This is a genomic window from Ovoidimarina sediminis (assembly GCF_032586175.1).
In the GTDB taxonomy this organism is placed as follows: domain Bacteria; phylum Pseudomonadota; class Alphaproteobacteria; order Rhodobacterales; family Rhodobacteraceae; genus Ovoidimarina; species Ovoidimarina sediminis.
In genome coordinates, this window is the sequence record NZ_JAWHTE010000005.1 from 1 (window position 1) to 115,343 (window position 115,343).

The window sequence follows — 115,343 nt, forward strand, 5'->3', positions numbered from 1 at the left end:
TCGGTGCCCAAAGGTCTTCCTCTCCGCAATCGCCCTCGCAGCAACCGTCATCTATTGGCTATGAGTCCTGACCCTAGTGCCAATTGCGGTCGCGAGTAGGGAACCTATCGTAGCCGCTAGCATTTGACGCAGGCAGACAAGGCATCCACACGGAGGCAAAAGGTTTCGCGAACGAGCGATACTTACCAAGCGTAAAAGAACTCTTCCCCAAATCCAGATTCAGAAACACCAAGCCTGCCGGGCTGAGCCAAACATACTTCTCAAATCGTATTAGCGCTGCCCCAAGGGTGGGTGAGAGACACAAAAAGGCATTTTTGCCAAGGAAATCTTATGACAAGAATGGAAGTCTGAGATTGGATTGAAAGCCTGAGACTGGATTTTGCCAGCGATCCCATGATGCCAACTCCAGTGTCAACCATCCTCACATTTGGCAAGAGTGCGATCACCTAGGTCGGAAGCGCCGGCTATAATGAAGGGAAGGAGCAGTTCCGGATTCCTAATGGAGCCTCTCAGGAGATCGCGGCGAGAGCTTAAAGTATTCCTATGAAGCGTTCGATCTCATGATCGGCAGATTATGGGTGGCCTCCACTGGCCGCGATCCCACATCTCGCCCTTGAGGTGCAATCCATAGCCATATATTGTGCTCTGCACGGCTAAAGTCCGGCAAAGGACTTGGGCATGCCGGCAGGTGAGAGCCGCGGCGGTCGGAACAAGAAAAGGAGATTGCTTATGGCAAATGAAATCTCGCTCCCCGATCCAAAGCGCTTCAACCTTGCTTCCTTCGCGGAGCTCCTCGCTGCGCGTGATCCCATTCCCGGGGAAGATCCGGGGTCGTTTGATGGTTTCCACGAGGGCTTGATGCGATCGCTTTCTCCGGCCACGCCATATGAATGCGTCATTGCAGAGAACCTCGTTGTCATCGAGTGGGAACTTTTCCAGCAGCGCCGCATGCGCGACAATTGCCTCCGCAAGGTTGTCCGGGGCGCCATCAAGCACGCTGTCAGGGCGCAACACCTGAACGCACACGATGCCGCGCTCGATGCGGAATGGGAGCGCTACGTTGCGGGTGGCGGGGATGAGGACGCTTGGGAGGAACCTTTCGAGTTCGACGAGGCCGCCGCGGAGGAAGCCGGTGACGAACTCGCGACGCGGGCCGTGTCGCGCGATCGGTCGATCCAGGAAGCGGCGTATGCAGAGATCACTGAACTTGGCCTGGAGCCAATTGAACTTTTGGGGGAGGCATACCGCAAGTACAACGGTTCGCACCGGACACACGACGAGAAGATTCAGGAGCTCGAGCGGCGGCGGCGCGAGGTCAAGAGGGACTACGACGCTTTGCAGAAGGCGCGTCCTATCGAAGGCGAGGTCATCGAGGGATGACAACGAACGACATCGCCAGGCGAAATCGCCGGAATGCACAGGGCAGCACCGGACCAAAGAGCGCCAAGGGCAAGGCCATCGTCGCGGGTAATGCTCTGCGCCACAGCGCGACGGCGCGCCCTGACCCCAAGAGCGTTGCCACCTGGCTTTCGATCATCCTCGACAAATCTATCTTGTCGCCGGAAGATCTGGTGCCGACGGACGACCATGGAGTTCGCGCGCTCTTGCTTGCAGAGGCAGAGGTGCGTCTGGTCGCGGCAGATCGTGCGCTGAGTGCTTTCGAGCGGGGAGAAGCCGAACCGGACCAGGCGACCCGGGAGTTAGGCGACATGGCGGACCTTATTGCCGACGACCTCAGCCAGGGCTTGGCATCGAGTAGACAGGTCCGCTCGGGCATCGCGCTTTTAAGGCGTATTGCCCGCTTCGAGTCCGAGGACACCCGTCCAGGTGGTCGGCGGCATCGCCTCCTGAAGCGCTACCTCCGTGAAGCTCGTGCTCAGCGAGGGCGCGCGCTACAAGCGTTTCTCGACATCATCGCGAATGACAAGAGGGGGAGATATCGCTGCCTGAAGCATAGGATTACCGAAACAAAGCCAGATGCAACTAAGAGCTGAAATTTCAAGGTGGATTTCCTATAAAATACTGATTTTTATGCTAAAAATATCGTCTAGTTTCCTCAAAAATTGATGAAAATTGATGACGGTGCGCGATAGCGTGTGCAGGTAGCGTTTACGTCTGTCCGGCATGCCTCCTTTTTCCGTCATGCTCGATCAACCTGCGTTTACGCGCATTTCCCCGCAAATCAATTCATGAAGCCAGAATGGTCTACCTCTGGCGACATGCATGCTTCGTCGGGTGCGTCCTCGGGCAGGCCGTCGACCTGCCCGAGCGTCCTGTTAGAGAAGAAACTCCTCGACCACGTCCTCTTCCTCTTCCGGAACTGGCGCATCGTTGCGCACCTGGTCGTTTCGCAGGAAATTGATAAGCCGTAATTCGCCGGGTGCGTCTTCGGAAATCGAAGCTGCCGAGCTTGTCTGCCGTGACGCCGTTGTATCGTTTCCGGTCGCCACGTCCTCGATGCTCTTCACTTCCGATTGCCTCATTGCAAACCGCAACCTGAAGCCTGACAGTACGCCTCCCGCATCGCTGTCCACCGTGGTGCCGTCGGCGGGCGTCTCCGTCGCATCTGGAGACGGTGCGGTGTCCTGCGGTTTGGCGAAGAGCCGGTTCCGGAGACCGATCCACATCGAGGGGGCCGGTTGCTGCTCCCCTTGCGACGGCTGACCGTCGGGATCGCCGTTTTCCACCAGATTCTCCGTCGGCTCCGGCTCCGGCTCCGGCTCAGGCTCGGGCTCCGGCGGCGCGGGCGGCGCCATGCCGCCCGCTTCCCCGGTCGGCACTTCCGTTTCGGGGGGGCTGGCTTCGGGCACCTCCGGCGCGGCTCCTCCGAAAAGCGGATCGAGCCCGGACGGTGCGCTGCCTGAACCGTCGAGGAACACGACCTCGCTGTCATGGAGCACCCGGTCGTACATCGCGATATTCTCGATCGTGCCGTTGAAGTGCCATTGCAGGTTGTCGTCCTCGCCCTGGCGCGTGCGGGTCGAGGCCCCGATGACAAGATCTTCGGCATTGCCCGACATGCCCGCCGGAAAGCCGTTGCCCGTGTCGACGAGATCGCCGTTCACGTAAAGCTGCGTGCCGGTTTCATCGAAGGTGAAGGCGACGTTGTAGGTTTCGCCCGCCTCCACCTTTCCGGGCAAGTAGAGGTATTCCTCGCTTTCGGTGCCCTGGAAGCGGACCTTCAGGTGACCGTGGCCGGTGACGTAGATCGTCAGGTGGCCGCCATCCTCTTAGCCTGAGTGATCTTTCGAGATAAGGGCCTGGTTCTGGTCGTTCCCGGGAAGATCGGCCGTGAAGGCGAAGGCTACGGTGCCCGATGTCAGCGCCTGCGCATCGGTATGTGCGATCTCGGTCGTGACCGCGCCGGTATATTCGCCGCCTTCGTGGAACAGGACGACATTGGGCGCCTCGGTGCCTTCCGGGAGGGAGGAGGCGAATTCCACCGTGCCGTTCTGCAGCCAGCTGTTGTGCGAATAGGCGCGGGGATCGGCCTCGATCGGGTTGCCGTCGACGTCGCGGCTGTCGTAGCCGAAGAGCCCGTCATGCTGCCAGGCGGTTTCCCCGGTCGGCGCGAGCGCTTCCTGCAATTCGTCGATGGTGTCGACGATGCCGTAGGCGGCGCCGGCATTGGTCTCGATGTCCTCGAGTTCCACGCGGTCGCCGTGCACGACAATATAACCGAGGTAATCCTCGTCATGCGCGCCACCGTTCTTGCCCTGCTGGGAATAGGCGGTGATGACCGAGACGGTTTCGTCATCCACACCATCGCCATCGGTGTCGACGGTCATGTAATCAACCTTGACCTGCGTAGTGTGGCCGATGACGGCGATCCTGTCTTCCTCGGCGTCGTAGTCGGCGATCACGTCTATGCCGAAGCCGTCGACCCAGTGATCGTGCAGCCGGTCGTTTTCGCCGGCCACGCCCATCCAGTCGATGGTGCGGTCGTCGTTGACGTGGTCGAGAATGATCTCTTCCTTGGCGTTGATGTAGGTTTCGAACAGGAAGAGATCCTTGCCCGCGCCTCCCACCAGTACGTCGTCGCCGACAATGGGCTGGTCGATCCAGTCGACGAGTTTGAGATAGTCGGGATCGACCGAGGGATCGGGGAAGGCGCGGGAGGGATCGCCGATCACGAGCTGGCCGATCCGCATCTCGCCAACATCGGAGCCGCTTCTGAGGATATCGTCGCCGTCGCCGCCGATCAGAAGATCGCTGCCGCGCCCGCCGTCCAGTAAGTCGTTGCCCGCGCCGCCGTCGAGCATGTCGTTGCCATAGCCGCCAAGGAGCGTATCCGCGCCCGCTTCGCCATAGACGGTGTCGTCGCCAGCGCCCGCCTCGACGGTATCGGCGCCGCCGCCTGCATAGAAGGTGTCGTCGGCGACAAGCATGGCCTCGGGGCCGGAGGGGTTGGTGAGGGCGTCTCCGGGACCGAACTCGATCAGGTCGTTGATTTCGGCCGCGGTTAGCACGTCCTCGGACGAAAAGCCGCCCCAGAGACCGAAATCGCCGATTGCGCCTTCAAACGGGTTGCGCAGATGGTCGTGATCGGTGGCGAATTGCTGCGCCGTGTCGTTCACATGCGTCTTGTACTGGTCGGCCCCGAAGACCCAAGGTTCCTCGTTCTGGAGGATGTAAGCCTCTGTATAGACATTGGGCGAAGACACGTCGCCAGAAACCGGATCCCAGGCCGAAGCGGGCAGGGCGTCGCCGTCGACATAGACGGCTACACCGTCTGCGGTGAAGGAAACGGCAAGATGCGTCCACTCGCCCAGGAATGGTTCGATCCCCCGTCACCGGGGGCCATCCTGAGGAAAAGCCCGCCCTCGTCGGTGTGACCGAGCCGGAAATGCCCGCCATCGCCCGACCCGCTCGCGTCCTTGCTGACCATCATCGAAAAATCGGTCAGGTCGTCGGGGCGCACCCACATGGTTATGGTGCCCTGGGTGATCTCGTGGCTGGTGTCGTGAGCAAGGTAGGCGTAATCCGTCTCGCCGTTGAAATAGAGCGCACCGTTCTCGAGCTCGCCGTGCCCCTCTGTCGCGCCGTCTGTCCTGAGATGCGCCTGGTTTTCGTAAAGCGTGTAGGCCTTGATCGCCGGGCCCTCGCTGCGGGCATCGGAATAGGCGCCCTCGCTGCCGTCGGCGAAACTCCAGTAGCCGATGGCGCCCGGCAGGCCGGTTTCCTCGGGCTGGGCCGTTTGGGTCAGCGTGTCAGCCGCGTTTGTGCCGGTGATCGTGTCGCCGGCGACCTCGACCGTTCCGAGCTGTTCGAAGGTGCCGCGGGTCAGTTCCGGCGTCTCGGCTTCGGGGGTTGGGGCCGACAGCATGTCTTCGGTGAAATTCACGTTCTCGAAATAGGCTGCCGGATTCCCGGTGACCGGACCCAGGTCGTCCGGTGAACGGGTGTCGTAGCCGTGATAGGTGACCCCGTCGATCATGGTGGTTTTCGTGTCGCCCAGCGGGTAGCGCGCTTCGGCGAGCTCTGATCCATCCTCGACGATCCCGTAGGTGACGTTGGCATCAGTGACGATGTCTTCCTTATAGACGAGATCGCCGTGGACGATGATCTGCCCCATCAGATCCATCGCATGGGCTCCGCCGCCGCCGTGCTGGTTCGAGATCACCGTGACGATGGTTTCCAGCGCGTCGTCGCCGATCACGTCGGCATGTTCAACATAGACATTTGCGGTGTGGCCGATGACGGCGATGAGATCTTCGGCTGCGTTGTAATCTGCGATGATATCGATGCCGAAGCCATCGACCCAGTGATCGTGAAGCTCGTCGTTCTCGCCCGCGACACCGGCCCAGTTGATCGTGCCATCGGGGCGGATGTGCTCTTCGATGATGCCGAGTTTCGCGTTGATCTGGGGAGAGATAAGGAAAGTGTCCGCACCCTCGCCGCCGATCAGGACGTCGTCACCGATGAGCGGCTGGACCTCGTAGCCCTTCAGAATCTGGAGCTCGTTGTTGACCTCGCCGTCGGGATCCTCCCGCGTCGGCATGCCGACCGCGAGCTGGCCGATCCGCGTGATCCCGGTGTCCGAGCGGGAGATCAGGAGGTCGTCGCCCGCGCCACCGATCAGCACGTCCGATCCGCGCCCGCCGTCGAGCACGTCGTTGCCCTCACCGCCGTCAATGATGTCGTTACCATAGCCGCCGAGCAGAAGGTCGTCGCCGCCGAGGCCGGAAATCACGTCGTCTGCGCCCTTGCCTTCGATGATATCGCGCGAACCGGTGCCTGTGCCGTCGATCGGCGTATCGAGGCTTTCCGCACCGAGAAAGGAACTTGGGTGATAATCCGCTGCCGGGACGAGTGCGACATCCGCAGGGGGCGACTGGAAATCCGTCTCGCTCTGATAGAAGGCACTTTGATCGACCGACAGCCCGTCGATTTCCATCGACAGCGCCATGCGTCCGCCCGCATCGAAATAGAGAAGTTCGATTTCGTATAGGCCGCCCTCGAATTCGCCTGCCTGCGTGGTTTCCGCCGTGGCGCGGGTGCCTTCATAGGCGCTGAAAGGTTCGCCGCCGATGGAGAGGGCGAAGCCGTCGTCGGAGACCACCGAGATCTCGTGCGTGCCGGGCGGGATATAGATGAAGCCGGTGAAGGAGAGGCCCGAGGGGCCCATTTCGTAGAGGCTGCCGTCGCCCGAGAGGCTGACGGCATCGTCGGCAAGGAACTCGGACACCGTGGTATCGCTCGATCCTGCAGCATAGAACAGCTCGCTTGCCGTGAAGGTCAGTTGCGGGGGAGACTGCATCATCTCGCGCAGCATGCCGATGTTCCAGATCGCGTCACCGGTCACATAGACTGCGCCTGTGAGGCCGGTGCCTTCGCTGGGCACGAAGCCCTCAGGGTCATGGGCGAGGGTGGGGGAAGATACAGTGATGGGGGCCGTCGCCACGGGGGCGTCGTTTTCGGTCGTCATGGCAAGGGTCTCCCGATGACGACCCTGTGGGGGCGGGCCGCCAAATCCTTTAAGTGCTCCGTTGTCGATCCCGCTCGCCGCGGCGGCATCCCTCCGCCGATCCCGATGGCTGCCGGATCAGCGGCCGACGGTAGGGGGAAATGTGGCAAAAAAACGTCTGCGGGCGTGTGGCGGGACGCAGCCGGCGGACTGGGTTAAGTTAATGAATTTGAATGCGATTTCAGAATTAGTGCGAAACAAAGCTCGGTGCGCAGGCCATTCCGGGGTGTCATTGTTTCTCGTTGTTCGAAGATGATCGGCGGAAAACAGTTCGTTTCAACGGAGAATATCCAACCGCCTGATCCATCGAAGCCTTGTGGTTCGATCAGAAAGGCACCTGAAGGGCTAGCCCCCAAGCTCCACGAATCGCGAAGGGCCGATCGTGAGTATGCGCTCGGGCGAGAAGGCGCGGAACCCCTCGAGCTCGTCGAGGGTTCGGGCCTCCGTCTCGATCAGCACGCGGTGCCCCGCGGCAAGAGCGGCGTTCACGAAACCCGTGTCGATCACGCCGGTCAGACGGTTGCCGACGGCCATCAGCATATCGGGGCGCGCCAGAAGCGAGGCCATGGTTTCGGGTCGGCCATAAATGACGGTGGGGCCGGGTTCGCGGGCAAGCGCGGTCGAGATCTGGTCGGCCCGGTCGCGCCTCGCCTGGGACATGCCGAGATCGCCCACCGGCCCCAGCCCAGCGGCCATGCCGATGCCAGCGGCGGCGAGCAGCGTTGCGGATCGTTGCAGGCGCGGCCTCAATGCCGGGGAGAGAACCGTCAAAAGAGCGAGGCCAGTCAGGACGGCGAAGACCGTTTTCGACACCGGCTGGTGCATCGCGACGAGGCCACTGGTCGAAGCCGAGGAAACCGCCATAACCGCGGCGAAGCCGAAGAGAAGGGCGAGAAGCACGCTGCGTGCCGCAATCCCGCTTTCGCGCATAAGCCGCTGCATCAGGAGCGCGCCCAGGATCGACAAAAGCGGCAGCACGGGCAGGAAGTAGCGCATGTTGAGGCCGAGGCCCCCGTGCCAGGCTCGCATGATAAAGGGCGCCATCCAGATCGCGGTGAAGATCGTCGAGAAGATGGCCCAGCGGCGGGCTGCCTTCGCTTCCGGGCGGAAGGCGAGAAGCAGAAGAAGCGCGCCGAACCATGGCAGGCTTTGGCCCAACGCCTTCTTCGGCAGACCCCAGAAGAGGCGCGTCGCCTCGCCCGCCGGTTCGACACCGGGCCGGCCTTCGTTGATCGCCGTCATGTCGAAGACAAGAACGTGGATGCCGTGAAGCGCGGTCAGAAGCAGGTGCCGGGTGGCGGGCAGGGCGGCGGCCAAGGCAAGGGCCGCGAGGCCCGCGCCGATGACAATGCGCCGCGACGGACGCCAGGCGGTGAGCCGGAGCGCGACGAGGCCCGCGAGCCCCAGTAGAACGACGCCGCCCAACGGCAGGTAATTTGCAAGATCGATCCCGCTGCCGTCGAACCGGCCGTAGGAGAGGGGGTTGTAAGTGCCGAATTTCACCTGGTTTGCCAGCGAGAGAAGCGCAACGGGCGGCAAGAGCCCGGCGGCGCCGCCCGCGATCATCGCGACGGGCGCGCGGGCGTAGAGGATGACGAACGCCCCGATTGCGGGAAGGGCGAGGATCACGTCGGCCCGGAACGTCATGCCAATGCCAATGATAAGCCCCGCAAGCACGGCACGTCCGGCGGCGGTGCGGGGCCCCTCTTCATGGGCGAGGAAGGTGAGGGCAAGCGCTGCGGTGGTGACGAGAACCGCGATCGCATGGGGCCAGATGCCGTAGGCATATTCCAGGAAATAGGTGCCGAAGGCCAGAAGACCCGCCGCGCCGAGCGCCAGTGTTGCATCCCCGGTCAGCCGCCGCGCTAGAGCGAAGACAAGCCAGAGGGTGGCCGCCGCCGCGACCGCATTCGGGAGGATCATGCCGCGGATCCCGAACGCGCCATAAAGCGGCGCGCCAAGGACCGCTGTTCCCGGGGGATATTGCGGAGCGACGCCGTTGGGCCCGTTGACCGTGAGCCAGAGAAGCAGGTCGTCCGATCGGAACGTAGTCCAGCCGTTCTCGACCGCGAAACTGCCAGCCTCGGACAGGGCATGAGCGCCCAGCACGTAGATCATCTCGTCGATGATGAAGCCGCCCACGGCGGCGATGGCCGTTCCGGCGATTACAAGAAACCCGAGCCCGAGGACGATACCCTGAAGCGCCCGGCCAGAAAGGAGGGGGAGTGCCGCCTGAACCGTACGCGGGCCCTTTGCATCTGATGTCGCCATGGTGATTTTCGCGCTGCCGTCCGTCCCGATGTAACACCCATGCCTTTCGAAAATGGCAACAATTGGGCCTGAGCGCGGGTTTTGATTACGTTTTCCGTGCGGTCCCGGGGGATATTCCTTGCGCGTATGGAAGGTGCAGGGCGACAGTTTGCCGGGTGATCCGACATATTGATGCCCAACTCATGGTGCATGAACGATCCCGACCAGGACGGAGTGGGCGGTTCATCATGCGTGTCGAACGCGATTTTTCTAAGAAGACCTCGAGCAAGGTGAGCCGCAAGCTCATCATCCAGATCCCGTGCCATAACGAAGAGGCGCAGCTGGCCGAAACGCTCGGGGATCTGCCGCGCGAAGTGCCGGGGTTCGACAGCGTCGAATGGCTCATCATCGATGACGGTTCCACCGACCGGACGGTGGAGGTGGCACGCGAGTGCGGTGTCGATCACGTCATCCAGCTTGGCCACAACCGTGGGCTTGCCACGGCGTTCATGCGTGGGCTTGAAGCGGCGGTGAAGCTGGGCGCCGATGTCATCGTGAACACCGATGGCGACAACCAGTATTCGGCGAAAAACATTCCTGACCTGACCGTGCCGATCCTCGAGGGCGAGGCGCAGATCGTCGTGGGTGCGCGCCCGATTTCGACGATCGCGCATTTCTCGCCCCTGAAGCGGTCGCTGCAGAAGCTGGGCAGCCTGATGGTCCGGATCGCAAGCGGCACCGATATCGTCGATGCGCCCTCGGGCTTTCGTGCGATCCACCGGGACGCGGCGATGCGGCTTTATGTCTTCGGGGCCTATACCTACACGCTGGAGACGATCATCCAGGCCGGACGGCAGGGTATTCCGATCGTCAGCGTGCCGGTCGAGGTGAACGCGCCGACGCGGGAATCGCGGCTGATCAAGTCGATCCCGCAGTACATCCGCCGGTCCGTCGTGACGATGTTCCGCATCCTCGTGCTGTACAAGCCGCTGAAGGTTTTCACGCTGATGGCGCTGATCACGGCGCTGCCGGGGATCGCGGCCTATATCCGCTTCCTGATTTTCTATTTCTCGGGTCAAGGCGGCGGGAACGTGCAGTCGCTCGTGATAGGGGCGGCGCTTATTGCCGTGGGCGCGATCTTCTTCATGGGCGGGCTGCTGGCCGATCTGATTTCGGCGAACCGTACCCTTCTGGCCGAGATCCGCTCGCGCCAGATCCAGGCCGAGATCGAGCGGGCGGGCTGAGCCTGCCCGATCGGCGCTAACGCGCCAGCACCACGTCTTCGCGGATGTTCAGCCCCTCTTCGGCGGCGCGCACGGCGTAATGCGCGACATTGGCGCGGGAGATCATGCCGTTTCGCCATGTCGCCGGATCGCTCAACACCCTGTAGGTGCCCGTGGCCTTGTTGTTCGTCAGGATCACCGGGCGCGCGATTGTCCAGTCGAGGTGGCTCGCCATAATCATTTCTTCCTGCCGGTCCTTGTCCGCATAGGGTTTGCCGAGGATCGCCTTGTGGCCTGTGCGTTCTATGAAGCTCATTGCCTGGCGGCTGCGGCCCGCACCGAAGCCCGTGATCGCGATCAGACGGCGGGGGCCCGTGTTTTCCATCGCTTCTATCAGGATGCGAGTGCTGTCGGAGAAGAGCGTGACCTCCTGCCAGAGCATGGCGACGCTTTCCTTGATTCCGAGCGCGTAGATTACTGCGTCGCAGCCCTCCAGCGCGCGGGCCACGTCATCGGGATTTAGCGCGTCGCCCGAAAAAGGCTCGAGCTTCTGGACCGGGGCGAGGCTTTCCGCGCTGCGGGCGAAGGCGCGGACGTCATGCCCCCGCTCCAGCGCCGTTTCTCTTACCCGGGCGCCGATGCCAGAGGTCGCGCCCATCACCAGGAGTTTCATTGCATCCATTTCCTTCAGACCGGTGCTCTTCAACTTAGGCACCGATTGCGCATTTCCCAGATGGGGGCGCTTGACGCTTCGGCGCTGCGCTTTCTACCTTCGGCGGGTCCAGCGGAAGGGGTGGCAGATGATCTCGAGCGAGATGAATGACCGGTTGACCCGCGTAGAGGCCGGCACGGGCGCCGGGGCCGTTCTTCGGCAATACTGGCAACCGGCGGCACTGGCCGTGGAACTCGACGGCGCGCGGCCCGTCGTTCCCGTGCGGCTGATGGGCGAGGATCTTGTGCTCTTCCGGGACAATGGCGGCGCGCTGGGCCTTATCGGCCGCTATTGCCCGCATCGTGGGGTCGACCTGTGCTTTGGCCGGCGCGAGAATAACGGGCTGCGTTGCCCGTTCCACGGCTGGCATTTCGACCGAGGCGGCCAGTGCGTCGAGCAGCCGGGAGAGCCCGAAGACAGCCGGATGCACGAGCGGATCCGCACAACCTCCTATCCGGTGGTGGAACGGAACGGCATCGTCTGGGCCTTCATGGGCGCGGGCGAACCACCAGCGTTCCCCTCCTTCGATTGCTTCGAGGCGCCGGAGACCCATGTCTTCGCCTTCAAGGGACTTTGGGAATGCAACTGGCTTCAGGCGCTGGAGATCGGGATCGATCCGGCCCATGCCTCTTTCCTGCACCGGTTCCTGCAGGACGAGGACCCGGCGGAGGGATATGGCAAGCAGTTCCGCGACAAGGCGGGGTCGACGGAGATTCCGATGACCCGGCTGTTGCGGGAGTATCCCAGGCCCGACATCCGGGTGGAGCCCACGGCCTCGGGCCTCAGGCTTCTGGCGCTGCGCCACCTCGATGATGGGCGCACCCATGTGCGCGTCACGAACCAGGTTTTTCCGAACGCGATCTGCATTCCGATGTCGCGCGAAATGACGATCACCCAATGGCATGTGCCGGTCGATGACGAGACATGTTACTGGTATGCGATGTTCACGAGCTTCGGTGCGCCGGTGGACAAAGAGGTTATGCGCGCGCAGCGGATGAAGGAACACCGCCTGCCGGATTATGCACCCTTGAAGAACCGGGCGAACAACTACGGCTATGACCCGGACGAACAGGCGACAGCGACCTATACCGGCATGGGGATGGACATCAACGTGCACGATCAGTGGGCGGTGGAAAGCATGGGGACGATCCAGGACCGGACGCGGGAACATCTGGGGAAGACAGATGTTGCGATCATCGCCTATCGCCGGATGCTGCGTGATGCGATCGCGGCGGTGGAGGAGGAGGCGTTCGCGCAGTTGCCACTGTCTGATCCGGCTGTCGCGGATGGGCCGGTGGCGATTGACGCGATCGGACCGGCAGAGGCATGGGAGGAGATCTGGGCGGCCGCCGACCAGGAGCGGCGTGGGCCGTGCCCCTGGATCAGGACGGCGGCGGAGTGAGCGGGGCCTCGGTGATCGACGGCGGTCTGGCCGACCGCAATGGGCTCTATTCGGAAGAGGACAAACGGGCGATTGCCGGACTTCTCGACCGGATCGGGGCAGACGGGATCGAAGTGATCCGCCTGTCTTTCGCCGATCAGCACGGGGTGTTGCGCGGCAAGTCGATTACCGCCCGGGCGCTCGTCTCGGCCTTCCGGTCAGGGATGACGATGACCTCGACCCTTCTCCTGAAGGACACCTCGCACCGTACTGTGTTTCCGGTCTGGGATGGCGGGCCGGGGATCGGGGACGGCAAGCTCGACGGCGCGGGGGATTTGCTTATCTTCCCCGATCCCGGCACGTTTCGCGTGCTGCCCTGGGCGGAAAGCACGGGCTGGCTTCTGTGCGACGTACGGTATGCGGACGGAAGCCCCTGCCCATTCTGCACGCGAACGCAGCTTGCAGCGGCGGTCGGAGCGCTGGCGGCCGACGGGAAAGCGGCGGTGTTCGGGCTGGAGGTGGAGTTTCACATCCACCGGATGATCGACCCGCGGCTCGGCCACGAGGATGCGGGCATGCCGGGCGCCCCGCCCCTGACGGAGATGACGGGCCATGGCTACCAGTACCTGACGGAAGCGCGGATCGAGCCGCTGGATCAGGCGCTGAATGCGATCCGCACGGCCTCTGAGGCCCTGGGGATCAAAGTGCGTTCCATGGAGGTGGAGTTCGGGCCGAGCCAGGTTGAGATGACCTTCGACCCCGGGGACCCGGTGAGCCAGGCCGATGCGATGGTGCTGTTCCGGGCGGCGGCGAAGGAAACCTGCCGCCGCCTCGGCCTGCACGCCACCTTCATGTGCCGTCCGGCCTTTCCGGCGGCGGTGCCATCGGGGTGGCATATCCATCAATCGCTGTTCGATGCGGCGAGCGGCGTGAATCTGTTCCTTAACGAGGGCGAGGCGCTGGCGCCCGCCGCGGCGGGATGGATCGCGGGGCTTCTGGACCATGCGCCGGCTGCCTGTCTTCTGACCAATCCGACGGTGAACGCCTACAAGCGGTTTCAGCCTGGAATGCTGGCCCCTGACCGCATCCAGTGGGCGCGGGACAACAAGGGTGCGATGGTGCGAAGCCTCATTCGCCCCGGCGATCCGGCCTCGCGGATCGAGAACCGGGTGGCCGAGCCTGCGGCAAACCCCTATCTCGCCTTCGCCGCGCAGATCCGTGCCGGGCAGGACGGGCTTTCCCGGGCGCTGACGCCGCCGCCGCCCGCGCGGGATCCTTATCAGTGCGATGCGCCCCGGCTTCCCGCAGATCTCGGGGCGGCGATCGACGCGTTCGAGGCAAGCGCGCTCTGGGCCGATACCCTTGGAGCCGATGTCGTTGAATGGCTTGCCACCCTGAAGCGGGCGGAATGGCGGCGCTACCTGTCCCATGTCTCGGATTGGGAGCAGGCGGAGTATTACCGCGCGTTCTGAGCGAGTGTGACGCCGCTACACCGGATCAGCGCCGAAACCCGGGGCAGGGCGTCCGATTGGCCCGCTATTCTTGCGGTTGATGTCGGGCCGGGCCAGACTGTGCACCAAGGAAAAGCCTGAAGAGGCGGGCAGACAAGCACATGGGCAGCGCTCCGGCATCGGCAAGGCTGGCGCTCCGGGCCGTCCGGCGGCCTGGGGGGCGCACGCCGTGACGAGCCGTCTGACATGGATCATCGGGGTATCGGTGACTGCGCTGATGCTGATGCTCTATGCTCTGGCGCCGCGGTCGCTCGAGCAGATTTCCGGCGCGGTCCTCGACACCTACCAGCGGGCGGCCCCGCGGATCCCGAACCCCGATACTCCGGTGCACGTGATCGACATTGACGAGGCATCGCTTGACGAGCTCGGCCAATGGCCCTGGCCGCGGACTTATCTGGCGGAGCTGACCCACAGGCTGTTCGACATGGGGGCGGCGGCGATCGGGTATGATATCCTGTTCGCAGAGCCGGACCGCACCTCGCCCGAGGCGGTTCTGACGAACCTTTCGCGGTTCGAGGTGCTGCCAGAGTTGTTGCGAGATTCGCTGATCGAGTTTCCCGATCACGATGTGGTTTTCGCCGAGGCGCTCAATCGCGGCCCCACAGTGCTTGCGCTGGCCGGCGCGCCTCGGGGGGCTGCGCCGCCGCCCAAGGCCGGGATTGCCTATACCGGGCGCCTGCCGGCCGATGCACTGACCGCCTATGCCGGCGTGCTTGCACCGCTCGATGGTCTGGGCGAAGCGGCGGCGGGGCTGGGAGCCATCAGCCTGGAATCCGGGGCGGACGGTATCACCCGATCGGTGCCGATGGTCGCGCTTTACGATGGTACAGTGCTTCCGGCCTTTACTGCGGAGCTTCTGCGCGTGGCACAGGGCGCGGGAGGCCATGTTCTTGCAACGTCGGAGCGGTCTGGCGAGATCTCAGGCGGTACGGCACGGCCCGTTGCGATGCGCACCGGCGCGCTGGCTTATCCGCTGGATGGAAACGGGCATTTTCGTATCCATTTCTCGGAACCGGACGACGCCCGGATCACTTCGGCGCACCGGCTTCTCACGCAGCCTTTCGATCCAGAGCAATTCCGGCCGCTGGTGGAAGGCAAGATCGTTTTGATCGGGTCAAGCGCGCAGGCGCTGTTCGATATCCGGTCGACCCCGCTGGCTGCCGAGGTGCCCGGGGTTCTTTTGCATGCCGAGATCCTCGAACAGATCATAGACGGCGATTTCCTGGCGCGCCCGGACTGGAGCCGGGGGCTTGAGATCGTTCTGATCCTGTTTGTGGGCCTGTCCGTCACCGCCCTTGCGGCGCGGGACAGGCCGGTGCTCGGGCTCGGTGCGGCCTTTACGTCGGTCACGCTCTTGCTGGTCGGCGGGTGGCTTGCGTTTCTGAGGCTGGGGCTGCTGATCGACCCAGTGCTTCCGGCTCTGACCGCGCTTGCCGTCTATCTGCCGGCTACGACGGTAAGTGTCTTTGGCAAGGAACGCGCCCGGGCCACGATCCGCGACCGGTTCGGTTATTTCCTGCCCAAGCAGGTGATCGACGAGATTGCGAGCGATCCCGACAGCGCGCTGTCGCCGACGGGTGTGGAGCGCGACATTACGGTGATGTTCGTGGATATGCGCAGGTTTACGTCGCTTACCGAACGTATGAAGCCCGAGGACGTGGTGCGGCTTCTGAACATCTACCTCAGCGCTGTATCGGAGGCTCTGGTCGATCAGGGCGCAACGATCGACAAGTTCATCGGAGATGCCACGATGGCGTTCTGGAATGCGCCTATTGCTGTCGAGAACCATGCCGCGCGGGCGATCGACGGGATCTTTGCGGTCGAGGCTGCGGCGCGGCGGGCGAACGATACCCTCGTGGCCGCCGGGCTACCGGCAGTGGAAACGCGGATCGGCGTAAACACTGGCCCGGCCTTCGTGGGGCTTATGGGGTCGCGCGAGCGCTACAATTATTCCTGCGTCGGCGACACGGTGACGCTTGCGGCACGTCTTGAGGGATTGACCCGGCTCTACGGCACACGGAATCTCGTAGGCGAGGTGACGGTGGCATCGCTGCCGCCGGGTTACCGGGCGATCGCGGTCGACAAGGTCGTGGTCAAGGGACGGACCGGGGCCGTTACCGCCTTCACGCTTCTCAGGGACAGCCAGGACGCGAGGCGCCTGTCGCGCGCCATCGACGCCGTACGTCGGCCTTATGTGGTTGGCGATCTCGAGGCCGCGTCACAGGCACTTGAGGCGCTGGAGGTGTTCGAGACCGACCTTGTGGATGTGAAAACGCTCGCGGAACTTTACCGCGAGCGCATTCGGACTCTGCAATCACTGGGCGTCCCGGAGGACTGGAACGGAATCTACGAGGCGCTGGAAAAGCGCTAGGCCCTTACCGGTTGCCCTTCGGCTTGCAATCGTCCCGCTGGCCGCCGGAGCCGGAGCCCACGCCGCAGTTGCCCTTGCCGACACCGCCGACATCACTGTTGTTCATGACCGAGCGGTCGCTGCCGATCTTGTCGTCGAAGAGGCCTGCCTGAACCACGGCGCCGGATGTGGACACCGGCGCGTCACCGGGTGCAACGCCGTCTGACACCATCGCCGACTGTCCGCCGCCCTGGCCGCCGCCGAGCGTACCAGTCCGCGCGAGTTGCGCGGGCGGTGTGCCGTCAATCCGTTCGATGAGGCTCACCAGGGAATTCGGATCGATCCGGCCGGCGAAGCCGTTCTCGTCGAGAACCGCACCGGTCCGGGTGGTGCAGGTGCGGCCGCCGCTGTCGCTCGTCATGCACATCCGGTCACCAGCCAGGAAGACGGCGCGCGTCTTGCCGTTCTCGTGCATCACAATCGCACTCGAACCACGGATGCCGATGGTGGCCGCCGGGGTTCTGATCAGGCCTTCGCGGTTCTTGGTCGTCTGCCCGCCGATGAAGCGCAGGGCGCCTTCCGTCAGCCGCATGCCGATCGAGCCATCCTTCTTCGCGGGATCATAGACGAAGGTGTCGAGCACGATCCGGCTCGACGGTGCAAGGGACAGGGTGGTTTCGTCGAGGAACAGAAGTTGCCCGCGGCCGGTTGCCGAAGACACGATCTCTTCGTTCTGGACAACATCCGTCCCGATCGTCAGTCGACGCTGAGAGGCGCCAGGTGGTGTGCCGCGCAGGTTCGGGTCGAGAGAGGCCACTACGCCGATATCCACGGCCGGGGCGCTGGTTGCACCAAAGGCGGCGATCGCTGCCGCCGCGATAGTCATCACACTAGTCTTCATCCTCAGAACTCCCACCCGGCGCTGAAAGCCACGATCGTATCTTCGTCGTCGAAGGTCGGATCGGTACTGGACCGGGTAAATCGCTGTACACCTGCATCGACATAGAGATTGGATGAGAAATATGTCCGGAAGTTGGCACCGAAGGAGATTACGTCGTCTTTGACGCCATCTGCTGAGGAATCCTTAGCAAAACGGGCGAATCCGGTGATTGCGGTATCGTAACCCTCGCCGAAGAGGGGGACCTCCGTTTCGTGAACGAAGCCCAATCCGCCCTCGACGCGGCTACTGTTGACGCTGCCGGGCTTTGAGTCCTCGTGCTGGAGGCGCAGCGTGAATCGCAGCCCCGTGGACTGAGTCGCTTGCCAGGACGCGCCTGCGTCTATGGCCAAATATCCGCTGTCGATGCCGCCATCGGGGCGGTCGATGAACCCGCCCTCGGCGTCGAGGAAGATCGACCAGTCTTCGTTGACCGGTTTGGTGTAGACAACACCGGCACCGAAGCTGAGAGCGCTGTCGGCGCCGCCGCTGTCCTCAACGATGTCGAAGGTAAGAAACGGCTGGACCCGTGTGCCGAGCGCCGTGCCGTCGATCCCGATACTGGGGCCGGTGCGCACCAGGAAGCGGACGCTGTCGTCGCTCGGCGCTTCGGGAAATTTCAGGCCGAAGATGCGTGCCGATGTAAGCCAGGCGGACGAACGCGCCCCGCCCAGATCCTTGCGCATGTTGAAGGCGAGCGTTCCCGTTGCGCCGAAATCCCCGCTGTCGGCGCGGTAGACAAGCCCGGCCTCCGCCGAACCGGAAATCGAGAAAGAGGCCATCCTGTCGGTGAGGGCGCTTTCGTAGCGCGCGGCACGAGTTTCCTCGGCGGCGCTCAGCTGACCCCGGCCCTTGTAGATGTCGAGGTGATACTGCGCCACGTCATCCACGCCGAGGGCGAAATAGGCCACCGCGAGTTCGAACCTGGCTTCCTGAGAGGTCGGCTCGATGTCGATCAGACGTTCCAGCGTGGCCAGGGCGGCTTCGTAGTCACGCTCTTCGATTGCGAGGCGCGCATATCGCAGCATCAGGTCGGGGTCGTCGGGATCGTTCAGGAGGGCGGCGAATACGACATCCTTCTCGCTCGACTGTACGGAGGCAGGAGCGATTGACACGGCAAGTGCAAGCAGGAGTGCGCCAACGGCGCGTGTACTGCGTACCCGATACACGTTGCCTTCCCTTTCGCTGCCTCGGCGGCCTGTTGTCTTTACACGTGTGGTTTAAATCGTTTGGCCGTGACCGGTAGATCTGTCAAGAAATTAAGGGGTTCGACGTAGCGTTCTCACGGAGGTGTCACCGACAAGGCGCGTCCGCATGGGGCGCCTCACGCACCCCGCATGCCACCAAAAGACGGTTTCATCGCGGACGTGAGTGACCTATGAACTGTCCGACGTGTATTTTTGCAGGTTTGCCCCGTGAAAGTGACCCCGACCGATCTTGCCGGCCTCTTAATTCTGGAACCGAGACGGTTCGCGGATACGCGGGGCTTTTTCTCGGAAGTCTGGAATGAACAGACGATGGCGGAGGCCGGGCTTTCGGAGAGCTTCGTTCAAGACAACCAGTCGCTTTCTGCCAAGGCGGGTACTGTGCGAGGCCTGCACTACCAGGCTCCGCCCCACGGACAGGGAAAGCTCGTGAGGTGCGGGCGGGGTGTCATCTGGGACGTTGCGGTGGATGCCAGGCGGGGATCCCCCACCTACGGGCAGTGGACGGGCGTCGAACTCAGCGCCGAGAACGGCCTGCAACTGTTCATCCCGGTCGGTTTTTTGCACGGTTTCTCAACCATGACGGACGATGCGGAGATCCTTTATAAGTGCACGACCCAATATGCGCCCGAAGCGGATGGGGCCGTAAGGTTCGACAGCGCCGCGCTCGGGATCGACTGGAAGCTTGGCGGGCGCGAGCCGCTGTTGTCTGACAAGGATCTCAACGCACCGGATTTCGATGCTTGGGACAGCCCGTTTCACTGGGGGCAGGCATGAAGATACTGGTTACCGGCGGTGCCGGTTTCATCGGCTCGGCGGTAGTGCGGGCCGCGATCGGGCAGGGACATTCGGTGGTGAATGTCGATGCGCTGACCTATGCCGCCTGCCTCGATAATGTCGCGAGCGTGGGGGGATCGGAGGCCTATGCCTTCGAACATGCCGATATCCGCGACCGGGCCGCGATGGACCGGATCCTTGCAGAACATGCGCCGGATGCCGTGATGCATCTTGCGGCGGAAAGCCATGTGGATCGGTCGATCGATGGTCCTGCGGCCTTCATCGACACCAACGTGATGGGCACGTTCACGCTGCTCGAGGCGGCACGGGAGCACTGGCAGCGCCAGGGCGCACCCGCGGCGTTCCGGTTTCACCACATTTCGACCGATGAGGTTTATGGAAGCCTCGGCGCCGATGGCCAGTTCCGGGAAGAGACGCCCTACGATCCGCGCAGCCCCTATTCGGCGTCGAAAGCGGCGTCGGACCATCTGGTGCGCGCCTGGGGAGAGACCTACGGGCTTCCTGTGCTCGTCACGAACTGTTCCAATAACTACGGCCCATTCCACTTCCCTGAAAAGTTGATCCCCGTCGTGATCCTGAACGCTGTGGCGGGCAAGCCGATCCCGGTTTACGGTGCCGGCGAAAACGTGCGTGACTGGCTTTACGTCGAGGATCACGCGGATGCGCTCTTGACGGTTTTGTCCAAGGGCAGGGTCGGGCGCAGCTACAATATTGGGGGCGAGAACGAGGCTCGGAACATCGATCTCGTGCGCATGATCTGCACGCTGATGGATGAGTTCCGGCCCAATGGCGCACCTCACGACCGGCTGATCACCTACGTGGAAGACCGGCCCGGCCATGACCTGCGATATGCGATCGATCCAAGCCGGATGCGCAACGAGCTTGGCTGGCGCCCGAGCGTGACGCTGGAAGAGGGGCTGCGCCGGACGGTGCAGTGGTTTCTTCAGAACGAGGACTGGTGGCGCGCGCTGCAATCGCGGGACGGTGTGGGCCAGCGGCTTGGTACGGGCTGACGCAGGGCATGTCAGTTTTCGATCGTCGCGAAGCGCTTTTGGTTTTCGGGGGCACCGGGCAGGTCGGGCGTGCGCTGATCAGAGCCGATGCGTCGGTTGTCGCCCCTGCGCGTGGCGTGGCCGATCTTACTGAGGCGTCCTCCGTGTCGGCGGTGGTGGAGCGTCTGAGGCCCCGCGCGATCATCAATGCCGCAGCATGGACGGCCGTGGATGCCGCGGAGGACGAAGAAGACGCGGCTTTTGCCGTCAATGCGTTGGGCGCGGGCCATATCGCGAAGGCAGCGGCGGCGCACGGCGTACCGCTCGTCCTTATCTCCACCGATTACGTTTTCGACGGGCAGGGCATGGCGCCCTGGCGCCCGGAGGATACGGTAAGCCCCCTTGGCGCCTATGGCCGGACGAAATGCGCCGCGGAAGAACGGGTCAGGGATGCCGGCGGTGCCCATGCCATTCTCCGCACCTCGTGGGTGTTTTCGCCCGATGGAGTTAACTTCGTGAAATCCATGCTGCGGCTTTCAGAGACGCGAGAGAGCCTGACAATCGTGTCCGACCAGGTCGGCGGGCCGACCGCGGCGGCGGATATTGCCGGGGCCTGCCTTGCGATCGCAGATCAGCTTGCCGCCGATCCCGGAAAGACGGGCACCTATCATTATTCGGGCGCGCCGGATGTCAGCTGGGCAGATTTCGCGCGCGTGATCTTCGCGATGGCCGGGCGTTCGACAGAGGTTACGGATATTCCGAGCACGGACTATCCCACACCCGCCGAGCGCCCGAAAAACTCGCGGCTCGATTGCAGCACCACGGAAGATGTTTTCGGTCTGGCGCGGCCGGACTGGCGCGGGGCCTTGGGATCGGTGCTAGAAGAGCTTGGAATTGAACGCCAAGATCGCGAGGAGGCGGGCACATGACGCGCAAGGGGATCATCCTGGCCGGAGGCTCGGGTACGCGGCTTTATCCGATCACGATGGGGGTCTCGAAGCAGCTTCTGCCGGTCTACGACAAGCCGATGATCTATTACCCGCTTTCCGTCCTGATGCTGGCGGGGATCCGGGAGATCGCGATGATCACGACGCCGGAAGATCAGGCGCAGTTCCAGCGCCTGCTTGGGGATGGTGCGCAGTGGGGCCTGAGCCTCACCTATATCGAGCAGCCGTCGCCCGACGGGCTGGCCCAGGCGTACCTTCTGGCCGAGGATTTTCTCGATGGTGCACCCTCCGCGATGATCCTGGGCGACAACATTTTTTTTGGGCACGGGCTTCCCGAGATCCTGGCCCGGGCCAATGCGCAACCCTCGGGCGGCACCGTTTTCGGCTATCACGTGTCGGACCCTGAGCGGTACGGCGTGGTGGATTTTGACGGCGACAAGGCCAAGGCGCTAATCGAGAAGCCCGAGAACCCGCCTTCGAATTTTGCCGTGACCGGGCTTTATTTCCTCGACGGGACGGCACCGGAGCGCGCCCGCAAGGTGAGGCCGTCGGCACGGGGCGAACTGGAGATCGTGACGCTTCTGGAGATGTACCTTCACGAAGATGCGCTGACGGTGGAGAAGATGGGGCGGGGTTATGCGTGGCTCGACACCGGAACCCATGCCTCGCTGCTTGATGCAGGGAACTTCGTGCGCACGCTGCAAGAGCGGCAGGGAATGCAGACCGGCAGCCCCGAGGAGATCGCCTACACCTCTGGTTGGATCGATCGTGACCGGCTGAGAGCTCTGGCGGAGCCCTGCAGCAAGAACCAGTACGGTCGCTATCTTCAGCGGCTTACGTAATCGAAGGGCGGCCCGTCGCGACATAACCCTCGAAGCCCGCGGCACGGGTTTCCTCGGCGGAATAGATGTTTCGGAGATCGGCCATCCGGGCCTCGCGCATCTCGCGCGCCAGGCGCTGAAGATCAAGCGCACGAAACTCGTTCCATTCGGTCAGAAGGACGATTGCGTCGGCATCCGCCGCTGCCTTGTAGGGATCGTCGCTCCACGTGACGCCCGGCAGAAGGGATGCGCCTTCGCGTTCGCCCTGCGGATCGACGACCCAGACATTCGCGCCGGCGCCTACAAGCGCTGGCACGATCGTAAGGCTCGGAGCGTCGCGCATGTCGTCGGTATTGGGTTTGAACGTGGCGCCGAGCACGGCGATCTTCTTGCCGTTCACCGACCCGTCGCAAAGGTCGACGATCTTGTCGATCATCCTGCGTTTGACGATGTCGTTTACCATGATCACGGTTTCAGTGATCCGCATCGGCACCGCGTGATCCTGTCCGATCCGGGCCAGCGCCGAGGTATCCTTCGGGAAGCAGGAACCGCCATAGCCAGGGCCGGCATGGAGGAACTTGTTGCCAATTCGTCCGTCGAGCCCGATGCCGCGCGACACTTCCTTCACATCCGCGCCTGTGCGTTCGCAGAGCATTGCGATTTCGTTGATGAAGGTGATCTTGGTCGCGAGAAAGGCGTTCGCGGCATACTTGATCAGCTCGGCAGAGGCCGGATCGGTGAAGATCACCGGGAATTCGCGCAGATAGAGGGGGCGGTAGATTTCTGCCATCACATCGCGCGCCTTGTCGGAGGTCACGCCGATTACCACGCGGTCGGGCTTCATGAAATCGTCGATCGCCGCGCCTTCGCGCAGGAATTCGGGGTTCGAGGCGACGTCGAAGCTGGCGTGCGGCGCGGCTTCCGAGATGATCCGGGTGACTTCCGCATTTGTGCCCACGGGGACAGTCGATTTCACGACGATGACAGCGTAGTCCGTCAGCGCCTCGGCGATCTCGCGCGCTGCGCCATGGACATAAACGAGATCGGCATGACCTTCGCCGCGCCGTGCCGGTGTGCCGACGGCGATGAAGATCGCATCCGCCCCGGCGACCGCGGCCGGCAGGTCGGTCGTGAAGGAAAGGCGACCGGCGGCCACGTTTCGGGCGACGAGATCCTCGAGCCCCGGCTCGTAGATCGGCATCTCACCTTCCAGGATCTTGGCGATGCGTTCGGCGTTCTTATCGACGCAGATGACCTCGTGCCCGAAATCCGAAAGGCAGGTTCCCGAAACAAGGCCGACATAGCCAACCCCAATCATAGCAATCTTCATCATGTCCCCCGTTGGACGGATTCAGCGCTCCGGTCATACGCGACTCGGTAACCACGCGACACCGGCGGGCGGAAGATGGAGGCGATCCACGAAATTGTGAAGCCGGCTGGGCACATAAGATGGGTTTGCTCACCCAATGCGGCGCCATTTGCCGTCGATTCCTGTCGATATCCGGCGATTTTACAGATATGGTCATCGACGATTTCTAGGCTGTCGATCAAGTTCGCGAGTTTTGTCTGTGACCGAGTCTTCCACAAGTCATTCGTTTCTGCCTATCGAGGTGCGCCCCGTTGGCATTGCGCTGTTCTTCGCGCTCTGCGCCGTATCGATTCCGGTCTTCTGGTTTGGCTTTGAAAGCCTGATTGCCGCCTGGTCGACGGCCGAGTATAGCCATGGCCCGCTTATTCCCTTGATTTCGCTTTATCTTTTTTTGAGGGAACTTCGTCTGGATCCTCCCCAAGCCGGTCCCGTGAGGCACCGTTGGCCGGGCGTACTGGTGATTGCCTTCGCCATAGGGCTTGCAGTGATCGGAAACCTCGCGAAGGTGGCCGATATCGTCGCCTATGCCTTCATCATCTGGACGGGTGGCGTGGTTCTGACTGTGTTCGGATGGGCCAAGGGCATCCGACATCAGCTGCCGGTATTTCACCTCGTGTTCATGCTTCCGCTGCCGCAGATTCTGTATTGGAAGATGTCAGTGTTTCTGCAGGGTGTCTCATCCGAGCTTGGTGTCTGGTTTGTTTCCCTCGCGGGAGTGCCGGTCTTCCTCGACGGCAACATCATCGATCTGGGTGTGTACAAGCTTCAGGTGGCCGAGGCCTGTTCCGGCCTGAGATACCTTTTCCCGATCCTCAGCTTTTCCTACCTCTTCGCGATCCTCTACCGGGGGCCGCTCTGGCACAAGGCGGTGCTTCTGCTGGCGGCCGCGCCGTTGACGGTTTTCATGAACTCGTTCCGGATCGGGGTGATCGGCATCCTGGTCAACAGCTACGGCATCCAGCATGCGGAAGGTTTCCTGCATTTCTTCGAGGGATGGATCATCTTTATCGCCTGTATCGGGATCCTGTTCCTGATGGCGATCGTGCTGCAGCAGCTGAACCGGGAAACCCTGCCGCTGTCGGAGGCGATCGATCTGGATACCAGTGGGCTGGGAGCCATTGCCGCGCGGATTGCCGAGATCCGGCCTTCGGTGGCGATGGCCGTGGCGACGGTCTTCGTTGCGGCGACATCCGCGGCCTTCGTGACGGTCGCGCGCCCGGAGGCCGTGACCATGGAGCGCGAACCCTTCGCGCTGTTTCCGAACCGGCTGGGGGAATGGTATGGGGTTCGCGCCCGGCTTGAACCGGCGGTCGAAGAAGTGCTTGGAGCCGACGATTATCTGAACGCGACCTTTCAACAGCCTCGCACCCCGACGGTGAACCTCTTCGTTGCGTTCTATGAGAACCAGACGGAAGGCGATGGGATTCACTCTCCGGAAGTTTGTCTGCCGGTCGGGGGATGGGAGATCTTCTCGATCGATCCCTATACCGTCGATATGCCCGAATCCGTCTATGGCACGTTCGAACTGAACCGTGCGGTCATCCAGAAGGGTACGTCGAAGCAGCTTGTGTATTATTGGTTCGAACAGCGCGGGAAGCGCATGACGAACGATGTCCTGGCCAAGACCGCTGTGATCTGGGACGGTCTGACGATGGGACGCACCGACGGGGCGCTTGTGCGCTTCGTTACCCCGATCGGGGTGGGCGAAAGCGAGCAAGATGCAGACGCGCGCCTGCAGGAGTTCATGCGCCAGAGCCTGACGAAGCTTCCGCGCTTCGTTCCGCTTTAGCCACCGGTATCCCGTTTCGGGAGCCACCACACCGAGTAGCTTTTCGCGAGGATCAGACGTTCGACGTAGATCTCTTCGCCGGGAAACAGCCTGCGAACCTCGGATTTCGACAGAAGATTGGTGTCATCCACCGCCTGACGCCGCTGATCGTAGGGCATCGAACGATGCCGGGCCGACAGTGACAGCCAGAACATCGCGGTCTGGATCGGGGCCGCGAACCAATGCATGAACGGCGCCCGGAAATGCGGCTCGACGGGAAATTCCCAGGCCGGGGTCTGAACCCATCCGGCCCGCCCGACCCGTCGGCATTCCCGCGCCATGGCCTGCATGTCGCCCCAGTGCCCGACATGCTCGATCACCGAGTTCGAATGCAGGAAATCGATCGAACCGTTCGCATAGTCGCTGAGGTCGCGTGCATCGCCGACGACGCTTTCGAACCGGGCGTCGAGCATCTCGGTCGCCTCGAGCTCTCCGGCGACGTAGTTCAGAACGATCACCTTCGCCACGTGTTCGAGGCTCGTGTTGCGCCAGTAATCGGGGCGGCCACCCACGTCGAGCACCAGGAGATCCCGGCCCAGGCGCGCCCGAGCCTCCGCCAGCTTTTCGCCCAGAACCTTGCCGCGTGCCGTCCTGAACCGGTTGACGGTTGCATTCATGGGCTCGATCTTCATCGGTCAGTCCTCGGTTTTACTTGCGGGCCGCACTGAGGCGGCGGGTGACCATTCTGCTCGCCTGCGCCAGACGGCGCCCCAGACATCCGCGGTTCGTTTCCATCGCTCTGACCGCGTCAGCGCCGCAAGGCTCCGCGCCGCCAAAGTTCGCGTCAGGGGCCAGAGGCGCAGGGCGATCGCCTCCGGGGACCGCCACGGCGCGGCGGTGTGGCGCTCGATCAGCCGGTTCTTGGCGGTCAGAAGGCGCACGACCTTGTCTTCGCGCACGGGCTCGCTCGCCCCGCCCAGATGCACGATCGTGGCCTCCGGCGTAAAGCGCGGGGACGCCCCAAGGGCCCGTGCCCTCAGGCACAGATCGGCCTCTTCGCCGTACATGAAGAAGGAAAGGTCGAAGCCCCCCAGCCGGTCCCAGAGCTCGCGCCGGATCAGAAGAAAGCACCCGGTGACGATGTCGACCTCGCGCTCGCTGTCCCGCATCCAGCCGCCATAGCCCTCGGGATTGAAAAGGGCCGAGCCCGACAGAACCGTGGCAAGCCCCGCCGTCCGGCAGAAGGTGGACCAGGGCGTTGCCCGGCCCCAGACCGACGTGGGGTTCAGCGCCCCATCGGGAAACACGGTGCGCCCGCCCCAGATCCCGGCTGCCGGAGTGTGTTCGGCAAAGGCAAGAAGCTTGTCGATCGCATTCTCCAGCACGACCGTGTCGGGGTTCAGCAGCAGAAGAAACGGCGCGTTCGCATGTGGTTCGGCGACCCGGTGCGCCCCGGCAAAACCATGGTTCGTGTCTTCGGCAATGAGCGTGATGTCGGGAAAGGCCTCGGCAATCGCCTCGGCGGAGCCGTCGCTTGACGCGTTATCGACGACGATCAGTTCGTAGGGCACCGTGGTTTCTTGCTCGACGGACCGCAGGCAGTCAAGCGTCAGATCCCGCGTGTTGAAACTTATTACGATGATCGAAACCGCCGGCACCGGGCGATCTGGAGCCGACTTCGGTCGGGTAGGGGAGGCGGCCGGAGATTTCATGGTCATGTCGTCCCCCAGAAATCGATTGGTGGCAAGCTGCCGCTCCTGTATAGACCTCGGAACGAAGCAAAAAAACGTCACAGCACACTCGGCGCTCCTGCGATCCAAGCTGTCTGACAGACCGAACCTGAAGTCAGGATTGTTTCCACTGTGTCACGTGGTCTCCGTTGTTCCATCGTTGTTCCACATCTGAACGATCTGCCGCGCCTGACCCGTTGCCTCGATGCGCTTTTGCCGCAATTGGAGCCGGGGGACGAGGTGATCGTCGTCGATAACGGATCGGATTTCGACGTGGCCGCGGCCTTGCCGGATGCCGCGTCCCTGCGTGTGCTCACCCAGTCCGAGCCGGGGGCGGGCCCGGCCCGCAATATGGGGGTGGCGGCGGCGTCGGGCGAGGTGCTTCTGTTCATCGACTGCGATTGCGTTCCGGGGGCGGATTGGGTCGCGCAAGGCCGGCGGATCGCACGCGAGGGCGTCGTGACGGGCGGCCGCGTCGACATCTTCTACGAAACCCCGCCACCCCGCAGCGGGGCCGAGGCTTTCGAGGCCGTGTTCGCCTTCCGGATGGATGCCTATCTTCAGCGTGACGGATTTCTCGGTGCGGGAAACCTTTGCATGATGCGTGCCGATTTCGACGGGACGGGCGGGTTTCGCCCGGCGGTGGCAGAGGATGTCGACTGGAGCCGCCGCGCCGCTGCCGGCGGCCTGACGCTGGCCTTCGACGACGGGTTCGTGGTGTCCCACCCCTCGCGCCGGGACTGGGCGGCCCTGCGCGCGAAGTGGTGGCGGCTGACGCGCGAGGCCTGGCTCCTGGGGTGCGAGAGCGGCGGGTTTCGCGCGACCTGGGCTCTCAAGGCGCTGGCGATGCCGGTCAGCATCCTCGCTCATGCGCCCCGGATCGTCACTGCCGGGGCACTCAGCTGGCGCGAGCGTGCGCTCGCCCTTGTCACACTGGCGCGGCTGCGCCTGCAGCGCATGGTCTGGATGCTGGGATATCTGGTGTCGCCGCCGGCGCGCGACTGAGGCTATCAGGCGCGCCCGGCGCTATCCCGCGCCCGCCATGCGGGCGAATTCCTCGTCCGCGGCGATGATTTCGGCGAAGGTTCCCTGCGCGGCAACAAGGCCGTCGCGCAGAAGAAGGATCTGATCGCAATCTTTCACCGTGCTGAGCCGGTGCGCGATGATGATCAGCGTTACTTCGCCGGCGAGCCGCCGGATCGCCTCCATCACGGCAAGCTCCGTCAGGTTGTCGAGGGCCGACGTCGCCTCGTCGAGTACGAGCGTCGTCGGCTTCCGGTAGAGCGCGCGGGCGATGCCGATCCTCTGGCGTTGCCCGCCCGACAGACGCACGCCGCGTTCTCCCACGCGGGTCCGGTACCCGTCCGGCAGCGTTTCAAGCACGAAGTCGTGCAGGTTGGCGATCCGCGCGGCCGCCATGACCGCCTCGAGGTCGATCTCGTCCTCTGGCACACCGAAGGCGATGTTCTCGGCAAGGGTTGCGTCTGACAGGTAGATTTGTTGCGGCACATAGCCGATCGACTTCTGCCAGCGGCGCAGGTTTTCGCCCTCGATCGCCGTGCCGTCGACGGTGAACGCGCCGCCGCCGACCGGCAACAGGCCGAGGATGATGTCGACAAGCGTCGTCTTGCCCGCCCCGGTACCGCCGACAAGGCCCAGCGAGGTTCTGGCCGGCAGGCAGAGATCGATCCCGTGCAGAACCGGACGTTCGCCGCCTTCGTAGTTGAACGCGATCTGTTTCATCTCGAGCGCACGGGTCAGGTCGAGCCGTCCGCGGGTTTCGTCGATATCGTGATGTTCGAGGGACACGAGATCGGTATGAATCTTTTCCAGCGCGGCGCGGGTCTGACGCAGAAGCGAGGATCGGAAGTAGACCTGTTGCAGGGCGGGGAACAGGCGCAGGCCGGCCGCCGCGAGCAGGCCGAGCGTCGGCACGACCTGTGCGAGATCGCCCTCGCTTCGGATCAGCATGAAGAGGATGAGAACTATCATGCCACAAAACGCGAGAGCCTCGAGCGCAAAGCGCGGCGTGTGCATCACGATCTGCCCGGTGGTCTGTGCCTCGGCCATCCGGCGCGCGGGATCCTTGAACCGGTTCAGGTAGGTTTGCTCGAGCCCCAGAATCTTCACGTCCTTGATGCCGCCCGTCGCCTCCTGCACCAGACGGAAGCGCTGGTTGTTGGCCCCAAGCCGGCGTGCGCCGACCCGAAGTAGAAGCCGCTGCACGACGAGGTAGACAAGGAGGAACCCGCCGCCGATCAGTGCGACCGATCCAATCGCCACCGCCGGCTCGATCAGGCAGAGCGCAATGCCGATTAGCGCCACCGAGAACAGCTCGGGGATCAGCCGCATCGCGGGCAGAAGAGCGTCGCGAGCCAGGATATCGACCTCTGCCAGAACATCGGTGCCGATGTCGGCGGAGTTCTTCGTCAGATACCAGCGGTAGGGTTGCGAGAGGTACACCGAGAGAAGCCGCGCGCTCAGCGTATAGGAGCGCATCAGCGCAAACCGGGTCGTGATCCATATCGTCAGGATCTTGCTAGCAAGCCCCGCCGTGGTCAGCAGCAGAACCGCGCATCCGATGGCGATCAGAAAGGCATTGGTGCTTTGCAGGCCGCTCAGGTCATAGAGGCGCGCCAGGGTCGGCGTCGTCTCGATGATGCCGGGATCGGAAAGGATCTGCAGGAACGGCAGGATTGCGACGACCGAGGCGGCCTCGAAGGCCGAAATCACGAAGGTCACGGCGACGACGAGCCAGAAACGGCGACGCTCTGCACCTTCCATTGTTTCCAGAATCATCCGGTATGTGCGAATCATCTTGGCCGCCCGCCTGCAGACACTGCATTCCTCTGTGTCATGTCCGGCCCGCGCAGGGTACTTTGGCGGACAGGTCCAGAACCACAGTGGCAAAGCTATTGACACTCGCACAGAACATACCAGACGGCCGAAGGAAACCGGGCCCCGAACGGACGTTGCGCGTGGCCGTTCCGTTCTCCGGAGAGAGCGCGGCGCCGATATGGATGGCGTATCTGTTCATACTGTGCCTGCTCGTTCCTCTGGAGCTGAACCTCGGCCCGCTCGTACTATACCCGCATCGGCTGGTCTTGCTCATCCTAACGCCTGTCGCGCTCTACCACGTTTTCGTGCGCCGTGTTGCCGGTGGAACGATTCTGCCGGACTGGCTTCTGCTGTTTTCGGCGTTGTGGTCGGTTTTGAGTTTCTTCGTCAATGCCCCCGATCTCTCGGCCATCGAAACAGGGGGCTCCTATTTTCTGGAATTCACCGGCGCCTACTTTTTGGCCCGAACTTCCGTCCGGTCTGCCGGTGACATGGCCCGTATCGCGCGGCTGCTGCTTCTGACCCTTGTGGTGCTGGTGCCCGCGGCGGCGATCGAAAGTGTCACGGGGCGGGCGTTCCTGCTGCAGATGATCCCGGTCGACACCTACGCAGTCGTCTATACGCAGGAGCGCATGGGGCTGCGCCGGGCCCAGGTCGTCTTCGCGCATCCGATCCATTTCGGTGTCTATGCCTCGATCTCGCTGGCGCTGTTCTATTTCATGTTCGGAACCGCGCGGCGGATTGCCGGTTCGTTGCTTTCGGCGGTGGGCACGTTCCTGTCCCTGTCGACGGGGGCGCTTGCGGCATTCATGGTGCAGGTGGCCCTGATTGCCTGGAACACCGTCTTCGCCAGGCTCGCATCGCGCTGGTACGTTCTTATCGGCCTGTCGGTTGCCGGCTACGTCGTGCTCGATCTTCTGTCGAACCGCACGCCCTTCCACCTGATCGTCGACTACATGACGTTCAACAGCGGATCGAGCTACAACCGTATCCTGATCTGGCGGTACGGGACCGAAAGCGTCGCCGCCCACCCGCTCTTTGGCATTGGTCTGGGCGAGTGGGCGCGACCGTCCTGGATGGGCTCCAGTGTTGACAATTTCTGGCTTCTGCTGGCCATGCGGAACGGTGTTCCGGCCTTCGTGGCTACCTTCCTCACCCTGTCACTTCTTGCTTTCAAATCCTGCAGAACGCGGCTCTCCAAACCCGAGAACATCCGCGCCCGCTATGCCTATGTCTTCGTCGTGACGGCGATCGTACTGGCGGGCGGGACGGTGCATTTCTGGAGCGCGATGATGTCCTTCGTGATGTTCATGGTCGGCGCAGGTGCCTGGCTGGTCCGCTTCACGGAGGATGCGACTGAAGAGAACGAGGCCGAGGTGTCCGCCCCGGTGTCGCGGTACACGCGCCAATCGACGCGCCGCATCCGTGGCAGCTAGGCCTGCTGCGTCAGTGGTTCAGCGCCTCCACGAGATCGGCCGCGAGTTGCGGAACGAAGTCGAAGCCGCCGCCCGTCAGAAAGGCCGGGTCCGCCGGTTTGCGGTGAACGGCCGCCCCGGGATCGGCTTCGAAGCTGACGATTTCCGCCTCTAGCGTCTCGGCGATGCCCGGCCCGGACACGGACGGCAGCCGCACGATGTTGGGGTGCCGCTCGACCACCCGCTTTCCGGTGAAATCGTTGGTCAGAACCCGGGCGCCGAAATGGGCCATTTCCAGCGGCGGATAGCTGGGATGCGGTGACACCATCAGAGACACGCCCAACGCCGTTTCGCGAAGCAGCCGGGCATAGGCCTCGAGCGACAGCTTGCCCACCGATGTCAGGCTGTGACCATTTCCAAGCGCGATATCGGGATGCGGAAGACCGGCCGAGACGAATCGCCAGTCGCGGTGGTTCGCGCCATGGCGCTCCGCCCAGGCCTGAAGGCCACGCTCCACGAGGAAAAACGCGTTTCGTGGAATCGTCGGGCGGCCGTACACGAGGACCGTTCGGGTCTTTTCCGCCGGTGCGATGCCGTCGGCGAAAGGGCGAAGTGCCGCGTTCATGTGCGGTTCGAAGCAATAGGTGCGCTGTGCGTGGTGGCCCAGCATCTCCCAGTAGTCCTGAAGTTCCCGGGTGTTGATGACGGCCCACAGGTCGTCGCCACTGATCGCTTCATGGGCCACCATGTGGGCGGCGGAATAGCCGAAGAAACCGGGCTCGTATTCCTGAAGAAGGTGGACCTTGGGCCTTGGCGCCTGCCCGAAATGCACTGCCTGGGCCTGCCGCAAAGCCTGAAGATTGGCCGACAGCCACCAGTTGTAGGCTATGAAGATCTCGCGTCTCCGTGTCGCGATGCGTCCGCCATTCGCCTCGACTGAGGCGAAGCTCACTTGCGCTTCAAGCGGTGTGCCCGACAGCATCGACATGGCGGCCTCGTAGGGCGCATCGGTGACGATCCTGAGATCGACGCCCGCCGCCGCGAGGGGGGCCGCAAGCTCTTCGAAGATCGCCACCGCAGTTGCTTTCCCGCCGAAAGCGAATTCCCGCGAAACTGTGTTCAGAACAAGCGACACGCGGGGTTTCGGGTTGTCCTCCGCCTCGAAGCCGTAATCCCTGAGATTGCGGACGCCATCGACGGGCGGGTTCAGACGATCGCGCAGGTTTCTGAGCGAATCCAGAAGCGGTTCGGGAAGATGCCGCCTTATGCGGGAACGTGAGATCATACGGGCTACCGGTTCAGTGACCGGCTTGGCTTAGCATGGTCAGGCGGACGCGCACAGCATCCGGCGCACCCTGCCGGGGAAAAACCCGGGCCTGGAGCGCCGAACCGACGACCTGCGCATCACACTGTTGGGGTGGTGTAGGCGAAACCGGCCAGGATCCACGGCTTGAACGCCGTCGGCGCGGTGACCGCGAAGCTTTCGGGCGCGCCTCCCGCAGCGGCCGTTGCGAAGAACGCTTCGGCGCGGATGCTGTCGAGATATTGCGACGCCTCCTTGCCCTGCCAGCCGCTGACCGCCGAAATTTCGCTCGTGTGCCCCGAACCGAAGGCAAAGCCCAGGATGGCCTCGCCGCCGGTTGTCGCCAGGGCAGCATCAAGTGTGTCGTTGCCGCTGCCGTTCAGCGCGCCGGAATCCGCGTCGAACACCCCGCCGGTGATCCTGTAACCGGTCAGAAGTGCTGGCAGGAAATTGGTGCCGCTTCTCGAGACCGTAACACTTGTCGCCCCTCCCACCGGAACTTCGACCTCGAACACCGCCACGCTCAGAAGCGTTCCGTTCCGCACGGTGGCAAGACGCGCGGTGCTGGTGCCGCCGGGGACGGTCACGTCCAGCACGGTGTCGACCCCCTTCAGGTTCACGGCGAGAAGATGGGTGCCGGCCTGAAGGCTGACGGGAATATCGATGCTTGCGGAACTGCTCGCAACGCTTTGCGCCGCAATGTGGGCCAGCGCGATACCTCCGCCCGCAACCGCCGGAACCACCGCTATATCCGATGGAGCCGACAGGTTGGCGGCCGCATCCTCGTGCACAAGGTGGAAGAAATACTGATCGTCGTTCGCGAGCCCGGTGGCCATGATGGCCGGCTGTACGCCCGCCGCGGACACGGCTTCGATTCCCGTATGAGCCAGGCTGTCCGACATGGCGCCGATCCCGCCCTTGATCTCCGCGCCCGTGCGGCTTGGCGTCTGGTCGATGCTCCAATACGCCGTGCCGCCTACGGTGTCGGTCGACCAGGACAGAAGGGCGGCCGCGTTCTGAGGTGTCGTCGCCAGACCCGACAGGGTCGGTGCCGTGATGTCCCTGGCAAGGACGGTGACGGTTGGTCCGACGGCAATCGCCTCCGCGCCGTCCGATTGCAGAACGAGCATTTCGTACCGGCACGTGCCTGCCTTGCCGGGCGAGAAGATGCGATCGCGCCCGGCCACCGCCTCTGCCTGCCCGGTTGGTGTTTCGTACCACCGGTACAGCACGTTCACGACGGTTTCCCCCGGCGTGGGCGTGATCTCGATATCGGGGACGAACAGTGTGCTTCCTGCGGTGACTTCCATCAGTTCTCACTCCCGACAAAGCTGTTGTTCCAGTCGACCGGGACGAACCTCAGGTCGCGGTTGAAATCGGCGTCGCGATGCAGCGGACGGATTTCCTCGACGATCTTCTGGCGCATGTCGTGCCCGGCCTTGGTCTGAAGGATGCCGCCGGCTTTGGCAGAGAAATCCCCGTTCGCCGGATCGGTGTACAGCATCGTCAGGCTGGTCTGCACCACCTCGGACGGATCCTTGAACCATCCGTTTCCGGATGCCTGCCAGAACGCCGTCCTCGAGTAGACGTTGTTCAGGCGCGCGATCTCAAGCGACGAACTGCCCGTATAATCGTTGTTCACGCCACCGCCGAAGATAATGCAGTTGTAGAAGCCCCATGGCAGATCGGGCCGTGCAGCCTTGCCCAGGTCGAAGTTCGCGGCCTGCGCGGGGTTGGCGGCAACCTCCTGGCTCGATGGCGGACAATGGACGTTCCAGACATAGTTGTTGCCCGAGCTCGGCCCCGGCGTTCCGCCATTTTGATCCTGGATGGAGCGGCTGTCCTGGGGAAGCTCGGATCCCGGAATTTCGCTGAAGCCCAGATAGATCTCCGAGGCGGCCTGCCAGGTGAGATACCCCATGCACTCGATCGACTGGACCCGCTGCACCAGCACCTTGTCGGACTGCTGGTAGAAATTCATCAGGTTGGCATGGCCGCCCCGCCCGGTGCGGTAGAAGACGACATCTTCGACGCGTGGCGAGGATTGCTGAAGGCACCGGACCGAGGCGTTGGAGATCTCGGCGGCATAGACCCGGCTGACCCTGAGGTTTTGTGACTGCACCGATCCCGAGCCGCCGTTGATATCCAGCCCGAAACTGTCGGGGCAGGACACAAGCGACACGTTCTCGATCGTCAGCCCATCGATGTTCTGGAGTTTCGCCACCGCCCCCGTCGTGGGGTTCGAGCATTTTCCGAGACGGCACTGACGCACGGTGAAACCGTGAGGCTTCTTATCGAGCGAGTTGAACGCGGTGACCATGGCGTGGCCTTCCTCAAGCGCGCCGCCCCCGGCCTGATAGATCTCGAGCCCTTCGAGCGTCACGTGCCCCGCCATCGTCGGCGGCAGATCGAAGACCCACTTTCGGGCGGAGTACTCGATCCCCCCGGCCACGTTCGCCGGATCGAAGGGATAGACGTAGATGTCGATCGTCGCGCCCTGGTCCACGAAAGCCCAGGACCCCCGGATCAGCGCCGGTGCGAGGTTCGCGAGGCTGTAGAATCGGGATGATCCCGATTGGCCGTTGCCCGTGCTCAGCGTGATGCTCGAGCCGGCGCTGTTCGAGCCGACGATGGGAAAGAACTTCACGGCATTCGCCCCAAAATGCAGCCCCGCCTGCGCCCGCAAAAGCTGCGCGTCGGTGTACTGGTCGATCACGCTGGCATGGGTGATCGTCTCGATATGGCCTGACGCGTTCAGCGCGAAACTGTCTGCGGTGTGGAATTCCTGCTCGTACAGCGAATAGAACCGCTCGCTCAGACTGGCGCGCTCCTGTGCGATCGGCAGGGCGACGCTGTCTCCCTCGACCATCTCGTGAATGTTCAGGCCCAGTGCGCTTGACGCTTCGAAAGCCGAGGCGGCGATCGTCGTCTTGTAGACGGGAGAGCCGTTGACGCCGAGGCCGAGGCCCAGAACATCCGCATCCGCGGCGGAACACTGGACGAGGCCGGTCAGCGTTTCCGCGCCGCTTAGCACGACGCGCTCGGACCCGTATCTCTTGATTGTGCCCTGGAAACCGGCCAGCGAGTGCCGCCCGCGATAGGTACCTGCCCGTATCGCTATAGTGCGCGGAGCCCCGTCCAGCACCGCCTGATCGATCGCGGCCTGCAGATCGGTGAAGGTTTCCTGTGGGCCAACAAGATAGTCGGCAGTTGTGCCGGCATCGTGGCTATCGTTCGAGCCGATCGGCACCGCACTCAGCACCTTCGGCGCGCCTGCGGGCCCAAGCGTCAGGAGCCCGCTGCTTTCCACCGTGAGGTTGAAAGCGCTTTCCGCCGTTCCGCCCGAGTTCGTGGCGCTTACTGTCACGACGGCGCCGGCGATCGCCGTATCGGTCGGAATGGTCAGAACCCCGGTCGTCGCATCCACCGTTGTGCCGCCGCCTGTCACGGTAAAGCGCAGGTTTTGTCCGCTGAACTCGCCGGAGGTTGCGACGGTGTAGTTGCCCGTTCCGAGATCCAGGATCTCGTCGGCAAGCGTGCCCGCGGCGCTGGGCGGCACATGGCGCACGGTGAGCGCCGCGGTAGCCCGGGCGGGATAGATGTCCGGTGTGACGTCGCAATAGAGTGTCTGGCCGTCGAGCGTCGCGGCATTTGGCGTGAAAACTGCCGATGTGGCGCCCGCGATGGGCCCTCCTTCGACAGTCGACCACTGGTAGGCAACGGTGACCGGCAGAGGGCCGTTGTATTGCCCGCCCGACGCCGTCAGCGCGACCAGCGATTCCGCACTCGGCCCGTGCGTTGAATTGTCCGTCGCGCCGGACAGCGACGCCGTGAAACTCAGCTCTTCGACCGAGATCGTCAGCGGCCCATCGGCGAAACCTTCCGCGTTGCTGGCGCGCAGCACAACCGTCACCGGCGCCGCCGCCGTGGTCGCTATGCCCGAAAGCACGCCGCTCGGCGAGACGGACAGGCCGTCGGGCAGGGGTGGCGAACCCGGAGCAAGCGCGAAGGTCAGCCCCAACCCCGAGAAGCGCGAGGGCAGATCCACGACCATCAGGTTCAGGGCTACGATCGCGGTGATGTCGGGAAGTGCCGTCTGCAGAACGGGAACGGTCGTAACGGGCGCCCGCCGGACGCCCAGTGCCAGCGCGATCTTGGTTCCAATATCCATCAAGCGTTGCCCTACCGAATACCCACCATGTTCGAAGCGGTCGTACCGCTGACGAGAACTTGCACGATCTGGAGCGGGTAAAGAACCCCGGCCTGTAATCCTCTGAAGGTTACGACGTCCCCGTTCTTGAGTTTTACGGTGACGTCACCCCCGGATCCGACGTAGAGGGCGCGTGTCGCGAAGGACATCTCTGTGCTGTCGCTCGGCGTGATCGCCACTGCCGCCACTGCCGGCGATGTAAGCGAAAGGGTGTAGTCTTCGAATTCGTCGAGCATGGCCCGGCTCCCGCCTCGCTTCGGTTCCAAGACGAGAGTCCACGGATATCGTTTCGAAGTTCCTGACCCGGCGCACGCTGGTCGGCGCCGGGGCTCTGTGTTGCGTCAGAAGGCGCCGACACCTGCGAAATCGGTGTCCGTGTCATCCTCTTCGTCAGTCAACTGTTCCTCCGCACGGAGGCGACTGCGCAGCGTGAAAAGCGACAGGAATGGATTGTCGCCACTGTCTGTCGTCTCGATCGAAGCGGCATCGCTTTCGGTATGTCCGAAGTTTGTGCGCAGCGACGCGAAGCTGTTCAGCAGGTTTGAGTCGTCGCCGCTTGGCGCATCGGTGGTGTTGTCACCGTCCCTCGATGCACCAAATCGCGCGAGGAGCTTCTGCCTGAACAGGGAAATACTGCTGTCCTCTGAAGACGATTCCGTGGGCGACGCGAGGTCATTGAACGTGCGATCGCCGATAACGGGCGTTGAGCCTGAACCATCGGTCGTGACGTCATCCTGCGACGTGCCGGTCTCGACAACCGACTCCTCGGGAACGGTCGGTTCCTCCGGCGTCACCGGCTCCTCCACCGGTGTCTGATCCTCCACGGGCGCCGGTTCTTCCACCGGCGCCGGCTGATCATCGACCGCCGGCGGCTCAAGGCCGAGATAGGCGTTATTTACCTCTTCGGCGGTTTGCGCGTAGCGCAGGAATTCAACGTTATCGATCAGTCCGGTAAACGAACTGCTCCAATTGTTTCCGCCGACATGGAAATCCTGATACGCCGTTGCCGATTGCAGGCCCTCGAGGCCGACTTTCGAATCCACTTCCTTGCCGTCGATGAACAGCGTTGCGATGCCGGTATCCGACGAAAAGGTCAGCGTCACGTTGTGCCAGCCGCCGTCTTCGATGCTCGGATCGACCGCGCCCAGGTACTGTGCCGGCGACCCGGTGGTATCGACGCTGGCATAGATCTTGCCTTCGTAGGTTGATATCCCGAATCCGCCGATAAACGAGACGAGTGTTCCCTCCGGCGACGCCGCGCCGGCATCCTTCTGAAAATCGACGGAGACGGTGAAGCCGGAATTGTTCACCATCTCCCACGAGCGATCGTACTCGATGTAGCTGTCCGCACCGAGACGCAGGGCACTGCCGAAGTCGGTATCCACGATCTCCGCAATGCCCGTCACCATGGTATCGTTGATAAAGTCGCTCTGATCCGCAATCCCGTTTTCGAAGTCGAGGGAAAGCGCCTCCGGCGATGCGACGACAAGCGCCTTTTCCGAAGTAATGACCGTACCGTCGGACAACCGGACGGTCGCCTTGACGTCATAGTGCCCGCCGGCATCGTAGGTATGGGTGATGCTTTCGCCCGTTCCGGTCTGCCCGTCGCCGAAGGTCCACTCCACGGTGGCGCCCGAGAGGTTCACCTCTCCGCCAACCCCGAAGACCGACAGCGCGTCGAACGTGACCGTATTGGCCGCTGCGCCTTCGCTACCGGTCGCGTTGAAGACGCCAAAACCTGTGCTGTGGCTGCCCCAGAGTTGCGTTGCACTAGCGCCCACGCCATCTGCCGCACTGTCCGGGATGACGTAGAAATCGTTCGCATCGCCATCCGCGATCAGCCCGCGCGAGAAGAGATTGCCGATGTAGTTCTCGCCCATCGGGTCGTGCGATTGAATGAAGACGTTGTCTACGAAGGTCATCGTTGACGATGTCGAGCCGGTATAGGAAGCGCCGGTGATCGGGCCTAGGATGTTGTTCTGCACCAGCAGGTCGCGCGTCCCATCCGTCAGCACCATTCCCGGTGCGTCGCCCTCTACATCGTTGGTCGGAAGGAAGGTGTTGTTTTCGATCACCGCGCCGATCACGCGCTCGAAACGAATGCCCTGGAAATTACCGTTGTGGAGGATGTTGTCGCTGATGGTGACGTTGGTGAAGCCCTGGCCGTATTCGTTGTTGTCGAGGTAGATCCCCAGAAGCGCTTCACCATCGCCTTGCTCGAAGAAGTTTCCGCTGATCGTGATGTTGTCCATCGAACCGGTGTCCCCGAAGCGATGGAAGATGTGGATGATGTCCCCATGGTCGCCAAGGCCGCCGAAGTTCCACGGGTTTGACGTCGAGAAATGGTTGTCGTTGATTTCCGCGTTCTCGAGGAAACCGCCCGAGAAGTGCGAAGTGCGGACGTCGTGAATGTAGTTGTCCGAGAAATTCAGACCGTCGACCCAGTCAAAGCCGATGCCCTTGTGAAACATGGAGATCTCGGTGTTCGTGATCTCGATGTCTTTGGCCTGGAAGAGGAATATCCCGTTGCCGATCGGATAACCTTCGATTCCGTTCGCGCCTTGCGTGCCCAATGGGATGTCCGGCGAATCCCCGGCGGCGGCGAGCCCGCCCTCGATCACCGAATTCGAGACTGTGATGTTGCTGGAGCTGTCGATCCTCAGGGCCGAATCCCACACCACCGTATCGACATCCGGCACGAAATCGACCTCGACCCGATCGATCGTGATGTTTGTGCATCCGTTCATGTATATCGTGTTGAAGACGGCCGTGTCGGCGCTATCCGCGGACACGATCGTGACGGTCGAGCTGAACTGGTAGTCGATAAGGCGGACGTCGCCGTAGAAGCCGCTTTCAAGCACAATCCTCGAACCGCCTGTCGCAGAAGCCAGCGCGGCGTAAAGGTCGCTGGCGCTTGCGACCGTAACAGTGGATGACATTTTTTGTCCCTCTTGATCCCGATAGGGCCAAACTGGCCAAACAAGAAACAATACTTCCCGATGGGAACTGACTGATTTAGGAACCCGGCATAATTTTGTTTCCCCGAACAAAATTCCGCCCTAATTGGGCGATGCCGCAATCCCTGAAACGTCCTGTGGCCCGGCGTGAGGCATTCCCACGAACGGCGCGTGGACGCGAAAGCCCTTGTAAACAAAGAAGCGAGCTGGGCGAGCACTGTCGCCGACTGCCGCTGCGGAATGTCCGGATATCAACCGAAGACAATGCCGGGTCTCGGCGGAAATCCGCCTTTCGCTGTGCTTAGCCGAGCATTTTTCTCAATTTGGAGACAACGGCCTTCGGATCTTTCCAGGCCCGGGAGAGCTTCGACATCGTGTCGGCGACGAAACCCAGGCTGTTGATCGGAATCGTCATGATCTCTGGCCACCCTCGCCGGATCACCCTGTGCGCGAAAGTCCCCTCGCGCCGCCACTCGACCGGTAATGAAAGCATCAGAGTGATCGCGCGGCGCGACACCATCGGGTGCAGGGCAACCAGCCAGTCGTCACCTGGAAAATGTGCTGAGGCCCAGGGGCCCATGCGGTGCTCGATATAGGCAAGATCCAAAAGATCGAGGCCGCTCATCTTTGGCGCCGCCGCGATCCAGGCGGCAAGCCGGGCCTCGAGGTCTGCATCCTGCGGCAGGCCGAATCGCGCGATCAGACGCCTGGCTTCGATGGCAAGCGATGCGTCGTCCGATGGCCGCCAGAGAAACCCACGGCCGACCTCACCGCCGAGGCCGCCGATGAACCAAGTGCCGCGCTCTATCAGGTGAACACTCTTGTGATAGCGGGCATTCGCATCGGCGACGCAGTGGCCAGTTCTACGGATATAGGCCTCCACCTCGTCATCCGTGGCAACGATACGTGGAAGTTCACGCTGCCGGAGCCCTGCGAACTCTGCGAGGCGGCGGGCCAGCTTGCTGTCGATCGAGTGCTGGTCTCCCCCCACAACCGTTACGAAATCCGCTTTCTCCGCGATGGATCGCGAACTGGCCAGCAAGAGCCGGGTGTCTTGTCCCGCGGTCAACGAGATGACGGTGGGCCGTGTTTCCGCCACCGCCGCGATCTGCATCGCGACATGCTCGAGGAGGGAACCCACCGCTGCGTCGGGATCTGCAGCGGGATGCAACGGCCCGTCCGGCCAGAACCGGGCAACCTCGAAGTCTCCGAGATCGAGAACGTGATTGGGCAAAAGCCGCTCGACCCCGCGATGCGCCGTCATTCCCGCCGGGAACCAACCCTTGTTGCCCACCCCGAAATGCCGATACCGCGCGGCGTCGAAGCGCGCCTCATAGGCCCCGTCATCCAAAAGGGAATCCGCGCTCGTGGCAACGCCGATTTCGGGGTCGAAGACCACCGGGATCTGGGCGAACGGGTCGGGGTAGCTGCGAAGCGGCCCGGTGCCATCGTCGAAGAACCAAAGATAGGCACCGCTCAGGTCGTCCATCGACCGGTTCACGAAGGCGTCGGCATCGCCTTCGTACCGGTGACGGACGTTCAGCCTGTCTCCGGCAATCTCCCGCCGGTGCAGGTCGAACGGCTCGCCGACCAGCACGCCGGTCGCGCGGCCGCTGTCATCGATCACGCGGATCACGCGCAGAGACGCGCCTGTCTCGAGAAACCAGCCCCCAAGCTCCACGGCCCCCGGAACCGCATTCCGCGTCAGCCGGTATTGCTTGGATTTCACCATAACCATCCCACTCGCCTGCCGCGGCGCCGATTTCCGCGCATCTGACTATCCCGATAGCATCGGCCCATTTGCCGAACAAGAAGCGCGGATTGCGTGTGGTCCCTGCCGGCCGCGAGACCGGGCCGTTACGTTCCGGCCACCCGGCCGGCGAATGCGACTTTACGGGATTCCCAGTGCCCTCTCTCCGTTCTATGAGAAGGAACGCGGCAGCCTGGAGAGAGGAATTGGGCCCTTCGACGTTGGCAAAACCGGAAGAAGTCGCTCTCGTGGTCGATCTAGACGGCACGCTCAGCCGCTCCGATACCTTCCACGAAGCGATTCTTCGCCTCGGACGCGAGAAACCGCTGTCGCTGCTGCGTCTCGCGGCGGCCTTGCCATCCGGCAAGGTTGCGGCCAAGCGCCTTGTCGCGGATGCCGAGATTGTCCCTGCGGAGGAGCTTGTCCTGAACGAGGACGTCACCGCGCTGATCGAGGCAGCCCGCGCCGATGGTCGCAAGACGATCCTCGTCACCGCATCGGATGACCGGCAGGCGCAGGAAATCGCCCGCGCCACGGGGCTTTTCGACGAGGCTTATGGCACCGGCGCGAATGGCACGGACGGAGCGAACCTTTCGGGATCGGCCAAGGCCGCGTTCCTCGTATCGCTCTTTGGCGAGCGCGGGTTCGATTACGTGGGCGACGCACCCGTGGATGCGCCCGTCTGGCAAAGCGCGCGGCGCGCGATCACGGTCGGGGCGGGCGCTGCTCTGCGCGCCACGGCCGAGCGCGCGAATTCCGATGCGATGCATCTTGGCGAACCCCGGAAAGGGGGCTTGGCGTATCTCAGGGCGCTTCGCCCCTACCAGTGGTCGAAGAACCTCCTGATCTTCCTGCCGCTTCTCGCCGCGCATGACGTCTCGAATCTGGGCATCGCGTTGGCGGCATTCGCCGCGTTCTGCCTTACCGCGTCGAGCGTCTATGTCATCAACGATCTCCTCGACCTGCCGGCAGACCGGCAGCATCCGCGCAAGCGCAACCGGCCTTTCGCCTGCGGTGCCGTGCCTTTGTCGCATGGCGTGGTCATGGCCGCCGGTCTGGTGCTCGCCGCAGGCCTCATCGGCGCTCTCTTCGCGCCAGGGCCCTTCATTCTCGTTCTCGCCGCCTACTTCCTCGCGACGCTTGCCTATTCTCTGTTCCTCAAGCGCAAGCTCGTTGCCGATATCATGGTGCTGGCGTGCCTTTACACGTTGCGGATCATCGCCGGCGGCGCTGCCACGGGGATTCCCCTGTCGCCATGGATGCTCGCGTTTTCGATGTTTCTCTTCCTCTCGCTCGCGGCGGTCAAACGCCAGGCGGAACTCGTGGATCAGGTCTCGCGAAACGTCTCCACCGCGCCGGGCCGCGCCTATGAGACGGGGGACATGCAGATCATTGTGGGCACCGCGCTGTCTTCGGCCCACGCCGCGGTGCTCGTTTTCGCGCTCTATCTGACGAGTGATGCCGTCACAGCCCTCTACGCATCCGCGCAGATCCTATGGCTGATCTGCCCGATCCTGCTCTACTGGCTTCTCCGCATGGTCATGGTGACGTCGCGGGGGCGTATGAAGGACGATCCCATCGTCTTCGCATCGCAAGATCCGATCAGCTTCGCCGCGGTGATCCTGACCGCGGTGATCATTTACTCCGCAACCTTCTGACCTGCCGGGGGGATGGCGCGGGCTCTCGGATATGGCATTGTTCTGAGCCTTCCTGCGACGCCGGGCCGCGCCCATGTGTCGGAACAGGGGTTCGTCCTTCTTCTGCCAACTGATCTTTACATCGCCGGCGGCGTGGCGACCGTCGTACTGACAATCGCGCTCATTCTCTTTCTGCCGGGCTCCGCGACCCTTGGTCTTTTCCGGCCTCTGCACATTCCTGCGGGAAACGCGCCCCGCCTCGCGGGGCTGACCCGTTGGGTGGCGGCGGGGCTTCTTCTGGCGCTTCTTGTCTGCGGCGTAGCGGGGGCGCCAGATCCGCTGGCCAACCCGCTGCCGCTTTGGGTCTGGACGGTCACGTGGATCGGGCTCGTCTCGGTGCAGGGGGCGCTGTTCAATATCTGGGGTTTCGTCGATCCGTTCCGCGCGCCGGGCGCCTGCCTGCGACGAGTCATCTCGCGCCGTCTTCACCTGAGACTGCCGCGCGCGGCGGGCAAATGGCCCGCTGTCGTCCTTCTGGTCGCTTTTGCGGCGTTCATGCTGGCCGATCCGGCACCGGCGGATCCGAGGCGCCTTGCCCTGATCGTCGCTCTTTACGCTGCCATGACGGTGGCCGGGCGTGCCGTCTTCGGGCCGCGCTGGGCGCTTCAGGTCGAGTTTCTGACGGTGATGATGCGCCTCTTCGCCTCGGTCGCGCCCCTGTCCCGATCTGCGGCCGGGCTCTGGGGCTGGCGTCTTGCGCGCGGGGCCTCGCCCGATCCGGCCCTCGCCGTGTTCGCCGTCGCGCTTCTCGGGATCGGATCCTTCGATGGGCTGAACGAAACCTTTTGGTGGCTAGGCCGGATCGGCATCAACCCGCTCGAGTACCCCGGCAGATCGGCGGTGATCGGCGCAACACTCATTGGTCTTGCCCTTGTTCTCGCCGGGCTCCTCGCCGCTTTCGCTCTGTCGCTCGGCGCGGGCCTGCTCCTCGCCCGGCGGGCCGGATTTCTGCGCGCTTTCTGCGCCTTTGCGCCCGCCCTTCTGCCGATCGCCACCGGCTATCACATCGCCCATTACCTCACGAGTTTCCTTGTCGATATCCAGTGGACGCTCGCGGCCACCTCCGATCCGCTGGATACCGGTGCGGATCTTCTGAACCTCGGGCAGTTCTACGTCACCACGGGATTCTTCAATACGCGTGATACCGTGCGGATCATATGGCTCACCCAGGCGGGGGCCGTCGTGATCGGCCATGTGATTTCGATCCTCGTGGCCCATGCCATCGCGCTTCGGATCTACGGCAACGACCGCGCAGCCCTTCTGAGCCAGGCCCCACTTGCCGTGCTGATGGTGCTCTACACGCTATTCGGCCTCTGGCTGCTCGCCTCGCCCCGGGGTGTGTGACCGGCGCAAAAAATAATCTCGACAGAACGCAAGACTGTTTGCACACTAACAAGCAAGATCGCCGGAACGGCGGCAGTCGAACATCCAGTCAGGGGGATCCAGAGATGGGCACAGACAAATCCACGACCTCGCGCCGCGGGGCGCTGAAGACGCTGGGCATGGGGGCCGTGGGCGCGGCGTCGATGCCGCTCTGGGCGCGCTACACCCATGCGCAATCGGCCGAACCGATCCGGATCGGGTTTCAGCAGCATTCCACCGGCATCGGCGCGGCTTACGGCCGCTGGTACGGGCGCACGACGGAAGCGGCGGCGCGGATCATCAACGAGGCTGGCGGCATCAATGGCCGGCCGGTGGAGATCATCGCCGAAGATGACGGCACCGATCCCAAGCGCGGCGCTGAAGTGGTCGAGAAATTCGCCACCCAGCATGGATGCGACGTCGCCTTCGGTACGCTGTTTTCCCATGTGGTGATCGGCTCGGCGCCCCGGGCGGGGGAGCTGAAGATGCCTTATTTCGTGGTGTCCGAAGGCCATCACGTCGCCTCGGGCATGCTGAACCGCTACACGCTTCAGCCCGGCATCACCGATGTGAAAAGCCAGGTGCAGGCAATGGCGCCCTATGTCTCTTCGAACCTCGGCAAGAAGGTCACCATGGTCTTCCCCGATTTCGCCTTCGGCCATGACCACCGCGATTTCTTCACCGCGGCGATCCAGGCGCAGGGCGGCGAGGTTCTCGAACATATCGCGATCCCGCCGACCGAAACCTCGTTCACCAAGTACTTCCCGAAGATCCCGCGCGATACAGAAGTGCTCTACCACGTGATGGTCGGCCCGGCCGTCCTGACCTTTGTGAAGGAACTGGGCGAATTCTTCGGGCCCTCCGCCCCGCCGCTCTTCGGCTTCATCGACTCTCTCGAAGCGGTCGATATCGCCTCTCCCGGCCTCGAATTCCTGGACGGCACCTATTTCTGGGAGGGCAACCCCCGCTACGCCCAGGCCGACCAGTCCGAGCACGACAAGTTCTTCCGCGCCGCCGTGGGCGTCGACGAAAACGGTGCCAGTGTCTCGGACGCCAAGGATATCTCGACCTATGCCCACATGTTCGGCTGCTGGGAAACACTCCACATCATCAAGGCGGGGATGGAGGCCGCAGGCTACGGCGGCCCTGGTGATCGCGCCGCCCTGATCGAGGCGGTCGAGGCCATGACCGATATGCCTGAAAGCCAAGCCCATCCGCAGGGCGCCAAGCGCTTCAATGGCAAGACCCATCAGGTCTTCGGACACCAGTACATCAGCCAGGTTCAGGGCGGAAAACTCGTCAAGGTCCACACGACTTCTATCGAGGATACGCTCTATCCAGACGAGGTGGATTACACGACCCAGGCGCTCTGATCGATGCCTGCGTTGGGGCCGCGCCGGACGGCCGGTGAGTATTTGAGCCAAAGTGAAGGTGGAGGGCCCGCTCCAACTTCATTCTGGCAAAAATACTCCCGCCGGAGGCGGCCCCCGGTCTGACATGGAACTTGGCCCCTATCTCTTTCTCGCCTCGCTCGAAGGTGCGGTCACGGCGGCGGTGCTGTCGCTGACAGCCGTGGGCCTGTCGCTCGTCTTCGGCGTGATGCGGGTCGTCAACGTCGCCCATGGCGAATTCTTCATGCTGGGCGCCGTTATCGCCTGGTGGATCGCGACCCATATCGCGGGGCACCCGGCGATCGGCTTTGCCGTGGCGCTGATCGCGGCGCCGCTGATCGTGGGCGCCATCGCTGCGCTTGCGGACATGACCGTGCTGAAGCGGATCGATTACGATCCCGAGCGCACGATCGTCGCCACCATCGGCCTTCTCTATATCCTCCAGCAGGCGACGCTGATGACCTACGGGCCCGACGCACGGCCTGTCGAGCCGCCCTTCAACGCGCGCATCGCCCTTCCCTGGCTCGAATTCGCGGATGGCCGGCCGCAGGTTTACTGGCCCTGGGGCCTCGGGACGACGACCTACAAGCTCGCCGTCATCGGCGCCGCCGTCGTCGTCCTTCTCGGCGTCTGGCTTCTGATGACGCGCACGAAGATCGGCCTCGTGATGCGAGCCACGCAACTCGACCGTGACATGGCGCTGGCTTTCGGTATCCCGGTGGAGCGTGTCTATGCAATTGTCTTCGGCCTCGGTGCGGGGCTTGCGGCGCTGGCCGCCGTGCTAATCGTGCCGATCCAGCAAGCCCATTACCTGATGGGGGGCGATCCCCTGCTTCTATCCTTCATCGTCGTGATAATCGGTGGGCTTGGGTCGCTTCCGGGCACCGTGCTCGCCGCCGTCCTCATCGGCCTCTCCGACGGGATCATCTCGGTCTTCTTCTCGCCGACGCTGGCAAAGATCCTCGCCACGCTTTTGGTGGCGCTCGTCCTCGTCTTCCGCCCGCAGGGCCTCTTCGGAACCCGCGCTGCATGAGCGACACGGTGAAATCGGCGGTCCTGCACGGCGGCCTCCTGATCCTTCTCTTCGGCTTGCAATTCGTCCTGCCGGAATACCACCATGGTAACCTCAGCCGGATCATGGTGCTGGCCTGCTACGCCATCGGCTACAACATCCTCTTCGGCTACACCGGGCTCCTCTCCCTCGGTCACGCGATGTTCTTCGCCGCGGGCATGTACGGCATGGGCCTGTCGATCCGCCACCTGGGGGCCGATCCCGCGACGGCGATGATTCTCGGCCTCTTCGCCGGGCTTGCGCTTTCCACACTCGTGGGTTTCCTCGCGCTCCGCACACAGGGCGTCGCCTTCATGATCGTGACCCTTATGTTCGCGCAGGCTGCCTTCCTCACGATTCTCTATTTCGGCGAATGGACGCGGGGCGACGAGGGCTTCGTCATCCAGCAGGCCGAACGCGTGCTCTGGGGCATCGACCTCTCCGACCCCACGAACCGCTATTTTGCCGCTTTCGCCGTCTTCGCGCTGTGCCTGATCCTGTCGCTCCGCCTCGTCTCGTCCCCCTTCGGCAAGACGCTGATCGCGATCCGCGAGAACGAGGAACGCGCGCGCATGCTGGGCTACGATACGTACCGTCGAAAGCTGGCCGCCGTCGTCGTCTCGGGCACGATATCGGCGTTGGCGGGCGCGGCCTACGGGCTTCTATTCGGCTATGCGGGGGCGAGCTTCGCGAGCGTACAATATTCGATCTTCCCGTTGCTCTGGGTGCTGCTCGGCGGGGCGGGCACGGTCCTTGGCCCCTTCATCGGCACGCTTTTCATGTTCTACCTGATCGACGTCGCCTCGGGCTGGACGACCGCTTACCTTCTGATCGTCGGTATCGTCCTTGTTCTTCTTACCCTCTTCGCGCGCCAGGGCATTGCCGGCGAGATCCGCCGCCGGATCTGGAGGGGGCTGCCGTGACGACGCTTCTCGAAACCAGGGGCCTCTCGAAGCACTTCTCCGGCCTCCGCGCTGTCGAGAACGTCGATTTCACGCTCGAGGCGGGGGAGGTGCGCGCTCTGATCGGCCCGAACGGGGCGGGCAAGACAACCTTCGTCGGCATGCTCTGCGGCCGGATCGAGCCGTCATCGGGCACTGTTACCTTTGACGGGCGGGACATCACGCGCATGCCCGCGCACCGGCGCATCGGTATGGGCATGGCCTATACCTTCCAGATCACCTCGATTTTCCCCGGCCTCTCGGTCGAGGAAAACGTGGCTCTCGCCGCCCGCCGGGCCGAGCCCGATCCCGCGGCCGCGCGGCGCGAAGCGCACCGGGCGCTGAAGCGCGTGGGCCTTGCCAACCGGATCGACCAGGAGGCGCAGGATCTTTCCTACGGCCACCAGCGCCTTCTCGAGATCGCCATGGGCCTGGCCCAGGCCCCGCGGCTTCTGATCCTCGACGAACCCACGCAGGGGCTCGCTGACAGCGAGATCGAGGCCTTCAAGGGCCTCATCCGCTACCTGTCCGAAAGCGCCACGATCCTTCTGATCGAGCACAACATGAACGTCGTCATGGAAACCGCACATAAGGTGACCGTGCTCAATTTCGGCGAGGTGCTGGCCGAAGGCACACCGGCCGAAATCCATGACAACGAGGCCGTTCAGGCGGCCTATCTGGGGACAGGCTGATGCTGGAACTGATCGCCGTCTCCTCGGGCTATTGCCGTGCGCAGGTTCTGCGGGATCTGTCGCTCACAGTGAACGCGGGCGAGATCCTGTGCCTTCTGGGGCGGAACGGCGCAGGCAAGACCACGACGATGAAGACGATCATGGGGCTTCTGCCGCTCTGGTCGGGCAAGATCCGGCTCGACGGCACAACGCTGTCCGATCTACCTCCCCACGAGGTGCCGAAGCAGGGGATTGGCTATATCCCGCAGGGCCGCCGCCTGTTCTCTGAACTCACCGTCGCGCAGAACCTGGAAATCGGCCTCATGGTGCGGGGCGAGGGGCGGGAAACGCGCGAATGGGTACTCGATCTCTTCCCGCGCCTGCGCGAGCGGATGGGGCAGCGCGCGCAAACACTCTCGGGCGGGGAGCAGCAGATGCTGGCCACCGCCCGCGCGCTTTGCCTTCGCCCCAAGGTGCTCTTGCTCGACGAACCCACCGAGGGGCTGCAACCCTCGATGATCGAGGCGATCCGCCAGGTCATCACGCGGATGAAGGCGGAAGGCACGGCGATCCTTCTTGTCGAACAGCGCGTCGATGCGGTTCTGTCGATCGCCGACCGCGTGGCCTTTATCGAAAACGGGCGCAATGGCGAGGTGCTGCCCGCCGAAACGCTTCGCGCCGATCACAGCCTTGTCGAGAAATACGTGGGCATCTGAGTTGACAGGTGTCCCCCCGCCCCGGAAGATGTTTGTACACTAACGATCTGATCCCATGAGTTACCACCAACCCGAAAGCCTCGATGCTGCGCTTGCCGCCCTGGCAGGCGGCGGGCGGCTTGTGGCAGGGGGCACGGATTACTTCCCGGCGCTGGGCGAGCGGCTTGCCGACCACGATTTGATCGACCTCACCCGCGTACCGGGCCTCAGCGGGATCACCGAAACCGACGCTGGCTGGCGCATCGGCGCGACGACGACCTGGACGACGATCTTGCGGGCCAAGCTTCCGCCGGCCTTTGACGGGCTGAAGGCCGCGGCGCGCGAGGTCGGATCGACCCAGATCCAGAATGCCGGCACGATTGCGGGCAACCTCTGCAACGCCTCGCCCGCCGCCGATGGCGTGCCGCCGCTTCTGACACTCGACGCCTCGGTCGAGGTGACGGGGCCGGGCGGCTCCCGTATCCTGCCGCTTCCGGAATTCATCACCGGCGTGCGCCAGACGGCGCTTTCGGAGGGTGAGCTGGTTACGGCGCTTCACATTCCGCGCCTGCCGGACGCTGCGCGGTCTGCGTTCCGGAAGCTTGGCGCGCGGAGATATCTCGTCATTTCCATCGCTATGGTGGCGGTTCTGGCCGCACGCGACGCGGCCGGGCGCTTCAGCGATCTGCGCATCGCGGTTGGGGCCTGTTCTCCGGTCGCAAGACGCCTTCCGGCGCTGGAAGAGGGGCTGATCGGCCAGACCCCCAGCGCCCTTGCGGAGATCACCTCCGAACACCTCGCCCACCTGAACCCCATCGATGACGTGCGCGGCACCGCTGATTACCGCCTTGCGGCCGTGGCCGATCTGATCCGCCGCGCCGTGAGGGAGGCTGCCGATGGATAAGCGCTCCCCCTCAGTCACCACCTTCACGCTGAATGGGCAGAGCGTCGATATCGCACCCGCACCGGGCGAACGGCTGTCGGCCAGTCTTCGCGAACGGCTGGGCGCCCGCGACGTGAAGGTGGGCTGCAACGCGGGGGATTGCGGCGCCTGCACCGTTCTTGTCGACGGGGCGCCGGTCTGCGCCTGCCTGATGCCGGCGCAGCAGGCGCAGGGACGGCAGGTCGAGACGCTTTCAGGCCTCGCGAACGACCCGGCCACCCGTCGTCTCAAGGAGAGTTTCCAGGACCACGGCGCGGCACAGTGCGGGATCTGCACGCCGGGCATGCTTGTCACCGCCACGGCACTCCTGCGCGAGACCGAGCGCCCAGGGATCGCCACGGTTCAAGATGCGCTCGGCGGCGTGCTCTGCCGCTGCACCGGATACCGCAAGATCCTCGAAGCTGTCGTGGCGGCGGGGCAGGGAGGGCAGGCCCCGCTTGCGACCGAAGGCACCGTCGGCGCTGCGATCCGCCGGCTTGACGGACAGGGCAAGGTCGACGGCACCGAGCGCTTCGGTGACGACGTGGGCCCGGCGGGCGCACTCGAACTTCACATCCTGCGCTCTCCCCATCACCGAGCGGGGTTCGCCTTCGGTGATCTGACGGCGCTTCTGTCGATCGCCGGCATCGAAGCGTTGCTGACGGCCGATGACGTGCCGGGCGAGAACAGTTTCGGCGTGATCCCCGGGTTCGAGGATCAGCCCGTCTTCGCCGAATCCGAGGCCCGTTTCCGGGGCGAGGCCGTCGCCGCCGTGATCGGCACGCCCGAGGCCATCGCCAGTCTGAAAGACGCCGACATTCCGGTCGTCTGGCAGGAACGCGCCCCGGCCCTCGGCTTGCCCAATGCCGAGGTCGAGGCAGAGTTTCAACTGCACCCCGACCGCACCGGAAATATCATGTGCCGCGGCCGCGTCTCTTCTGGCGATGCAGAGGCCGCACTGGCAGGGGCCCATGTCACCGTCTCGGGCACCTTCACCACCTCCTTTGTGGAACACGCCTATATCGAGCCAGAGGCGGGTTTTGCCGAAATCGTCGACGGCCGCGTCCACGTGCATGCCTGCACCCAGGCCCCGGTGATGGACCGTGAGGCGCTGGCCCGCATTCTCGGGCGTCCAGAGGCCGATATCCGCATCGTGCCTACGGGGGTGGGTGGCGGATTTGGCTCGAAGCTCGATATCTCGATCCAGCCCTACCTTGCCCTTGCCGCGCTGAAGACGGGCAAGCCCGTGCGCCACCGCTACTCTCGCACCGATTCCATGCGCTCCACCACCAAGCGCCATCCGGGCCGCCTCGACATGACGATCGGCGCGGATGCTGACGGTCATATCCGGGGTTTCCGCTTCCACGGCGACTTCGACACGGGCGCCTATGCCAGCTGGGGCCCCACGGTCGCCAATCGCGTGCCCGTCCACGCCTCTGGGCCCTACCGCGTGGCCGATTACATCGCCACCACGGCCGCCATTCATACCAACGCCCCGCCCTCCGGCGCCTTCCGGGGCTTCGGCGTGCCGCAAACCGCTGTCGCACAGGAATCGCTCTTCGACGAGCTGGCCGACGCGCTCGGAATCGACGCGCTGGAGTTTCGGCTGAAGAACGCGCTCGCGAACGGCACGCCCACCGTCTGCGGACAGGTCTTCGAACAGGGCGTCGGCATCATGGCCTGCCTCGAGGCGCTGAAACCGGCCTGGGAAGAGGCGCTTTACCGCACGCGGGCCTTCAACAAGGCGGCACGCGCCGCGAACGGCCCGCTCAGGCACGGGGTCGGCATCGCCTCGGGCTGGTACGGCTGCGGTAACACCTCGCTTCCGAACCCCTCCACAATCAAGGCGGGGTTCCTGGCCGATTGTACGCTCAGGCTTCACCAGGGGGCGGCGGATATCGGGCAGGGCGCCAACACGGTCATCGCCCAGATCTTTGCCGAGGCACTGGGCCTGCCGCTCTGCCAGATCAGCCTCGTCACCGGCAACACGGATATTACGCCGGATGCGGGGAAAACCTCCGCTTCGCGCCAAACCTTCGTGTCGGGCAACGCCGCCCGGCTTACGGGCGAGGCGCTTCGGGCCGATATCCTCCGCCGCTCCAACGCTGCCGTAACAGCAACGATCACCCTCGATGGCACGACACTGCGCGTGACCGACGGAGCGACCGTGCGCACTCTCGATCTCGCGGCCCTGTCGCCCGACGCCGAAGGCTTCGTCCTTCGGGCCGAGGAAACCTATGACCCGCCCACAAAGCCCCTCGATGCAGACGGGCAGGGCATTCCCTACGCCCAGTTCGGCTACACCGCCCAGCTGGCGGAGGTCGAGGTCGATCTGGCCCTCGGCACCACCCGCGCCACGCGCTTCGTCGCCGCCCATGACGTGGGCCGGGCCATCAACCCGATGCTGGTGGAAGGCCAGGTGCATGGCGGCATCGCCCAGGGCCTCGGCATGGCACTGATGGAGGAATACATTCCCGGCCGGACCGAGAACCTGCACGATTACCTGATCCCGACGATCGGCGACGTGCCTCCGATCGAAACCATCATCGTCGAAGACCCAGACGCCCACGGCCCCTACGGTGCCAAGGGGCTGGGCGAGCACGTGCTGATCCCCACCGCGCCTGCAATTCTCAATGCCATTGCGCGCGCCACGGGCGTTCGCATCCGGTCGCTGCCGGTAACGCCATCGGCCCTGCACGCCGCCCTGCGGGAGGCCGAGCCATGAACGACCGCGTCAAGCCTCAGGACAAGATCCGCTGCGACGCCTGCCCCGTCCTTTGCTACATCGCCGAAGGCCGGTCGGGCGCCTGTGATCGTTACGCGAACCATGGTGGCGAACTCGTGCGTCTCGATCCGCTCACCATCATCGAACACAGCGACACGGCGGTGCCCTTCCTCGAAACTGGGCCCGACTGGGATGGCGATATCGTGCAATCCACACGGCCCTTCATCACCGCCATCGGCGCCGGCACGACCTATCCCGATTACAAGCCCGCCCCCTTCATCGTCAGTCAGGAGGTCGACGGTGTCGACATGATCACCGTCGTGACCGAGGGGATCTTCAGCTATTGCGGTGTCAAGGTGAAGATCGACACCGATCGCCATATCGGCGAGGAACGTTCGGTCGTCCGCGTGGATGGAGAGCCCATCGGCCTCGTCATGACCTCCGAGTACGGCTCGCGCATGCTGTCTCTTGGCGGCGTCGATCACCTCACCGGCGGCTCGAAGAAGGAGGGCCGCGTCACCTGCGACGCGCTTCTGAACCTCTGCAATTCGGAACCCGTCGAAATGACGATCGACGATGGCGCGACGCTGACGGTGCAGGCGGGGCAGGCGCCGATCATCGACGGTGAACGCGAGCGCCTGATGCGGGTCGGCTGCGGCTCTGCCACAATCGGAATGTTCGCAGCCCAGTGGAAGGATCACGTGGACGAGGTGGTGGTAGTCGATGATCACATCACCGGGGTTTTGTCGGAGCACCAGGCAGGGCGGCTCCTCGACGTGCCACATACAGGCATCAAGGTCGCGGGCCGGAAATCCACCCCGGGCCGCTATTTCCAGGTGGCCGAACCCGGCACGGGCTGGGGTGGCACCAACATCACCGATCCGCTTTCGATCCTTAAACCTGCCGACGCGAAAGTGGCCTGGCCGGGGCTCAGGCTTCTGATGGTCTCAACTACGGGCGAGCAGTGGGCCTATTACGAACTCGACGAAGATCTTGTCCCGCAACCTGCGGAGATCCCGCCCGTCCTCCTCGCCTCCGCCGAACGGATCGCGGAGAACTGCGAACCCTCGCTCTGTTCCGTCCTCTTCATGGGCGGCGCGGGGGGCAGCCTGCGCGCGGGCGTGACCGAAAACCCGGTGGGCCTCACCCGGTCGGTCAAGGCGATGCTGACACGTGTCACCTGCGGTGGTGCGCCCGCCTATGTCTGGCCCGGCGGCGGCATCACCGTGATGGCCGATGTCACGCAGATGCCCACGAATGCCTTCGGTTACGTCCCCACACCGGCCCTCGTAGCCCCGATCGAGTTCACCATGCGCCGCGATGATTACGCTGCACTCAGCGGGCACATGGACAGGGTGCGCCGGGTGGAAGACGTCATCACCCCCGACATCCGGCGGGTCAGAGGATGACCGGGCCGCAGGCCGCCCGCCTGCCCGGCGACCGCCTGCATCTGCAGCACGGGCCGATCGACCTCGTCATCAGCGTCGACGGTCCGGGCCGAGAGGCGGCCTTCCATGCCGCCGCGCGCCGTTTCGCGACAGTGCTGGAGGAGCTTGCCGCCGAACTTCCCCATCTCCGCCTCCCGGTGCCCTCGCCCCTGCCGGGCGGATCCACCGCTCGGCGCATGCATCGCGCCGTCACGCCTCATGCCAGCACCTTCGTCACCCCCATGGCCGCTGTCGCGGGCGGCGTGGCCGACGAAATCCTTGCTGCGATGACGGCTGTCCCCGGGCTCACCCGCGCCGTCGTGAACAACGGGGGCGACATTGCCTTCCACCTCGCGCCTGGCGAAGCGGCCACCGCCAGGATTGCCGGGCTCGATTGCACCGATCTGGGGCAAGTCCGCCTTGCGGCTTCCGACCCGATCCGCGGACTTGCCACCTCGGGCCAGGGCGGACGCTCGCACTCGCTGGGGATCGCCGACAGCGTCACGGCCCTCGCCACCACCGCGGCCGAGGCAGATGTCGCAGCCACGCTCATTGCGAATGCTGTCGATCTTCCCGGCCACCCCGCCATATCCCGCGCACCGGCGCAAAGCCTCGATCCTGACAGCGATCTGGGCACCCGGCCGGTTGTCACTGCCGTTGGCCCGCTGACCCCGGATGAAGTCGTCACGGCGCTGAAGCGCGGCCTTGCCGCCGCCAATGCCATGCGCAAACACGGATTGATCGCGGGCGCGGCCCTGACCTTGGGCGGCCAGACCTTCACCGCCCTTCCGACGGAAGCCGACCAACCGCTGCTGACAGAGACATGACCCGAGGAGGACAGCCGAGATGAGTGCAGAGATCAGGAAGATCGCCGTCTGGATCGAGGAAACCCACCGCGAAATGGGCCGTCAGATCGTGCCTCCCACCCGCAAGGCCGTCGCCATCGCGGTGATCGCGAACCCCTTCGCCGGGCGCTATGTGGAGGACCTGACGCCGCTGATGGAGATCGGGGCCGAGCTGGGCGGCCTTCTGGGTGACCGCGCCGTCGATGCGCTCGGGATCAAGCCGAAAGAGGCGCAGAGCTACGGCAAATCGGCAATGGTGGGCGAGAACGGCGAGCTTGAACACGCCGCTGCCATCCTGCACCCGAAACTCGGCGCGCCGCTTAGGAAGGCGGTCGAAAGGGGCGCGGCCCTCGTGCCTTCGTCGAAGAAGATGGGTGGCCCCGGCCAGGATCTCGACGTGCCACTTGGCCACAAGGATGCCGCCTACGTCCGTTCGCATTTCGACGGGGTCGAGGTACGGATGAATGATGCGCCGCGTGCCGATGAAATCCTGGTCGCCGTCGCGGTGACAGACAGCGGCCGGCCCCTGCCGCGCGTGGGTGGGCTGACCCATGACGAGGCGGAAGGCAAGGACGGGCTCAGATGACCGTGGCGCAGGCTGCCGCCTACCGTCTCGACGACCAGGTCGGCTACCTCCTGCGCCGGGTCAGCCAACGCCATGCCGCCATCTTCCAGGCCGGTGCGCCCGACGGGCTGACGCCGACGCAGTTCGCCGCCCTCGTCCGGCTTGCCGAGGTGGGGCGCTGTTCGCAGAACCAGCTCGGGCGTCTGACAGCGATGGATGTGGCGACGATCAAGGGCGTCGTCTCGCGGCTCGAGGCCAAGGGGCTCGTCCGCCTGGCACCCGACCCCGAGGACCGGCGCCGCACGGTGATCACTCTGTCTCCCGAAGCCGATGCGCTAGTACCTGCGCTTTACCGCGCCGGGCACGCGATCACCGAAGAAACACTCGCTCCGCTCGACGCCCGCGAAAGGCTCACGCTTCTGAAGCTCCTCGACCGCCTCACCTGACAGGCGCTGGTTTCTTTGCCTGGCTCATCACTCAAATGAGACCGGCCTTCGCGCCGGTTCCATGCTAGGCTGATCCAGATCCGCGACGGAGGAGCCGCCCATGCCCAACAACGTCACCCTGCTGATCGGTACGACCAAGGGCCTGTTCCTCGCCGCCCCGGATCCTTCACGCGAGACTTGGGGCATCACCGGCCCTCTGTGCGGCGGCTGGCCCATCAATCACGCGATCGGCGATCCTGCCACGGGGCGGATCTGGGCGGCGGGCGGCGGAGACTGGAACGGGGCCGGCGTCTGGCGGTCAGAGGATGCCGGGGCGACATGGGAACTCTCCCAACTCGCCCATGGCCAGATGCAGGATTGGATCGCGGAGAATCCCGACGAGGCGACGGCGTTCGGGTTCGAACCGGCGCCGCCCGCGCCCTATACTGGCGAGGTCACTGCTCTCTGGTCGCTGGGCCGGGCTAATGGCCAACTCTATGCAGGGGCGAAACCCGCGACGCTTTTCGAAAGCCCGGACGGGGGCGAAAGCTGGTCCCGCGTTGATGCGCTGACCGATCATCCATCCCGCCCCGACTGGCAACCGGGCGGGGCCGGACTCATCCTTCACACCATCGTTCCAGATCCGGACGACGCGGCCCGGCTCTGGGTCTCGATCTCGGCCGCGGGCACCTTCGCGACCGAGGACGGCGGGCAAAGCTGGACGCGGCGCAACCGCCGCTCGAATGCCGGCGCGACAGTGCCCGTGGAACCTGGGCACGACCATGGCGCGGATGTGGGCACTTGCGTGCACAACCTCGTACGCGCGCCCGGCTCGGGGCAGGCGGGTGACCTTCTCTATCAGCAGAACCACCACGGCGTGTTTCGAAGCCGCGATGGCGGGCGAAGCTGGGATGATATCTCCGCCGGGCTGCCGTCGACCTTCGGGTTCCCCATCGCCGTGCACCCGCGCGATCCGGAACGGATCTGGGTTCTGCCGCTCAACGGCGATAGCATCGGGCGTTACCCGCCCGGTGCCTCGGCCGCGGTCTGGGCTTCGGCGGATGGCGGCACCACCTGGCAGGCAGAGCGCGCGGGTCTGCCGCAATCCGACTGCTACTTCACCGTCCTGCGGCAGGCCATGGCGACCGACCACGCTCCCGAAGTCGGTGTTTATTTCGGTACCAACTCGGGCTCCGTCTTCCGCCGAAGTTCCGATGGCGTGTGGGACGAGATCGCCCGCCACCTGCCGACGATCCTGTCGGTCGAAACGATGACGGCCTAGCCGGCGGCGTAACCGAGGCCCTTCAGCGCCTCCCGGATCTCATCCAGGATCGCCGGGTCGTCGATCGTGGCCGGCATCTTGAATTCCTTTCCATCCGCGATGTTCACCATCGTTCCGCGCAGGATCTTGCCCGACCGGGTTTTGGGCAACCGGTCTACCACACAGGCGAGCTTGAAGGCCGCCACCGGGCCGATCTGGTCGCGGACGCGCTTCACGCATTCGCTGACGATCTCGGCCTCATCCCGGTCCGTTCCGGAATTCAGGCAAAGGAAACCAAGCGGCAACTGACCCTTGAGCTGATCGGTCACCCCGATCACCGCGCATTCCGCCACATCCGGATGACCGGCCAGAACCTCCTCCATCGCACCTGTCGACAGTCGATGGCCCGCGACGTTGATCACGTCATCGGTCCGGGCCATGATGTAAAGGTAGCCGTCTTCGTCGATATACCCCGCATCCCCGGTCTCATAGTACCCCGGGAAATGCTCGAGATAGCTCTTCCGATACCGCGCCTCGGCATTCCAGAGTGTGGGAAGCGTGCCTGGCGGCAGCGGCAGCTTCACCGCGATCGCGCCCAGCGTTCCAGGCTCCACTGGGTGCCCGTCTTCGCCCAGAATCTGTACGTCCCAGCCCGGCATCGGCACGGCGGGAGAGCCAAGCTTTACCGGAAGCTTCTCGATCCCCATCGGGTTCGCGGCGATGGCAAATCCGGTTTCGGTTTGCCACCAGTGATCGATTACCGGCACGCCAAGCTTCTCGGCGGCCCATTCGATGGTGTCGGGATCGGCCCGTTCACCAGCGAGGAACAACGCCTTTAGCGACGAGGTGTCGTAACGCGCCAGGAATTCGCCCTTCGGATCCTCGCGCTTGATTGCTCGAAAGGCCGTGGGCGCGGTGAAAAGGACCTTCACTTCATGGTCGTCGATCACCCGCCAGAACGTGCCCGCGTCCGGTGTGCCCACTGGCTTGCCCTCGAACACGATCGTGGTGCAGCCATAGATCAGCGGCGCATAACAGATATAGCTGTGGCCGACGACCCAGCCCACATCCGACGCGGCCCAGTACACATCGCCCGGCGCCACGTCATAGATGTTCTTCATCGTCCAGTTCAGCGCCACGAGGTGACCGGCGGTGGGACGGACGACGCCCTTGGGCTGGCCCGTGGTGCCTGAAGTATAAAGGATATAGGCCGGGTGATTGCCCGCGACCGGCATGCAGTCGGCCGGCTCCACCCCGTATTGAAAGGCGTGCCAGTCGAAATCGCGGCCCTCTTCCAGGTGCGCCACCTCCTGCTCGCGCTGGAAGATCACGCAGAATTCGGGCTTGTGGCTTGCAGCCTCTATCGCACCATCCAGAAGTGGCTTGTAGTGCACGACGCGCCCCGGCTCGATCCCGCAGGAAGCCGCGATGATGCACTTGGGCAGGGCATCGTCGATCCGCACCGCAAGCTCATGCGCGGCAAAGCCCCCAAACACGACCGAATGGATGGCCCCGAGCCGTGCGCAGGCCAGCATCGCCTCAAGCGCTTCGGGCACCATCGGCATGTAAATGATGACGCGATCGCCTTTCTCCACACCCTTGGCCCGAAGCGCGCCCGCAAGCGAGGCAACGCGGTCGCGCAGTTCGGAATAGGTGACGGTGTGCTTGGTATGCGTTACCGGGCTGTCATAGATGATCGCCGGTCGCGCCCCGTTCCCGGCCTCCACGTGCCGGTCGACCGCATTCCAGCAGGTGTTCACCTCCGCATCGACGAACCATTCGAAAAGCGGCGCGTTCTCGGCGAACAGTGCCCGGCTCGGCGATTTTACCCAGTCGATCTCTTCGGCGGCGGTCATCCAGAATGCTTCTGGATCAGCCTTCCAGTCTGCGTAGACCTCGCGGTAGCCCATGGTGGTGATACTCCCCCTCGTTGCATGCGTGTTTTGGCGGCAAGACCACCGGATCGCAAGACGCTCTGGCCCAGGCGGCGGGGGATTTCCCTGACCTGGATCAATCATTCGCTTGCTCTTTTCCACAGGCGCGGTATGAGTGCGCGCGAGCGACGCGTTTTCGGGCGTTCGCGGCTTCAAAGGTGGTCGCCGTCTCGGGCGATAAGAAACGAGCCTGGCGAGAGCCGGGCAAAGCCTCCACCCCGCGCCGTCGGTCCCTCCCGCCGGCGCGGTTTTTCTAGGGGCCATGGCCCCCAGAGGCACTCAGATCTTAGGTCAGAACGAAAAAGGCGCCCGGTCGGGGCGCCTGTTCCTGATTGCGGTTCTGTCCGGGTCCTGAAGACCGGCGCCTCAGCGGCGGGTCAGCCGGTCGATGTCGCCGCGAACGAGACCGATGTCGTCCAGCTCGTGATCGCTCAGCATTGAAAGTGCCTTGCGGGTCGCACGGTCGTCTTTCCACGTGAGAAAACGGTTGACGAGCTCGGCCAGACGCTCCCCGAAGGAGTGTCCGCCGGTCGACTGGCGGGTGATGTCATAGATGGCCATTGCGCGTTCCTTTTGAACTTGGCGGTGTGTCTGTATCGTGTTCGATTGGCCGCAGTTAATCGTCGTTATGGGTTGCCGCAAGCGGGGAAACTGCATGTCCGATATGCATTGCCGGCATAACTCGTGATCACGGTTAAGTGTCTATAAAAACGCCGTTAATCGGGATCGGGAGAAGGGTGAATTCCGCCATTTCGCGGCCTGAATGCGACCTCTGGTCCGGCCCGGGTTCCCACGGCCCCATTCACTATTCCTTGGCAGATGTTCACTTTTCGTGCTAGTCCGTCCGAAAAGGCAAGACAGGCAGGTCAGGCATGCGGGTTCTGGGCATCGATCCCGGTCTCCGGGCGCTAGGATGGGGCGTCATCGAGATGGACGGCACGCGCCTGTCCCATATCGCCAACGGCATCTGCCGGTCGGGCGAGGGGCCGCTGGCCGGACGGCTTCTGTCCCTCTACCGCGAACTTTCCGATATCGTGGCCCGCTTCACGCCTGATGCGGCGGCGGTCGAACAGACCTTCGTCAACCGCGACGGGGCGGCCACGCTGAAGCTCGGCCAGGCGCGCGGCATCGCCCTTCTCGTTCCGGCGGAAGCGGGGATCGAGGTGGGCGAATACGCCCCCAACGCGGTCAAGAAGACGGTGGTGGGGGTGGGGCACGCCGACAAGCGGCAGGTCGCCCACATGGTGAAGATGCAGCTTCCGGGTGCCGATCTTGCCGGGCCCGACGCGGCGGATGCGCTTGCGATCGCGATCTGCCACGCGTTTCACCTCCAGACGGCGCGCGCCACGGCGCGGGCGGAACTGAAGGTGCGCGCGTCATGATCGGGCGTCTGGCAGGCCGGATCGACTATCGCGGCAGCGATCACGTGCTGATCGATGTGGGCGGCGTGGGCTATATCGTCCACGTCTCCGAACGTACGCTTGCGGCCCTGCCCGGTACGGGCGAGGCCGCGGCGCTCTATACCGATCTTCTGGTGCGCGAGGATCTGTTGCAGCTTTTCGGCTTCACCACACTCGTCGAAAAGGAATGGCACCGGCTGCTGATGAGCGTTCAGGGCATCGGGGCGAAGGCCTCCATGGCGATCCTCGGCACGCTTGGCGCCGACGGTGTAAGCCGCGCCATCGCTCTGGGCGACTGGGCGGCGGTCAAGGCTGCGCCCGGAGTGGGGCCGAAGATCGCGCAGCGTGTGGTGAACGAGTTGAAGGACAAGGCACCCACGGTCATGGCCATGGGGGGCACGGGCGACCCGATCCTCGACACGGCGCCGCGCGCCGCGACCCCGTCCGGTCCGGACACGCCCCCCACAAGATCGGCGCCCTCCCGCCCGGCGGGCTCGGCGCAGGCCGACGCTCTCTCGGCGCTCACGAATCTCGGTTACGGCCCGGGCGAAGCGGCCTCTGCCGTCGCAACCGCCGCGGGCGAAGCGCCCGAGGCCACGGCGGAAGAGCTCATCCGCACCGCATTGCGCCTTCTGGCGCCGAAGGGGTAGGGCATGACAGAGCCCGATCCCACGCTCCGCCCAGAGCCGCGCCCCGAAGACACCGACCGCGCGCTTCGCCCCCAGATGCTCGACGATTTCATCGGGCAGGCCGAGGCCCGCGCCAACCTGCGCGTCTTCATCGAAAGTGCTCGGCGCCGGGGCGAGGCGATGGATCACACGCTGTTCCACGGCCCCCCCGGCCTCGGCAAGACGACGCTCGCCCAGATCCTCGCCCGCGAGCTTGGCGTGGGCTTCCGCATGACCTCGGGGCCGGTCCTCGCCAAGGCGGGCGATCTCGCCGCGATCCTCACCAATCTCGAAGCCCGCGACGTTCTCTTCATCGACGAGATCCACCGCCTGAACCCGGCGGTGGAAGAGGTGCTCTACCCCGCGCTCGAGGACTTCGAGCTTGATCTGGTCATCGGCGAGGGCCCCGCCGCCCGCACGGTCCGGATCGAGCTTCAGCCCTTCACCCTTGTCGGCGCCACCACGCGTCTCGGTCTTCTGACCACGCCCTTGCGCGACCGGTTCGGCATTCCGACCCGGCTTCAGTTCTATTCCGAGGACGAGCTGCACCAGATCGTCGCCCGCAGCGCGCGGCTTCTCAACGTCGATGCCGACGAGGCGGGCATCCGAGAGATCGCCAAGCGCGCCCGCGGCACCCCCCGGATCGCGGGCCGCCTTCTCCGCCGGGTCGTCGATTTCGCGCTGGTGGAGGCCGGGGGAAAGCTCGACCGCAGGGTGGCGGACGGGGCGCTCACGCGGCTCGGGGTCGACGCGCGCGGGCTCGACGGGGCCGACCGCCGCTACCTCACGCTGATCGCGGAACACTACCAGGGTGGGCCGGTGGGGGTGGAAACGCTGTCGGCCGCCCTGTCAGAGGCACGCGACGCCATCGAGGAAGTGATCGAACCCTACCTTCTCCAGCAGGGCTTCATCCAGCGCACCCCGCGGGGCCGGATGCTGACCGCGGGCGCCTGGCGGCACCTAGGCCTCGCCCCGCCGGACCGGCCGGGGCAGGAGGATATGTTCGAGAAGTAGGGACCGGGAGGCAAGCACCTCTGGTCGCTGTCATGCCCAAGGCCCCCTCTGCACCTCACCCGCCATCTCGCGCAGCTTCGCGATCCGGATCTCTGTCGGCGGATGGGTCGAGAACAGCTTGTCATGGGAAAATGCATGCAGCGGGTTGATGATGAACATATGAGCCGTCGCCGGGGAACGTTCTGCGCTGTCCATGTCGATCCCTGCCGCGAAGCGCTGAATCTTCTGAAGCGCGGAGGCGAGCCAAAGGGGCTGGCGGCAGATTTCGGCACCCACCCGGTCCGCCTCGTATTCCCGCGTCCGGCTGATCGCCATCTGCACGATCGCCGCCGCCAGCGGCGCAAGAATGATCGTGGCCAGAAGCCCGATATAGCCCAGCGGATTGTCCCGCCCCCCACGGAAGAAGAACGCGAAATTCGTCAGTACCCCGATTGCGCCCGCGAGCGTCGCGGTGATCGTCATCAGAAGCGTGTCGCGGTTCTTGATATGCGCCAGTTCATGCGCCATCACGCCCGCAATCTCTTCGCGGCTGAGCCGCCTTAAAAGGCCCGTCGTCGCCGCCACCGCCGCGTTCTGCGGGTTGCGGCCCGTGGCAAAGGCGTTCGGCTGATCGGTGTCGATGATATAGACGCGGGGCAAGGGCAGATCGGCATTTTCGGCCAGATCGGCCACGAGTTCCACGAAATCGGGCGCTTCCGCCGCACTCACCTCGCGGGCGTTGTGCATCCTCAGCACCATCTTGTCCGACGACCAGAAGGCAAACAGATTCATCCCCGCCGCGATCACCAGCGCAATCACAAGCCCCGACTCTCCGCCGATCGTCAGCCCCACGACGCCGAAGATCGCGGTCATCCCGGCGAGAAGTATTGCAGTCCGCACTAACGCCATCGCACACCTCCTGCTTCCAGTAATGTGGAGTGCGGCAGGTGTTCCGCAAGGGAGCGGTTCAGGAATGCAGGCGTTGCTGGCTGGGCTGGGCGATCAGCCTCGGATCCCTGAGGTCGATCTCGCAGGTCACATCTCGGCTGAAGACAAGGAACACCCGCCGCCCGCCGCTCAGCTCGATCGGCTTGATCTCGCAACGGCACCGGCGCACCACCCCGTCGGTCTGGATGTCGTAATAGTATTCCTGCGGCTCCCCCGTGCGCGCGACATCGAAACGCGGCACAGCCAGTTCCGTGCACATCCGGTCCCCGATCACATCCGACAGCTGCAGCCCGATCAGCTGCGCGGGCCTTGTCCCGTAGAAGGCCGCGTTCGCCCGGCTCGTCGCGATATAGCGCAGCTCGTCGTCGAACAGCGACACGCGATCACGGGACGAAGCGACGAAATGAATCAGGTCACGGCCAAGCCGCCCACCGGTTTCCTCCAGATCGTCCTCCTCGTCGGGCTCCTGATCGGAAAACACACAACTCCGGCACATGTCGGGATTGCCGAGCAGCGCGAGGGCGAGATTGATGTCGCGCCCGTCTACACTCATCGCGGGCCGGGTGATCGCGCGCACCATGAAGAAATACACCTTGTCGCGCGCTTCGTCGTGCGTGCGTGGCTCATAGCGTTCGATCCGCGAAAGCGCATCTGCCGCCCGGCGCAGCAGATTGGCCCGTTTGTGATCCGGCAAATCCGCGTCAGACGCGTCCCGCAGATCGGTTTCGCAAAGGTAGTAGCCGGAAATCAGAGCATTTAGTGCCAGGATGATCACCGCAGGGCTTGGTCAGGATGAAATGAACACTGTCAATCAATACACGTAAATCGGGTATTGCAAAGCAATACTGCAACCTTTGCCTGAAATTTGAGCAAGCACTTAAGCTTTCCCCGTGCGACGCACGGGGCGCGCTGCAGTCGGAAATGTCGGATTCGCGAAACGAGGGGTCGGTGGCACGTTGAACGCTTTGCACGTCAGGTTAAAGGAGTAGCGTGGAACGAAAGGGATCCCCATGAAACAGCATGTCAGAGCACTCGTGGTCGGCGGCGGCGCGGTCGGCACATCCATCGCCTATCATCTGGCCCGCGCAGGCTGGGATGACGTCATGCTTCTGGAACGCGACGAGCTGACGAGCGGCTCGACCTGGCATGCGGCGGGGCTGCTTCCATATTTCAACATGTCCTACGCGACGACCCACATCCACGACTACTCGATCAAGTACTACAAGACGCTCGAGGAAGAGACGGGGCTCAACGCCGGTTTCTTCGTCGTAGGTAACCTGCGGATGGCACAGACCGATGCGCGGATGGACGAGTACATGCTCTACGCTTCCACCGCCGAAACCTGCGGCGTGCCCTATGAATGGCTCTCGCCCGCCGACATCAAGGACCGGTGGCCGCTGCTCCGTACAGAGGATCTGAAGGGCGCGATCTACCACCCCACCGACGGCTACATCAATCCCGCCGATGTGACGATGGCCATGGCCAAGGGCGCCCGCCAGCGCGGCGTGACGATCGAACGTAAGTGGCAGGTCGACGGCTATTCCTGGACGGGCGATCACTGGGACGTGCTTTGCACGAAGATGGTCGAGAAGGGCGGCAACCTCGTGCCCTCCGACGAACAGATCACGATCCATGCCGAACATGTCGTCACCGCTACCGGTAACCACGCTCAGCGCACCGCGCGGCTTCTCGGCATCAAGATCCCCGCAATTCCGGTCGAGCATCAGTATATCGTCACCGAACCCGACCCGGCGCTGGTCGAGTACCGCAAGACCAACCCCGAACACCCCGTCCTCCGCGACGCCGACGCCAAATGGTACGTCCGCGAGGAACGCGGCGGCTGGATCCTCGGCCCTTACGAGGAAGGTGCCCCCGCCCGCTTCGAATACGCCGTGCCCGAGAGCTTCCGCGCCGACCTCTTCCCGCTCGATCTCGAACGGATCGAGGAGGAATACATGTCCATGATCCACCGCATCCCGTCATCGGAAGAGGTCGGTCTGAAGGACGATTACAACGGCCCGATCTGCTACACGCCCGACGGCAACCCGCTCCTCGGCCCGGCGCCGGGCCTCCGCAACATGTGGCTGGCCGAAGGCTTCTCCTTCGGCATCACCGCTGCCGGCGGCACCGGCCACTACCTCGCGCAACTGATGGTAAACGGCGAAGCAGAGATCGACATGGCCTCGCTCGATCCCAAGCGCTACGGCTCGTGGATGACGTCCGAATACGCGGCGCGGAAGAACGAGGAATGCTACTCCCACGTCTACATCCTGCACCACCCGGATGAGGAACGCGAAGCTTGCCGCCCCCTCCGCACCGCGCCCGCCTATGACCGCCAGAAAGCCCTCGGCGCGCAATTCGGCTGCGTCAACGGGTTCGAGCGGCCCAACTACTACGGCCCCAAAGACGCACCCGACAGCTTCGACCACGACGCCCGCAGCTTCCGCCGCGGCGGCTGGTGGCAATACGCTCATGACGAAGCCAAGGCGATCCGCGAAGGCGCCGGTCTGATCGACGCCAGCGCCTTCACCAAGCACATCGTGCGCGGCCCCGGCGCCACCGCCTTCCTCGACCACTTCACCTGCAACAAACTGCCCAAGGTGGGCCGCATCAACCTGACCTACGCGCTCACAAGCGCGGGCACGACCCGCACCGAATACACCATCGTCCGGCGCGGCGAGAACGACTACTACCTCGTCTCCGCCGGCGCCTGGACGGCCTATGACGCCGACTACCTGATCAAGGCTGCGGAAGACTTCATGGCCGCAGGTGGTGCTTACGTCGACATCCACGACGTCACCACCCAATGGGGCGTCTTCGCCATCGCCGGGCCGAAGTCGCGCGACGTGCTCAACGATCTGGTGAAAGACGCCGACCCCGCAACGGTCCTCTCCAACAAACGCTTCCCCTGGCTCTCCATGCGGAACATCGAGCTTGGCATGTGCCCCACAATGGCCATCCGCGTCGCCTATACCGGCGAGCTTGGCTGGGAACTCCACCACCCGATCGAGATGCAGCGCTACCTCTGGGACCAGCTCATGACGGCAGGCGAGAAGCACGACCTCAAACTCGTTGGCGCCCGCGCCCAGAACTGGCTCCGCCAAGAGAAATCCTACCGCGCCTTCGGCACCGAGCTTGGCCGCGACGCCACGCCGCTCGAGGCCGGGCTCGACCGTTTCGTCGATCTCTCCAAAGATTTCCACGGCAAGGAGCAGATGGTCGAAACCGGCGTGCGCTTCAAGTGCGTCACCGTTCTGGTCGACGGGCCGGAGGATGCCGACCCCTGGGGCCGCGAGGCGCTTTATTCCGGTGATCGCCGGGTCGGGCGGCTGACCTCGGGCGGCTACTCGGTGCACTTCGGGCAGTCGATCGGGATGGGCTATGTCACGCCTGATTTGGCCGAGCCGGGCACCGAACTTCAGGTGAAGATGTTCAACACGCTCTGGCCCGCTCGCGTTACCGAGGACAGCCCCTACGATCCGGAAAACGCGGTGATCCGGAAGGACGGCTAGGGGCCGGACCACGGCAAAACCGCAATTCGGCCGATAAGTGAAACAATCCCCGTGCTCACGGCGGGGATTGGCGCGAAGACCGGGCCGATTCGGCGGCGATTCCATGCCAGTCAAGGCTGAAGGGGCTGCAGAAATCTGCTTAAGGTTTGATCTAACGGTTGTGGATAAGGCAGTATTTTTCCCGTCATGCGAGAGTTAACCACCTGTTTTCAAAGGGGTTCGTTGCGTCTGTAACACAGGGCACGTTCGGCTGGCCCGACTGCCCTGCCAAGACCTCCCGTTCACCAAAATCATGCCATAATCGGTGCCGAATCTGACTGATGGGACCGGCTTGGAGCATTTTTGGCCGATGACAGTCATGACGCGGGAAGCAAAAATCGAGGGCGCAGCGGGGCCGATTCTCGGCATCGCGGGCACCTCCAGCGTGCGCACCCCCTGCGGGGCGCGGCGGGCGGAGAACGTGCGGCCGGGGGATCTGATCGTGACCCGTGATCACGGTCTTCAGCCCGTGCGCATGGTATGGGCGCGGCGGGTGACGGCGAACGATATCGCCGCTGATCCCTCGCTCGCCCCGGTGCGGATGAAGCCGCGCGCGATCGGGCCGATGATGCCGCAGCGCGATCTTCTGGTCGCGGGGAACCACAAGATCCTTGTACCGGGCTATCGCCTCGCCGATGTGCCCGACACCGAATGCCGCCTGATCTCGGCCCGTGCGCTGGCCGAAGCTTCGGACGAGGTGTTCTTCGATCGTGCGGTCAGCGACGTCACCTTCTACAACATCACCTTCGACACCCATCAGGTGTTCTGCGTGAACGGTCTGCCGGTGGAAAGCTATCTGCCCAGCGCCGCGACGCTGGCCGAGCTTGACGAGGCGGGGCTGAACGATCTTTCCGACATCCTGACCGGACAGGAAGGCGAGGCGGTCTATCCCCCCTCGACCTACGCGGTGCAGGATACGGCGAACTGCCCGCCGGAACTGGTGTAGCGCGACTGGACGCGTGCGGCACGGGCCAGGCGTTTCGTTTTCCTGGCCGTCATAGGAAAAGGCCCGGCACATTGCCAGGCCTTTCCCTTTCGCAAAAGACGCCGATCGTCAGTTCGGGATCTCGCCTTCGATCCCCTCGACATAGAAATCAAGACCGGCCAGCGCGCCGTCATCGGCCACTTCGCCTTCGGCCAGCCAGGGCGAACCGTCCTGCTTGTTCAAAGGCCCGGTGAAGGGGTGATAGGCGCCAGAGACGATGTCATCGACCAGCTTCTGAGCCTCCGCGCGCACCTCGGCCGGGATCACGTCGGAGAATTCACCGATCCCCACCATGCCGTCCTTGATGCCGTGCCAGGTCGCCTTGCTTTCCCAGGTGCCGTCCATCACCGCCTGCACGCGGTCGATGTAATAGGGCGCCCATTCGTCGATTATCGACGAAATCCGGGGTGCGGGCCCGAACTCGGCCATATCCGCTGCCTGGCCGAAGCCATAGACACCTTCACCGGCCTCCTGCAGCTTCGAAAGCGGCGCGGTCGAATCCGTGTGCGCCAGCACGACATCGACGCCTTGGTCTAGAAGCGCCTGCGTCGCGTCCGCCTCCTTCGAGGGATCGAACCAGGTGAAGAGCCAGATCACGTTCATCTCCACATCCGGGTTCGCCTTCTTGGCGTGGATGTAGGACGAGTTGATGCCCCGTATCACTTCGGGGATCGGGAACGACGCGATGTAGCCGATCTTGTTCGACTTCGTCATCTTGCCGGCGAGGTGCCCCATCACCGCCCGGCCCTCATAGAAACGCGCGGAATAGTTCGACACGTTCGGTGCAGTCTTGTAGCCGGTCGCATGCTCGAACTTCACGTTCGGAAACTTGGCGCCTACGTTGATCGTCGGATCCATGTAACCGAAGGAAGTGGTGAAGATGATGTCGGCGCCCGATAGCGCCATCTGCGTCATCACCCGCTCGGCATCGGCGCCTTCGGGCACGCTTTCCTGCACGACGAGTTCAACCTTCTCGCCGAAATGCTCGGCCATCTTCACAGCGCTTTCATAGTGGTGCTGCGACCAGCCGCCATCGTTCTTCGGCCCGACGAGGACGAAGCCCACCTTCACGGGCTCATGGCTCCCCGCAACGGCGGCCCCGGAGGTCAGCGCGGCGGCTACCGCGGCCAGTAGGGTTCTGCGTAACATTATCTGGGTACTCCCTGTGGTTTACGATCCGGCGGTCTCAGGCCGCCGCGTGGAATGGCCGTCCAAGCGATGCGGGGGCGTTGACCTTCGCGCGCGTGCGGTCAGACGACATGATCACTAGGACGAGGATGGTTATCAGATAGGGGGACATGGACAAGTACTCGACCGGGATCTTGACCCCCGCGGCCTGCAGGTTCAGCTGCAGAACCGTGATCCCGCCGAAAAGATAGGCACCAAGAAGCACGCGGCCCGCCCGCCACGCGGCAAAGACGACGATGGCCAGCGCGATCCAGCCCGCGCCCGCCGTCATGCCCTCCGTCCACTGGGGCACGCGGACGAGGCTGATATAGGCCCCGCCGAGCCCCGCGCAGGCCCCGCCGAAGGCGATGGCGGCGATCCGTACGCCCACCACCTTGTAGCCCAGCGCATGGGCCGCATCGTGGTTCTCGCCCACCGCCCGCAGGATCAGCCCAGCGCGCGTGCGATTGATCGCCCACCAGACGAGGCCCACGAGCAGAAGCGAGAAATAGACCACCCAGTCATGGCCGAAAAGCACCGGTCCGATGAATGGAATATCGCTGATTACCGGCAGGTCGAGCTTCGCGGTCTGCGGCGGGCGCTGGCCCGAATAGCTTTGGCCAATGAGCGCCGACAGGCCGAGCCCGAACAGCGTCAGCGCCAGCCCCGTCGCCACTTGGTTCGCCAGCAGGATCTGGGTAAGAAGTGCGAAGACAAGCGACAGAAGCGCGCCGCCGATCGCCGCCCCGATGAAGCCCAGAACCGGCGAACCCGTTTCCACCGCCATCGCGAAGCCGCAGATTGCGCCCACGATCATCATCCCCTCGACACCGAGGTTCAGCACGCCCGATTTCTCGACGACAAGCTCGCCCAGTGCGGCCAGCAGGATCGGTGTGGAGGCCACCATCAGCGATGCAATCAGAAGGGTCGGATCCATCAGCGTATCCTTTCGCAGGGAGGCCGGGTCACAGGAAGATGTCCTGAGCGATCAGAAGAAGCGGTGCCGCGAGACCGGCGGCGGCCGCGGTCAGGTGGAAGACCGGGCGCGGATCGCTGCGCACATTCCGGTTGCGATGAATATCCACGAAGAACACCGCAACCGCGGCGAGCGGCACGATCACCGGGATCAAGAACGCCCAGGCCATGCCGTTGTAGGCCAGGAATATGACGGTCAGGACAAGCAGGATCCCGGCCGCGAAGCCGCCGGCAAGGGAAAACAGGTGCGTCGCGATATACCAAAGCCGGTCCCTCATGCCATTTGCGCTTGAACGGCCCGGGCCAATCGTCCGGCCGACTGCGCCACGGAACTGCGATTTCTCCGCCCCATCAGAAAAGTGCCCCGCTCTGCCATGCGATCCGCGTGAGTTCGAAGAACGCGATCGCCCGCACGAAGTTCGACCGCCACCTGAGCAGCCGAAACTGCGCCTCACCGGCGATCACCGGCGTGCTCCTGCCGTATTCGGACCAGGCCAGAAGGCCGAACGTGCCAAGAAACAGCGCCAGGATCCCTAAGGCAACCGGCCAACCCACCGGCAGGGGTCCGACCGCAAATCCACCGGCGAAGAGGCCGCACACGAAGCCGATGATTGCCCCCGCCGCCAGCGCCGTCGTGGTCAGAAACCGGTAAAGCAGGCCGAACATCGTCATGCCGCCGCCTCACGGCCCACCCGGATCCGGTAGTTCGTCAACAGATCCCCGGCGAGCAGGAAGAACAGAAGCATCCCCTGGAACGCCTGGATCGCGGCGGCGGGCAGGGACAGCATGAACTGCGCGAGTTCGCCTCCGATATAGGTCAGCGCCATCAGAAGCCCCGCCAGCATAATGCCGATCGGGTTGAGCCGCCCGAGGAACGCCACGATGATCGCGGTAAATCCGTAGCCCACGTTGAAATCGATCGAGATCTGCCCCGCTGGCCCCGCTACCTCGAAAAGCCCCGCCATGCCTGCCAGCGCCCCCGAGATCCCGAGGCAAAAGAGGATCAGCCGCGCCGGGTTCACGCCCGAAAACCGTGCCGCACGCGGCGCCTGCCCGGCAAGGCGAATGTTGAAGCCCATGATGTGCTTGTTGAGAAGGACGTAAGCGAAGATCACCGCGATGAAGGCCGCCACCACGCCCCAATGCATCCCCGTCCCAGTGATCAGCTCGCCGTTCGAGGCGGATGCGTATTGCTGGAGGTTGCGCGAGCCGGGAAAGCCCGCGCCCTCGGGGTTCCGCAACAGCCCGACCGACATCGAGGCCAGGATCTGCTCGGCCACATAGACGAGCAGGAGCGAAACGAGGATCTCGTTCGTATTGAACTTCGTCCTCAGGATGCCCGGGATCATCGCCCAGGCCCAGCCGCCCAGCGCCCCCGCTATCACCATCAGGGGGAAGATCCAGAACGCCTCCATCGGGTAGAAGGCCAGCGCCACCGCGGCCCCGCAAATCGCTCCGATGATGTACTGCCCCTCCGCCCCGATATTCCACACGCCAGCGCGAAAACCGAGCGACAGGCCGATCGCGATCAGGATCAGCGGCCCCGCCTTTACCAGAAGCTGCGGCCGGGAATAGGAGGCGAACTGTTCGTTGAACAAAGGATCCCAGAAAATCGTGCGGATCGCATCGACCGGGTTCTTGCCCAGAAGCGCGAACAGGATACCGCCTGCGATCATCGTCGCGATCACCGCCAGAACCGGCGTTGCCAGCGACCATGCGCGAGATGGCTCGGGGCGTTTCTCCAGCCGGATCATGCGCTTGCCTCCTCAGCCGCGGTGTCGTCTTCGTGGATATGCGCGACTTCCATGCCATGCGCGCCCCCCATCATCAGCCCGATTTCGTCGATCGTCAGGCCCTCGGTCGGGCGCGGCTGGGTCAGACGCCCTTCGTTCAGCGCGGCGAACCGGTCGGCCACCTCCATCACCTCGTCAAGATCCTGGCTGATCACGATGATCGCCGCGCCCTCGGCGGCCAGATCAAGAAGCGCCTGCCGGATCGCGGCGGCTGCAGAAGCATCGACGCCCCAGGTCGGCTGGTTTACGACCAGCACCGTGGGCCGCTGCAAGATCTCCCGCCCGATCACGAATTTCTGCAGGTTCCCGCCCGAAAGCGACCGCGCCGCATGCTCAGGCCCAGGTGTGCGCACGTCGAAATCCTTGATGATCTTCTCGGCAAAAGCCCGCGTCTCGCGCCATTTCAGGAAGCCCGAGGTGGCCAGTTCCTCCCGGATCGCGCCGGTCAGCAGGGCGTTCTCTGTCAGGCTCATATCGGGCGCGGCGGCATGGCCCAGCCGCTCCTCGGGCGCCGACAGAACCCCCAGTTCCCGCCGCGCATTGGGCCCAAGCGCGCCGATCGGTGTCTGCCCCAGCCGGATCACCTCCGGCGCTACCGTCGCCTCGCCGGACAGCGCGGCCAGAAGATCGTCCTGCCCGTTCCCCGCGACGCCCCCGATCCCCAGAACCTCGCCCTTCCTGACCTCGAAACTGATGTTCTTCAGCGAGGTGCCGAAGGGGTTCGCCGACGGCATCGACAGGTCCCGAACGCTCAGCGCCACCTCGTCGGTCACCTTCCGCGCGCGCTCGGGCGTGTGCAGAAGCGTGCCCACCATCATTTCCGCCAGCTCCCGCGCCGATCTCTCGCGCGGAATGGCCGTGCCTACCTTCTTCCCGAGGCGCAGGATCGTGGCCCGGTCGCACAGCGTCCGGATCTCCTCAAGCTTATGGGAAATATAAAGAATTGCCGTGCCTTCCGCACTGAGTTTCCGCAGCGTTTCAAACAGGATGTCCACCTCCTGCGGCGTCAGCACGCTGGTAGGCTCGTCCATGATCAGAAGGCTCGGATCCTGCAGAAGGCAGCGGATGATCTCCACCCTCTGGCGCTCCCCCGCCGACAGATCGCCGACGAGCCGCGCCGGGTCGAGCGGCAGGCCATAGGTTTCGCTCACGTCCCTGATCCGCTTCGCCAGATCGCGCATCGCGGGCGGATTCTCCATCCCCAGCGCCACGTTTTCCGCCACGTCGAGCGCCTCGAAAAGCGAGAAGTGCTGAAACACCATGGCGATCCCGCTCGCCCGTGCCACATGGGGGCTCTCGGGCGCGTAAGCTGTACCCCTCAGCATCATCCGCCCCTGATCGGGGCGCACGAGGCCATAGATCATCTTCACCAGCGTCGACTTGCCCGCTCCGTTCTCGCCCAGAAGCGCATGAACTTCGCCCTCGGCGATCTCGAAGGACACATCGTCATTCGCGACGACCCCGGGATAGGCCTTGGTCAGGCCCTCGAGTGTCAGAAGTGGCGTGCTCATCCCATTCTCTCTCCCCGGGCCGCGCCCGCCTCTCCGCGTTTCAGAAACGCCGCCGCCACGCCGATTGCGATCGCCTGTGGGTGCTTTCCCAGTTCGGGGGCCCCGATCGGGCACTCGATCCGCGCGATTTGTGCCTCGCCATGTCCGAGGGCACCAAGCCGGCGGCGGAATCGCGCCCATTTCGTCGCCGATCCGATCAGCCCGGCATGTCCGAAGGCCCGGCCAAGGATCCGGTGGCAAATTTCCAGATCGAGCGCATGGCTGTAGGTTAAGACCAGATGCTCGGCATGATCGTGCGCATGCGCCACCGCATCGGCAGGGTTCGCGGCCACGAAGGGCGCAACGCCGCCCGGCATGACTTCGGGAAAGCGCGCGGGCGCGTCGTCGACAAGCGTCACCTCAACCTCCGGAAAAGCCGCCAGTACACCTGCAATCGCCCGGCCCACATGGCCCGCACCATAGATCCAGATGGCCCGCGCCGGGCGATGGACGGGCTCCATCATCCAGCCGCCTGCGAATAGCGTCGGCACAGTCGCGCCTTGCGCCCGCGCCGCGGCCAGCCGCCGCCTCATGTCCAGCGGCATGTCGCCCGCCCCATCGACACGGCGCACCACCGCGCCGTCTTCCTCCAGCGCCCCGGTCCCCCAGACCTCGGTGACAAGCGTCACGTGCCCTCCGCAGCACTGGCCCAGCGCCGGCCCCAGGGGCAGCCGGTCGACCTTGGCCCCGCCTGTCCTCAGAAGCGTCCGCGCCCGTGCCGCGGCTTCCCATTCGAGGGCCCCGCCGCCGATCGTGCCGCGCTGCCCGTTCGGCCAGACGGTCATAGACGCGCCCGCCTCACGCGGGGCCGAGCCGGCAACTTCGGCCACCACAACCCGCGCCACCCGGCCATGTGCGGCCAGATCCGCCTTCAGCCGCTCCAGATCGAAACTCATGCCCCGGCCCCCCGGGCCCGCACCACGGCGGCCAGCACTGCCTCGGGCGTCGCCGGCGCCTGCAGGTCGGGCCAGTGCGGCCCCGCGGCTGCACAGGCCGCCGAAAGCGCCATCAGCGCCGAGATCCCCAGCATCAGGGGCGGCTCTCCCACGGCCTTCGAGCGATAGATCGTGTCCTCCCGGTTCTCCCCGTCCCAGAGTTCGACGTTGAAAATGTCGGGCCGGTCCGAACAGGCGGGGATCTTGTAGGTCGACGGCGCATGGGTGCGAAGCCGCCCCTTCTCGTCCCAGACAAGCTCTTCGGTCGTCAGCCAACCTGCGCCCTGCACATAGCCGCCCTCGATCTGCCCCTTGTCGAGCGCGGGGTTCAGCGAGGCCCCGCAATCATGCAGGATATCGGCGCGCAGAATCCGGTTCTCGCCGGTCAGCGTATCGATCACCACTTCGGTCACCGCCGCGCCATAGGCGAAGTAGTAAAACGGCCGCCCCTCGCCCCTGATCCGGTCCCAGACGATCTTCGGCGTCTTGTAGAAGCCGGTCGACGACAGGCTGATCCGCGCCATGTAGGCGTCGCGCACCACCTCCTCGAACGGCAGGGCCTCGGCTCCCACATGCACGTGGCCTCCCTCGAAGCGCACCGAACCCGGATCGGCTTGCTGCCGTCCGGCCACGAAGGCGGCTAGACGCTCGCGGATCGTGTCGCAGGCGGCCTTCACGGCCATGCCATTTAGGTCCGATCCCGACGAGGCGGCGGTGGCCGAGGTGTTCGGCACCTTGGCGGTATCGGTCGCGGTGATCTTCACCCGATCGGTCTCCACCCCGAACCGGCTTGCCGCCACCTGCGCGACCTTCTGAAACAGGCCCTGGCCCATCTCCGTTCCGCCATGGTTCATGTGGATCGAGCCATCCTGATAGACATGCACCAATGCGCCGGCCTGGTTCAAATGCGTCAGCGTGAAACTGATCCCGAACTTTACCGGCGTCAGCGAAATTCCCTTCTTCAGGATTGGATTCTCCGCATTCCAGGCCCGCACCGCTTCGGCCCGTCCGGCATAGTCGGACGTCTCCATCAGCCGCTCTGTCAACTCGTGCAGGATGAAATCCTCAACCTCCATGTGATAGGGCGTCGTCTCGGGCTTCATGTGGCCGGAAATATCCCGGGGGGCCGGCCCCGGGCCGGCGGGGGCAGCGCCCCCTCTGGCGCCCGCGTAGTAGTAATTCCGCTGACGCACCGCGACCGGATCGAGGCCCAGCGCATGCGCGACATGGTCCATCACCCGTTCGATACCCACCATCCCCTGAGGCCCGCCGAAACCCCGGAAAGCGGTGGCCGACTGGGTGTTCGTCTTGAGCCGGTGGCTCACGATCTCCACATCGGTCAGGTGATAGGCATTGTCGGCATGAAGCATCGCGCGGTCTGCGACCGGCAGCGACAGATCCTGGCTCCACCCGCAGCGGCAGAGCTGCAGGAATTCGATCCCTAGGATCCGCCCGTCTTCCTCCACGCCCACGCGGTAGTCGATCCGGAAATCGTGCCGCTTGCCGGTGATCACCATGTCGTCGTCGCGGTCATAGCGCATCTTGGCGGGCCGCCCGGTTTTCGCAGCCACGATGGCCGAGGCCACCGCCAGTGCGTTGCCTTGGCTTTCCTTGCCGCCGAACCCGCCGCCCATCCGGCGCACCTCGACGCGCACCGCGTTCATCGGCCGGCCGAGGGCCTCGGCCACCTTGTGCTGGATCTCGGTCGGATGCTGCGAGGAGGAGTGCACGATCATGTCGCCGCCTTCCTGCGGCAGCGCCAGCGCGGCCTGTCCCTCGAGATAGAAATGCTCCTGCCCGCCCAGCTCTAGGTTGCCTTCGATCACCCGCGGTGCAGCGGCGATTGCATCAGCCGCATTGCCTTTGCGATAAACCCGTGGGCCGTCTTCGAACCGGCTATCGGCGGCCAGGGCCTCGTCGATCGTCAGGACGGGCGTGTCCTCGTCATAGTCGATCACAGCCTTCGCCGCGGCCTTGCGCGCGAGAAGATGCGACGTCGCGGCCACGACGAAGATCGCCTGGCCCACGTAATGCACCTCGCCGGTGGCCAGAAGCGGCTCGTCATGAAGCGAGGGAGACACATCGGTTTCCCGGTCGAGGTCACTTGCCTGAAGCACCAGCACCACGCCCTCCGCGGCCCGCACGGCATCGAGGTCGAGTTTCGTGATAAGCCCCTTCGCAACAGTCGAGGTCCCGAACGCGAGGTGCAGCGTGTCTGCCGGCAGCGGGATGTCGTCGACATAGCGGGCGGCCCCCAAGACGTGCAGCGCCGCGGCATCGTGGGGAAGGGGGCGGGCAACGCTCATGACGCCACCTTCAGCACGTCGACATCCCGACCTGCGAGGTCGTGGAAATACCGCAGCGCCATGTTCTGCGCCGCCTCCATCCGGTAGGCCGCCGAGGCGCGCATGTCGCTCATCGGCGTGAAATCCTCCGCCATCGCGTCCATTGCCCCCCGCACGGTTGCCTCGCTCCAGGGCTGTCCGGTCAGCGCGGTCTCCGCGGCCGAGGCCCGCTTCGGAATGCCCGCCATGCCGCCAAACGCGATCCGCGCCTCTGATACGGTTCCGCCCGCCACCGTCACGTTGAAGCACCCGCAGACCGCCGAGATATCCTGGTCAAACCGCTTCGATAGCTTGTAGCAGCGCAAACCCGGCGCCTCGGCGCGCAGGCTGACCGCCTCGACGAATTCCCCCGGCTTCCGGTCCTGCTTTCCGTACTTGAGGAAGAAATCCTCGATCGGCATCTCGCGCCGCGTGCTGCCCTGGCGCAGATGAAGCGTTGCGCCCAGCGCGATCAGCGCCGGGGGATTGTCCCCTATGGGCGATCCGTTGGCGATGTTCCCGCCGATCGTCGCGGCCTGCCGCACCTGTTCCGACCCATAGCGCCGCACCATCTCGGCATAGGAGGGCAGGCGGTCGCGGATCGCGGCGTGAAAGGCGGCCATCGTTACCCCGGCCCCGACCCTGAGCGTCCCGCTGTCCTCGCTGATCGCCTGCAGGTCGTGGCAGCGGTGCAAGAAGGCGACAGGGCCGAGGTCCCGCAGTGCCTTCGTCACCCAGAGCCCGACATCCGTCGCACCCGCAATCAGCGTGCCGTTCGGGTTGTCGGCATACCACGACGCCAGGGCATCGGCGCTCTCGGGAATGAAACAGCTCTCGTCGCCCGAAGGCCCCACCTCGGGGGCCTGGTCGCGAATCCAATCGGGCACCGGCACCTCGGCCGCCGCCTCCGCCGCCCGGACGATCGGGGCATAGCCCGTGCACCGGCAGAGGTTGCCCGCCAAGACGTCGTCATGATCGCGCCGCCCGTTCAGATGCCCCACGGCCATCGAGGCGATGAAGCCCGGGGTGCAGAACCCGCACTGACTGCCATGTTCGGCGACCATCGCGGCCTGCACCGGATGCAGGCGGCCGTCGGGCCCTGCGATCCCCTCGACGGTGCGCACCGCCTTGCCGTGAAGCTGTGGCAGGAAAAGAATGCAGGCATTCAGCGCCCGCGCGCCGCCCTCGTCGGTCACCATCACCGTGCAGGCCCCGCAATCGCCCTCGTTGCATCCCTCCTTGGTGCCGGTGAGCCCACGGCGCTCGCGCAGCCAGTCAAGCAGCGTCACCGTCGGGTCATCCACCGCGCACTCCACGGGCTCACCGTTCAGATGAAACGAGATCTCAGGCATGTCCGACCCTGTGCCGCTGTCTCCCTGGCGGTCTTGTCTCCGACCGCATGTTCCCGGGCCCGATGCGGCGTAAGGCCCGAGATCCTTGTTGTCCCGAAGGAAAGCCCGACACCGCCGCGCGCGCAAGCCCGGCGATGCCTTGGCGCCCCGCAGGTGCTTCAAGTTTCGCTTGATAATTCAGCAAATGCTGTGTCGTTCAGCAGCCTGGGAACCGTCTCCGGCGGGAGTATTTCGGCCAAGATGAAAGGGCCCCAGTCTTCATTTAGGCAAAATTACTCATGATCCGACATCGGCCCTCCCTCGGGCCGATTTGGGGCTTTTCGCCGGACGGGCCGCAACATATCGTCAGTCCATGTCCGAGACGCCGCGATTCATTCATCTTCGCCTTCACACAGAATATTCCCTCCTCGAAGGGGCAGTGCGGCTGAAGAAACTGCCCGCGCTCTGCCGTGCGGCAGGGATGCCCGCGGTCGCGGTGACGGATACCAACAACATGTTCGCCGCGCTTGAGTTTTCCGTCGCGGCGATCGGCGAAGGGATCCAGCCGATCGTCGGCTGCCAGGTCGATCTGGGCTTCCGCGCGGCCCTTCCGGGCCAGAAGGAGACACCGCCGGCGCCGCTCGTCCTCATCGCGCAGAACGAAACCGGATACGGCAATCTTCTCAAGCTCAATTCCGAGCTCTACCTCGATACCGAGCGCGCCGTGCCGCATGTAACGCTCGAAGAGCTTGCGGTCCATGCCGAAGGCCTCATCTGCCTCACCGGCGGCCCAGACGGCCCCATGGGCCGGCTTCTCCGGTCCGGCGCGCAGGCCGAAGCGGAAGCGCTTCTCGATACGCTCGAGGCCGCCTTCGGCGACCGGCTTTACATCGAGCTGCAGCGCCACCCTGGCGAAGACGGCCAGCCCCCCGAGGCCGAACGCCTCACCGAACGCGGCTTCGTCGAACTGGCCTATGCCCGCGACATTCCGCTTGTTGCCACGAATGACGTCTATTTTCCGAAAGCCGACATGTACGAGGCCCACGATGCGCTGATCTGCATCGCAGAGGGCGCCTATGTCGACCAGCAGGAACCGCGCCGGCGTCTGACCCCGCAACACTATTTCAAGACGCCTGCCGAGATGGCCGCGCTCTTCGCCGATCTGCCCGAGGCGATCGCGAACACGGTGGAAATCGCCCGCCGCTGCGCCTTCGCGGCGTCCCGCCACGATCCTATCCTGCCGCGCTTCGCCGACGACGAGGTCGAGGAACTGCGCCGCCAGGCCCGCGACGGGCTTGCCGCGCGCCTGGCCGTCATCCCCCATGCCGCGCCCGTCGAGGACTACGAGAAACGCCTCGATTTCGAGCTTGGCATCATCGAGGGTATGGGCTTTCCCGGTTACTTCCTGATCGTCGCCGATTTCATCAAATGGGCGAAGGAGCATGACATACCCGTGGGCCCCGGCCGGGGCTCTGGCGCGGGCAGCCTCGTGGCCTACGCGCTCACGATCACCGATCTCGATCCCCTGCGTTATTCGCTGCTGTTCGAGCGGTTCCTCAATCCCGAACGCGTCTCGATGCCCGATTTCGACATCGATTTCTGCATGGACCGCCGCGAAGAGGTGATCCGCTACGTGCAGGAGAAATACGGCCGCGACCGGGTGGGCCAGATCATCACCTTCGGCGCGCTTCTGTCGAAGGCCGCAGTGCGCGACGTGGGCCGCGTGTTGCAGATGCCCTATGGCCAGGTCGACCGGCTGTCGAAGATGATCCCGGTCGAGGGGGTGAAACCCGTCTCGATCGAAAAGGCGCTGGCGCAGGAAGAGCGGCTTCGCGCCGAGGCAAAGGCCGAAGAGGTGGTCGACCGGCTTCTGACCTACGGCCAGCAGGTGGAAGGGCTTCTGAGAAACGCTTCGACACACGCCGCGGGTGTGGTGATCGGCGACCGGCCGCTCGATGCCCTGGTGCCGCTCTACCGCGATCCGCGTTCGGATATGCCGGCCACCCAGTTCAACATGAAATGGGTGGAACAGGCGGGGCTCGTGAAGTTCGATTTCCTGGGCTTGAAGACACTCACAGTGATCCAGAACGCCGTCAGCCTGATCCTGGGCCAGGGCCGCGATCTGAATGTCGCGCCCGATGGCACGACACTCTACGAACCCGCCGACGGGGCAGTGAACGATATCGGGGCGATCCCGCTCGACGACGAAAGGACCTACGAGCTTTACGCCAAGGCCCGCACGGTCGCGGTATTCCAGGTGGAAAGCTCGGGCATGATGGATGCGCTCCGCCGCATGAAGCCCACCTGCATCGAGGATATCGTGGCGCTCGTCGCGCTCTACCGCCCCGGCCCGATGGAGAACATCCCGAAATACTGCGAGGTGAAGAACGGGCTGCGCGAGCGCGAATCGATCCACCCCTCGATCGACCACATCCTCGACGAAACCCAGGGCATCATCGTCTACCAGGAACAGGTGATGCAGATCGCGCAGGACATGGCGGGTTACAGCCTCGGCGGGGCCGACCTGCTGCGCCGTGCGATGGGCAAGAAGATCCAGGAGGCGATGGACGCCGAACGCCCGAAATTCCTCGAAGGGGCGGCGAAGAACGGGGTCGACCGCGACAGGGCGATGGAGGTGTGGAACCTCCTCGACAAGTTCGCCAATTACGGCTTCAACAAATCCCACGCCGCGGCCTATGCCGTCGTCAGCTACCAGACCGCCTGGCTCAAGGCGAACCATCCGGTGGAGTTCATGGCGGGCGTCATGAACTGCGATATCCACCTGACCGACAAGCTTGCGGTCTATGCCGAAGAGGTTCGCCGCGGCCTCGGGATCGAGATCGTGCCGCCCTGCGTCAATCGCTCCGAGGCGACGTTCAGCGTGGCGGAGGGCAAGATCGTCTATGCGCTAGGGGCACTCAAGAACGTGGGCGCGGATGCAATGCGCCTTCTGACGGAGGGGCGCGGGGAGAAACCCTTCGCTACACTCTTCGATCTCGCCCGCCGGGTCGATCTGAAGCGGATCGGTAAGCGACCCCTCGAGATGCTGGCCCGCGCCGGCGCCTTCGACCAGCTCGATCCGAACCGGCGGCGGGTGTTTCAGTCGCTCGACGCGCTCGTGGCCTATTCCGCCGCGATCCACGAACAGCGCGGGTCGAACCAGGTTTCGCTCTTCGGCGATGCGGGCGATGATCTGCCCGAGCCGCGGCTCTCGCCGGTCGACGACTGGCTGCCGAACGAGCGGCTGGCAGAGGAGCATATGGGGGTCGGCTTCTACCTCTCCGGCCACCCGCTCGACGATTACATGGCGCCCCTGAAGCGGAAGGACGTGCTGACCCTGGCCGAGGTCGAGGAGCGCGCCGCCCGTGGGCCCTTCGTCGCGAAGCTCGCCGGGGCGGTCTCGGGCCGGCAGGAACGCAAATCGGCGCGCGGCAACCGGTTCGCCTTCGTGCAGCTTTCCGATCCGTCCGGGCTTTACGAGGTCACGGTGTTTTCCGACACGCTGGAGACGGCGAGGGATCTCCTGGAGCCGGGGCGGAACGTGGTTCTGTCCGTCGAAGCCACGATGGAGGCGGAGCAGCTGAAGTTGCTCGCGCGCTCGGCGGTCTCGGTCGACGACGTGGTGGCCGATGCGGGCCAGACCGGGCTCAAGGTCTATCTCGACCTCGAAGAGGCGGTCGGCGCGGTCGCGGCGCTCCTCGAACGGGTGCAGTCGGAACTGAGCAGCCGGGGCAGGGGGCCGGTGGAACTTTGCCTAACCGCACCCGATCTGCCGGGAGAGGTGGAGATGGCGCTTCCGGGCACCTGGCCCGTGACCCCGCAGATTAAGAGCGCGCTCAAGTCGCTACCGGGCGTGGTGACGGTGGAGGAGGTTTAGGGTAGGCTCGCCGCCTGCGGCGGCGATCCGGAGGGGGCGCTGCCCCCCCCGCCGCGCGGCCCGCGCGGCTCCCCCCGGAGTACTTCTGCCAAAATGAAAGGGATCAGCCCTGTGCGCCGCCTTTAAGGATCCGCGCGGCGAGGAACCGGGCCGTGAAGACCGCGACGAGGATCCTCAGCACGTGGTGCGCGGTGACATAGATCACGCTGATCTCAAGCGACAGCGCCACAAGCGACATCTCCACCAGCCCGCCCGGGGCGAAGGCCAGAAGCACCGCCTGCCAGCTCTCGCCGACGATACCGTGCAAGCTGGCGGCAAAGCCCGCGCCGAGGAGAAGCGTTGCCGCCACCGTCATCGCCGCGATCCTGAGCCCGCTCAGAAGCACGCCCGCCCCGCGCCCTGCGAACCGCGCCCCCAGCGAGGCGCCGATCACCATCTGCGTGAGGTCGATAAGCCAGACGGGTGGCCCCGCCGTCACCCAGCCGAAAAGATGCACGAGGCCGGAGGCGATGATCGGCCCCGTCACGATCGCCGCGGGCAGGTTGATCCGCTGGCCCGCGAGCGCCCCTACCGCCCCCGCCAGAATCAGGATCCCCCAGTCGAGCGCCGTCAGCGTGCCGTGCCCCAACACCGCGCCTGCCGCACTTCCCACCGCTGCGCCTGTGGCGATAGCGAAGGCCAAGGGGATCAGCACGATCGAGTAAATGAGCCGCATGAACTGCATCACCGAGAGAAGGGCGATATCCGCCCCCGCTTCTTCGCCCAGCGTGATCGCCTCGATGAAGCCCCCGGGCATCGTGCCGTAGAACGCGGTGACCCGGTCGACCCCCGCCGCGCAGCGGGCGATCCAGAAGCTTATGGCATGGGCAAGCGGCACGAAGACGGCGAGCCCCAGCAGCGTCGGCCACCAGCGCGCCGCCTCGCGCAGCACATCGGGGGTAAACGCCGCGCCGATCGCCACCCCGATCACCGGCACGAAATACATTCGCACCGTTTGCGGCAACGCCAGCGGCGCACCGAAGACGCGCAGCCCCAGGATCGCCGCTGTCCCGGTCACCAGAAGCGCACCCAGCAGAAACGGCAGCGGCAGGCCCATCCGCTTCGCCACCCAGCCCCCCGCCCAGGCCGCCAGAAGCGTGGCGGCGATAGCCAGAACCTCGCGCCGCCCGAGGCCTACCAATGGGGCGGCCGCTCGTCGCGAAAGACGGCGCCCTCGCCGCCCGCTTCGCGTTCCGCCTCCCGCGCCGCAAGCTGGCGGGCAAGCGCGGTCAGGCGTCGGATCTCCCGATCCTGCATGGCCACGACCTCCGACAGGTCGTCGACCGCACGCTCCAGATGAGCCAGCCGTTCTTCCAGACGTACGAGATCGGGTTTCATACCCCGCGAGTTACAGGAAGCCGCGCGGCTCGAAAAGATCTTCCCGCCTTGCCCCTCTGCCGCCTGCGGGCTAGACCCGCGCGCGACTGTGACACTGGCGGAACATGACCCATGGCCAAGGCCAAGAAAACCCCGCGCCCCAAGGCCGAAACCCCGAAAGGGTTTCGCGACTATTTCGGCGCCGAAGTCACCGAACGGCAGGAGATGCTGGCGGAGATCGCACGGATCTACCGCCTGTACGGCTTCGAGCCGCTGGAAAGCTCGGCGGTGGAGACGGTGGAGGCGCTGGGCAAGTTCCTGCCCGATGTCGACCGCCCGAACGAAGGGGTCTTCGCCTGGCAGGAGGATGGCGACGGCGACTGGCTGGCCTTGCGCTATGACCTGACGGCGCCGCTCGCGCGGGTCTACGCCCAGCACCGGAACGATCTGCCGACGCCCTACCGGCGCTATGCGATGGGGCCGGTCTGGCGGAACGAAAAGCCGGGGCCTGGGCGGTTTCGGCAGTTTTATCAGTGTGATGCGGATACGGTGGGGACGGCGAGCGTGGCGGCGGACGCAGAGATCTGCGCGATGCTGTCGGATACGCTTGAGGCGCTGGGCATTCCGCGCGGCGATTACATCGTGCGGGTGAATAACCGCAAGGTTCTGAACGGCGTGATGGAGGTTGCGGGCCTTCTCGATCCGTCCGATCCGGACGCCCATGGCCGGGAGCGTGGCATCGTTCTTCGTGCCATCGACAAACTCGACCGGCTCGGCCGCATAGGCGTGCGCGACCTTCTCGGCGCTGGCCGGAAGGATGAGAGCGGGGATTTCACCGAAGGCGCGGGGCTGTCGGAGACGCAGGCCGATGTCGTCATGGGGTTCATGGAAGCCAAGGGCGCCGACGCCGCAACGACGATTAACGCGCTGCGCGGGCTCGTCGCCTCTTCGGTGATTGGTGGAGAAGGGGTGGACGAACTTGAGGCAATCGGCGCAAACCTTGCCGCGCAGGGTTACGGAACCGATCAGGTCGATATCGACCCCTCCGTTGTCCGCGGCCTAGGCTACTATACCGGCCCCGTCTTCGAAGCCGAACTCACCTTCGAGATCACCGACGAGAAGGGCCGCCCGCGCCAGTTCGGCTCGGTCGCCGGCGGGGGCCGCTACGACGATCTTGTCAAGCGCTTCACCGGCCAGGCCGTGCCTGCCACCGGCATCTCCATCGGGGTTGACCGCCTCCTCGCCGCGCTCCGCGCCAAGGGACGGATCGGGGGGGAGCCGGAAGGCCCCGTTGTTGTCACCGTGATGGATCGCGACCGGATGGCCGAGTATCAGGCGATGGCGGCCGAACTGCGCGCCGCGGGCATCCGGGCCGAGGTTTACCTCGGGAACCCCAAGAACTTCGGCAACCAGCTCAAATACGCCGACCGGCGCGGCAGCCCGGCGGCGGTGATCGAAGGCGCCGACGAAAAGGCCAACGGTATCGTCCAGGTGAAAGACCTGATCCTCGGCGCCGAGATCGCCAAGAACGCCGATCTCGAGGAATGGCAGTCGCGCCCCTCGCAGTACGAAGTGCCGCGCGGCGATCTTGTCGCCAAGGTCCGCGAGATCCTGAACGCCCACGGGCGCGGCTGATGACAGAGAAGCTGGAGGTCAAGGCACTCGCCGCCGATATCCTGGCGGCGTTCGAGGCGGCGGGCGCCACGCGCGTCGATGCCGATATCCTCCTGCCTGCCGAAACGCTTCTCGATCTTTACGGCGAAGACATCCGCGCCCGTGCCTTCGTCACCTCCGATCCCTTGCGGGGGGAGGCGATGCTCCGCCCCGATTTCACGGTACCGGTGGTTCAGCGCCACCTTGCGGGCGGGAACGGGGCTGCGCGCTACGCCTACGCGGGCGAGGTGTTCCGCATGCAGGCCGAAGGCTCCGACCGGCCCGCCGAATACATGCAGGTGGGGTTCGAACGCTTCGGGGGCGATCCGGCGGAGGCAGAGGCAGAGGTTTTCGCTCTCTTCCACGCCCATCTCGCCCCGCGCGGGCTTCTGCCGGTGATGGGCGATATCGGGCTCCTCCGCAGCGCGGTTCAGGGGCTTTCGACGAACGACCGGCGCAAGGCCGCGCTGCTCCGGCACCTCTGGCGCCCCCGCCGGTTCCGCGATCTGGTGGAACGCTTCCGCGTCCCAGCCCCGGGCCCGGTCTCCTACGGCAATGCCGACAGCCCCGAAATCGGGCTCAGAACCCGCGCTGATGTTCTGGCGCGCCTGAACGCGCTGGAAGAGGAACGCCGCGAACCGCCCCTTCCCGCCGCCGAGGCCGATGCGCTCGACGCGCTTCTGGAGCTTTCGGGCCGGGCGGCGGATGTGGTGCCCCGGCTTCGCGATATCGCCGTCGACCTCCCGGCCCTTGGCGCGGCGGTGGATAGGGTCGAGGCCCGGCTTGCCGCTCTTGCGACCGACGGGATCGACGCACCGGGCCTGCCCTTCGAGGCCAGCTTCGGCCGCACCTCGATGGAATACTACGATGGCTTCGTCTTCGGCTTTACTCACCCGGGCCGCCCCGATCTTCCGGCGGCGGCGACGGGCGGGCGCTACGATGCGCTGACCCGTGCACTCGGTGGAGGCGATGCCAGCCCTGCGGTGGGGGGTGTCATCCGCCCCGGCCTTCTCGTCGAACTGGAGGGCGCGCAATGACCCTCCGCCTCGGAATTCCGTCCAAGGGGCGGCTCATGGAGAAAACATTCGACTGGTTCCGCGCTCGCGGCATCGCCATGGAAGGCGCGGGCCGGGAATACGTGGCGGAAGCGGGGATCGACGGGCTCGAACTCGTCCTCCTCTCCGCCGGAGAAATCCCCCGCGAACTCGCCGCTGGCCGCATCGAGCTTGGCGTCACGGGCATGGATATGGTGCGCGAAAAGCTGGGCGACTGGCAGGCCCGCGTGCGCGAGGTCGCGCCGCTCGGCTTCGGCCAGGCCGATCTCGTTCTCGCCGTACCGGATTTCTGGACGGATGTGGGCACGCTCCACGATCTCGACGCCGCCGCCGCCGCCTTCCGCGCCGCCCACGGCCAGCGCCTGCGCATCGCCACCAAGTATCATCGGCTGGTACGCGAATTCCTGACCGCGAATGGGGTGGCAGACTATCTCCTGATCGACAGCCAGGGCGCCACCGAAGGCACGGTGCGCAACCTCACCGCCGAGGCCATCGCCGATATCACTTCGACAGGTGAGACCTTGCGCGCCAACCACCTCCGACCGCTCGAGGACGGCACGATCCTGAAAAGCCAGGCCGCGCTCTACCGAACCCACCGGATTGGCTGGACCGCCGAGATGCGCGAAACCTGGGCCGCCCTTTCCGAACGGCTCGGCGTCGGCGACTAGAGCCGGAATTGCTCTGGCCCGCCCTTGCCTTTGCCCCCTCCACGGGAGAAGACAGGGAGGTAAGGAGACGAGGCCCATGTCACTCATCGACGCCGCCCGGGCCGTGCGCGAGAACGCGCACGCCCCCTACTCGAACTTCAAGGTCGGTGCCGCGATCCGAACGGCAAGCGGCAAGGTGTTCACCGGCTGCAATGTCGAAAACGTGGCCTATCCCGAAGGCACCTGCGCCGAAGCGGGCGCCATCGCCGCCATGGTCGCCGCCGGGGAGCGTGAGATCGCCGAGGTCGCCGTCATTGCCGACAGCCCCGATCCCGTTTCGCCCTGCGGCGGATGCCGCCAAAAGATCGCCGAATTCGCAGGCGGCGCTGTGCCCGTCACGCTGGCCAATATGGACGGCGTCACGCTGAGCTATACGGTGGCCGAACTGCTGCCGGGCGCCTTCGACAAAAGCCACATGGACGCCCCCTGATGGACGCCCGCCGGATCATCCGCAGCCTGCGGGAGGGCGAGGCCCTTCCGGCGGAGGATCTGGCCTGGTTCGCCCGGGGCCTCGCCGACGGCACCGTCACTGATGCCCAGGCCGGGGCCTTCGCCATGGCCGTCTGCCTCAAGGGGCTCGGGCAGGAGGGCCGCGTCGCCCTCACCACCGCCATGCGCGACAGCGGTCACCGGCTTGGATGGGATCTGCCCGGCCCCGTGGTCGACAAGCATTCGACAGGAGGCTTGGGCGATTGCGTCTCCCTCCTCCTTGCGCCAATGCTCGCGGCGTCTGGCGTTTGCAACCCGATGATTTCGGGCCGCGGCCTTGGCCATACCGGCGGAACGCTCGACAAGCTCGAGGCGATTCCCGGCCTCTCGACCGAAGTACCGGAAGATCGCTTCCGAGCCCTCGTTGCCGATATCGGCTGTGCCATCGTCGCGGCCTCGGCCGACATGGCCCCGGCCGATCGCCGCCTCTACGCGATCCGCGATGTCACCTCGACGGTCGAAAGCATCGATCTCATCACTGCGTCGATTCTGTCGAAGAAACTCGCCGCCGGGCTCGATTGCCTGATCCTCGATGTGAAGGTGGGCACCGGCGCCTTCATGGAAACGATGGCAGAGGCAGAAGCGCTGGCCGAAAGCCTCGTCGATACGGCGAACGGCGCGGGCTGCCGGACGGCGGCGCTCATTACCGATATGGATCAGCCCCTTGCCCCGGCCTTGGGCAATGCGCTCGAAGTCGCGGTGGTGATGGAGGTCTTTACCGGCGCCGCTACCCACGCCCGCCTCACCGATCTCACGATCCGCCTCGGATCAGAGCTTCTGGCGCTTGCGGGTTTCGGCACCCTGCCGGAATGCGAAAGCCAGATGCGTGCCACGCTTTCCGACGGCCGTGCGGCAGAGATCTTCGGGCGCATGGTCGCGGCCCTCGGCGGGCCTGCTGACTTCCTCGAAACTTGGGGCCAAGCGCTGCCCTCGGCGCCGGTCATTTGCGACGTGCCCGCGCCTGAGGCTGGCGCCGTCAGCCGGATCGACGGTCGTGCGCTGGGCGAGGCCGTGGTGCATCTGGGTGGCGGGCGTCTGAGGGGCGGCGACCGGATTGATCCCGCCGTCGGCCTTTCGGGCACCGCGGCCCTCGGCCAGCGGCTCGAGGCGGGCGCGCCGCTCGCCACGATCCATGCCGCCGATGCGGAGGCCGCCCACGCCGCGGCCGCCACCGTCCTCGCGGCCTACGAGATCGGCGATGCCGCCGCCCCGCCCGCTCTTGTTCGCCGGAGGATCGCCTGATGGCCCGCGCCTTTCTCGTCGTGATGGATTCCGTGGGCTGCGGCGGCGCGCCGGACGCCGACCGGTTCTTCAATGCGGGCACCCCCGACACCGGTGCGAACACGCTTGCCCACATTGCCCAGGCCTCCGCCCGGGGCGAGGCCGAAGAAGGCCGCTCTGGCCCCCTCCGCCTGCCCCATCTCGATGCCTTGGGCCTCGGTGCCGCAATCCGCCTCGCCTCGGGCGACGCCACGCCGGGCCTTGACGCAGCGCCGGAAGGGCTTTGGGGCGCGGCCACCGAAACCTCGAACGGCAAGGACACTCCCTCGGGCCACTGGGAACTGGCGGGCGTCCCCGTACCCTGGGACTGGTATTATTTTCCCAAGACGGAACCGGCCTTCCCGCCCGATATCACCGCCGAGGTCTGCCGCCTCGCGGGCACCGACGGCATCCTCGGCAACCGCCACGCCTCCGGCACGCTCATCATCGAAGAAGAGGGCGCCCAGCACATGACGACGGGCTGGCCGATCTGCTACACCTCGGTCGACAGCGTGTTCCAGATTGCCGCCCATGAAGAGGTGTTCGGGCTCGACCGTCTCCTCGCTCTCTGCCGCGATCTTGCCCCCACGCTGCACGCGATGAAGGTCGGCCGCGTCATCGCCCGGCCCTTCGTCGGCGAACCGGGCGATTTCCGGCGCACCCCCCACCGCAAGGATTTCGCCATCGCACCGCCGTCGCCCACGCTCTGCGACTGGGCCCTGGGCGAGGGCCGCGCCGTGCACGCCATCGGCAAGATCGGCGATATCTTCTCCATGCGGGGCATCACCGATGTTCAGAAAGGGGCCGACGCCGATCTGATGGATGATCTCGCCCGCGCGGTCGGCGCCGCCGCCGACGGCAGCCTCACCTTCGCAAATTTCGTCGAGTTCGATTCCGTCTACGGCCACCGCCGCGACGTCTCGGGCTATGCCCGCGCCCTCGAATGGTTCGACACGTGCCTGCCACGCCTTTTCGGCGCAATGCGCCCTGGTGATCTGATGCTTTTCACCGCCGACCACGGCAATGATCCCACCTGGATTGGCACCGATCACACGCGCGAACGCGTGCCGGTGGTGGCCCGGGGCGTCGGTGCGCGCGAGGCGGGCCTCATCGGCTTCACCGATGTCGCCGCTACCGTCGCCGCCCATCTCGGCCTTTCCGAACGCGGCGCAGGGAGGAGCGTGCTGTGAGCCTTTCCGCCCTCCCTAAGCTCGAACTCCACCTTCACCTTGAAGGCGCGGCCCCGCCGGCCTTCATCCGGGACCTTGCGGCGGAAAAACACGTCGATCTCTCGGGCATCTTCGCGGAAGGCGGCGCGTACAGCTACACTGATTTCTGGCATTTCCTGAAAGTCTACGAGGCAGCCACCAGCGTGCTCACAACGCCCGAGGATTACGCCCGCCTTACCCGCGCAGTCCTCGCCGAAAGCGCGGCCCATGGCGTCGTTTATTCCGAAACCTTCCTCTCCCCCGATTTCTGCGGCGGGCGCGATCCGGCGGCCTGGGCGGAGTATCTCGCCGCGATCCGCGAGGCGGCTGAGGCCGCCGAACGCGATGATGGCATCACGCTTCGCGGCATCGTCACCTGCATCCGCCATTTCGGCCCCGACAAGGCGAAGGAAACCGCCGTCGCCGCGGCGGAAACGGCGGGCGACTGGCTCGTGGGGTTCGGCATGGCGGGCGACGAAAGGGCCGGTGAACCGGCCGATTTCGCCTGGGCCTTCGATTGCGCCCGCGAAGCCGGGCTCCGGCTCACCACTCATGCCGGCGAATGGCGTGGCGCCGAACACGTGCGCGCCTCGCTCGATGCGCTCCGGCCTGAACGCGTCGGTCACGGCGTCCGTGCCATCGAAGACCCGGCCCTCGTCGACCGTCTCGCCGAAGACGGCATCGTGCTCGAGGTCTGCCCCGGCTCCAACGTCACCCTCGGCGTCTACCCGTCTTGGCAGGCCCACCCGATCGACCGGCTCCGCGAAAGCGGTGTGCCGGTCACCGTCTCCACCGACGATCCGCCCTTCTTCCATACCACCATGTCCCGGGAATACGAGATGCTGAATCGTAACTTCGGCTGGGACGAGGAGGCCTTCAAAGAGCTCAACAGGATCACCCTCGACGCGGCCTTCTGCACGCCCGAGACCAAAACCCGCATCGCTAAGACACTGGAACCTTCATGACTGCAGACCACCTCACGATCGTCAATCACCCCCTCGTGCAGCACAAGTTAACGCTGATGCGCGATCAGGCCACGCCCACGGCCGTCTTCCGCCAGCTCCTGCGCGAAATCAGCCACCTTCTCGCCTACGAGGTGACGCGCAACCTGCCGATGACGACGAAACAGGTGGAAACGCCGCTCGAAACGATGGAGGCGCCGACGCTCGCAGGTCGCAAGCTCGCCCTCGTCTCGATCCTGCGCGCGGGCAACGGGCTCCTCGACGGGATGCTCGATCTCATCCCTTCGGCGCGCGTGGGCTTCGTCGGGCTCTACCGTGACGAGGAAACGCTGCAACCGGTGCAATACTACTACAAGGTGCCCGAGCGGCTCGACGAGCGCGTGGTGATCGCGGTCGATCCGATGCTTGCAACCGGAAACTCCTCGGCCGCCGCCGTCAGCCTTCTGAAGGAATCGGGCGCCACCGACATCCGGTTCCTCTGCCTCCTCGCCGCCCCAGAAGGTGTGCAGCACATGAAAGAGGCGCACCCGGATGTGCCGATTGTCACCGCCGCCCTGGACAAGAGGCTTAATGAAAAGGGCTACATCGTCCCGGGCCTCGGCGACGCGGGCGACCGGATGTACGGCACGAAATAACCGCCCTCTTCATTTTGGCGAGAAATACTCCGGGGGGCCGACCGGAGGGAGGCGGGGGCAGCGCCCCCGTCTCATCCGCCGCAGATCCCCTGCAAAGCCACCCAGTCCCCGTCCGACAGAAGTGGCACGCCGCCGCCCGGATCTGCCTCGATCAGGGACAAGGTCTCTTCCCCGGTGATGTCGATCGCATAGGCATAGGGCGAAAGCGATACCCCGGCGGCCGCGAAGCGCGCCGCCGTCCGCCCGGGGTCGAGCGGTGCAGGCTCCCGTGTCAGAAGCCCTGCGCCATAACCTTCAAGGGCGCCGTCGGGCAGCGTCCCCGTTGTCGCGAGCCGCGCCGTCGCCATCAGCCCGGCATGGCGCAGAACGCCCAGAAGCGGGTCTTCCGCCGAAGCCCGCTCTACTTCCGCCAGCACATAGCCCGCCACGACTGAAGGGCTCTCGTGATCTTCCACAACGCCCCGGCCGATCAGCACCTTGCCCCCGGGCAGGTGCACCGCGTCGCGCACGCCCCCGGGCAGCACGATCACCCGCTGAGGGCCAGCCGCGCCCAGCCGCTGGGTCAGCTTGCCCAGCGCCTGCAGCCCCTCGGGCACGTCACATGCCGGCCCCGTTACCCCCACGATCGCCTCCAGAATATCGTCGCCCAGTGCGATCCGCGCTGGGTCCGGAACCAGCGAGGCGGTCTTGCGCAGAAATGCGCCCGGCAGCCAGACCACCGCCAGCACCGCGATCAGCACCGCCACCGCGATCACCAGCCGGTGCCTCAACCGCCCGGGATGGGGCCGTCCCCGGTCCACCGCTGCGCGGATCTTCTCGATCGCGCGGATCATCGTATCGTCCGAGGTCTCGATCTGCTCGCCGCCCTCCATCTCTGGCGCATAGACGGCGGGCCGCCGCCCGGGGTTCAGCCGCTCGACGGCGGCCAGCGACCAATGCGCCAGCGCCACGTCCCGGTGATCGGTGATCGTCAGCGTTGCGTGGCCCAGCGATAACACCACGTCGCGGCGCTGCGCACCCTCGGCCGGGGTGTAAAGCCCCTGCGCCTCCAGCCGCTGATATTCCTTGAGCGCGGTCATGGCCCCAATGTCGTTCCGCTCGTCCGCCCCTCTGCCCGGAGCGAAAGAATAGCCCGGGCTTGCAAGGCCGTCCATTGCGCGGGCGCGTCCGGAATGCTTTGGTCCCCCGAGCCATATCCCGCCGGAGCGCGCGCCCCATGTCCGAGACCCGTCCCATCGCCGCCGCGCTCTTCGTGATCGCGGCCATGGGCGTGATCGGCTTCATCGACAATTACGTTGTGGTGATCGCCGGCGAAACCGGGCTCTGGCAGTTCCACCTGATGCGCGCGGCCATTGCCCTGCCGCTTCTGGCCGCCGCCGCGGCGCTCGGCTTCGGCACGCTCAGGGCCACCGCGCCGCGCCCCGTGGCGTTGCGCAGCTTTCTCGTATCCGCCACCATGGTGCTCTATTTCGGAACGCTCGCCTTCCTGCCGATCGCCAAGGTGGTGGCGGGGCTCTTCACCGCGCCGCTCTGGGTCATGGTCATTTCGGCGCTGTTTCTCGGTCAACGCGTCGGCCCTGTCCGCGCCCTCGCGGGCATCGTGGGCTTCTTGGGCGTCCTCTTGGTCCTGAAGCCCGAAGCAGGCTCCTTTACGCCGGTTTCCGCTGTCCCGCTTGTCGCGGGGCTTCTCTACGCGCTGGGGGCCATCGTCACCCGCGAGGGCTGCGCGCGCGAAAGCGTGCCGGCACTCCTCACCGGCTTCTTCACGGCCATGGCGATCTGGTCGATCCTGGGGCTTCTCGTCCTTGCGATCCTTCAGCCCGACGCACCCCCGGGGGCCGCCGGCTTCATTCTGCGCGGTTGGGGCCCTCCAAGTGAGACCGCGCTGTTCTGGACGGCGGTTCAGGCCGTGGGCTCGATTCTCGGCGTCGGCCTCCTGACCCGGGGCTACCAGCTGGCCGATGCCTCCTTCGTCGCTGTGTTTGAATATTCGCTTCTGGGCTTCGTCTCGGTCTGGGCCTGGGTCCTGCGCGGCGAAACCCTCGATGCGCTGTCGCTCGCCGGGCTCTGTCTCATCGCGGTCTCGGGCGTCGTTATCGCGCTTCGGGGCCGGGACCGGTGATCTTCTCCCGCGGCCGCCGCTTCATCTTCATCCATATCCCGAAAACGGGCGGCACTTCCTTGGCGCTCGCCTACGAGGCTCGCGCGATGAAAGACGATATTCTCGTGGGCGACACCCCCAAGGCCGCGCGCCGCCGCAAGCGCCAGAAGGGGGTCTTTCCGCAGGGCGCTCTCCGCAAGCACATGACACTCGCCGATCTCTGCGGCCTTCTCGGGCCGGAAGACCTGAGCGGTGTCATGGTCTGCACCCTGGTCCGCAACCCCTGGGCGCGCTGCCTCAGCTATTACCGCTGGCTTCGCCTCCAGAGTTTCGATCACCCTGCCGTGGCTACTGCGAAGCGCGAAAGCTTCGACGGCTTCCTGAATGATCCGGAGATTGCCGCAAGCCTCCGCCACGGCACCGCCGAAAGCTACGTGACGGCCGCGGGCGCGCCTGCCCCCCACTTCATCCGCCTCGAACATCCCGACGCCGATCTTCCGGCGGTCGAGGCGTATCTGGGCTTCCCCCTTCGCCCGCTCCCCCATGTGAACGCAAGCGCACGCGAAGGGCTCGCCGCCGCCTATACTCCGGCCCTAGCCGCCCGCGTTGCCGATCTCTGCGCTGCCGACATCGCCCGCTTCGGCTACCGCTTCCCCGATCCCTAACCGCGCGGCGCACCGCCAGCCATTGTCACCACCCCGGCAACAGTGATCCAGATCACAGAAAACTGGGGGCCCCGCCGCAACGCCGCCCGCATCTTGCCACATTTCCGCCCGGATCGGGGCGAAATGGCCGTGTTTCCTGCCCACCGTGCGGCAATCGGGAGCCTCGCGTGTTTAGGAGCAAATGGTATGAACGGCTTACAGGATGTACGCCACGGGGGCCGTCGTGTGGCTTCCGGTCTTGTCGGGGGAACCAGAATTGAAACGGAAATCGGGTGGCAGCGGGTCGAGGATGTGATCCCCGGCACGCAGATCCACACATTTGACGGCGGGCTCAGAACGCTGAAATCGGTGATCCGCGCGCGATACGGCGCCGATCTGCCCAAGGTCTATCCGGAAGGGCTCACGCTCATCCCCGGCGGCGCTCTGGGCAATTGCGAGGCGCTCTACGTCCTGCCGGATCAGGGCATTCTCCTTGCCGGCGCCGCCGTCGAAAGCGTCACCGGCCAGCATCGCGTCCTCGTGCGCGGGGCCGACATCGCGGGGCATGGAGAGATCGGTCTCGCCATGCCCGTCGACGGAATAGAGGTGGTTTCGCTGAGGTTCGAAGACGAGGAAGTCGTCTATGCCAATACGGGCCTCTGCCTGCACTGCCCGGCCGATGGCCGGGCGGCGGTGCAGTCGCAGGCCTTCCCCGTCCTCGACGCTCCGGCAGCCGATCTTCTGATGTCCTGCCGGTTCCTGGAGGGCCACCGCGCGTCCACGCGGCAGCGCCCCAGGCGTGTGGCCGCCGCCGTTTGAGAGGGCGGCGGCGGCGGGTCGCCTCAGGCGGCTTCGGCGCGGGGCGCGAAACGGCCGTAAAAGGTCTCGCCCCGCGCCGCCATGTCCTTCAGAAGGGCAGGGGGCGTGAACCGGGGGCCGTGACGGGCGGTCAGATCCTCGCAGATCTCCACCGCGCGTGCCGCCCCGATCATGTCGAGCCACGAGAACGGGCCGCCTGACCAGGGCGCAAAGCCCCAGCCGAGGATCGCGCCCACGTCACCCTCGCGGATGTCCATCAGAACGTTTTCCTCCAGCGCCCGTACGGCTTCCAGCACCTGTGTGAAAAGAAGCCGGTGCTGCACTTCGCTGAGTTCGGGCTGCGTCTCGGCCTCGTCGTAGCGCTCGCCAAGACCGGCCCACAGGCCTTGCCGCTTGCCAGCCTCGTCATAGGCATAGAAGCCCGCCTTGCTCTTCCGGCCCAGACGCCCCTCGTCGGCCATCCAGAACAGCACCTCGTCGACCGCTCCGTCTGGGTAGGCATCGCCCATCGCCGCCCTCGTCGCCTTCGCGATCTTCACGCCAAGGTCGATCGAGGTTTCGTCCACAAGCTGCAAGGGGCCCAGCGGCATTCCCACAAGCTTCGCGGCGTTCTCTACCAGCGGTGGCGTCACCCCCTCGGCCACCATCCGGATGCCCTCGTTGATGTAGGGGATGATGCACCGGTTGGCGTAGAAGAACCGCGCGTCGTTCACCACGATCGGCGTCTTCCGGATCTGGCGCACGAAATCGAGCGCCTTGGCCACCGCCCGGTCGCCGGTTTCGGTGCCGCGGATGATTTCCACCAGCATCATCTTGTCGACGGGTGAGAAGAAGTGGATGCCGATGAACTGCTCCGGCCGCGCGCTCGCCTTCGCAAGCTCCGTGATCGGCAGGGTCGAGGTGTTGGTGGCGAAGATGCAATCCTCGCCCACGATCGCTTCCACCTTCTGCGTCACCTCGGCCTTGATGCCCGGATCCTCGAACACCGCTTCCACGATCAGGTCGGCGCCGACCAGCGCAGCGTAATCCGAGGTCGCGGTAATCTTCGAAAGAACCGCCTCTTTCTTCTCCGGCGTCACCCGTTTGCGCGAGATCCCCTTGTCGAGAATGCCCTCGGAATAGCCCTTGCCGCGATCCGCGGCTTCCTGCGACTGGTCGACAAGCACCACCTCGATCCCGGCCTGAGCCGCGACATAGGCGATCCCGCCGCCCATCATGCCCGCACCAAGAACACCCAGCTTCTTTACCGACTGGTCGTCGACCGTGGGCCGGTTTGCGCCCTTCTCGAGCGCCTGCTTGTTCTGGAAGAGCGAGCGGATCATCGCCCCCGAAGAGGGGTTCATCAGCACGTTGGTGAACCACCGTGCCTCGATCTTCAGCGCCGTGTCGAAGGGCACGAGCGCGCCCTCATAGGCTGCTGACAAAAGCGCCTTGGCCGCCGGATAGACGCCCATTGTCTTGCCGTGCACCATCGCCGAGGCGCCGACATAGGTCATGAAGCCCGCAGGGTGATAGGGCGCGCCGCCCGGCATCTTGTAACCCTTCTGATCCCACGGCTTCACGATATCGGCGTCTCCGGCCCCCAATACCCAGGCCTTCGCGCGGGCCAGAAGCTCGCCTGCCGGCACCACCTCGTCGATCAGCCCGGCCGATTTCGCGCGGTCCGGCGTATAGGTCTTGCCTTCCAGAAGATGCGGGCTCGCGGCCATGGCGCCCATCTTGCGCACCAGCCGCGTCGTGCCGCCCGCGCCGGGGAAGATACCCACCAGGATTTCCGGCAGACCGATCCGCGCCCTCGGGTTGTCGGCGGCGAAGATCCGGTGACAGCAAAGCGGGATCTCATAGCCGATCCCCAGCGCTGTGCCGGTCAGGGCGGCGGCCACGGGCTTGCCGCCCTTCAGCGTCTTCGGGTCCGTGCCCGCGCGTTCGATCTTCCGCATGATGCCATGGACACGCATGATTCCTTCGAACAGGCCGCGCGCCGGGTCGTCGCCCGCCATTTCCTTCATCCGGGCGATGACGTTCAGGTCCATCCCACCCGCGAAGCTGTCCTTGCCCGAGGTCAGGACGATGCCTTTCACGGCCTCGTCCCCAAGCGCCCGGTCAATCAGCGCATCAAGCTCGTCCCAACCCTGGAACGTCATGACATTCATGGATTTCCCGGGCACGTCCCAGGTGATGACGGCCACGCCGTCCGCGTCGATATCGTAGTGAAATTCAGCCATGTCGGGCTCCGTCAGTCGCAAGTGTGAGGGCGCTTGCCCGGGGGCGGGCCTGCGTCGGTGTCTCTGTGTCGTGTGTGCGGCGGGTGTGTGCGGTCAGTGCGGCCGGTCGGGCAACTGCCACAGGCCAGGCGCGCCATGGAAGGCCATCCGCTCCAGGTCGACCATTTCGATCCGTAGCGCGCCGGACCCGTCCGTGCGGCAATAGTACCGCAAATGTGTCCGGTCGAGTTCTTTGCACGCCGGGCCGAGATAGGCCCACTCCACCTCGAGGATGATCCGCCCCTGCTTGGAACGGTCGATATTGAGAAGCTTCGTGGCGATCGCGACCGTCCCGTTGCTTTTCGCAACCGACATCCGGCCGGTGAGGGCGCGCTGCGTATCCTCGCGGGAGCGTTCCACGTTCACTCCCCCAGGACGGTAGACAGCAAGAGGATAGGAATAGACCCGAAGGGCATCGTCCAGACGCCCCTCGATCACAGCATCCGCCAGATCCTGACAGAATCGGCTGAGCGCCGCCTCCTCCATTTCCTTTCCGCAAACTCCATAATGCCCTTGGGGCGAGATCACGTGATTTATTATTCTGATCGAAAAAGTAGGTCTCTGCAGCGGAGGTCAAGAAAACACAACCATCACGGTACCTTACGGCCCGGCCACTCGCGTTGATGCTCGTTGTCATCTCAAACACGCTCGATCACCGTCGCCGCGCCCATGCCGCTCGCAACGCAGAGGGTGGCAAGACCTATCTCCTTGTCGGATCGTTCCAATTCGTCCAAGAGCGTGCCCAGGATGATCGCCCCCGTGGCGCCCAGCGGGTGGCCCATAGCGATCGCGCCGCCATTAACGTTCACGGTTCCGTGATCGACATCGAAGGCCTGCATGAAGCGCAGAACGACCGAGGCAAAGGCCTCGTTCACCTCGAAGAGGTCGATATCGCCGATCGCCATACCGGCATCCTTCAGGATCTTTTCGGTTACCGGCACGGGGCCGGTCAGCATGATCGTGGGATCGGTGCCGATCTTCGCTGTGGCGCGGATCCGCGCGCGCGCCTTCAGCCCGTGGGCTTCGCCGAATTCCTTCGATCCGATCAGGATCGCAGCGGCCCCGTCCACGATGCCCGACGAGTTGCCGGCATGGTGAATATGCTCGATCCGCTCCAGATGCGGGTATTTCATCATCGCGACCTTGTCGAAGCCGGGCATCACCTCGCCCATCTGCTTGAAGGCCGGGTCAAGCGATCCCAGCGCCTGCATGTCCGTGCCGGGGCGCATGTATTCGTCCCGCTCGAGGATCGGCAGGCCGTTCACGTCCCGCACAGTGACCACCGATTTCCCGAACCGCCCGTCCTCCCAGGCCGCGGCGGCCCGCGCCTGGCTCTCGACGGCATAGGCGTCGGCATCGTCCCGGGTAAAGCCATACTCGGTCGCGATGATATCCGCCGAGATGCCCTGAGGGACGAAATAAGTCTTCATCGCCAGAGATGGATCGACGGCGATCGCCGCCCCGTCCGACCCCATGGGCACCCGGCCCATCATCTCGACGCCGCCCGCGATATAGGCCCCGCCCGCGCCGCCCCGCACCTGGTTCGCGGCCATGTTCACGGCCTCGAGGCCGCTCGCGCAGAACCGGTTGATCGACACGCCCGGAATGCGCTCGTCGAGGTCCGAGGCCAACACGGCGGAGCGCGCAAGGCACCCGCCCTGTTCGCCGACCTGGGTCACGTTGCCCCAGATCAAGTCCTCCACCACATGGCCGTCCAGGCCATTGCGATCCTTCACCGCGTTCAGCACTTCGGCGGAAAGGTGCAATGCGGTCACTTCGTGCAGGCTGCCGTCCTTGCGGCCCTTGCCGCGAGGGCTGCGCACGGCGTCGAAAATATAGGCGTCGGTCATCGAAGGTCCTTTCGTCACGCCCGGTCCGAGGGGTGGCCGGGCATCAGGTCATAGGGGTGTTTCCAGCCGGGCACCGCTTCGATGCGGTTGAGCCAAGCGTCGATATGGGGCCAGTCGGCCCGATCGAACCCAAAGGGTTCGGGATAAAAGAGGTAGCCGCAGGCGCAGATATCGGCGGCGGTCATCCCATCGCCCACGATCCAGTCGCGGCCCTGAAGGTGGGTGTCGAGCGTCTTCAGCGCGGCCATAAGCCGGCCTTGCAGGAAACGGATCGCCTCCTGCGGGCGTTTCTCCTCGGGCAGGAAGTTCATCAGGAAGCGCACCACGCCCGCCTGACTGGACATCTTGTGGTTGTCCCAGAGGACCCACCGCAGAATTTCGTAGCGGTCTTCGGCGCGCCCGCCGAGCGGGCTGCCGGTCTTGTCGATCACGTATTGCTGGATCGCGCCCGACTGGGTCAGCATCAGGTCGCCGTCCTTGAGAACCGGGGCTTCGCCCATGGCATTCACTTTGCGCAGATACGCTTCGCTCCGCGCCTCGCCGCCAAAGAAATCGACGTAAACAGGGGCCCAGTCGACGCCCGACAGCTCCAGCGTCAGCGCGGCCTTGTAGCAGTTCCCGGATTCGCCGAAGCAATACAGCTGCATCGTCATGATCTGACCTCGCACGTCGGAAAATGAGTATTTCTGCCAAAATGAAGGTGCCGTTCACGCCCCATTAAGGTTAACGCGCCAGAGAGGAAGATGCGGTACAGGCTGGAGAGCCGATGACCGCCCAAAGTGAAGGTCTCCCTGCCTGCTGGCAGGGAGGCTGCCGCCGCTTCATTTTGGCGCAAATACTCGCGCCGCAGGCAACCGCCCGAAGGGCGGTATCGGCGCGCTCCGCTCACAGTGATCTCCCGATCAGTTCCTTCATGATCTCGTTCGTGCCGCCATAGATCCGCTGTACGCGCCCGTCGGCCCACATCGGCCCGATGTCGTATTCGGCCATGAAACCGTAGCCGCCATGCATTTGCAGGCAGGCGTCCAGCACCTCCATCATCGTGTCGGTGATCCAGTATTTCGCCATCGCCGCCTCTTCGACGCTGAGCACGCCATCGAGGTGCTTCGAGATGCACTGGTCGAGGAAGGCGCGCGCCACGGTTGTCTTCGTCTTGGCCTCGGCAATGGTGTGCCGCACGACCTGGTGCTTCAGGATCGGCACCCCGAAAGCTTCCCGTTCCTTGGCATAGGCCACCGTGCGTTCCACCGCGCCCTCCATCGCGCCCACCGCGCCACAGGCGATGATCAGCCGCTCCTGGGGCAATTGCTGCATCATCTGGTAAAAGCCCTGGCCTTCGGCCGCGCCCAGAAGGTTCTCGGGCGGCACTTCGACATTGTCGAAGAACAGCTCCGAGGTGTCAGCGGCGTGAAGCCCGATCTTCTTGAGGTTCCGGCCGCGTTTGAATCCCTCGGCCCCCTCGGTTTCCACCACCAGAAGCGAGGTGCCCTTGGCCCCCGCCGACGGATCGGTCTTGCAGGCCACCACGATCAGGTCCGCATGCTGCCCGTTGGTGATGAAGATCTTGGATCCCGACAGGCGATAGGCATTTCCGTCCTTCACCGCGCGGGTCTTGATCGCCTGCACGTCCGATCCCGCGCCGGGCTCGGTCATCGCCAGCGCGCCCACCATCTCGCCCGTCGCCATCTTCGGCAGCCAGCGCACCTTCTGCTCGTCCGAGCCATAGGCGAGGATGTAATGTGCCACGATCCCCGAATGGATCCCGTGGCCCCAGGATGCGAGGTTCGCACGCGCCCCTTCGATCAGGATCGCCGCCTCATGCCCAAAATCGCCGCCCGCGCCGCCGTATTCCTCGGGCACCGACGGAAGCAAAAGGCCAAGCTCCCCGGCCTGCGTCCAGGTCTCCTTGTCCATCTCGCCCTGCTCGGCCCAGCGCGCGAAATGCGGGGCCCACTCGTTCGTGATGAACTCCCGCGTCATATCGGCGAGCATCCTGTGCTCGTCGGTCATCCAGCCTGTCGTCATGTGTCCCTCCCGAAACGGGCCTCAGCGCTTTCGCGCATCCAGCTCGCTGTTGAAGATCCTGAGCCGCGCTCCGAGGTTCTCGTCATCCATGATCGAGTCGAAATTCTCGAAGATGAACGACAGCGCCTCGCCTTCGTCGAGCCCCGCCTCCTGCGCAAACCGCCGGAGTCGGCGATAGCCGTCCTCGGTCATTGCGCAGGGAAAACGGCGGGTCAGGCGGAAACGCTTGGGCATTGGCTTCAGGATCCTCGTTGTCTTCAGAAATTGGCGGCTTCCAGCGTCATCACCGGCTCCGCGCCGGACTGGATGCGCGCCAGATGCAGCGCGGTCGCCGGAAGCTGCCGCTTCATGTAATAGCGGCCCGTCGCCAGTTTCGCCTCGTAGAACTCGCGATCCGACGCACCCGCATCAATCGCGGCCTGCGCGGCAATGGCCATTTTCGACCACATGAGCCCCAGGCAGACATGCCCGAAGAGGTGCATGAAGTCGTAGGATCCCGACAGCGCCGCATTCGGGTTTTTCATGCCTTCGGCCATGAAGAACATACCGGCGGCCTGAAGATCCTTAGACGCCGCCTTCAGGGGCTCGAGGAAATCGGCCTTAAGCGCGGCATTCTCCTCGTTTGCCTTCAGATGCGCCTTCACCAGCTCGAAGAAGCCCATGATCGGCTTCCCGCCGTTCATCGGCAGCTTCCGCGCCACGAGGTCAAGCGACTGAACGCCGTTCGTGCCTTCATAGATCATCGCGATCCGCGCATCGCGCACGAACTGCTCGAGCCCCCATTCCTGGGTGAAGCCCGATCCGCCCAGCGTCTGCTGCGCCAGAACCGTGGTGTCGAAGCCCTTGTCGGTCAGGAAGCCCTTGAGCACGGGCGTCAGCAGCGAGATCAGGCCATCGGCCTCGGCATCCCCGTTCCGGTGCGCCCGGTCGATGACGGTGGCGCCCCACAGCGCGAAGGCGCGGGCCCCTTCGACAAAGCTCTTCTGGTCCAGCAGGTTCCGCCGCACATCGGGGTGCACGATGATCGGATCGGCCGGGCCGTTCGGGTTCTTTGTGCCGGTCACGTCGCGGCCCTGAAGCCGGTCCTGCGCGAAGCCAAGCGCGTTCTGATAGGCGACCGAGGCCTGGGCAAAGCCCTGCATCCCGACCAGGAGACGCGCTTCGTTCATCATCGTGAACATCGCGCGCATACCCTTGTGCATCTCGCCGATCAGAAAGCCGGTCGCCCCGTCATAGTTCATCACGCAGGTGGCGTTGCCGTGAATTCCCATCTTCTCTTCAAGCCCGCCGCAGGACAGGCTGTTGCGTTCGCCAAGGCTGCCGTCCTCGTTCACCAGGAACTTCGGCACGATGAAAAGCGAGATGCCCTTGATCCCCTCGGGGCCGCCCGGAATGCGGGCGAGGACGAGGTGGATGATGTTGTCCGACATGTCGTGCTCGCCGGCCGAGATCCAGATTTTCTGCCCGGTGATGCGGTAAGTGCCGTCCTCCTGCGGTTCCGCCTTCGTGCGGATCAGGCCCAGATCGGTGCCGCATTGCGGCTCGGTCAGGTTCATCGTTCCGGTCCAGGTGCCCGCGGCCATGTTCGGCAGATAGGTCTCTTTCTGTGCGTCCGAGCCATGGGCGTGGATCGCTGACATCGCACCGTGGGTCAGGCCCGAATACATCTGGAACGCCATGTTGGCCGACGAGAAGTATTCGCCCGTCGCAAGGTTCATCACAACCGGCATCCCCTGGCCGCCATAGGCGGGATCGGCGTCGAGCGCTGTCCAGCCGCCCTCGCACATCGTCTCGTAGGCCGCCTTGAATCCCTCGGGCGTCCGCACCACGCCATTTTCCAGCGAACATCCCTGCGCATCTCCCACCTTGTTCAAGGGGTGCAGCACCTCCGCGGCCACCTTGCCCGCCTCTTCCAGAACGGCCTTGGTGAAGTCGGCGTCAAGCTCGTCATAGCCGGGGATATCCATCGCCTGCACGTTCAGCATTTCCTGCAGGATGAACTGGGTGTCTTTGACGGGGGCGGTATAGGTCGTCATATCGGGGGACTCCTGGGAAAAGACTGGTTATTCGGCGGCGCGCTGGCCGGTCTGGAGAGAGGCGATCATCTCTTCGCCCCACTTCAGCTGTTCCTTCAGCTCGTCGATGGCCTGGTTCAGCTCGTCGCGCTGGCTGACCATCGCGGTCAGGCGGTCCTGCGCGATCCTGTAGGTTTCGGTCAGCTGGGTCAGTTGCTGGTCGCCGGCATCGTAGAGGTTCAGGAGCTGGCGGATATCTTCGAGGCTGAACCCAAAGCGCTTGCCGCGCAGGATCAGCTTGAGCCGCGCGCGGTCACGCCGGGTGAACAGCCGCTTGGTGCCTTCGCGGATTGGGAAAAGCAGTTCTTTCGATTCGTAGAAGCGAAGCGTGCGCGGCGTCACGTCGTACGCGTCGCACATTTCACGGATCGTCATTACAGGTTCGTCGGTCACGGGTCTCATCCTCGCAATGTCGGTTGCGGCGACATGCGCTTCTCGGACCCCACCTTACAAGAATGCTTTACGTTTACGTAATCACAACGTCGCGTCAATTTCGTGATTGAGAGCGATCCTGTCCCTGACGCAGGGTCACGACGCAAAAATCTTTCGCGATCTCAGGCTTTGTCCACGAGGCCCTGGGTTTCGGCTCGAAGGGCATTCAGATCGTCGATTGTCTGGTCGAGTCGCGCGCGCTCCTCGGCCAGCACATCAAGCTGACGGTCGGCCAGTCGCAAGAATTCCTCGAACTGCGCCTTCGATCCCTTCTCTTCATAGAGAAGAAGCCACTGGCGAATTTCCTCTAGGCTGAAACCGAACCTGCGGCCCCGCAGGATCAGCGTCATCCGCGCAGTCTCCCGCGGGCTGTAAAATCGCGACCGGCCCTCGCGGTCCGGGCTCAGAAGTTCGATATACTCGTAATACCGCAGGGTTCGCGGCGTCACGTCGAACTTCGCGCACATTTCCTTGAATGTCAGACGCTCATCGGACATCGCTCCTCCACACATGTCCATTTATACGCCAGCGCCCCAACACTGCAATCCGGCGAATGGTTCAATTCACGCTTGCGGGAGCGGGGGGGCGCCGACATAACGGCGGCGAATTCGGAAAAGGTGTCAGAACCGATGGCCGATCCCCGTGTCGAGGCCACGCGCCAGTTCATAACCGCTTTGCCCCATTGCCGCGCGCTGGGAATGCGCCTCGTCGACGTGGGCGACGGGAAGGCGGTGATCGAAATGCCCTATGACGCCCGCTTCGTCGGCGATCCCTCGACGGGGGTGATCCATGGCGGCGCGGTCTCGGCGCTGATGGATACCTGCGGCGGAGCGGCGGTGATGAGCCACCCGAAAAGCCCCTCTGTGACGGCCACCCTCGATCTTCGAATCGATTACATGCGCGCGGCCACTCCGGGCCAGACGATCCGGGCCGAGGCCACCTGCTATCACATCACGCGCTCGGTCTCCTTCGTGCGCGCGGTCGCGATGGACGACGACGGCGACAACCCGGTTGCCACGGCCACCGGCGCCTTCACCATCGAATCCAAGCGGGCCCGCGCATGAGACGCCAGCGCCCCGAACCCGTCCAGGTCGTCAAACAGCGTCGCGACAGCGCGCTTCGCGCGCTCGTCGAAGGCGTGCCCTACATCACCTATCTCGGCATCCGCTTCGAACGCCGCGGGGACGAGCTGACGGCGCTTCTGCCCTTCGACGAAAAACTGATCGGCAACCCGATGCTGCCCGCCATCCACGGCGGGGTGACGGCGGCCTTCCTCGAAACCACTGCGATCATCGAACTCAGCTGGTCGATGCTCTGGGACGACATCGAGAGCGGGCGGATCGACGCCGAAAGCCTAAGCCCCGACACGCTCCCCCGGCTGCCGAAGACGATCGATTTTACCGTCGATTACCTGCGCTCGGGTTTGCCACGCGACGCCTATGCACGCGCAAGGGTGAACCGCTCCGGCCGCCGCTATGCCTCCGTGCATGTCGAGGCCTGGCAGGACAATCGCAGCCGTCTCTTCGCCCAGGCGACGGGGCATTTCCTGATGCCGCCCCGCGACACGCCCTCCGATGCCTGAAACGGCGCTGCGGCCGCTCACCCACGGCCGCATCCTTAAGATCGCGGGCCCCATCGTCCTGTCGAATGCCACCGTGCCTATTCTCGGCATCGTCGATACCGGCGTGGTGGGCCAGATGGGCGAGGCGGTGCCGATCGGCGCGGTCGGCATCGGTGCCATCATCCTTTCGGCGATCTACTGGATCTTCGGTTTTCTGCGGATGGGTACGGTGGGGCTCACCGCCCAGGCCATCGGCGCGGGCGATCAGGCCGAGGCCGACGCGCTTCTGACCCGCGCGCTCATGATCGGGGGTGCGGCCGGCCTCGTGCTCATCCTCCTCCAGATCCCGATCTTTGCGGGCGCCTTCCTCGTTGCCCCCGCAAGCGCCGGGGTCGAGGCGCTTGCCCGCGATTACATGGCGATCCGCGTCTGGTCTGCGCCCGCGGCCATCGCGATCTTCGGCATCACGGGTTGGCTCATCGCGCGCGAACGCACGACGCAAGTTCTCGTCCTGCAACTCTGGATGAACGGGATCAACATCGTCCTCGATCTCTGGTTCGTTCTCGGCCTTGACTGGGGGGTGGAGGGTGTGGCCATCGCCACCTTCATCGCCGAATGGACGGCGCTGGGCCTCGGTCTCTGGCTGTGCCGCGGGCCGTTCCAGCGGCCCGACTGGCGCAACTGGGGCCGGGTTTTCGATGCAGGGCAGCTCAGGCGCATGGCCACGGTGAACACCGATATCCTGATTCGCTCGGTTCTGCTCGAGGCGATCTTCGTGTCGTTTCTGTTTCTCGGTTCCGATCTGGGTGATGTGCCGCTTGCGGCGAACCAGGTGCTTTTGCAATTCCTTCACGTCACGGCCTACGCCATGGATGGCTTTGCCTTCGCCGCCGAAGCGCTGGTGGGCCAGGCGGCGGGGGCCCGTGCCGTCGGCGCGCTACGCCGCAGCGCTCTGATGACAAGCCTCTGGGGCGCGGGCACCGTGATCGTCCTGTCGGCGGTTGTGGCCCTTTTCGGATCTTCCCTCATCGATCTGATGACCACGGCGCCGGGCGTGCGGGCCGAGGCGCGGCTCTATCTGCCCTACATGGTGCTCGCGCCGATTCTGGGCTGCGCGGCCTGGATGCTCGACGGCATCTTCGTCGGGGCCACCCGCACGCGCGACATGCGCAACATGATGATCCTGTCGGTGCTGGTCTATGGCGTTGCCGTGCTGGCCCTCGTCCCGACCTTCGGCAATCACGGTCTCTGGATCGCGCTTCTGATCTCCTTTGCGGCCCGCGGCATCACACTCGCATCGCGCTACCCGCGCCTCGAAGCCGCGCTGCGCTAGGCCCGTGCTGGCAGAGGGGCGCTGCCCCGCCGCGCGTGCCGCGCGGCCCCCGGAGTATTTCGGCCAAAATGAAGGGGTGGATCAGAGCAGATCGAGCACTTTGCGCGGCGGCCGCCCGATCACCGCCCGATCGCCCCGAAAAACGATCGGCCGCTCGATCAGCCCCGGATTTTCCGCCATCGCAGCAATCAGGAGGTCGGGATCGGCATCCTCCGAAAGCGCCATGTCCTGAAACGCAGGCTCTCCCGGGCGGATCACCTCCGACACGGGCAGGCCCAGCTTATCGATCGCGTCGCGGATCTCGTACTCGTTCGGCGGATCTTCAAGGTAGCGCCGCACTTCGGGCTCGATCCCCTCGGCTTCCAGAAGCGCAAGCGTGTCACGGCACTTCGAACAGCGCGGATTGAACCAGATCGTAATCGTCACGCCCATCTCTCCCGATCCGCGCCCACCGCCGCGGCGAGGCAGTCAAACCCGTCCCGTGCCAGAAGCGTCGACAGCCCCGAAAGGATCTCCGGTACAAGGCTCAGGCCCCCATACACGAGCGCGGTGTAAAGTTGTACGGCCGAAGCGCCCGCGCGGATCTTTGCATAGGCGTCTTCCGCCGACGACACCCCGCCGACGCCGATAAGCGGCAGTTCTCCACCTGTCAGCGCCGAAAGCCGCGCCAGCACCCTTGTCGATCTCTCGAACAGCGGCGCGCCCGACAGCCCGCCCGCCTCTCCGGCATGGGCGCTTCTCAGCCCGGCCCGGTCAAGCGTCGTGTTCGTCGCGATCATCCCGTCAAGCCCGGCGGCCATCGCCACCTCCGCCACATCCGAGAGCCCGGCATCGTCAAGATCGGGCGCGATCTTCAGGAAAACCGGCACCCGGCGCGCCAGGTCGCCCCGCGCCTCCAGCACGCCGTCAAGCAGCGCGGCAAGTGCCGCCTTCCCCTGCAGATCACGCAACCGCTCTGTATTGGGAGAGGAGACGTTGACGGTCGCGAAATCCACATGCGGCCCCGCCATTCGCAGGACGCGCGCGAAATCCGCCGCCCGGTCCGCACTGTCCTTGTTCGCGCCGAGGTTCAGCCCCACGGGCACGCCCTTCGGCCGCGCCGCCAGCCGCGCCGCGATTGCCTCCGCCCCGTCATTGTTGAAGCCGAAGCGGTTGATCGCCGCCCGGTCCTCCGCCAGACGGAAAAGCCGCGGGCGCGGGTTGCCGGGCTGGGGCAGGGGGGTCGCCGCGCCCACCTCCAGAAACCCGAAGCCCGCGCGCATCAGCGGCCCCAGCGCCTCGGCATTCTTGTCGAACCCGGCCGCCAGCCCCAGCGGGTTCTCAAGCCGCATCCCCGCAAGCGTGACCTGAAGCCGCGCATCCCGGACCGGCCCGCCTGACGGGCCGAGCCCCGCGCGAAGCGCCTTCAGTGCAAGCCCGTGGGCGCGTTCGGGATCAAGCCGCCGCAGGATCGGCAGCGCGATCCGCTCACCCAGGCTCATTCCACGCCCTCGGGCAGGATATGGCCCCGGGGCCCGGGCGGCATCCGCCGTGCCCAAAGCAGCTCCGACAGCCGCAACGCGCGGTAGAGATGCGGGAACAGCGCGCCGCCCCGCGAGGGCTCCCATTTCAGGGCATCGAGCCCGTCGGCCGCGACCGCCAGCACCCAAAGCCCGTCTGCGCCCGCGAAATGCTTCGCTGCGGTTTCGCCAAGCTGTTCGGCGGTGGAGAAGTGGATGAAACCATCGGCCAGATCCACCGGCGCGCCCTCGGTCGCCCCGTCATGAAGAAGCGCGGCCCACTCGGCACTGCGCAGGATTTTATAGATCACCATGGGCCGCGGCATGGCCCGCGGAAAACGCCGCGTCAACCCCGCGCGCCGCACTGGACAGTGCCGCGACTTGCCGCCACTCTCGCGACCATAACAACGACATCAGGGAGACCCTCAATGCTCGCACGGATTCTCACCGGCTCCGCGGCGGCGCTCGCACTCAGTGCCGGCCTCGCGCAGGCGGATTATTCCATTACGATCCTGCATACCAACGACTTCCACGCCCGGTTCGAGCCGATCAACCGTTTCGACTCGAGCTGCAACCCCGATGACAACACCGAGGGCAAGTGCTTCGGCGGCTCCGCCCGTATCATGACGGCGATTGAAACGGCGAAGGACCGTGCCGGCAACTGGCTTCTCGTCGATGGCGGCGACCAGTTCCAGGGCACGCTGTTCTACAACTACTACAAGGGCAAAGTGGCCGCCGAGATGATGAACCGGATGGGCTATGATGCGATGACCGTGGGCAACCACGAATTCGACGACGGCCCCGAAATCCTGCGCCAGTTCATCTCGGCGACCGAATTCCCGATCCTGATGTCGAATGCCGATGTTTCGGGGGAGCCGCTACTGTCCGACGCGATCCAGAAATCCGTGGTGATCGAGAAGGGGGGCGAAAAGATCGGGCTCATCGGCCTCACCCCGCAGGATACAGACGAACTGGCCTCGCCCGGGCGGAACGTGATCTTTACCGATCCGGTCGAGGCAGTGCAGGCCGAGGTCGACAGGCTGACGGCCGAGGGCATCAACAAGATCGTCGTGCTCAGCCATTCGGGCTATGGCACCGATCTGCGCGTGGCCGAGAACACCACCGGTGTCGATGTGATCGTGGGCGGGCATTCGAACACGCTTCTGTCGAACGTTTCCGACCGCGCGGCGGGGCCCTACCCGACGATGGTGGGCGAAACGGCGGTGGTGCAGGCCTATGCCTACGGCAAGTACCTGGGCGAATTGAAGGTCGTCTTCGATGATGAAGGCGTCGTGACTTCGGCCACGGGCGAGCCGATCCTGCTGGATCGCTTCGTTGTCGAGGATCAGGAAATCGTGGCCCGCGTCGGCGAACTCGCCGTGCCTCTGGAAGAGATCCGCAACCAGGTCGTGGCGGCCACCGATCAACCAATCGGCGGCGACCGCGAATTCTGCCGAAGCCAGGAGTGCGAGATGGGCAACCTGATTGCCGACGCCATGCTGGCGCGGGTGAAGGATCAGGGCATCCAGATCGCGATCCAGAATGGCGGCGGCATCCGCGCCTCGATCGATGCGGGAGAGGTGACGATGGGCGAGGTTCTGACGGTCCTGCCGTTCCAGAACACGCTGTCGACCTTCCAGGTTACCGGGGCCACGATCGTCGAGGCGCTGGAAAACGGCGTCAGCCAGATCGAGGAAGGCGCAGGCCGCTTCCCGCAGGTCGCGGGGCTGAAATACGCCTTCGACGCGGCCGCGGAACCGGGCGCCCGGGTCTCCGACGTGATGGTGGCGGAAGGCGACAGCTTCGTGCCGATCGATCCCGGCAAGCTCTACGGCGTGGTGTCGAACAACTACGTCCGGAACGGCGGCGACGGCTACAAGATGTTCGTCGATGCCGAGAACGCCTATGATTTCGGGCCCGACCTGGCGGATGTGACGGCGGAGTTCCTGGCCGCAAACGCGCCCTACGCGCCCTATACGGATGGCCGCATTACCAAGAAGTAAGCCAATGGCCCCTCGCGCTCCGGCGCGGGGGGCCTAGCCCGCGGGCCTCAGCCTTCGCTGTCGTAGGCTTCGATGATCTTCGCCACCAGCGGGTGCCGCACCACATCCTTCGCGGTGAAATAGCTGAAGGTGATCCCCTCGATTCCGGCCAGAAGCCGCTCGGCATCATGCAGCCCGCTGGTCACCCCGCGCGGCAGGTCCACCTGGCTCCGGTCGCCCGTGATCACCATGCGCGATCCTTCCCCAAGCCGGGTCAGGAACATCTTCATCTGCATCGAAGTGGCGTTCTGCGCCTCGTCGAGCACAACGAAGGCATTCGACAGCGTCCGCCCTCGCATGAAGGCAAGCGGCGCGATCTCGATCCGCTTTTCCTCGATCAGCTTCGCGACCTGCTTGCCGGGCAGGAAATCCCCCAGCGCGTCGTAAAGCGGCTGCATGTAGGGTTCGACCTTTTCCTTCATATCGCCCGGCAGGAAGCCCAGCCGCTCGCCTGCCTCGACGGCAGGGCGTGACAGGATGATCTTGTCGACATGGCCCTCGATGAACATCGAAACGCCCACAGCGACGGCAAGATAGGTCTTGCCAGTGCCCGCCGGCCCGATGCCGAAGCCCAGTTCGTTGGAAAACAGCGCCCGCACGTAGGCTTTCTGAGCTTCGGTCCTGGGTTCGACGAGCTTCTTGCGGGTCTTGATCTCGACCCGTCCGCCCTGGAACATCTCAAGCTGGTCGCCCGCCCGCGTGCCGGTGTTTTCCGCCGAGCCGCCCATCCGGATCTCGCCGTCAATCTCGCCAGCGTCGATCGTGCGCCCCGCTTCAAGCTTCTGGTACAGCGCCTCCAGCACGGCCGCCGCCTGCTGGCGCGATCCGTCCTCGCCGATCACCGCAAGCTGGTTGCCGCGCCTCAGGATCTGCACGCCAAGCTTGTGCTCGATCTGGGCGAGGTTGCGGTCGAACTCACCGCATAGGTCGATCAGAAGACGATTGTCTGGGAACTCGAGAGCCGTTTCCTGAAGCTCTCCGGCGGGCGGAGGGGGCAGCGCGCTGATGGCCAAATAACCTTCCTTGAATCTCGCGTCTCGTTACGAGGAATGGTGCCTCTAAGGCGGTGCGACCGCAAGAGGTAGCGTTCGATTGTCACGAAATTATGGCAGGGGCTCCTGCGCCCGGGCTCAAGGGTCGCAGGGCTGCCGGGCGAGTTTGGGGGCGCTGCCCCCGCCGCGCGAGACGCGCGGCTCCCCCGGGATATTTCCGGCCACATGAAGGACGGGCGCTTGCGGGGGCCGGGAACCCGGCGTAACGCTGGGGGACGATGACACTGACGTTCCGTGCCATAGCCGAGGATGCGCCCGGGCCCAAATGGGCCGGGGTATTCGCCGAATACTGGCCGTCCTACCGCCGCTGGTGGCGCCGGGAAGGGGCGGCGGCGCGGCCGACCTATCTTGAATGCCGCGCGGCGCTCGAGACGCATTTGCCTGAAATCATTCCGATTTACGACGATCTTTGCGCCGCTGCCGGCGGCGGAGACGAGGCGGCGCGCTTCCTGAGTTACTGGTGCCCGCCGCGCTATCTGACGGGCTGCAGCCAGGCCGTCTGGCCGGGGGACGAGCCGCTTCTGGTCAGGAATTATGATTACGATCCCGAGGCCTTCGACGCGGTGATCCTGCGCAGCGCGTGGCAGGGTCGGGCGGTGATGGGGCTGTCCGATGGCCTGTTCGGGCTGGTCGACGGGATGAACGATGCGGGGCTTGCCGTGTCGCTGACATTCGGGGGGCGGCAGGCGGTGGGCGAGGGGTTCGGCGTGCCGATCATCCTGCGCTATATCCTGCAGACCTGCGAGACGGCGGAGGAGGCGGGGCGCGTGCTTGCGCGGGTGCCCTCGCATATGAGTTACAACGTCACCGTGCTCGACCGCGCGCGGCGATACCTGACCGCCTATCTCGCGCCTGATCGCGTGACGCTTCTGACCCGCACGCCAGTGGCCACGAACCACCAGGAACGGGTCGAATGGTCGAGCCACGCGCGCTTCACCGCGACGGTGGAGCGGGAGCGGTTCCTGCTTCAGCGACTGCAGCTTCATCCCGAGACGCGGGATAGGTTCATTGCCGCCTTCCTGCGCCCACCGCTTTATTCCACCGCCTTCGACCAGGGCTTCGGCACGCTTTACACCGCCGCCTACCGGCCGGCGGCCGGCAAGATGGAAGTCTGCTGGCCCGGAACGCAATGGGTGTTTCAGCTTGATCGTTTCGAGGAGGGCACCCGGACAATCGTCTTTCCCGAGACCCATCACGCCCACGGGACGGGCCCGGCCCCGGCGCCGCAAACCCCCTGATTTGCAGGGCCCCGGGCGCCGCCGCAGCCCTTAAAATGCAGGCTCTCAATCCTACGAAAATCCGATTCTGACCATCTTTAGGTCACAGTTTTTGTTTCTGAATGGTGATCGGTGAGAGCCGTCGGGGCTCTTCCCTCGTTGTTTTGGGATGCGATTTTTAGGGACTCATGACCGCTAACTCAGAGGCAAACGCCGGGCCCGAGGAGGTCTATGGTGACGAGCTTCCGAAGGGAACGGAGCTTCTGCGCGGTCAGTACAAGATCGCGCGGTTCCTGAATTCCGGCGGCTTCGGCATCACGTATCTTGCGCGCGACAGCCTGGACCGGATCGTCGTCATCAAGGAATGTTTCCCGAGCGCCATGTGCTGCCGGCAGGGTCAGTCCGTCAGGGTGCGCTCGAAGGATCACTCGAAAGAGTTTGAATCGATCGTCCGCCTGTTCGGGCAGGAGGCGCGGGCGCTTGCCAAGCTCGACCATCCGAACATCGTCGGCGTGCACCAGGTCTTCGAAGACAATCACACCGCCTATATGGCGCTTGATTTCGTGCGCGGCCGCGATCTTCTGGACATCATCGACGAAGAGCCCGAGCGGCTGAACCCCGATCGCATCCGCTCGATGCTGAGAAAGATCCTCGAGGCGGTGGAATACATCCACGACCGGGGCATCCTGCATCGTGACATCTCGCCCGACAACATCCTGCTCGATCAGAACGACGAGCCGGTGCTGATCGATTTCGGCGCGGCACGCGAAGAAGCGACGCGGAAAAGCCGGGTTCTGTCCTCGCATCACACGGTGAAGGACGGCTACAGCCCCCAGGAATTCTACGTCGCCGGATCGACCCAGACGGTGGCGAGCGATCTCTATGCGCTGGGGGCGACCTTCTATCACCTGATCGCGGGCGATCCCCCGCCGGTCAGCCAGACGCGTCTCGCCGCTGTCGCCGCGAACAAGAAGGATCCCTATGTTCCGCTCTCGACCCTGTCGAAGGATTACGACAGCTATTTCCTGAGCGCGATCGACCGGGCGCTGGAGATCTTCCCCGACGACCGCATCCAGTCGGCCCGCGAGTGGCTGATCGCGATCGACCAGGACACCCGCCGCCAGGCCGCGGTGGAACGGGCGGAACACGACCAGTTCCTTCAGAAGACGATCCGCATGCTTGTCGAGGAAACGAACAAGGTCGTCCTTGAGGCGCGGAGCCAGGAGCCGAAGGAAAAGAAAGCGGCCCCGGCGCCCACGCCGCCGCGGCGCAAAAGCCTGTTTCCCGATCTGATGGGCCCGCCGCCGCCGGATTCGGGCGATCCCGTGACCATCGAGGCCGAGGATGCCGTGGCGCGACCGCACGTGTCGCCGTCGGATCCTGCAGATGACGAGATCGTGGCCACGAAAGACCGGCCCCGGCGCCTTCTGGGCCGGATGCTGAATGTGTCGCTCTGGCGCATGGGCCAGTCCCAGAACTCTCCCGACGAGGTTGTTGGAAAGGTAGACCGATGAAGTTCCTGTCCGAAATGATGTCGAAGCGAAAGCCTTCCGACGAAGCCGCTATGCCGCTTGACGCTCCGCTTGAGGCCGATGGTGGAGGCACCGGCGATTTCCCGTTGCCCGATTTCGCCGCGGTCGCGGGGGAAAGCCTGAATCCGGTCGCGCCGGTCGATACCGGCGATGCGATGCCATCGGCCAGGTCCGAGGCCCGGGTCGAGGCGCCGCGTGAGCGGTTTGTTCAGGACGATGAGTCGTACGACTGGGATATCGGGGCGCTCGATCTTTCCGATGACGGCGATAACCCGATGGAAACGGAGACGGGCGCAGAAAGGGCACAGCCTTTGGACGCCGCTATGGGGGGCCAGGCGCGCCCGGAGGAAGAAATGATGGACAAGTACGAGATGGACCAGATCGGGGATAACCGGGAGACGGAGATGGATGACGCGGTCGACGCCAAGGCCCGCGCTGCGCAGGCTCTGGCGAGTTTTGCTGCCGATCTGGGCGCCACGACCGCGCCCGAGGCGTCGGACGACGACGAGGACGAACCCACAGCGGCGGCGTCTCTTCACGCGTCGGCAGCGGAAATCTCCGGTGCGCTGGGTGCCGATGAGGACGCCGATGAGGACGAGGACGACGAGGCGGAACCCGCGCTGATGGCAGCGCTGAGCCGGCTGCCTGATCCGAAAGATGCAGGCACGGACATGTCCTGGGGTGACGAGGATCCCGGCACGCCAGAGGCGATCGAGGACGATCCCTGGGGCGAGGCGCCCAAAGCCGAAGCGCCCTCTGAAGACGTGATGGAGATGCCGGAGCCGGAGGCGCCCGAGATGGAAGTGCCCGAGATGGATGAGCCGGGAATGGAGGCCCCCGAAATGGAGGCGCCTATGGCCGCCATGGCGAAACCCGACCCCTGGGGCGAGGCCCCGAAAACCGCCGGCGTGTCGAGCCTGATGGCTAAGACCGTACAGCAAAAGATGTCGGCGATGCGCGCCGAGGCCATGGCCCGCGCCGCCGCGCCCGAGACTGACGAGATGGATGACAGCATGATGGCGCCCGAAGAGGCGGTCCCCGTGATGCCGTCGCGAAGCGCCTTCATGGGCGACGGAATCGCCGGGCAGAGCGATGATGACGAAACCGAAGTTGCCTCTCTCTCGCCGCTTGCTGCTCTTAGGGCGCAACGTGAGGCGGCGCTGGCCGCCGCGAAGGCGGCCGAGCCCGCGGCTCGGCCCGCACCTGCGTTCGACTCTGCGCCGGAGCCCGAGGCTACCGCACCTGCTCTGGATGCCGGCGGCTATGACGACGAGGGTTACGACGACGAGAGCTACGACGACGAGGGTTACGACGACGAGGGGTATGACGACGAGGGGTATGACGACGAAGGCTACGACGATCAGGCCTATGACGAAGAGGCTTACGACGACGAAGCCTACGATGACGGCCATGACGAGGAGGCCTCTGACGACGCAACCTATGAGGACGATATGTCCGAGGGCGAAACAATGGATGCCGACGCGCTTGACACCTGGGCGCCTGAAGAGCCGGTGCAGCGGGTCGCGCGGCCCGCGCCGGTGATGGAGGCGCCGGACGAGCCCGCCTCCGCCATGCCCGAGGCCGCCCAGCCGATGCCGATGCGCCCGCCGCTCAGATCGGCCGAGCCGATGGCACAGCCCCAGGCCGCCGCGGAAGACGACCTGCCCGAGGCCGCCCCGGCGCCGCGCCGCGCGGGCCGCGTGAAGACGCGCCTTCTGGGCTTCCACAA

The 115,343-nt window shown here is 64.8% G+C and carries 97 protein-coding genes (1 of these 97 running past the window's edge); 51 read left to right on the forward strand and 46 right to left on the reverse strand.

Annotated elements, in window-relative coordinates:
* Positions 1–678: 678 nt before the first annotated feature.
* Together RXV90_RS07610 and RXV90_RS07615 are read left to right on the forward strand one after the other, a co-directional pair.
* Positions 679–1,380 (forward strand): hypothetical protein, encoded by a 702-nt coding sequence (locus RXV90_RS07610; protein WP_316647929.1) that lies wholly within the window; start codon positions 679–681, stop codon positions 1,378–1,380.
* Entirely contained in the window at positions 1,377–1,994 is a 618-nt protein-coding gene (locus tag RXV90_RS07615; RefSeq protein WP_316647930.1) for a hypothetical protein, read from the forward strand. Before RXV90_RS07610 ends, RXV90_RS07615 begins: the two co-directional genes overlap by 4 nt.
* 282 nt (positions 1,995–2,276) lie before the next feature.
* Here the strand turns inward: RXV90_RS07615 and RXV90_RS07620 are convergent, their stop codons facing one another.
* The 4 genes from RXV90_RS07620 to RXV90_RS07635 all read right to left on the reverse strand — a co-directional run bounded on the left by RXV90_RS07620 (position 2,277) and on the right by RXV90_RS07635 (position 9,238).
* On the reverse strand, positions 2,277–3,215 hold the full coding sequence (locus RXV90_RS07620) for a LamG domain-containing protein (RefSeq protein WP_316648218.1): 939 nt from the start codon (positions 3,213–3,215) through the stop codon (positions 2,277–2,279).
* Between the two features lie 15 nt (positions 3,216–3,230).
* Positions 3,231–4,664, reverse strand: coding sequence for a calcium-binding protein (locus RXV90_RS07625; RefSeq protein ID WP_316647931.1), 1,434 nt, complete (start codon positions 4,662–4,664; stop codon positions 3,231–3,233).
* A 59-nt stretch (positions 4,665–4,723) separates the two neighbouring features.
* Positions 4,724–6,928 (reverse strand): PA14 domain-containing protein, encoded by a 2,205-nt coding sequence (locus tag RXV90_RS07630; protein WP_316647932.1) that lies wholly within the window; start codon positions 6,926–6,928, stop codon positions 4,724–4,726.
* A 384-nt stretch (positions 6,929–7,312) separates the two neighbouring features.
* Positions 7,313–9,238 carry a glycosyltransferase family 39 protein gene (locus tag RXV90_RS07635; RefSeq protein WP_316647933.1) on the reverse strand — a complete coding sequence of 642 codons (1,926 nt, stop codon included), beginning with the start codon at positions 9,236–9,238 and terminating at the stop codon, positions 7,313–7,315.
* Between the two features lie 227 nt (positions 9,239–9,465).
* Here RXV90_RS07635 and RXV90_RS07640 point away from each other — a divergent pair, with 227 nt between their 5' ends.
* Positions 9,466–10,461 (forward strand): glycosyltransferase family 2 protein, encoded by a 996-nt coding sequence (locus RXV90_RS07640; protein WP_316647934.1) that lies wholly within the window; start codon positions 9,466–9,468, stop codon positions 10,459–10,461.
* Between the two features lie 16 nt (positions 10,462–10,477).
* Here the strand turns inward: RXV90_RS07640 and RXV90_RS07645 are convergent, their stop codons facing one another.
* Entirely contained in the window at positions 10,478–11,113 is a 636-nt protein-coding gene (locus RXV90_RS07645) for an NAD(P)-dependent oxidoreductase (protein ID WP_316647935.1), read from the reverse strand.
* Between the two features lie 127 nt (positions 11,114–11,240).
* On the opposite strand from RXV90_RS07645, the gene RXV90_RS07650 reads away from it, so the two are divergent.
* From RXV90_RS07650 to RXV90_RS07660, 3 genes are all read left to right on the forward strand, one after another.
* Positions 11,241–12,554 carry an aromatic ring-hydroxylating dioxygenase subunit alpha gene (locus RXV90_RS07650; RefSeq protein WP_316647936.1) on the forward strand — a complete coding sequence of 438 codons (1,314 nt, stop codon included), beginning with the start codon at positions 11,241–11,243 and terminating at the stop codon, positions 12,552–12,554.
* The gene (locus tag RXV90_RS07655; RefSeq protein ID WP_316647937.1) at positions 12,524–14,005 is read left to right on the forward strand and encodes a glutamine synthetase family protein; all 1,482 of its coding nucleotides are present in this window, start codon (positions 12,524–12,526) and stop codon (positions 14,003–14,005) included. The genes RXV90_RS07650 and RXV90_RS07655 overlap by 31 nt, the downstream gene beginning before the upstream one ends.
* Positions 14,006–14,213: 208 nt before the next feature.
* Complete coding sequence (locus RXV90_RS07660) at positions 14,214–16,415, forward strand: CHASE2 domain-containing protein (RefSeq protein WP_316647938.1); 2,202 nt, start codon at positions 14,214–14,216, stop codon at positions 16,413–16,415.
* Positions 16,416–16,419: 4 nt separating this feature from the next.
* Here the strand turns inward: RXV90_RS07660 and RXV90_RS07665 are convergent, their stop codons facing one another.
* Together RXV90_RS07665 and RXV90_RS07670 are read right to left on the reverse strand one after the other, a co-directional pair.
* Entirely contained in the window at positions 16,420–17,295 is an 876-nt protein-coding gene (locus RXV90_RS07665; protein ID WP_316647939.1) for a FecR family protein, read from the reverse strand.
* A gap of 2 nt (positions 17,296–17,297) precedes the next feature.
* Positions 17,298–18,500 carry a tetratricopeptide repeat protein gene (locus tag RXV90_RS07670; protein ID WP_316647940.1) on the reverse strand — a complete coding sequence of 401 codons (1,203 nt, stop codon included), beginning with the start codon at positions 18,498–18,500 and terminating at the stop codon, positions 17,298–17,300.
* Positions 18,501–18,746: 246 nt separating this feature from the next.
* Here RXV90_RS07670 and rfbC point away from each other — a divergent pair, with 246 nt between their 5' ends.
* Genes rfbC through rfbA form a run of 4 tightly spaced genes read left to right on the forward strand, consistent with a single transcriptional unit; the run spans position 18,747 to position 22,115 of the window.
* A complete protein-coding gene (gene rfbC / locus RXV90_RS07675) occupies positions 18,747–19,313 on the forward strand; it encodes a dTDP-4-dehydrorhamnose 3,5-epimerase (RefSeq protein ID WP_316647941.1) in 567 nt (188 codons plus the stop codon).
* On the forward strand, positions 19,310–20,347 hold the full coding sequence (gene rfbB, locus RXV90_RS07680; RefSeq protein WP_316647942.1) for a dTDP-glucose 4,6-dehydratase: 1,038 nt from the start codon (positions 19,310–19,312) through the stop codon (positions 20,345–20,347). The genes rfbC and rfbB overlap by 4 nt, the downstream gene beginning before the upstream one ends.
* A gap of 8 nt (positions 20,348–20,355) precedes the next feature.
* Entirely contained in the window at positions 20,356–21,255 is a 900-nt protein-coding gene (gene rfbD, locus RXV90_RS07685) for a dTDP-4-dehydrorhamnose reductase (RefSeq protein ID WP_316647943.1), read from the forward strand.
* Positions 21,252–22,115 carry a glucose-1-phosphate thymidylyltransferase RfbA gene (gene rfbA / locus RXV90_RS07690; protein WP_316647944.1) on the forward strand — a complete coding sequence of 288 codons (864 nt, stop codon included), beginning with the start codon at positions 21,252–21,254 and terminating at the stop codon, positions 22,113–22,115. Before rfbD ends, rfbA begins: the two co-directional genes overlap by 4 nt.
* On the opposite strand, the gene RXV90_RS07695 is transcribed toward rfbA, so the two are convergent.
* A complete protein-coding gene (locus tag RXV90_RS07695) occupies positions 22,108–23,424 on the reverse strand; it encodes a UDP-glucose dehydrogenase family protein (RefSeq protein WP_316647946.1) in 1,317 nt (438 codons plus the stop codon). The two genes, rfbA and RXV90_RS07695, sit on opposite strands and share 8 nt — an antisense overlap.
* 280 nt (positions 23,425–23,704) lie before the next feature.
* On the opposite strand from RXV90_RS07695, the gene xrtD reads away from it, so the two are divergent.
* Positions 23,705–25,252 carry a VPLPA-CTERM-specific exosortase XrtD gene (gene xrtD, locus RXV90_RS07700; RefSeq protein ID WP_316648219.1) on the forward strand — a complete coding sequence of 516 codons (1,548 nt, stop codon included), beginning with the start codon at positions 23,705–23,707 and terminating at the stop codon, positions 25,250–25,252.
* Here the strand turns inward: xrtD and RXV90_RS07705 are convergent.
* Together RXV90_RS07705 and RXV90_RS07710 are read right to left on the reverse strand one after the other, a co-directional pair.
* Complete coding sequence (locus RXV90_RS07705; RefSeq protein ID WP_316647947.1) at positions 25,249–25,923, reverse strand: class I SAM-dependent methyltransferase; 675 nt, start codon at positions 25,921–25,923, stop codon at positions 25,249–25,251. The two genes, xrtD and RXV90_RS07705, sit on opposite strands and share 4 nt — an antisense overlap.
* Before the next feature lie 3 nt (positions 25,924–25,926).
* The gene (locus RXV90_RS07710; protein ID WP_316647948.1) at positions 25,927–26,949 is read right to left on the reverse strand and encodes a glycosyltransferase family 2 protein; all 1,023 of its coding nucleotides are present in this window, start codon (positions 26,947–26,949) and stop codon (positions 25,927–25,929) included.
* A gap of 144 nt (positions 26,950–27,093) precedes the next feature.
* Between RXV90_RS07710 and RXV90_RS07715 the strand changes: the two genes are divergently transcribed.
* Positions 27,094–27,966, forward strand: a complete 873-nt coding sequence (locus RXV90_RS07715) for a glycosyltransferase family 2 protein (protein ID WP_316647949.1) — start codon at positions 27,094–27,096, stop codon at positions 27,964–27,966.
* Positions 27,967–27,987: 21 nt separating this feature from the next.
* Here RXV90_RS07715 and RXV90_RS07720 read toward each other — a convergent pair whose 3' ends face one another.
* The gene (locus RXV90_RS07720) at positions 27,988–29,778 is read right to left on the reverse strand and encodes an ABC transporter ATP-binding protein (protein WP_316647950.1); all 1,791 of its coding nucleotides are present in this window, start codon (positions 29,776–29,778) and stop codon (positions 27,988–27,990) included.
* A gap of 203 nt (positions 29,779–29,981) precedes the next feature.
* Here RXV90_RS07720 and RXV90_RS07725 point away from each other — a divergent pair, with 203 nt between their 5' ends.
* Positions 29,982–31,235, forward strand: coding sequence for an O-antigen ligase family protein (locus RXV90_RS07725; RefSeq protein ID WP_316647951.1), 1,254 nt, complete (start codon positions 29,982–29,984; stop codon positions 31,233–31,235).
* Between the two features lie 10 nt (positions 31,236–31,245).
* On the opposite strand, the gene RXV90_RS07730 is transcribed toward RXV90_RS07725, so the two are convergent.
* The 6 genes from RXV90_RS07730 to RXV90_RS07755 all read right to left on the reverse strand — a co-directional run bounded on the left by RXV90_RS07730 (position 31,246) and on the right by RXV90_RS07755 (position 41,422).
* The gene (locus RXV90_RS07730; RefSeq protein WP_316647952.1) at positions 31,246–32,499 is read right to left on the reverse strand and encodes a rhamnosyltransferase WsaF family glycosyltransferase; all 1,254 of its coding nucleotides are present in this window, start codon (positions 32,497–32,499) and stop codon (positions 31,246–31,248) included.
* Positions 32,500–32,618: 119 nt separating this feature from the next.
* Entirely contained in the window at positions 32,619–33,827 is a 1,209-nt protein-coding gene (locus RXV90_RS07735; RefSeq protein ID WP_316647954.1) for a hypothetical protein, read from the reverse strand.
* Positions 33,827–36,688, reverse strand: coding sequence for a hypothetical protein (locus tag RXV90_RS07740; RefSeq protein ID WP_316647955.1), 2,862 nt, complete (start codon positions 36,686–36,688; stop codon positions 33,827–33,829). The genes RXV90_RS07735 and RXV90_RS07740 overlap by 1 nt, the downstream gene beginning before the upstream one ends.
* 11 nt (positions 36,689–36,699) lie before the next feature.
* Positions 36,700–36,963 carry a spike base protein, RCAP_Rcc01079 family gene (locus RXV90_RS07745; protein WP_316647956.1) on the reverse strand — a complete coding sequence of 88 codons (264 nt, stop codon included), beginning with the start codon at positions 36,961–36,963 and terminating at the stop codon, positions 36,700–36,702.
* 105 nt (positions 36,964–37,068) lie between these two features.
* Positions 37,069–39,666 (reverse strand): LamG-like jellyroll fold domain-containing protein, encoded by a 2,598-nt coding sequence (locus tag RXV90_RS07750; protein ID WP_316647957.1) that lies wholly within the window; start codon positions 39,664–39,666, stop codon positions 37,069–37,071.
* Between the two features lie 319 nt (positions 39,667–39,985).
* Positions 39,986–41,422, reverse strand: a complete 1,437-nt coding sequence (locus RXV90_RS07755; protein ID WP_316647958.1) for an asparagine synthetase B family protein — start codon at positions 41,420–41,422, stop codon at positions 39,986–39,988.
* A 233-nt stretch (positions 41,423–41,655) separates the two neighbouring features.
* On the opposite strand from RXV90_RS07755, the gene RXV90_RS07760 reads away from it, so the two are divergent.
* The 14 genes from RXV90_RS07760 to RXV90_RS07825 all read left to right on the forward strand — a co-directional run bounded on the left by RXV90_RS07760 (position 41,656) and on the right by RXV90_RS07825 (position 57,433).
* Positions 41,656–43,092 (forward strand): UbiA family prenyltransferase, encoded by a 1,437-nt coding sequence (locus RXV90_RS07760; protein WP_316647960.1) that lies wholly within the window; start codon positions 41,656–41,658, stop codon positions 43,090–43,092.
* A 12-nt stretch (positions 43,093–43,104) separates the two neighbouring features.
* Complete coding sequence (locus RXV90_RS07765) at positions 43,105–44,475, forward strand: hypothetical protein (protein ID WP_316647961.1); 1,371 nt, start codon at positions 43,105–43,107, stop codon at positions 44,473–44,475.
* Between the two features lie 104 nt (positions 44,476–44,579).
* On the forward strand, positions 44,580–45,866 hold the full coding sequence (locus RXV90_RS07770) for an ABC transporter substrate-binding protein (RefSeq protein ID WP_316647963.1): 1,287 nt from the start codon (positions 44,580–44,582) through the stop codon (positions 45,864–45,866).
* Positions 45,867–45,990: 124 nt separating this feature from the next.
* Positions 45,991–46,917 (forward strand): branched-chain amino acid ABC transporter permease, encoded by a 927-nt coding sequence (locus RXV90_RS07775; RefSeq protein ID WP_316647964.1) that lies wholly within the window; start codon positions 45,991–45,993, stop codon positions 46,915–46,917.
* Positions 46,914–47,858, forward strand: a complete 945-nt coding sequence (locus tag RXV90_RS07780; protein ID WP_316647966.1) for a branched-chain amino acid ABC transporter permease — start codon at positions 46,914–46,916, stop codon at positions 47,856–47,858. Before RXV90_RS07775 ends, RXV90_RS07780 begins: the two co-directional genes overlap by 4 nt.
* Positions 47,855–48,568, forward strand: coding sequence for an ABC transporter ATP-binding protein (locus tag RXV90_RS07785; RefSeq protein ID WP_316647967.1), 714 nt, complete (start codon positions 47,855–47,857; stop codon positions 48,566–48,568). The genes RXV90_RS07780 and RXV90_RS07785 overlap by 4 nt, the downstream gene beginning before the upstream one ends.
* Entirely contained in the window at positions 48,568–49,263 is a 696-nt protein-coding gene (locus tag RXV90_RS07790) for an ABC transporter ATP-binding protein (protein ID WP_316647968.1), read from the forward strand. The genes RXV90_RS07785 and RXV90_RS07790 overlap by 1 nt, the downstream gene beginning before the upstream one ends.
* Positions 49,264–49,318: 55 nt before the next feature.
* Complete coding sequence (locus RXV90_RS07795; protein ID WP_316647970.1) at positions 49,319–50,146, forward strand: FAD binding domain-containing protein; 828 nt, start codon at positions 49,319–49,321, stop codon at positions 50,144–50,146.
* The gene (locus tag RXV90_RS07800) at positions 50,139–52,889 is read left to right on the forward strand and encodes a molybdopterin-dependent oxidoreductase (RefSeq protein WP_316647971.1); all 2,751 of its coding nucleotides are present in this window, start codon (positions 50,139–50,141) and stop codon (positions 52,887–52,889) included. The genes RXV90_RS07795 and RXV90_RS07800 overlap by 8 nt, the downstream gene beginning before the upstream one ends.
* Complete coding sequence (locus RXV90_RS07805) at positions 52,886–54,298, forward strand: 6-hydroxynicotinate reductase (RefSeq protein ID WP_316647972.1); 1,413 nt, start codon at positions 52,886–52,888, stop codon at positions 54,296–54,298. The genes RXV90_RS07800 and RXV90_RS07805 overlap by 4 nt, the downstream gene beginning before the upstream one ends.
* Positions 54,295–55,143 carry a UPF0280 family protein gene (locus RXV90_RS07810; protein WP_316647973.1) on the forward strand — a complete coding sequence of 283 codons (849 nt, stop codon included), beginning with the start codon at positions 54,295–54,297 and terminating at the stop codon, positions 55,141–55,143. The genes RXV90_RS07805 and RXV90_RS07810 overlap by 4 nt, the downstream gene beginning before the upstream one ends.
* A 19-nt stretch (positions 55,144–55,162) precedes the next feature.
* Positions 55,163–55,747, forward strand: a complete 585-nt coding sequence (locus RXV90_RS07815) for an amino acid synthesis family protein (RefSeq protein ID WP_316647974.1) — start codon at positions 55,163–55,165, stop codon at positions 55,745–55,747.
* A complete protein-coding gene (locus tag RXV90_RS07820; RefSeq protein ID WP_316647975.1) occupies positions 55,744–56,172 on the forward strand; it encodes a MarR family winged helix-turn-helix transcriptional regulator in 429 nt (142 codons plus the stop codon). Before RXV90_RS07815 ends, RXV90_RS07820 begins: the two co-directional genes overlap by 4 nt.
* A 100-nt stretch (positions 56,173–56,272) precedes the next feature.
* Positions 56,273–57,433 carry a WD40/YVTN/BNR-like repeat-containing protein gene (locus RXV90_RS07825; protein WP_316647976.1) on the forward strand — a complete coding sequence of 387 codons (1,161 nt, stop codon included), beginning with the start codon at positions 56,273–56,275 and terminating at the stop codon, positions 57,431–57,433.
* Here RXV90_RS07825 and prpE read toward each other — a convergent pair.
* On the reverse strand, positions 57,430–59,322 hold the full coding sequence (gene prpE, locus RXV90_RS07830; protein ID WP_316647977.1) for a propionate-CoA ligase PrpE: 1,893 nt from the start codon (positions 59,320–59,322) through the stop codon (positions 57,430–57,432). The genes RXV90_RS07825 and prpE overlap by 4 nt on opposite strands.
* Before the next feature lie 390 nt (positions 59,323–59,712).
* Positions 59,713–59,907: a DUF1127 domain-containing protein gene (locus RXV90_RS07835; RefSeq protein ID WP_316647978.1), complete on the reverse strand. Its 195-nt coding sequence runs from the start codon at positions 59,905–59,907 to the stop codon at positions 59,713–59,715.
* A 311-nt stretch (positions 59,908–60,218) separates the two neighbouring features.
* On the opposite strand from RXV90_RS07835, the gene ruvC reads away from it, so the two are divergent.
* From ruvC to ruvB, 3 genes are read left to right on the forward strand one after another with little or no spacing between them, the layout of a single operon-like run.
* Positions 60,219–60,728, forward strand: a complete 510-nt coding sequence (gene ruvC / locus RXV90_RS07840) for a crossover junction endodeoxyribonuclease RuvC (protein WP_316647979.1) — start codon at positions 60,219–60,221, stop codon at positions 60,726–60,728.
* Positions 60,725–61,396, forward strand: a complete 672-nt coding sequence (ruvA, locus tag RXV90_RS07845) for a Holliday junction branch migration protein RuvA (protein WP_316647980.1) — start codon at positions 60,725–60,727, stop codon at positions 61,394–61,396. The genes ruvC and ruvA overlap by 4 nt, the downstream gene beginning before the upstream one ends.
* A 3-nt stretch (positions 61,397–61,399) precedes the next feature.
* The gene (gene ruvB / locus RXV90_RS07850) at positions 61,400–62,428 is read left to right on the forward strand and encodes a Holliday junction branch migration DNA helicase RuvB (protein WP_316647981.1); all 1,029 of its coding nucleotides are present in this window, start codon (positions 61,400–61,402) and stop codon (positions 62,426–62,428) included.
* A 30-nt stretch (positions 62,429–62,458) separates the two neighbouring features.
* Here ruvB and htpX read toward each other — a convergent pair whose 3' ends face one another.
* Both htpX and RXV90_RS07860 read right to left on the reverse strand, forming a co-directional pair.
* Positions 62,459–63,316: a zinc metalloprotease HtpX gene (gene htpX / locus RXV90_RS07855; protein ID WP_316647982.1), complete on the reverse strand. Its 858-nt coding sequence runs from the start codon at positions 63,314–63,316 to the stop codon at positions 62,459–62,461.
* 58 nt (positions 63,317–63,374) lie between these two features.
* Entirely contained in the window at positions 63,375–64,130 is a 756-nt protein-coding gene (locus tag RXV90_RS07860) for a PAS domain-containing protein (protein ID WP_316647983.1), read from the reverse strand.
* A gap of 235 nt (positions 64,131–64,365) precedes the next feature.
* On the opposite strand from RXV90_RS07860, the gene RXV90_RS07865 reads away from it, so the two are divergent.
* Positions 64,366–66,867 carry a GcvT family protein gene (locus tag RXV90_RS07865; protein WP_316647984.1) on the forward strand — a complete coding sequence of 834 codons (2,502 nt, stop codon included), beginning with the start codon at positions 64,366–64,368 and terminating at the stop codon, positions 66,865–66,867.
* A 349-nt stretch (positions 66,868–67,216) separates the two neighbouring features.
* On the forward strand, positions 67,217–67,852 hold the full coding sequence (locus RXV90_RS07870) for a Hint domain-containing protein (protein ID WP_316647985.1): 636 nt from the start codon (positions 67,217–67,219) through the stop codon (positions 67,850–67,852).
* Between the two features lie 108 nt (positions 67,853–67,960).
* On the opposite strand, the gene RXV90_RS07875 is transcribed toward RXV90_RS07870, so the two are convergent.
* From RXV90_RS07875 to xdhA, 9 genes are all read right to left on the reverse strand, one after another.
* Positions 67,961–69,040 carry a BMP family ABC transporter substrate-binding protein gene (locus tag RXV90_RS07875; protein ID WP_316647986.1) on the reverse strand — a complete coding sequence of 360 codons (1,080 nt, stop codon included), beginning with the start codon at positions 69,038–69,040 and terminating at the stop codon, positions 67,961–67,963.
* Between the two features lie 37 nt (positions 69,041–69,077).
* Entirely contained in the window at positions 69,078–69,995 is a 918-nt protein-coding gene (locus RXV90_RS07880) for an ABC transporter permease (protein WP_316647987.1), read from the reverse strand.
* 28 nt (positions 69,996–70,023) lie between these two features.
* A complete protein-coding gene (locus RXV90_RS07885) occupies positions 70,024–70,311 on the reverse strand; it encodes a hypothetical protein (protein ID WP_316647988.1) in 288 nt (95 codons plus the stop codon).
* Between the two features lie 73 nt (positions 70,312–70,384).
* Positions 70,385–70,705, reverse strand: a complete 321-nt coding sequence (locus RXV90_RS07890) for a hypothetical protein (protein ID WP_316647990.1) — start codon at positions 70,703–70,705, stop codon at positions 70,385–70,387.
* Positions 70,702–71,787, reverse strand: a complete 1,086-nt coding sequence (locus RXV90_RS07895; protein ID WP_316647991.1) for an ABC transporter permease — start codon at positions 71,785–71,787, stop codon at positions 70,702–70,704. The genes RXV90_RS07890 and RXV90_RS07895 overlap by 4 nt, the downstream gene beginning before the upstream one ends.
* Positions 71,784–73,337, reverse strand: coding sequence for an ABC transporter ATP-binding protein (locus tag RXV90_RS07900; protein ID WP_316647992.1), 1,554 nt, complete (start codon positions 73,335–73,337; stop codon positions 71,784–71,786). The genes RXV90_RS07895 and RXV90_RS07900 overlap by 4 nt, the downstream gene beginning before the upstream one ends.
* Positions 73,334–74,272 (reverse strand): xanthine dehydrogenase accessory protein XdhC, encoded by a 939-nt coding sequence (xdhC, locus tag RXV90_RS07905; RefSeq protein WP_316647993.1) that lies wholly within the window; start codon positions 74,270–74,272, stop codon positions 73,334–73,336. The genes RXV90_RS07900 and xdhC overlap by 4 nt, the downstream gene beginning before the upstream one ends.
* Entirely contained in the window at positions 74,269–76,617 is a 2,349-nt protein-coding gene (xdhB, locus tag RXV90_RS07910; RefSeq protein WP_316647994.1) for a xanthine dehydrogenase molybdopterin binding subunit, read from the reverse strand. The genes xdhC and xdhB overlap by 4 nt, the downstream gene beginning before the upstream one ends.
* Positions 76,614–77,987 carry a xanthine dehydrogenase small subunit gene (xdhA, locus tag RXV90_RS07915; protein WP_316647995.1) on the reverse strand — a complete coding sequence of 458 codons (1,374 nt, stop codon included), beginning with the start codon at positions 77,985–77,987 and terminating at the stop codon, positions 76,614–76,616. The genes xdhB and xdhA overlap by 4 nt, the downstream gene beginning before the upstream one ends.
* A 352-nt stretch (positions 77,988–78,339) precedes the next feature.
* Here xdhA and dnaE point away from each other — a divergent pair, with 352 nt between their 5' ends.
* Positions 78,340–81,843 (forward strand): DNA polymerase III subunit alpha, encoded by a 3,504-nt coding sequence (gene dnaE, locus RXV90_RS07920; protein ID WP_316647996.1) that lies wholly within the window; start codon positions 78,340–78,342, stop codon positions 81,841–81,843.
* A 103-nt stretch (positions 81,844–81,946) separates the two neighbouring features.
* Here dnaE and RXV90_RS07925 read toward each other — a convergent pair whose 3' ends face one another.
* Together RXV90_RS07925 and RXV90_RS07930 are read right to left on the reverse strand one after the other, a co-directional pair.
* Positions 81,947–83,023 (reverse strand): AbrB family transcriptional regulator, encoded by a 1,077-nt coding sequence (locus tag RXV90_RS07925; protein ID WP_316647997.1) that lies wholly within the window; start codon positions 83,021–83,023, stop codon positions 81,947–81,949.
* Positions 83,017–83,220: a SlyX family protein gene (locus RXV90_RS07930; protein ID WP_316647998.1), complete on the reverse strand. Its 204-nt coding sequence runs from the start codon at positions 83,218–83,220 to the stop codon at positions 83,017–83,019. Before RXV90_RS07930 ends, RXV90_RS07925 begins: the two co-directional genes overlap by 7 nt.
* A 111-nt stretch (positions 83,221–83,331) precedes the next feature.
* Here RXV90_RS07930 and hisS point away from each other — a divergent pair, with 111 nt between their 5' ends.
* The 8 genes from hisS (at position 83,332) to upp (ending at position 91,168) form a co-directional block, all read left to right on the forward strand.
* Positions 83,332–84,834, forward strand: a complete 1,503-nt coding sequence (gene hisS / locus RXV90_RS07935; protein WP_316647999.1) for a histidine--tRNA ligase — start codon at positions 83,332–83,334, stop codon at positions 84,832–84,834.
* Positions 84,834–85,889, forward strand: a complete 1,056-nt coding sequence (locus tag RXV90_RS07940) for an ATP phosphoribosyltransferase regulatory subunit (RefSeq protein WP_316648000.1) — start codon at positions 84,834–84,836, stop codon at positions 85,887–85,889. Before hisS ends, RXV90_RS07940 begins: the two co-directional genes overlap by 1 nt.
* Positions 85,886–86,575 (forward strand): ATP phosphoribosyltransferase, encoded by a 690-nt coding sequence (hisG, locus tag RXV90_RS07945; protein WP_316648001.1) that lies wholly within the window; start codon positions 85,886–85,888, stop codon positions 86,573–86,575. The genes RXV90_RS07940 and hisG overlap by 4 nt, the downstream gene beginning before the upstream one ends.
* Before the next feature lie 76 nt (positions 86,576–86,651).
* Positions 86,652–87,044: a cytidine deaminase gene (gene cdd / locus RXV90_RS07950; RefSeq protein WP_316648002.1), complete on the forward strand. Its 393-nt coding sequence runs from the start codon at positions 86,652–86,654 to the stop codon at positions 87,042–87,044.
* Positions 87,044–88,345 (forward strand): thymidine phosphorylase, encoded by a 1,302-nt coding sequence (locus RXV90_RS07955; RefSeq protein ID WP_316648003.1) that lies wholly within the window; start codon positions 87,044–87,046, stop codon positions 88,343–88,345. The genes cdd and RXV90_RS07955 overlap by 1 nt, the downstream gene beginning before the upstream one ends.
* Positions 88,345–89,553, forward strand: coding sequence for a phosphopentomutase (locus RXV90_RS07960; protein WP_316648004.1), 1,209 nt, complete (start codon positions 88,345–88,347; stop codon positions 89,551–89,553). The genes RXV90_RS07955 and RXV90_RS07960 overlap by 1 nt, the downstream gene beginning before the upstream one ends.
* Positions 89,550–90,536 carry an adenosine deaminase gene (locus RXV90_RS07965; protein ID WP_316648005.1) on the forward strand — a complete coding sequence of 329 codons (987 nt, stop codon included), beginning with the start codon at positions 89,550–89,552 and terminating at the stop codon, positions 90,534–90,536. Before RXV90_RS07960 ends, RXV90_RS07965 begins: the two co-directional genes overlap by 4 nt.
* Positions 90,533–91,168: a uracil phosphoribosyltransferase gene (gene upp, locus RXV90_RS07970; RefSeq protein WP_316648006.1), complete on the forward strand. Its 636-nt coding sequence runs from the start codon at positions 90,533–90,535 to the stop codon at positions 91,166–91,168. The genes RXV90_RS07965 and upp overlap by 4 nt, the downstream gene beginning before the upstream one ends.
* A 71-nt stretch (positions 91,169–91,239) precedes the next feature.
* On the opposite strand, the gene RXV90_RS07975 is transcribed toward upp, so the two are convergent.
* Positions 91,240–92,247, reverse strand: coding sequence for a hypothetical protein (locus RXV90_RS07975; RefSeq protein WP_316648007.1), 1,008 nt, complete (start codon positions 92,245–92,247; stop codon positions 91,240–91,242).
* 137 nt (positions 92,248–92,384) lie between these two features.
* On the opposite strand from RXV90_RS07975, the gene RXV90_RS07980 reads away from it, so the two are divergent.
* The 3 genes from RXV90_RS07980 to RXV90_RS07990 all read left to right on the forward strand — a co-directional run bounded on the left by RXV90_RS07980 (position 92,385) and on the right by RXV90_RS07990 (position 94,732).
* Positions 92,385–93,290: a DMT family transporter gene (locus RXV90_RS07980; RefSeq protein WP_316648008.1), complete on the forward strand. Its 906-nt coding sequence runs from the start codon at positions 92,385–92,387 to the stop codon at positions 93,288–93,290.
* The gene (locus RXV90_RS07985) at positions 93,287–93,934 is read left to right on the forward strand and encodes a Type II secretory pathway, pullulanase PulA (RefSeq protein ID WP_316648009.1); all 648 of its coding nucleotides are present in this window, start codon (positions 93,287–93,289) and stop codon (positions 93,932–93,934) included. Before RXV90_RS07980 ends, RXV90_RS07985 begins: the two co-directional genes overlap by 4 nt.
* Before the next feature lie 186 nt (positions 93,935–94,120).
* The gene (locus RXV90_RS07990) at positions 94,121–94,732 is read left to right on the forward strand and encodes a Hint domain-containing protein (protein WP_316648010.1); all 612 of its coding nucleotides are present in this window, start codon (positions 94,121–94,123) and stop codon (positions 94,730–94,732) included.
* 23 nt (positions 94,733–94,755) lie between these two features.
* Here the strand turns inward: RXV90_RS07990 and RXV90_RS07995 are convergent, their stop codons facing one another.
* From RXV90_RS07995 to RXV90_RS08035, 9 genes are all read right to left on the reverse strand, one after another.
* Entirely contained in the window at positions 94,756–96,957 is a 2,202-nt protein-coding gene (locus RXV90_RS07995; protein WP_316648011.1) for a 3-hydroxyacyl-CoA dehydrogenase NAD-binding domain-containing protein, read from the reverse strand.
* Positions 96,958–97,050: 93 nt separating this feature from the next.
* On the reverse strand, positions 97,051–97,482 hold the full coding sequence (locus tag RXV90_RS08000; protein ID WP_316648012.1) for a hypothetical protein: 432 nt from the start codon (positions 97,480–97,482) through the stop codon (positions 97,051–97,053).
* A gap of 152 nt (positions 97,483–97,634) precedes the next feature.
* Positions 97,635–98,846, reverse strand: a complete 1,212-nt coding sequence (locus tag RXV90_RS08005) for an acetyl-CoA C-acetyltransferase (protein ID WP_316648013.1) — start codon at positions 98,844–98,846, stop codon at positions 97,635–97,637.
* Between the two features lie 14 nt (positions 98,847–98,860).
* A complete protein-coding gene (locus RXV90_RS08010; protein WP_316648014.1) occupies positions 98,861–99,499 on the reverse strand; it encodes a glutathione S-transferase family protein in 639 nt (212 codons plus the stop codon).
* Positions 99,500–99,731: 232 nt separating this feature from the next.
* Complete coding sequence (locus RXV90_RS08015) at positions 99,732–100,871, reverse strand: acyl-CoA dehydrogenase family protein (RefSeq protein ID WP_316648015.1); 1,140 nt, start codon at positions 100,869–100,871, stop codon at positions 99,732–99,734.
* 21 nt (positions 100,872–100,892) lie between these two features.
* Positions 100,893–101,105, reverse strand: a complete 213-nt coding sequence (locus RXV90_RS08020) for a hypothetical protein (RefSeq protein WP_316648016.1) — start codon at positions 101,103–101,105, stop codon at positions 100,893–100,895.
* A 23-nt stretch (positions 101,106–101,128) separates the two neighbouring features.
* Positions 101,129–102,907 carry an acyl-CoA dehydrogenase C-terminal domain-containing protein gene (locus RXV90_RS08025; RefSeq protein ID WP_316648017.1) on the reverse strand — a complete coding sequence of 593 codons (1,779 nt, stop codon included), beginning with the start codon at positions 102,905–102,907 and terminating at the stop codon, positions 101,129–101,131.
* A 27-nt stretch (positions 102,908–102,934) separates the two neighbouring features.
* Positions 102,935–103,321, reverse strand: coding sequence for a MerR family transcriptional regulator (locus RXV90_RS08030; protein WP_316648220.1), 387 nt, complete (start codon positions 103,319–103,321; stop codon positions 102,935–102,937).
* Between the two features lie 179 nt (positions 103,322–103,500).
* The gene (locus RXV90_RS08035; RefSeq protein WP_316648019.1) at positions 103,501–103,875 is read right to left on the reverse strand and encodes a MerR family transcriptional regulator; all 375 of its coding nucleotides are present in this window, start codon (positions 103,873–103,875) and stop codon (positions 103,501–103,503) included.
* Between the two features lie 132 nt (positions 103,876–104,007).
* Between RXV90_RS08035 and RXV90_RS08040 the strand changes: the two genes are divergently transcribed.
* Genes RXV90_RS08040 through RXV90_RS08050 form a run of 3 tightly spaced genes read left to right on the forward strand, consistent with a single transcriptional unit; the run spans position 104,008 to position 106,272 of the window.
* Positions 104,008–104,442 carry a PaaI family thioesterase gene (locus RXV90_RS08040; RefSeq protein ID WP_316648020.1) on the forward strand — a complete coding sequence of 145 codons (435 nt, stop codon included), beginning with the start codon at positions 104,008–104,010 and terminating at the stop codon, positions 104,440–104,442.
* Positions 104,439–104,960: a PaaI family thioesterase gene (locus tag RXV90_RS08045; protein WP_316648021.1), complete on the forward strand. Its 522-nt coding sequence runs from the start codon at positions 104,439–104,441 to the stop codon at positions 104,958–104,960. The genes RXV90_RS08040 and RXV90_RS08045 overlap by 4 nt, the downstream gene beginning before the upstream one ends.
* The gene (locus RXV90_RS08050) at positions 104,953–106,272 is read left to right on the forward strand and encodes an MATE family efflux transporter (protein WP_316648022.1); all 1,320 of its coding nucleotides are present in this window, start codon (positions 104,953–104,955) and stop codon (positions 106,270–106,272) included. Before RXV90_RS08045 ends, RXV90_RS08050 begins: the two co-directional genes overlap by 8 nt.
* 81 nt (positions 106,273–106,353) lie before the next feature.
* Here RXV90_RS08050 and arsC read toward each other — a convergent pair whose 3' ends face one another.
* The 3 genes from arsC to RXV90_RS08065 are packed head-to-tail and all read right to left on the reverse strand — an operon-like array spanning position 106,354 to position 108,085.
* The gene (arsC, locus tag RXV90_RS08055) at positions 106,354–106,698 is read right to left on the reverse strand and encodes an arsenate reductase (glutaredoxin) (RefSeq protein WP_410482353.1); all 345 of its coding nucleotides are present in this window, start codon (positions 106,696–106,698) and stop codon (positions 106,354–106,356) included.
* Positions 106,695–107,753 carry a quinone-dependent dihydroorotate dehydrogenase gene (locus RXV90_RS08060; RefSeq protein ID WP_316648024.1) on the reverse strand — a complete coding sequence of 353 codons (1,059 nt, stop codon included), beginning with the start codon at positions 107,751–107,753 and terminating at the stop codon, positions 106,695–106,697. Before RXV90_RS08060 ends, arsC begins: the two co-directional genes overlap by 4 nt.
* Positions 107,750–108,085, reverse strand: a complete 336-nt coding sequence (locus tag RXV90_RS08065; RefSeq protein ID WP_316648025.1) for a DUF952 domain-containing protein — start codon at positions 108,083–108,085, stop codon at positions 107,750–107,752. The genes RXV90_RS08060 and RXV90_RS08065 overlap by 4 nt, the downstream gene beginning before the upstream one ends.
* A 114-nt stretch (positions 108,086–108,199) precedes the next feature.
* On the opposite strand from RXV90_RS08065, the gene RXV90_RS08070 reads away from it, so the two are divergent.
* Complete coding sequence (locus RXV90_RS08070) at positions 108,200–109,774, forward strand: bifunctional metallophosphatase/5'-nucleotidase (RefSeq protein WP_316648027.1); 1,575 nt, start codon at positions 108,200–108,202, stop codon at positions 109,772–109,774.
* A gap of 47 nt (positions 109,775–109,821) precedes the next feature.
* Here RXV90_RS08070 and RXV90_RS08075 read toward each other — a convergent pair whose 3' ends face one another.
* On the reverse strand, positions 109,822–110,826 hold the full coding sequence (locus tag RXV90_RS08075; protein WP_316648028.1) for a PhoH family protein: 1,005 nt from the start codon (positions 110,824–110,826) through the stop codon (positions 109,822–109,824).
* 257 nt (positions 110,827–111,083) lie between these two features.
* Here RXV90_RS08075 and RXV90_RS08080 point away from each other — a divergent pair, with 257 nt between their 5' ends.
* The 3 genes from RXV90_RS08080 to RXV90_RS08090 all read left to right on the forward strand — a co-directional run.
* Positions 111,084–112,103: a C45 family peptidase gene (locus RXV90_RS08080; RefSeq protein WP_316648029.1), complete on the forward strand. Its 1,020-nt coding sequence runs from the start codon at positions 111,084–111,086 to the stop codon at positions 112,101–112,103.
* 167 nt (positions 112,104–112,270) lie between these two features.
* The gene (locus tag RXV90_RS08085) at positions 112,271–113,596 is read left to right on the forward strand and encodes a serine/threonine-protein kinase (protein ID WP_316648030.1); all 1,326 of its coding nucleotides are present in this window, start codon (positions 112,271–112,273) and stop codon (positions 113,594–113,596) included.
* Positions 113,593–115,343, forward strand: partial view of an FHA domain-containing protein gene (locus RXV90_RS08090; protein ID WP_316648031.1) — the 5' portion only. The gene runs 433 nt beyond the window's last position; only the first 1,751 of its 2,184 coding nucleotides appear in the window; it begins with the start codon at positions 113,593–113,595; its stop codon lies off the right edge, out of view. The genes RXV90_RS08085 and RXV90_RS08090 overlap by 4 nt, the downstream gene beginning before the upstream one ends.

Excerpts from the sequence above, each read along its gene's own strand:
- RXV90_RS07695 (WP_316647946.1), bottom strand. The coding sequence starts at position 23,424 with ATGAAGATTGCTATGATTGGGGTTGGCTATGTCGGCCTTGTTTCGGGA.
- RXV90_RS07615 (WP_316647930.1), top strand. The coding sequence starts at position 1,377 with ATGACAACGAACGACATCGCCAGGCGAAATCGCCGGAATGCACAGGGC.
- ruvA (WP_316647980.1), top strand. The coding sequence starts at position 60,725 with ATGATCGGGCGTCTGGCAGGCCGGATCGACTATCGCGGCAGCGATCAC.
- xdhA (WP_316647995.1), bottom strand. The coding sequence starts at position 77,987 with ATGCCTGAGATCTCGTTTCATCTGAACGGTGAGCCCGTGGAGTGCGCG.
- ruvB (WP_316647981.1), top strand. The coding sequence starts at position 61,400 with ATGACAGAGCCCGATCCCACGCTCCGCCCAGAGCCGCGCCCCGAAGAC.
- RXV90_RS07765 (WP_316647961.1), top strand. The coding sequence starts at position 43,105 with ATGGCGCGGGCTCTCGGATATGGCATTGTTCTGAGCCTTCCTGCGACG.
- RXV90_RS07740 (WP_316647955.1), bottom strand. The coding sequence starts at position 36,688 with ATGGATATTGGAACCAAGATCGCGCTGGCACTGGGCGTCCGGCGGGCG.
- RXV90_RS07630 (WP_316647932.1), bottom strand. The coding sequence starts at position 6,928 with ATGACGACCGAAAACGACGCCCCCGTGGCGACGGCCCCCATCACTGTA.
- RXV90_RS07805 (WP_316647972.1), top strand. The coding sequence starts at position 52,886 with ATGAACGACCGCGTCAAGCCTCAGGACAAGATCCGCTGCGACGCCTGC.
- RXV90_RS07650 (WP_316647936.1), top strand. The coding sequence starts at position 11,241 with ATGATCTCGAGCGAGATGAATGACCGGTTGACCCGCGTAGAGGCCGGC.
- RXV90_RS07820 (WP_316647975.1), top strand. The coding sequence starts at position 55,744 with ATGACCGTGGCGCAGGCTGCCGCCTACCGTCTCGACGACCAGGTCGGC.
- RXV90_RS08015 (WP_316648015.1), bottom strand. The coding sequence starts at position 100,871 with ATGACGACAGGCTGGATGACCGACGAGCACAGGATGCTCGCCGATATG.
- upp (WP_316648006.1), top strand. The coding sequence starts at position 90,533 with ATGACTGCAGACCACCTCACGATCGTCAATCACCCCCTCGTGCAGCAC.
- htpX (WP_316647982.1), bottom strand. The coding sequence starts at position 63,316 with ATGGCGTTAGTGCGGACTGCAATACTTCTCGCCGGGATGACCGCGATC.
- RXV90_RS08005 (WP_316648013.1), bottom strand. The coding sequence starts at position 98,846 with ATGACCGACGCCTATATTTTCGACGCCGTGCGCAGCCCTCGCGGCAAG.
- rfbD (WP_316647943.1), top strand. The coding sequence starts at position 20,356 with ATGTCAGTTTTCGATCGTCGCGAAGCGCTTTTGGTTTTCGGGGGCACC.
- RXV90_RS07730 (WP_316647952.1), bottom strand. The coding sequence starts at position 32,499 with ATGATCTCACGTTCCCGCATAAGGCGGCATCTTCCCGAACCGCTTCTG.
- rfbA (WP_316647944.1), top strand. The coding sequence starts at position 21,252 with ATGACGCGCAAGGGGATCATCCTGGCCGGAGGCTCGGGTACGCGGCTT.
- RXV90_RS07720 (WP_316647950.1), bottom strand. The coding sequence starts at position 29,778 with ATGATTCGCACATACCGGATGATTCTGGAAACAATGGAAGGTGCAGAG.
- dnaE (WP_316647996.1), top strand. The coding sequence starts at position 78,340 with ATGTCCGAGACGCCGCGATTCATTCATCTTCGCCTTCACACAGAATAT.
- RXV90_RS07825 (WP_316647976.1), top strand. The coding sequence starts at position 56,273 with ATGCCCAACAACGTCACCCTGCTGATCGGTACGACCAAGGGCCTGTTC.
- RXV90_RS07780 (WP_316647966.1), top strand. The coding sequence starts at position 46,914 with ATGAGCGACACGGTGAAATCGGCGGTCCTGCACGGCGGCCTCCTGATC.
- RXV90_RS07725 (WP_316647951.1), top strand. The coding sequence starts at position 29,982 with ATGGCGTATCTGTTCATACTGTGCCTGCTCGTTCCTCTGGAGCTGAAC.
- RXV90_RS07885 (WP_316647988.1), bottom strand. The coding sequence starts at position 70,311 with ATGAGGGACCGGCTTTGGTATATCGCGACGCACCTGTTTTCCCTTGCC.
- RXV90_RS08050 (WP_316648022.1), top strand. The coding sequence starts at position 104,953 with ATGCCTGAAACGGCGCTGCGGCCGCTCACCCACGGCCGCATCCTTAAG.
- RXV90_RS08040 (WP_316648020.1), top strand. The coding sequence starts at position 104,008 with ATGGCCGATCCCCGTGTCGAGGCCACGCGCCAGTTCATAACCGCTTTG.
- RXV90_RS08035 (WP_316648019.1), bottom strand. The coding sequence starts at position 103,875 with ATGTCCGATGAGCGTCTGACATTCAAGGAAATGTGCGCGAAGTTCGAC.
- RXV90_RS07635 (WP_316647933.1), bottom strand. The coding sequence starts at position 9,238 with ATGGCGACATCAGATGCAAAGGGCCCGCGTACGGTTCAGGCGGCACTC.
- prpE (WP_316647977.1), bottom strand. The coding sequence starts at position 59,322 with ATGGGCTACCGCGAGGTCTACGCAGACTGGAAGGCTGATCCAGAAGCA.
- RXV90_RS07895 (WP_316647991.1), bottom strand. The coding sequence starts at position 71,787 with ATGATCCGGCTGGAGAAACGCCCCGAGCCATCTCGCGCATGGTCGCTG.
- RXV90_RS07735 (WP_316647954.1), bottom strand. The coding sequence starts at position 33,827 with ATGGAAGTCACCGCAGGAAGCACACTGTTCGTCCCCGATATCGAGATC.
- RXV90_RS07870 (WP_316647985.1), top strand. The coding sequence starts at position 67,217 with ATGACAGTCATGACGCGGGAAGCAAAAATCGAGGGCGCAGCGGGGCCG.
- RXV90_RS07995 (WP_316648011.1), bottom strand. The coding sequence starts at position 96,957 with ATGGCTGAATTTCACTACGATATCGACGCGGACGGCGTGGCCGTCATC.
- cdd (WP_316648002.1), top strand. The coding sequence starts at position 86,652 with ATGTCACTCATCGACGCCGCCCGGGCCGTGCGCGAGAACGCGCACGCC.
- RXV90_RS07750 (WP_316647957.1), bottom strand. The coding sequence starts at position 39,666 with ATGTCATCCACTGTTACGGTCGCAAGCGCCAGCGACCTTTACGCCGCG.
- hisG (WP_316648001.1), top strand. The coding sequence starts at position 85,886 with ATGACCCTCCGCCTCGGAATTCCGTCCAAGGGGCGGCTCATGGAGAAA.
- RXV90_RS07775 (WP_316647964.1), top strand. The coding sequence starts at position 45,991 with ATGGAACTTGGCCCCTATCTCTTTCTCGCCTCGCTCGAAGGTGCGGTC.
- RXV90_RS08070 (WP_316648027.1), top strand. The coding sequence starts at position 108,200 with ATGCTCGCACGGATTCTCACCGGCTCCGCGGCGGCGCTCGCACTCAGT.
- RXV90_RS07930 (WP_316647998.1), bottom strand. The coding sequence starts at position 83,220 with ATGAAACCCGATCTCGTACGTCTGGAAGAACGGCTGGCTCATCTGGAG.
- ruvC (WP_316647979.1), top strand. The coding sequence starts at position 60,219 with ATGCGGGTTCTGGGCATCGATCCCGGTCTCCGGGCGCTAGGATGGGGC.
- RXV90_RS07790 (WP_316647968.1), top strand. The coding sequence starts at position 48,568 with ATGCTGGAACTGATCGCCGTCTCCTCGGGCTATTGCCGTGCGCAGGTT.
- RXV90_RS07795 (WP_316647970.1), top strand. The coding sequence starts at position 49,319 with ATGAGTTACCACCAACCCGAAAGCCTCGATGCTGCGCTTGCCGCCCTG.
- RXV90_RS08020 (WP_316648016.1), bottom strand. The coding sequence starts at position 101,105 with ATGCCCAAGCGTTTCCGCCTGACCCGCCGTTTTCCCTGCGCAATGACC.
- RXV90_RS07610 (WP_316647929.1), top strand. The coding sequence starts at position 679 with ATGCCGGCAGGTGAGAGCCGCGGCGGTCGGAACAAGAAAAGGAGATTG.
- RXV90_RS07875 (WP_316647986.1), bottom strand. The coding sequence starts at position 69,040 with ATGTTACGCAGAACCCTACTGGCCGCGGTAGCCGCCGCGCTGACCTCC.
- RXV90_RS07835 (WP_316647978.1), bottom strand. The coding sequence starts at position 59,907 with ATGGCCATCTATGACATCACCCGCCAGTCGACCGGCGGACACTCCTTC.
- rfbB (WP_316647942.1), top strand. The coding sequence starts at position 19,310 with ATGAAGATACTGGTTACCGGCGGTGCCGGTTTCATCGGCTCGGCGGTA.
- RXV90_RS08025 (WP_316648017.1), bottom strand. The coding sequence starts at position 102,907 with ATGACGACCTATACCGCCCCCGTCAAAGACACCCAGTTCATCCTGCAG.
- RXV90_RS07880 (WP_316647987.1), bottom strand. The coding sequence starts at position 69,995 with ATGGATCCGACCCTTCTGATTGCATCGCTGATGGTGGCCTCCACACCG.
- RXV90_RS07890 (WP_316647990.1), bottom strand. The coding sequence starts at position 70,705 with ATGACGATGTTCGGCCTGCTTTACCGGTTTCTGACCACGACGGCGCTG.
- RXV90_RS08085 (WP_316648030.1), top strand. The coding sequence starts at position 112,271 with ATGACCGCTAACTCAGAGGCAAACGCCGGGCCCGAGGAGGTCTATGGT.
- RXV90_RS07955 (WP_316648003.1), top strand. The coding sequence starts at position 87,044 with ATGGACGCCCGCCGGATCATCCGCAGCCTGCGGGAGGGCGAGGCCCTT.
- RXV90_RS07770 (WP_316647963.1), top strand. The coding sequence starts at position 44,580 with ATGGGCACAGACAAATCCACGACCTCGCGCCGCGGGGCGCTGAAGACG.
- RXV90_RS07900 (WP_316647992.1), bottom strand. The coding sequence starts at position 73,337 with ATGAGCACGCCACTTCTGACACTCGAGGGCCTGACCAAGGCCTATCCC.
- RXV90_RS07705 (WP_316647947.1), bottom strand. The coding sequence starts at position 25,923 with ATGAAGATCGAGCCCATGAATGCAACCGTCAACCGGTTCAGGACGGCA.
- RXV90_RS07940 (WP_316648000.1), top strand. The coding sequence starts at position 84,834 with ATGACAGAGAAGCTGGAGGTCAAGGCACTCGCCGCCGATATCCTGGCG.
- RXV90_RS07960 (WP_316648004.1), top strand. The coding sequence starts at position 88,345 with ATGGCCCGCGCCTTTCTCGTCGTGATGGATTCCGTGGGCTGCGGCGGC.
- RXV90_RS07640 (WP_316647934.1), top strand. The coding sequence starts at position 9,466 with ATGCGTGTCGAACGCGATTTTTCTAAGAAGACCTCGAGCAAGGTGAGC.
- RXV90_RS07745 (WP_316647956.1), bottom strand. The coding sequence starts at position 36,963 with ATGCTCGACGAATTCGAAGACTACACCCTTTCGCTTACATCGCCGGCA.
- xdhC (WP_316647993.1), bottom strand. The coding sequence starts at position 74,272 with ATGAGTTTCGATCTGGAGCGGCTGAAGGCGGATCTGGCCGCACATGGC.
- RXV90_RS08045 (WP_316648021.1), top strand. The coding sequence starts at position 104,439 with ATGAGACGCCAGCGCCCCGAACCCGTCCAGGTCGTCAAACAGCGTCGC.
- RXV90_RS08060 (WP_316648024.1), bottom strand. The coding sequence starts at position 107,753 with ATGAGCCTGGGTGAGCGGATCGCGCTGCCGATCCTGCGGCGGCTTGAT.
- RXV90_RS08000 (WP_316648012.1), bottom strand. The coding sequence starts at position 97,482 with ATGGAGGAGGCGGCGCTCAGCCGATTCTGTCAGGATCTGGCGGATGCT.
- RXV90_RS07810 (WP_316647973.1), top strand. The coding sequence starts at position 54,295 with ATGACCGGGCCGCAGGCCGCCCGCCTGCCCGGCGACCGCCTGCATCTG.
- RXV90_RS07800 (WP_316647971.1), top strand. The coding sequence starts at position 50,139 with ATGGATAAGCGCTCCCCCTCAGTCACCACCTTCACGCTGAATGGGCAG.
- RXV90_RS07645 (WP_316647935.1), bottom strand. The coding sequence starts at position 11,113 with ATGAAACTCCTGGTGATGGGCGCGACCTCTGGCATCGGCGCCCGGGTA.
- xdhB (WP_316647994.1), bottom strand. The coding sequence starts at position 76,617 with ATGAGCGTTGCCCGCCCCCTTCCCCACGATGCCGCGGCGCTGCACGTC.
- RXV90_RS08010 (WP_316648014.1), bottom strand. The coding sequence starts at position 99,499 with ATGACGATGCAGCTGTATTGCTTCGGCGAATCCGGGAACTGCTACAAG.
- RXV90_RS07665 (WP_316647939.1), bottom strand. The coding sequence starts at position 17,295 with ATGAAGACTAGTGTGATGACTATCGCGGCGGCAGCGATCGCCGCCTTT.
- RXV90_RS08065 (WP_316648025.1), bottom strand. The coding sequence starts at position 108,085 with ATGGTGATCTATAAAATCCTGCGCAGTGCCGAGTGGGCCGCGCTTCTT.
- RXV90_RS07865 (WP_316647984.1), top strand. The coding sequence starts at position 64,366 with ATGAAACAGCATGTCAGAGCACTCGTGGTCGGCGGCGGCGCGGTCGGC.
- RXV90_RS08030 (WP_316648220.1), bottom strand. The coding sequence starts at position 103,321 with ATGACGATCCGTGAAATGTGCGACGCGTACGACGTGACGCCGCGCACG.
- hisS (WP_316647999.1), top strand. The coding sequence starts at position 83,332 with ATGGCCAAGGCCAAGAAAACCCCGCGCCCCAAGGCCGAAACCCCGAAA.
- RXV90_RS07755 (WP_316647958.1), bottom strand. The coding sequence starts at position 41,422 with ATGGTTATGGTGAAATCCAAGCAATACCGGCTGACGCGGAATGCGGTT.
- RXV90_RS07980 (WP_316648008.1), top strand. The coding sequence starts at position 92,385 with ATGTCCGAGACCCGTCCCATCGCCGCCGCGCTCTTCGTGATCGCGGCC.
- RXV90_RS07975 (WP_316648007.1), bottom strand. The coding sequence starts at position 92,247 with ATGACCGCGCTCAAGGAATATCAGCGGCTGGAGGCGCAGGGGCTTTAC.
- RXV90_RS07710 (WP_316647948.1), bottom strand. The coding sequence starts at position 26,949 with ATGACCATGAAATCTCCGGCCGCCTCCCCTACCCGACCGAAGTCGGCT.
- RXV90_RS07990 (WP_316648010.1), top strand. The coding sequence starts at position 94,121 with ATGAACGGCTTACAGGATGTACGCCACGGGGGCCGTCGTGTGGCTTCC.
- RXV90_RS07815 (WP_316647974.1), top strand. The coding sequence starts at position 55,163 with ATGAGTGCAGAGATCAGGAAGATCGCCGTCTGGATCGAGGAAACCCAC.
- RXV90_RS08080 (WP_316648029.1), top strand. The coding sequence starts at position 111,084 with ATGACACTGACGTTCCGTGCCATAGCCGAGGATGCGCCCGGGCCCAAA.